This is a genomic window from Kitasatospora sp. NPDC041917 (assembly GCF_055589745.1).
This window is the reverse complement of sequence record NZ_JBVJBI010000032.1, coordinates 1-99,771: the sequence shown is the minus strand read 5'-3', so window position 1 is coordinate 99,771 and position 99,771 is coordinate 1. Positions and strand designations below refer to the sequence as shown.

The window sequence follows — 99,771 nt, the reverse complement described above, 5'->3', positions numbered from 1 at the left end:
CCAGCGGACCCTCCGGGCTTCGTTCTTTCGTGTTTCCAGCTTATCAGATGTTTTCCGCTCCGTTTCCGGGGCTTCGTTCATCCAACTCGCCGGTGCCTTCCGGGGCTTGACGCCCTGTCCGACGTTTCAAACTCTAGCCGATCCTCGCTCCGAAAAGCGAATCCGACCGCAATCCGATAAAACGCGCACGCCGAATAAGCACCAGGTCGAGACGCGAAAGCGAAAACGACCGGCACGAACCGAGAAGTGGTGTTTCAAAGGATTGGCTGCCCCGGGACCGTCCGCGCAGACGCGTGTCCGGTGCTCCCAGCCAGGCAGCTCGAAGAACTGTACGCGCTTCGGCGGCGGGATGCAAACGTCGTGCAAAGACCGCTGGCCGGACCCCGGGGGGAGGGGTCCGGCCGGCGGAGCTGTGCGGCTCAGCTGTTGGAGCGGGCGGCTCAGCTGTTGGTGGGGAAGCCCAGGTTGATGCCGCCGTGCGACGGGTCCAGCCAGCGCTGGGTCACGGCCTTGCCCCGGGTGAAGAACTGCACGCCGTCCGGGCCGTACGCGTGGGTGTCGCCGAACAGCGAGGCCTTCCAGCCGCCGAAGGAGTAGTAGGCGACCGGCACCGGGATCGGCACGTTGATGCCGACCATGCCGACCTCCACCTCGAACTGGAAGCGCCGGGCCGCGCCGCCGTCGTTGGTGAAGAGGGCGGTGCCGTTGCCGTACGGGTTGGCGTTGATCAGCGCCAGCCCCTCCTCGTACGAGTCGACGCGCACGACCGAGAGGACCGGGCCGAAGATCTCGTCGTTGTAGACGGACATGCCGGGCTTCACGTGGTCGAACAGCGTGGGGCCGAGCCAGAAGCCGTCGGCCGTCGGGGAGCCGTTGCGGTCCTCGGCGGTGACCGGGTGCTTGCGGCCGTCCACGGCGAGCTCGGCGCCGTCGGCGACACCGGACTCCACGTAGGAGGTGACCTTGTCCCGGTGCTGGCCGGTGACCAGCGGGCCCATCTCGGAGTCGCCGTTGCAGCCCGGGCCGACCTTCAGGGTGGCGATCCGCTGCTTGATCTTCTCGACCAGCTCGTCGCCGATCGGGTCGACCGCGACCAGCACGGACACCGCCATGCAGCGCTCGCCGGCCGCGCCGAAGCCGGCGTTGACGGCGGCGTCGGCGGCGAGGTCGAGGTCGGCGTCCGGCAGGACCAGCATGTGGTTCTTGGCGCCGCCCAGGGCCTGCACGCGCTTGCCGTAGCGGGTGCCGGTCTCGTAGACGTAGCGGGCGATCGGGGTGGAGCCGACGAAGCTGACGGACTTGACGTCCGGGTGCTCCAGCAGGCGGTCGACGGCCACCTTGTCGCCGTGCACGACGTTGAAGACGCCGTCCGGCAGGCCGGCCTCCTTCCACAGCTCGGCGAGGAAGTTGGCGGCGGACGGGTCCTTCTCCGAGGGCTTCACCACGACGGTGTTGCCGGCCGCGATGGCGATCGGGAAGAACCACATCGGCACCATGGCCGGGAAGTTGAACGGCGAGATGATCGCGACCGGGCCGAGCGGCTGGCGGATCGAGTAGACGTCGACACCGGTCGAGGCCTGCTCGGTGAAGCCGCCCTTGATCAGCTGCGGGATGCCGCAGGCGTACTCCACGACCTCCAGGCCGCGGGCGATCTCGCCCAGCGCGTCGGAGTGCACCTTGCCGTGCTCCGCCACGATGATCGAGGCCAGTTCGTCGCGGCGGGCGTTCAGCAGCTCGCGGAAGGCGAAGAGCACCGTCGTCCGCTTCGCGATCGAGGCGTTGCGCCACTCGGTGAAGGCCGCGGCGGCGGCGGCCACCGCCTGGTCGACCTCGGCGATCCCGGCGAAGTCGACCTGGCCGGCGACCTGGCCGGTGGCCGGGTCGAAGATCTCACCCCGACGGGGGGCCGCACCGGCGGTGGCGACCGGCTTGCCGCTGATCCAGTGAATGATGTGCTTGCTCAAGGTCCGTCTGCCTCCGAAGTCCCGGGCGGCGTCCTGCCACCGGTCCGGTCTGGCGCCGCCCGCATGGGCCGGGCGCCGGGAAATCACGGGGCTACCGCGTTCGTCTTCCAGTCTGGTGGCCGTTTCGGTCCTGCTCAACGAACAGGCTGACGGGGATCGTGGATTCAGCCTTACAGGTCGTCCGGTCGCTCGGCCGAACGGGCGGCTCCACCGGGCCGGGGCCTCAGGCCTCCCCGTCCTCCGGCTCCTCCAGGTACGGGTCGTGCAGGCCGTCCGCCGCTTCGCGGGTCTCCAGCAGGTCCAGCCGCAGGTCCTGGGCCCAGGCGAGCGCCCAACGCTTCCGCCCGTCGACCTCCCCGGCCGGAACGCCCCGGGCGCGGAACCGCCCGTCCGCCGCGTCGGCGAGCGTCTCCAGTCGGTCGGCCAGTGCCGTGGGCTGGAAGTCCGGGTCCAACTCCCCTGCCAGTGCGATCAGTTCGCCCTCGCGGTAGCAGCGGGTGAGGGCGTGGACGTCGATCAGGTCGCGCGGCATGCCCCGGTCCACGAGGAGCGCGGTGCTCAGCGCGGCCGCGTCCTCCAGGGCGACGACCGGCAGCACCACCGGCGGCTCGTCCGGCCCGGGCGCACCGAGGTCGAGGCGGACCGGGCGGTGGCCCAGCGGCTCCTTGCGCAGTTCCACCGAGTGCGACCGCCCGCCGAGCGCCAGCCGGACGGTGAGCTGCTCCAGCCGCGGCGTGCCCGGCCGCTCGACGGCCTCCCCGCCCGCGGCCCGGTACGCCTCGCGCAGCGCGGCGGCCACCTCCGGCAGGTCGGCGCCGCCGGTGGCCAGGGTCAGCCCGTCCTGCGGGCAGGCCGCGACGCCGTGGGCGCGCAGCGCGTGCCCGCCGGCCAGCGCGAGGCCGTACCGGTCGCAGACTGGTGCGGCCGCGGCGGCCAGGCGCAGCTGGGCGGGGCCCGGGCGGAGGGACGCGTCGACGGCGTGCGGGACGGTGGTCACGCCTCCAGTCTGACGCGACCGCCGTCCCGGCGCGCCACCACCGCCGGGCGCCCCCGCGCGCCCCGGGGCGCCGGGGCTCCTCCGGGTGCGCCACCACAGCCGGGCCCCCGGAGGCTCACCAGCCGCTGAGCGTCGCCGCCGCCTCGTGCAGGGCGAGCTCCAGCAGCATCGGGTCGTTGAGCCGCCCGGAGCCGTCCGGCGGGACCAGCCAGCGCACGCCCCGGCTGCTGCGCCCGGGGGGCGGCACGACGATCCAGGCGCCCTCCCCCGCACCGCGCACACCGGTGCCGATCCAGCGGGCCGCCGTGCCGACGGGCACCAGGAAGCTGACCTGCTCGCCCCCGAAGTCGGTGAGGACCGGGCCGCGGGTGCGCGGGTCCGTGATCTCCAGGGCCGGGTGCCCGAGCCGCCCGGGGACGGAGAGGACGTCCCAGCGTCGGCCGGCCGGCAGCAGCACCAGGCCCGGCCCGGTGCGCTCCCACTGCTCCCGGAAGGACTCCGGGTCCGGTGCCGCCTGGGCGAGCCAGTGCAGTCCGGTGGTCTCCATGTCGTGTCCCCGCTTCTTGCCGTTCGTACTGTTCGGAGACGGCGGGAGGAACGGGACCCGCCGTCACCAAGGAGAGGCGGACGGCGGGTCCCGATTACACGACTATGGGGTGCCCGGTTGGCGGCGGTCGTGGTTCAGCTGTCGAAGCCGAGCCCCAGCCGGTCGAGGGTGCGCAGCCAGAGGTTGCGGTGGCCGCCGGTGCGGTCCGCCCGCTCCAGCGACCGCGTGGTGAGTTCGATCCCGGCCCAGCGCACCGGCTCGGGCGGGAACGGCAGCGGCTTGCTGCGCACCATGTCCAGGGAGGTGCGCTCGGTGCGCTCGCCTGCGAGCAGGTCGAGCATCACCTCGGCGCCGAAGCGGGTCGCGCCGACGCCGAGCCCGGTGTAGCCGACCGCGTAGGCGACCTTGCCGCGGTACCCGGTGTCGAAGAACGCCGAGAACCGGCTGCAGGTGTCGATGGCGCCGCCCCAGGCGTTGGTGAAGCGCAGGCCCTCCAGCTGCGGGAAGCAGCGGAAGAAGTGGTTGGCCAGGGTGCGGAAGGTCTCCGGCCGCTGGTCGTACTCGTGCCGGACGTGGCCGCCGAAGTGGTAGACCGCGTCGTAGCCGCCCCAGAGGATCCGGTTGTCGGCGGAGAGCCGGAAGTAGTGGAACTTGTTGGCGCTGTCGCCGAGGCCCTGCCGCCCGCGCCAGCCGATCGAGGCGAGCTGCTCGTCGTCGAGCGGCTCGGTCATCAGGGCGTAGTCGTACACCGGGACGATGTAGGGGCGGACCCGCTTGAGCAGCGACGGGAAGACGTTGGTGCCGAGGGCGACCTTGCGGGCGAAGACCCGGCCGTACGGGGTGCGGACGGCCATGCCGCTGCCGTGCTCCCGCAGGTCGGTGGCCCGGGTGTGCTCGAAGATCCGCACGCCCTGGCCCAGGCAGGCGTCCTTGAGGCCCCAGGCGAGCTTGGCGGGGTGGACCATCGCCACGCCCTCCTTGTCCCAGAGGCCGCCGAGGAAGGTCGGCGAGTTCACCTCGGCGCGCAGCTGGTCGGCGTCCAGGACGGTGATGTCGAAGCCGTACCGGGCGACCGCCTCGGCGATCTCGTGGAGCTCCTCGACCTGGTGGGGCTGGGTGGCGACGTCGATCTCGCCGGTGCGCTCCCACTCGGCGTCGATGCCGTAGCGCTTGAGGGTGGCCTCGATGCCGTCGAGGTTGGCGGCACCGAGGCGTTCCAGTTGGGCCAGTTCGGACGGCCAGCGGTCCAGGCCGTTGCCGAAGCCGTGGGTGAGGCTGGCCGCGCAGAATCCGCCGTTGCGCCCGGACGCGGCCCACCCGACCTCGTTGCCCTCGACCAGCACGACGTCCAGCGAGGGGTCGCGTTCCTTGGCGATGAGGGCGGTCCACAGGCCGGAGTAGCCGCCGCCGACGACCAGCAGGTCGCAGGTGGTGTCGCCGACCAGGGCGGGCAGCGCCGCCGGCCGGCCGGGATCCTCCAGCCAGAAGGGGGTGGGCCTGGCGTCACTGAGTGCGCGGGCGGAATCCATGCATTATCAGCCACTTTCTACGAATAGATGACGTATGACGTGCCACCGCTGCCGACCGTACGTCAGGCGGTGGCCTTCCGGCGGTTGCCCAGCCACTGGCCGACGACGGTCAGCACCACGGCGGCGAGGAACATCGCGGTGCCGATGACGTTCACCTGCACCGGGATGCCGCGCTGCGAGGCGCCCCAGACGAACATCGGGAAGGTGACCGTGGTCGGCCCCGAGTTGAACTGGGTGATGATGAAGTCGTCGAAGGAGAGCGCGAAGCTGAGCAGCGCGCCCGCCGCGATGCCGGGCGCCGCCAGCGGCAGGGTGACCCTCAGGAAGGTCTGGGTGGGGGTCGCGTAGAGGTCCTGGGCGGCCTGTTCGAGCCTCGGGTCCATGCTCATCACGCGCGCCTTGACCGCCGTCACCACGAAGCTGAGGCAGAACATGATGTGCGCGATGAGGATGGTGGTGAAGCCGAACGGGATGCGCATGTTGAGGAAGAGCGTCCCGAGCGAGGCGGCCATGACCACCTCGGGCATGGCCATCGGCAGGAAGATCATCGCGGTGGTGGCCGAGCGTCCGCGGAAGCGGTAGCGGGCCAGTGCGAAGGCGACCATGGTGCCGAGCACGGTGGCGCCGATGGTGGCGAGCACCGCGATCTGCAGGCTGAGCGAGAGCGACTGGCACATGTCGGCCACGCCGCAGGGGTTGGTCCAGGCGTCGGTGGAGAACTCGTTCCACTCGTAGTTGAACTTGCCCACCGGCTTGTTGAACGAGAAGGCGAGCACGACCAGGTTGGGCAGCACCAGGTAGGCGAGGGCCAGCAGGCCGGCCAGCACCACCAGGCGGGCGCGGATCCACGTGAATATCCGGGACATCAGACCAGATCCTCCGTCCCGGCCTTGCGCATGTAGACCGTCACCATGCCCAGGATCAGGGCCATCAGGATGAAGCTCAGCGCGGCGGCCGTGGGGTAGTCGAGCACGTTCAGGAACTGCTTCTGGATGCCGTTGCCGACCATCTGCTCGCTCGGCGAGCCCAGCAGCTGGGCGTTGATGTAGTCGCCGGAGGCCGGGATGAAGGTCAGCAGGGTGCCCGCGACCACGCCCGGCAGCGAGATCGGGAAGGTGACCTTGCGGAAGGTGGTGAACGGCCGGGCGTAGAGGTCGCCGGCCGCCTCGTGCAGGCGCGGGTCGATCCGCTCCAGCGAGGTGTACAGCGGCAGGATCATGAACGGCAGGAAGTTGTAGGTCAGGCCGCAGACCACCGCGAGCGGCGTGGCCAGCACCCGGTCGCCGTCGGTGAGGCCGAGCAGGTTGGTGACGTCCAGGACGTGCAGCGCGTTCAGCGCGCCGACCACCGGGCCGCCGTCGGACAGGATGGTCTTCCAGGCCAGCGTGCGGATCAGGAAGCTGGTGAAGAACGGCGCGATGACCAGGATCAGGATGACGTTGCGCCAGCGCTTGCTCGCCTTGAAGGCGATCGTGTACGCGAGCGGGTAGCCGACGGCCAGGCAGAGCACGGTGGCGACGGCGGCGTAGGAGAACGAGCGCAGGAAGTGCCACTTGTACTCGACCAGGGCGTCCCAGTAGGTCGAGAAGTGCCAGGTGACCTTGAAGCCCTCTTCGAGCGAGCCGGTCTGCAGCGAGGTCGACCCCTGGTAGAGCATCGGGACGGCGAAGAAGATCACCAGCCAGGCGATGCCGGGCAGCAGCAGCCAGTACGGGGTGAGCTTGCGCTTCGGCCTGCGCTCCGCCAGTTGCGGGGAGCCGCCGTCGGGGGGTATCGCCCGGGACGGCGCGGCCGGGGTGGTGGCGGTCATGCGGCCTCCTCCCCGGTGCCCGCGTCGATCGCCTGTGCGGCGTCCAGGGCGAAGGAGTGCGCCGGGTTCCAGTGCAGCTGGACGGCGGCGCCGGGGACGATGCGGGCGTCGCGCTCCATGTTCTGCTCGAAGACGGTGACCTCCTGGCCGCCGTCGGTGCGCACCACGTACTGGGTGGAGACGCCGATGAAGCTGGAGTCGAGCACCGTGCCGGTCAGCCGGTTGCGGCCGTCGGCGACCTGCTCGGAGGCGTGGGTGATGGTGATCTTCTCCGGGCGCACGCCCAGGTGGACGCGCTTGGCGTCGGCGGTGCAGCGCGCCTTCGGCACGGCGAGGCGGGCGCCGGCCGCGCTGAGCAGCAGGTCACCGCCCTCGGTGCCGGTGACCTCGGCGGGCAGCAGGTTGGACTGGCCGAGGAAGTTGGCCACGAAGGTGGTGGCGGGGTTCTCGTACAGCTCGGCGGGGGCGCCCAGCTGCTCGACCCGGCCGCCGTTCATCACCGCGATGGTGTCGGCCATGGTCATGGCCTCCTCCTGGTCGTGGGTGACGTGCACGAAGGTGATGCCGACCTCGGTCTGGATCCGCTTGAGCTCCAGCTGCATCTGGCGGCGGAGCTTGAGGTCGAGCGCGCCGAGCGGCTCGTCCAGGAGCAGCACCTGCGGGTGGTTGATGAGCGCGCGGGCGACCGCGACGCGCTGCTGCTGGCCGCCGGAGAGCTGGTGCGGCTTGCGCCGGGCGTACTGGCCGAGCTCGACCAGCTCCAGCATCTCGTCGACCTGCTTCCTGACGTCCTTCCTGCCGCGCCGGCGCAGGCCGAAGGCGACGTTCTCGAAGATGTCCAGGTGCGGGAAGAGCGCGTAGCTCTGGAAGACGGTGTTCACCGGCCGCTTGTACGGGGGCAGGGCGGTGACGTCCTGGCCGCCGATCAGGACGGTGCCGCTGGTGGGCTCCTCCAGGCCGGCGATCATGCGCAGGGTGGTGGTCTTGCCGCAGCCGGAGGCGCCGAGCAGGGCGAAGAAGGAGCCCTGGGGGACGGTCAGGTCGAGCGGGTGGACGGCGGTGAAGGAGCCGTAGGTCTTGCCGATTCCGGTGAGCCGGACGTCGCCGCCGACGGCCGCGTCGCGCTGCTGGTCTGTCATGGGGTGGTGTCTTCCTGGGATTCTCTGCCGGGAGGTGGGGTCAGGCGCCGATGAGCTTCGAGAACTTCTGCTCGAAGTCGCTCTCCTCGCTCTCGGAGAGCGTGCGGAACACGTGCGCCTTGACCGCCATCTCGGGGGTGGGTACGACCAGCGGGTTGGCCGCGGTGTCCGGGGCGATGCCGGCGAGCTCGTCCTTCATCCCGGTGACGGCGGAGACGAAGCCGATGCCCGCGACCAGCTGCGCCGCGATCTTCGGCTGATAGTAGAAGTCGATCAGCTTCTCCGCGTTCGCCTTGTGCCGGGCCTTGGCCGGAACCAGCATGTTGTCGGTCGAGGCGATGTAGCCCTTCTCCGGGATGACGAACCCGATGTCCGGGTTGTCGGCCTGCAGTTGGATCAGGTCGCCGCCCCAGGCGATGCAGGCCGCGATGTCGCCGGCGGAGAGCTCCTGGCCGTAGTCGTTGCCGGTGAAGCGGCGGATCTGCTTGCTGTCGACGGCCTTCTGCAGCCGGGCGACCGCGCCGTCGTAGTCGTCGGCGGTGAACCTCGCGGTGTCCTTGCCCTGGTCCAGCAGGACCATCCCGATGCTGTCGCGCATCTCGGACAGGAAGGTCACCCGGCCCTTGAGGTCGGGGTCGTCCAGCAGCTGGGAGACGCTGGTGACCTCCTTGCCCCTGGTCGCCTTCCGGTTGTACGCGACGACGGTCTGGATGCCGGCCCACGGGTAGGAGTAGAGCCGCCCCGGGTCCCAGTCGGGCGCGCGGAAGCGCGCCTCGATGTTGGTGATCGCGGTGGTGACGTTCGCCGGGTTGAGCTTCTGCGCCCAGCCGAGCCGGATCAGCCGGGCCGCCATCCAGTCGGTGAGCACCATCAGGTCGCGGCCGGTGTCCTGGCCCGAGGCGAGCTGCGGCTTGACCTTGCCGAAGAACTCGACGTTGTCGTTGACGTCCTCGTTGTACTTGACCTTGATCCCGGTGGCCTCGGTGAAGGCGTCCAGGGTGCCGTGCTTCTCCTTGTCCTTCTCGTCCGTGTCCACGTACAGCGGCCAGTTGGAGAAGGCGACCTCCTTCTGCGTCCCCGAGAGGTCCTCGGCGGCGTTCGCGGTCGAGTCGCCGGTCGCCCGGGGGGCCGCCGGGATGCCGCAGGCCGCCAGGGTGCCCGCCCCGGCGGTCAGCGCGGCGGCGCGCAGCAGGGTGCGGCGGCCGAGCGCGGCCCGGCCGCTGGTCAGACTGCGTTCCCAGGCCCTGCGGACCGGTTCGGGCAGACCGTCGGTGAGCTCGTTGAACGCCATGGAACGGGCCTCCTGGGGGAGATGGGGTGTGGGGGCACCCGCTTGGGCCGGGGGTTATCTGTCTCCGAAGACGGTGCGGTGCCAGTCCTTGCGGGCCACCGCGGTGGTGTCGAACATGACGTGCTTCACCTGGGTGTACTCGTCCAGCGAGTACTGGGACATGTCCTTGCCGTAGCCGGACGCCTTGTAGCCGCCGTGCGGCATCTCGCTGATGATCGGGATGTGGTCGTTGACCCAGACGCAGCCGGCCGCGATCTCCCGGGTGGCGCGCAGCGAGCGGTGCACGTTGCTCGTCCAGGCGGAGGCGGCCAGCCCGTACGGGGTGTCGTTGGCCAGCCGCAGGCCCTCGTCGTCGCCGTCGAAGGGCAGCACGACCAGCACCGGGCCGAAGACCTCGCCCTGCACGACCTCGCTGTCCTGGGCCGCGCCGGTGATCAGGGTGGGCGGGTAGTACGCGCCCCGGGTGAGGTCGTAGCCGTCATGGCCCCGCTCCGGGACCCGGCCGCCGGTGACCACGGTGGCGTACGAGCGGGCGCGCTCCACGAAGCCGGCCACCCGGTCCCGGTGGGCGTACGAGACCAACGGGCCGAGGTCGGTGCGCGGGTTCAGCGGGTCACCGATCCGGATCGCCGCGAACAGCTCGGCCACCCCGGCCGTGAAGGCGTCGTACAGCGGGCGCTGGACGTAGGCGCGGGTGGCCGCCGTGCAGTCCTGGCCGGCGTTGATCAGCGAGGCCGCGACCGCTCCGTGCACCGCGGCGTCCAGGTCCGCGTCGTCGAAGACCACGAACGGGGCCTTGCCGCCGAGCTCCAGGTGGGTGCGCTTGACGCTCGCGGTGGCGATCTCGGCGACCCGCCTGCCGACGCCGGTGGAGCCGGTGAAGGAGACCATCGCGACGTCCGGGTGCCCGACCAGGTGCTCGCCCGCGGTGCGCCCGGCGCCGGTGACCACGTTGACCACGCCGTCCGGGATGCCCGCCTCGGTGCAGGCCCGGGCGAACATCAGCGAGGTCAGCGGGGTCAGCTCGGCCGGCTTGAGCACGATGGTGTTGCCCGCGGCGATCGCCGGGAGGATCTTCCAGGCGGCCATCTGCAGCGGGTAGTTCCACGGCGAGATCGAGCCGACCACGCCGACCGCCTCGCGCCGCACGTAGGAGGTGTGGTCGCCGGAGTACTCGCCGGCCGCCTTGCCCTCCAGGTTGCGGGCGGCGCCGGCGAAGAAGGCGGCGTTGTCGACGGTGCCGGGCACGTCGAACTCGGTGGCCAGCTTGACCGGCTTGCCGGTCTGCGCGGTCTCCACCCGGGCCAGGTCGTCGGCCGCCCCGGCCAGGACGGCGGCCAGCCGGGTGAGCGCCTCGGAGCGCGCGCCCGGGGTGGCCGAGGACCAGCCGGGCAGGGCGGCCCTGGCGGCGGCGACGGCGGTGTCCACGTCCTCGGCGGTGGCCAGCGCGACCTGCTCGACCACGCTGCCGTCGGCGGGGTTGACGACCCGGAAGGGGTCTCCGCTCCCCCGGGTCAGGCGGCCCGCGATGTACTGCGCGCCCGGGCCGAAGTCGGTCAGGTCCATCTGGTTCCTCCAAGTGCCGTGGTTCGACCGCTGCGGGGTCACGCGTCCGCGGTGGGGGTCTGCGGTCCCGCTGACCTTGCCTGCTGCGGGGTTGGGGTGACAAGGGTCACTTCGACAACCTCGGCGCGAAGGGCCTTACAGGGTGCAAGGGTGCGGGCAGGGCAACACCTCGTCGGGGGGATGGATGATTTACCTGACACTCTGATCACCCGGAGCCCCCGCTCCGGCCCCCACCGGCCCCGGAGGCCCGCGATGCTCCCCACCGTCGCCCGAGTCCTCGACCTGGACGTGATGCGGCGCGGCCTGCCCCAGGTGGTGGCCGGCGCCGACCACCTGGAGCGGCCGGTCCGCTGGGTCCACGTCAGCGAGCTGCCCGACGTCGCCGGGATGCTCCGCGGCGGCGAGCTGGTGCTGACCACCGGCATCGCCCTGCCCGAGGACCGCGAGGGCCTGGCCCGCTACGTGCGCGAACTGGACGAGGTCGGGGTGGCCGGCCTGGTCGTCGAGTTCGGGCGGCGCTACTTCGACTCGCTCCCCCGCGCCCTGGTCAACGCCGCCGAACAGCGCGGCCTGCCGCTGATCACGCTCCGCCGAGAGCTGCGCTTCGTCGCCGTCACCGAGGCCGTGCACGCCCTGGTGGTCAACGCCCAGCTGGAGCAGCTGAGGATCTCCGAGTCCGTCCACCAGGTCTTCAACGAGCTCGTGGTGGAGGGCGCCGAAGCGCCCGAGGTGATCCGCCAGGTGGCCCGGATGGCCGGCGCCCCGGTCGTCCTGGAGAACCTGGCCCACCAGGTGCTCGCCCACGACACCGCCGGGCGCCCGGAGGCCGAGGTGCTGGAGGACTGGGAGCGCCGCTCGCGCGGGGTCCGCCCCGCCGGGCGCACCGGCCACGACCCGCGCAGCGGCTGGCTGGTCACCGCCGTCGGCGCCCGCGGCCAGGACTGGGGCCGGCTGGTGCTGGTGCAGGAGCCCGGCCCGCTGCCCGAGGGCGAGGCCCACCCCCACGCCATGCTGCTGGAGCGCGGCGCCTCCGCGCTGGCCCTCAACCGGCTGGTGGTGCGCGACCGGGAGAGCCTGGAGCGGCAGACCCACCGCACCCTGCTGTCCGGCATCCTCACCCACGCCCTGACCGTCTCCGAGGCGGCACTGCGCGCCCAGGCCCTCGGCGTTCCGCTGGAGGGCCGCCGGCTGGTCGGCGTGGTGCTGCGGCAGCGGCGCGGACCGATCCCGGCCGCGCTGGAGGCCCAGGCCCGGCTGCGCGACTTCACCGAGCTGGCCGCCGGCGCGGTCCGGGCCTGCCGGCTGACCGCCCTGGTCGGCGCGCTGGACGACGAGGCCGTCGGCCTGCTGGTCGCGCTCGGCACCCAGCAGGACGAGCACGCCGCGCTGGACGCCCTGTCGGCCGCGCTGCGCCGGATGTCCGCCGAGGCCGGACGGGACGGCGGCGACCCGGCGGGCCCGGTGGTCGCCGTCGGCTCCTCGGTCGGCTCGGTGCGCGACGCCCGGCGCACCCTGCTGGAGGCCACCCAGGTCGCCGACGCCGCCCTGCACGACGCGCCCGGCGGCCGCAGCTCCTCCTACTACCGGCTGCCGGACGTCCGGCTGCGCGGCCTGCTCCACCTGCTGCGCGACGACGCCCGGCTGCAGACGTACGTGGAGCGGGAGCTGGGCCCGCTGCTGGCCCACGACGCCGAGCACAACGGCCAGTTGGTGCAGATGCTGCGGATCTACCTGGAGCAGGGCCGCAACAAGTCGGCCGCGGCGGACGCGGCGCACCTGTCCCGGCCGTCCTTCTACGACCGGCTGCACAAGGTCGAGCGGATCCTCGGCGTCGACCTCGACCAGGTGGAGTCCTGCCTCTCCCTGCACGTGGCGCTGCTCGCGCTGGACGCCGTCCGGCGCTGAGCGGGGCGCGCGCCCCGGGGCGGCGCCGGGCCCCGCGCGTCACACCCCGGTGATGCGTCCCCAGACCTTGTGCAGCTCGGGCCGCTCGGCCGAGGTGACGTCGCGCATGGTGTGCAGCCGGGCCCGCATCTCCTCGGTCGGGAACACCAGCGGGTTCTCGGCGAGTTCGGCCTTCTCCTTGTCGCCACTGGCCGCCAGCACCTCGCGGGCGGCCGGCACCGGGCAGATGTACTGGACGAACGCGGCGAGTTCTGCCGCCACCTCGGGCTGGTAGTAGTAGTCGATCAGCAGCTCGGCGTTGCGCTTGTGGGCGGCCCGGTTGGGGATCATCAGGCTCTCCGCCCACAGCTCGCCGCCCTCCTCCGGCACCACGAATTCGATGTCCGGGTTCTCGGCGGTCAGCTGGACGGCGTCGCCCGAGTAGGCCTGGCAGGCGAGCGCCGCACCGGAGGCGAGGTCGCTGGTGTAGTCGTTGCCGGTGAAGCGCCGGACGTGGCCGCTGTCGACCACCTTCTGCACCAGGTCCATCGCCTTGCGCGCGTCGTCGTCGCCGAACGTCGCGATGTCCGCGCCCTGGGAGAGCATCAGCAGCCCGAGTGCCTCGTCCAGCCCGGCGAACAGCGTGACCCGGCCCTTGAGGTCGGGCGCCCACAGGTCGGCGGTGGACCTGATCTCCCGGCCGAGCGCCTTGCGGTTGTAGGCGATGCCGGTGATCCCGGACTGCCAGGGCACGCTGCGCCTGCGCCCGGGGTCGAAGGCCGGGTCGGCGAGCTGCGGGTCCAGGTTGGCCGTGACGTTGGGCAGGTTGGCCCGGTCCATCGCCTGCACCCAGCCCAGCGAGACGTACCGCCCGGCCATCCAGTCGCTGATCACCATCAGGTCCCGGCCGGGGGCGGCGCCCTGGGTGAGCACCGGGCTGATCTTGCCGAAGAACTCGTCGTTGTCGTTGATGTCCTCGGTGTAGGTGACCTCGATCCCGGTCTTCTCGCCGAAGGCGTCCAGGGTCGGGCGCCCGCCCGCGTCGTCGGTGTCGATGTACTGGGTCCAGTTGGAGAAGGCGAGCCGCTTGTCGCTCTCCGAGCGGTCCGGTGCCGAGCGACGGTCCTCGGCCACGTACGCGGACGGGATGCCGCAGCCGGTCAGGGTGCCGGCGCCGAGCAGCGCGGCCCCGCCGAGCACGGAACGTCGGCGGATGCGTGCGGGCCCCTGCGGGCGGTCGGCGACGGAGCGACGGGTCGGGGTGGTGCTGCTGGGCATGAGCGGCCTTCCGGAGCGTGGGACGGCCCCGGGCACACGGGTGCTCGGGGCCGTCCTGGTAGGTACGTCAGACAGTGTGCGCGTCGGTGAGCGACAGCACCTCGTCCAGCACCGCGAGGCCGGTCTTGGCCTCCTCCTCGGTGACGGTGCACGGCGGGACGACGTGGAAGCGGTTCATGTTGACGAACGGCCAGAGCCCGCGCTGCTTGCAGGCGGCGGCCAGCTCGGCCATCGGCGCGTTGGCGGCGCCGGCCGCGTTGTAGGGCACCAGCGGCTCGCGGGTCGACCGGTCCTTCACCAGGTCGAGCGCCCAGAACACGCCGAGGCCGCGGACCTCGCCGATCGACGGGTGCCGCTCCGCCAGCTCGCGCAGGCCGGGGCCGAGCACGTTCTCGCCGATGTGCCTGGCGTTCTCGACGATGCCCTCCTCCGCCATCGTGTTGATGGTCGCCACCGCCGAGGCGCAGGCCAGCGGGTGGCCGGAGTAGGTGAGCCCGCCGGGGAAGGCCCGCTCGGCGAAGGTGGCCGCGATCTCGGCGCTGATCGCCACGCCGCCCAGCGGCACGTAGCCCGAGTTGACGCCCTTGGCGAAGGTGAGCAGGTCCGGGGTGACGCCCCAGTGGTCGGCGGCGAACCACTCACCGGTGCGGCCGAAACCGGCCATCACCTCGTCCAGGATGAACACGATCCCGTAGCGGTCGCAGATCTCCCGCACCCCGGCCAGGTAGCCCGCCGGCGGGACCAGGACGCCCGCGGTGCCGACCACGGTCTCCAGGATGACCGCCGCGACGGTGCCGGGCCCCTCGAACGCGATCACCTGCTCCAGGTGCTCCAGCGCGCGCTCGCACTCCTGCGCCTCGTTCTCGGCGTGGAAGTTGGAGCGGTAGGGGTACGGCCCCCAGAAGTGCACCACGCCGGAGACGCCGCCCTCGTTGGGCCAGCGCCGCGGGTCGCCGGTGAGGGCGATCGCGTTGGCGGTGGCGCCGTGGTACGAGCGGTAGGTGGACAGCACCTTCTGCCGGCCGGTGTGCAGCCGGGCCAGCCGGATGGCGTTCTCGTTGGCCTCGGCGCCGCCGTTGGTGAAGAAGATCTTGTCCAGGTCACCGGGGGTGCGCTCGGCGATCAGCCGGGCGGCCTCGCTGCGCGACTCGACCGCGAAACCGGGGGCGATGGTGCAGAGCTTCGCCGCCTGCTCCTGGATCGCGGCGACCACCCTCGGGTGCTGGTGACCGATGTTGGTGTTGACCAGCTGCGAGGAGAAGTCGAGGTAGCGGTTGCCGTCGTAGTCCCAGAAGTACGAGCCCTCGGCGCCGGCCACCGCGAGGGGGTCGATCAGTGCCTGGGCGGACCACGAGTGGAAGACGTGCGCGCGGTCGGCCGCCTTGACGGCCTGGCCGGTGGCTGAGTCAGCGGTGGGAATGCTCATGCCGGTAAGGCTAGGGCGGCCCGTCCCCGAAGGGCAGTTCCATCGTGTCAGCCGGTCGCGCCAACCGCCGACAGGATGCAAAGACACAGGGCCCGGGTCGAGAAGACCCGGGCCCATGGTCGGTTCAGCTGACTTATCAGCGCACTCAGATCGCGGTCATGACGTGCTTCACGCGGGTGTAGTCCTCGAAGCCGTACGCCGACAGGTCCTTGCCGTAGCCGGACTTCTTGAAGCCACCGTGCGGCATCTCGGCGACCAGCGGGATGTGGGTGTTGATCCAGACGCAGCCGAAGTCGAGGCGGCGCGACATCCGCATGGCGCGGGCGTGGTCCTTGGTCCACACCGAGGAGGCCAGCGCGAACTCGACGCCGTTGGCGTACGCCACGGCCTGGTCCTCGTCGGTGAACTTCTGCACGGTGATGACCGGGCCGAAGACCTCGTTCTGGATGATCTCGTCGTCCTGGTTCAGGCCGGAGACGACGGTCGGGGCGTAGAAGTAGCCCTTGTCGCCGACCCGGTGGCCACCGGCCTCGACCTTGGCGTGGGCGGGCAGCCGCTCGATGAAGCCGGAGACCTGCTTCAGCTGGTTGGCGTTGTTCAGCGGGCCGTACAGCACGTCCTCGTCGTCCACGCCGCCGGTCTTGGTCTCGGCCGCGGCCTTGGCCAGCGCCTCGACGAAGGCGTCGTGGATCGACTCGTGCACCAGCACGCGGGTGGCGGCGGTACAGTCCTGGCCGGCGTTGAAGTAGCCCGCCACCGAGATGCCCTCGACGGCCTCGGCGATGTCGGCGTCCTCGAAGACCACGACCGGGGCCTTGCCGCCCAGCTCCAGGTGGACGCGCTTGACGTCCTTGGAGGCGGACTCGGCGACCGAGATGCCGGCGCGCACCGAGCCGGTGATGGAGGCCATCGCCGGGGTCCTGTGCTCGACCATCAGCCTGCCGGTCTCGCGGTCGCCGCAGATGACGTTGAAGATGCCGGCCGGCAGCTCCAGCTCCTTGAGCACGCCGCCGATGATCTCGGCCAGCAGCACGGTGGAGGCCGGGGTGGTGTCGGAGGGCTTCAGCACGACGGCGTTGCCCGCGGCGATGGCCGGGGCGAACTTCCAGACGGCCATCATCATCGGGTAGTTCCACGGCGCGACCTGGGCGCAGACGCCGACCGGCTCGCGGCGGATGATCGAGGTCATCCCGTCCATGTACTCACCCGCGGCCTTGCCCTCCAGCATGCGGGCGGCGCCGGCGAAGAACCGGATCTGGTCCACCATCGGGCCGATCTCCTCGGAGAGGGTCAGCGCGCGGGGCTTGCCGGTGTTGCGCACCTCGGTGTCGACGATCTCGTCGGCGCGGGCCTCGACCGCGTCGGCGATCTTGAGCAGCAGCTTCTGGCGGGTGCTGGGGGTGGCGTCGCGCCAGATCGGGAACGCGGCGTCGGCGGAGGCCATGGCGGCGTCCACGTCCGCGGCGCCGGACAGCGGCGACGTCGCGTACACCTCGCCGGTGGTCGGGTCCACGATGTCGAGCGTGCGGCCGTCGGCCGCGTCGACGAACTCACCGTTGATGTAGTTGCGCAGCGCGCGAAGGTCGCTCACGGATCTCTCCTCGGTCTGGGCCTGCGGCATTGCAGATTCCGGCGCAATGGTACGTCGGCGGATCCGGCGTACGAAGGGTCCCGAGTGGCCGCGACCGGAGCGGCGCGGTCCACTGGTGGCGGTACGCGCAGCGGCCCTCGGGGTCGCGCGCGTACCGTGCCAGGGTAGCCGCACGACTGCCGGTATCGACAGGGCGAGCTCGCTTCAGCGATGAAATCCGCATGCGTTTTCCAAGATCACGACGAAATCAGCAGCTTCCAGCTTGCGAACACGGGAACGATCAGGCACAGTGGCCGCGTGGCCAACCGCGACCGGAACGCCAGCGTTCCCCTCGACGCCGCCTCCAAGGCGATCATCGAGCAACTCCAGGAGGACGGGCGCCGCCCGTACGCCGCCATCGGCAAGGCCGTCGGCCTGTCCGAGGCGGCCGTGCGGCAGCGCGTCCAGAAGCTGCTCGACCAGGGCGTGATGCAGATCGTCGCCGTCACGGACCCGCTCACCGTCGGCTTCACCCGCCAGGCGATGGTCGGAATCCGGGTCGAGGGCGACATCGAGCCCGTCGCCGACGCGTTGGCCGCCCTCGACGAGGTCGACTACGTCGTCTGCACCGCAGGCTCGTTCGACCTCCTGGCCGAACTGGTCTGCGAGGACGACGAGCACCTGCTCGAACTGATCAACAAGCGCATCCGCGCCCTTCCCGGCGTGCGGAGCACCGAGAGCTTCGTTTACCTGAAGCTCCGGAAACAGACCTACACCTGGGGCACCCGATGACAGCCGACCCGGCGCAGAAGGACCTTTCCAAGACCGCCTACGACCACCTGTGGATGCACTTCACCCGCATGTCGTCGTACGAGAACTCCCCCGTGCCGACGATCGTCAAGGGCGAGGGCACCTACGTCTGGGACGACAAGGGACGCAAGTACCTCGACGGCCTCGCCGGCCTGTTCGTCGTCCAGGCCGGCCACGGCCGTGAGGAGCTCGCCGAGGCCGCCGCCAAGCAGGCCAAGGAGCTCGCCTTCTTCCCGGTGTGGAGCTACGCCCACCCGAAGGCCGTCGAGCTGGCCGAGCGCCTGGCCAACTACGCCCCGGGCGACCTGAACAAGGTCTTCTTCTCCACCGGTGGCGGCGAGGCCGTCGAGACCGCCTGGAAGCTCGCCAAGCAGTACTTCAAGCTGACCGGCAAGCCGACCAAGTACAAGGTCATCTCGCGCGCCGTCGCCTACCACGGCACCCCGCAGGGCGCCCTGTCCATCACCGGCCTGCCGGGCCTGAAGGCCCCGTTCGAGCCGCTGGTGCCGGGCACCCACAAGGCCCCGAACACCAACATCTACCGCGCCCCGGCCTTCCTCGAGGGCCCCGACGGCACGGTCGACCCCGAGGCCTACGGCCGCTGGTGCGCCGACGAGATCGAGGTGGCCATCCTCAACGAGGGCGCCGAGACCGTCGCCGCCGTCTTCGTCGAGCCGGTGCAGAACGCCGGCGGCTGCTTCCCGCCGCCGCCCGGGTACTTCCAGCGCCTGCGCGAGATCTGCGACCGCCACGACGTGCTGCTGGTCTCGGACGAGGTCATCTGCGCCTTCGGCCGTCTGGGCACCATGTTCGGCGCCGACAAGTTCGGCTACCAGCCCGACATGATCACCTGCGCCAAGGGCATGACCTCGGGCTACTCCCCGATCGGCGCCACGATCATCTCGGACCGCCTCGCCGAGCCGTTCTACAAGGGTGACAACACCTTCCTGCACGGCTACACCTTCGGTGGCCACCCGGTCTCCTCCGCGGTGGCGCTGGCCAACCTCGACATCTTCGAGCGCGAGGGCCTGAACCAGCACGTGCTCGACAACGAGGCCGCGTTCCTGGGCACCCTGAACAAGCTGCGCGACCTGCCGATCGTCGGCGACGTCCGCGGCAACGGGTACTTCTACGGCATCGAGCTCGTGAAGGACAAGGTCACCAAGGAGTCGTTCAACGACGAAGAGATCGAGCGCGTCCTCTACGGCTTCCTGTCGAAGGCCCTCTTCGACAACGGCCTGTACTGCCGCGCCGACGACCGTGGCGACCCGGTCATCCAGCTGGCCCCGCCGCTGATCTCCGACCAGTCGACCTTCGACGAGATCGAGCAGATCCTGCGGACCAGCCTCACCGACGCGTGGGCGAAGATCTGATCCCCTGAGCCTTCTTCCCCACCCTCCGCCGAAGGGCGGCCCCGCTCCCCGCGGGGCCGCCCTTCGGCGTGCCCGGCCCGGTTTCCCACTCCCGGAACATCACAGTCGTACGACCAAACATGCCTGAATGCGGGTGATTTGCCCGTGATGGACCAGAGCGCCGCCACCGCGACCAGCCCCCGTCGTTCTAATCTGACGACTGTCATATCCCTGCGGCCACCCAGGATGGATCCTCATGTCAGCGGCACCGCCTGACAACGACGTGCTGTGGGCCCGAGGGATCGTCAAGTCCCATGACGGCACCCCCGCCCTGCGCGGCATCTCGATCGGCGTCCGCGAGGGCGAGGTGCTCGCCGTCACCGGCCCGCGCGGCTCCGGCAAGAGCACCCTGCTCGACTGCCTCTCCGCGCAGCTCCCGGTCGACGAGGGGGAGGTCTGGTTCAACAGCGCCCCCGTGCACACCCTCGCCCGGGCCGGCCGCGAACGGCTGCGCCGCGACCGCTTCGGCTTCGTCGGCTCCGAGCCCCACCTGGTGCCCGAACTGACCGCCCGGGAGAACGTCGCGCTGCCGCTGCTGCTCGCCGGGGCCGGCAACAAGGCCGCCTACACCGCCGCCGACGAGTGGCTGGAACGCCTCGACGTCGGCGACTGCGCCCGGCTGCGGCCGGAGCGCCTGCTCCAGAGCCACCGCCAGCGGGTCGCCGTCGCCCGCGCCCTGGCCCCGCTGCCGCCCGTCGTCTTCGCCGACGACCCCACCGCCCCGCTGCACCGCGAGGCCGCCGACCAGGTCATGCGGATACTGACCAGCGCGGCGCGGTCCCACCAGCTCACCCTCGTCCTGGCCACCCACGACCCCGAGCTCGTCCGGTTCGCGGACCGCGCCGTCGCCCTCGTCGACGGACGGCTCACCGCCCCCGCCGCACCCGTCCCCCGCGGCATCACCGCCCCCGGGGCCGCCGGAGCGCCCGCCGTCACGGCCACCCGCCGCTGAAAGGGTCGACGTGTTCTATCTCCGTCTGGCCCGGGGCTACCGGGTGCCCGACCTCGGCCGCTGGCTGCTCACCGCAGCGGCCGCCGCCGTGGTCGCCGCCTTCCTGCTGCGCTCCCTCGGCCGGGCGATGAGCGAGCAGATCGGCGGCGCCGACCCGCTGGTCCGGCTGCTCTGGTGCCTGCCCCCGCTCGCCGCCCTCGCCTGGTTCGCGGCCGTCGCCGCCCGCGCGGTGCCCGCCCGCCGGCCCGAGCGGATCGCCGGCCTCACCGCCGCCGGGGCCGGCTCCCGCCGCATCCGGACGCTGATCGCCGGCGAGGTCGCACTCGCCTGCACCCTCGGCAGCGTGCTGACCCTGCTGCTCTTCCTGGTGCTGCGCAACGACGTCGCCGGACCCGCGCTCGCCGCCGACCTCGGCATGGGCGTGCCGCTGCCGCCCGCCGCGCCCCTCACCCTGCTCGCCCTGGTCCCGCTCACCGCCGCCGGCGCCGCCGCCTGCGCGGTCTCCGTCACCGACACCCTGCCCGGCGGCCGCACCCCCGCCCCGACCGGCTTCGGCGTCTGGCGGATCGCCCTCGCGACCGGGCTGGGCGTGATCGGCGCCGCGCTCGAACTCATCGCCCTGCGGCCCGGAGCCGCCGTCGACGGCCGTCCGATCCACCTGCCCGCCGGGCTCGGCTCCACCAGCACCGCCGCCCTCTTCGGCTGGGCCGCCAGTGCGCTCGGCCTCGCGCTGCTCACCGGCCCGCTGCTGGCCTGGGCCGGGCGGCTGCTCGCCGTCGGGCGGCCCACCCCGCTGCGGCTGCTGGCCGGGCGCGGCCTCACCGCCCAGGCCCGCCGGCTCGGCGCGCCGCTGGCCGTGCTCACCCTCGCCGTCGCGCTGGTGCTCACCACCGTCCGCTACTGGATCGGCACGCCCGACAGCGCCGACGCGCTGCCCGCCGTCGAGGCCTGCCTGGTCCTCGGCTGCGCGGCCGCCGCGGTGGTCAACCGGCTCGCCGAGGTCCGTACCGACCGACGCGGGGTCACCCACGCGCTGCTGCGCCTCGGCACCTCGCCCCGACTGCTGTTCGGCGCGGTGGCGCTGCGCACCCTCGCGGTGGGCAGCACGCTGCTGCTGACCGGCGGGGCGACCGCCGCACTGGCGGCCGCCGGACTCCGGTAGCGGTCTCCCGGAGCGGGCCTCAGCCCGCCGCGGCGAGCTGGCCGCAGGCGCCGTCGATCTCCTGGCCACGGGTGTCGCGGACGGTCGTCGGCACGCCGTGCGACTGGAGGCGGCGGACGAACTCGCGCTCGTCCTCGGGCCGGGAGGCCGTCCACTTGGACCCGGGGGTCGGGTTCAGCGGGATCAGGTTGACGTGCACCCGACGGTTCTTGATCAGCCGGCCGAGCAGGTCCGCCCGCCAGGCCTGGTCGTTGATGTCCTTGATCAGCGCGTACTCGATGGAGATCCGGCGGCCGGACTTCTCCGCGTAGTTCCACGCCGCGTCCAGCACCTCGGCGACCTTCCAGCGGGTGTTCACCGGCACCAGCTCGTCGCGCAGCTCGTCGTCCGGGGCGTGCAGCGACAGCGCCAGGCGGCAGCTGAGGCCCTCGTCGGCGAAGCGGTGCATCGCCGGGACGAGACCGACGGTGGAGACCGTGATGCCGCGCTGGGACAGGCCGAAGCCGTCCGGCGCCGGGTCGGTCAGCCGGCGGATCGAGGCCAGCACCCGGTTGTAGTTGGCCAGCGGCTCGCCCATGCCCATGAAGACCACGTTGGACAGCCGCGCCTCGCCGCCCGGGATCTCCCCGGTCTTGAGCGCGCGCATCCCGGCGGCGATCTGCTCGACGATCTCGGCGGTGGACAGGTTGCGGGTCAGACCGGCCTGGCCGGTGGCGCAGAACGGGCAGTTCATGCCGCAGCCGGCCTGCGAACTGATGCACATGGTGACCCGGTCCGGGTAGCGCATCAGCACGGACTCCACGAGCGTGCCGTCGAAGAGCTTCCAGAGCGTCTTGCGGGTGGCGTCGTCGTCGCAGGAGACGTGCCGGACCACCGACATCAGCTCGGGCAGCAGGCTCCCGGTGAGCTTCTCCCGGCTGGCGGCGGGGATGTCCGTCCAGCTCGCCGGGTCGTTCGACATCCGGCCGAAGTAGTGGTTGGAGAGCTGCTTGGCGCGGAACGGCTGCTCGCCCAGCTCGGCGACGGCCTCCTTGCGCTCGGCGGGGCTCAGGTCGGCGAGGTGTCGCGGGGGCTTTGCGCCGCGCGGCGCGACAAAGGTGAGTTCTCCGGGCTTAGGCATGGTTGTTCCAGTGTCGCAGACGCGCGAGGGCCCCGGACGCCAGGCGTCCGGGGCCCTCCCTGGTACGTCTCGTACGCGCCGGTCAGCTGCCGACGAACGCGGCCAGCAGCAGCCAGACCACCGGGGCGGTCGGCAGGAGCGAGTCCAGCCGGTCCATGATGCCGCCGTGGCCGGGCAGCAGCGTGCCCATGTCCTTGATCCCGAGGTCCCGCTTGATCATCGACTCGCCCAGGTCGCCCAGGGTCGCGGTGACCGCCGCGCAGCCGCCCAGGATCAGGCCCTGCCACCAGCTGCCGCCGTCGATCATCAGCTGCATCAGCAGCGCGCCCGCCAGCATCGACAGCGCGATGCCGCCGGCCAGGCCCTCGCGGGTCTTGCCCGGGCTGATCGTCGGGGCCAGCTTGGTCTTCCCGAACTTGTAGCCCACCGCGTACGCGCCGGTGTCGCTGCAGATCGTCACGATCAGGAAGAGCACGATCCGCTGGGGGCCGTCGTCGGCCGCCAGCATCATCGCCACGAAGGTGGCCAGGAACGGCACGTAGAAGGCCGTGAACACGCCTGCCGTTATGTCCCGCAGGTAGTCCTCCGGCGGCTCGGCCATCCGCCAGACCATCACCGCCAGCCCGGTCAGCGCCAGCGCGGCGGCCGCCCACTGGATGCCGGACCAGTAACCGGTGGCGACCATGGCGACGCCGCCCACGACCAGCGGGATCAGCGGCGCCTTGATCTGCTTGCGCTCGGAGAGCCGGCTGGTCAGCTCCCAGACGCCGACCGCGACCGCGGCCATCACGACGACCAGGAACAGCGCCTTCACCACGAACAGCGAGGCGACGATCACCGCCCCCAGGCCGACGCCCACGCCTATGGCGGCCTGGAGGTTACGGCCACCGCGCTGCTTGCGCGGCTGCGGCTGCGGGGCGGACTGGGCGGCCACGGGTGTCTCCTGCCCTGGGTGGGACGACGGCACGAAGTGGGGCTGCCCGGCCGCCAAGTGGTTCGCCGGCGGCGCGGGATGCACCGGTGCCCCCGGGTGCGGCGGGGTGCCGCGGCCGGGGGCGGGAGGGACGTCGTCGGATATCGCGCGCAGCACGACCGTCTCCGTCACGCCCGGCGGCGCCGGCTCGGGCTGATCCTCCCGGAACAGCGGGCCGTTCAGCCGGCCGGACTCCCTGCCCTGCCCCTCGGCGGGCCCGGCCGGGCCACCGGTGGCGGTCCGGCCGTGGGCCGGGGGCCGACCGTGGACGGCGGACCGGCCGTGGGCGGGCGCGCCGGGCGGCGGACCGGGCTCGGCCGGCACGGGAGGCATGACCTGAGTCTCCTCCGCGTCGCCGCCCCAGTACACCGGAGGCTGCTGCGACTGATCCGAACGGAGGCCCGGCGCCCCGTGGGCGACGCCCGGCGCACCCGGGGGCACGGCGTGGCCGCCCGGGTGGCCGGGGTGTCCCTGGGCCGGCGCCGGCTGCGCGCCGTACCCCGGCACCGGATGGGCCGGGGTACGGGCGGCCTGCGGGTGCGGCGCCGGATGGTGGGGCTGGAACTGCTGGTCGGACGGGCCCCAGTAGCCGGGGGCGTCAGGGGCGTCGTTCATCAGACCTCGAGCAGCTCGGCTTCCTTGTGCTTCAGCAGCTCGTCGACCTGGGCCACGTACTTGGCCGTGGTGTCGTCGAGCTCCTTCTCGGCGCGGCGGCCGTCGTCCTCGCCGACCTCGCCGTCCTTCACCAGCTTGTCGATGGCGTCCTTGGCCTTGCGGCGCACCGCGCGGATCGACACCTTGGCGTCCTCGCCCTTGGTGCGGGCGATCTTGATGAACTCCCGGCGGCGCTCCTCGGTCAGCTCGGGCAGCACCACGCGGATGATCGAGCCGTCGTTGGACGGGTTGACGCCCAGGTCGGAGTCGCGGATCGCCTGCTCGATGGCCTTCAGCGCGGTCTTGTCGAACGGCGAGACGACCGCCATCCGCGGCTCCGGCACCGAGAAGGAGGCCAGCTGGTTGATCGGCGTCACGGCGCCGTAGTACTCCGCGACGATCTTGGCGAACATCGCCGGGTGCGCACGGCCGGTGCGGATGGCCGCGAGGTCGTCCTTGGCGACGCCGACGGCCTTCTCCATCTTCTCCTCGGCCTCGAGGAGGGTCTCTTCGATCACTGTGGTCTCCCTGTCCGGTTCATCTGCTGTTGTCCCGACCGGTGTCGGCGCGGTGGCCGGTCCCGGCGTCGGCGCCGTCCAGTACGGCTGGTTGCTGCTCAGGCCCGGACAGAATCCTGGCTGATGAGTGTGCCGATCTTCTCACTCTTCACCGCGCGCGCGATATTGCCCTCCGCCAGCAGTTCGAAGACCAGCATCGGAAGGTTGTTGTCCTTGCACAGCGTGATCGCGGTGAGGTCGGCGACCTTGAGGTCGCGTGCGATGACCTCGGAGTACTCCAGCGCGTCGAACTTGACCGCGTCCGGGTTCGTCCGCGGGTCGGAGTCGTAGACGCCGTCCACGCCGTTCTTGCCCATCAGCAGGACGTCGGCGTGGATCTCCAGGGCGCGCTGGACGGCCGTGGTGTCGGTGGAGAAGTACGGCATGCCCATACCGGCGCCGAAGATCACCACACGGCCCTTCTCCAGGTGCCGGACGGCCCGCAGCGGCAGGTACGGCTCGGCGACCTGGCCCATGGTGATGGCCGTCTGGACCCGGGTCTCGATGCCCTCCTTGACCAGGAAGTCCTGCAGCGCCAGGCAGTTCATGACGGTGCCGAGCATGCCCATGTAGTCGGAGCGGGCCCGGTCCATGCCGCGGACCTGGAGCTCGGCGCCCCGGAAGAAGTTGCCGCCGCCGATGACCACCGCGACCTCGGTACCGGCACGGACGACGGTGGCGATCTCCCGGGCGATCGCGTGCACGACGTCCGGGTCGACGCCGAGCCCGCCGCCACCGGCGAAGGCTTCACCGGACAGCTTGAGCAGCACCCGGCGGCGCGAGCCGTCCCTGGGGTCCTGCGCGGTCTCCTGCGTCTCCTGCATGGACTTCTCCTTTTTGCACCTACTGGTCACAGGCGCGGGTGTGCGGATGCCCCGCCTGCGCGTACACGAGAGGAGGCCACTGCCGCGGGAACCGGTTCGGTGTCCTGCACGGCAATGGCCTCCTCGTCGTTCATGGTGCCGACGCGAGCCCGCCCGTTGGGGATAGGCGCGGGGTGAGCCCGTTCGGCGTTCCTCCCGCCCCGATCAGCGGGCGGGGGCGGTTCCCAGCGTAAAGGGGCCGGGGACCAGGTGGAACGTGGCTCAGGCGCCGACGCGGAAACGCGCGAAGCGCTTGAGGGTGACGCCGTTCTCCTCGAGGACCTTGGCGACGGTCTTCTTGTTGTCCTTCGCGAAGGCCTGCTCCAGGACGGAGAACTCCTTCACGAAGCCGGTGACGCGACCCTCGACGATCTTCGGCAGGGCGGCCTCCGGCTTGCCCTCCTCGCGAGCGGTGGCCTCGGCGACGCGGCGCTCGTTCTCGATGTCCTCGGCCGGGATGTCCTCGCGGGACAGGTACTTCGGGGCGAAGGCGGCGATGTGCTGCGCGACGTCCTTGGCGACCTCGGCGTTCTCCTTGTCCAGCTCGACCAGGACGCCGACGGCCGGCGGCAGGTCGGGGCTGGTCTTGTGCAGGTAGACTGCGACGAAGCCGTCACCGTCGAACTGGGCGAAGCGGCGGAAGACGATCTTCTCGCCCAGGGTCGCGTTGGCCTCGTCCACGAACTGCTGGACGGTCTTGCCGGCCTCGATCTCGGAGGCCAGGGCGGCGTCCAGGTCGGCCGGGGCGGTCTTGGCGACGTGGGCGGCGATGGCGTCGGCGACCTTGACGAAGTTGTCACCCTTGGCGACGAAGTCGGTCTCGCAGTTCAGCTCGACCAGGACGCCGGACTTCTTGTCCTCGGCGATCAGCGCGGCGACGGCGCCGTTGGAGGCGTCGCGGCCCTCGCGCTTGGCGACGCCCTTCTGGCCCTTGATGCGCAGGAGCTCGACGGCCTTCTCGACGTTGCCCTCGGCCTCGTCCAGGGCCTTCTTGCAGTCCATCATGCCGGCGCCGGTGAGCTCACGGAGCTTCTTGACGTCCGCGGCGGTGAAGTTCGCCATGGTGTGAATCTCTTCTCGCGTCTCGCGTGTCTGCGTGGAGTGGCGCCGGGACCGATGGTCCGGTCCCGGCGCGGGAGAGAGGGGCACCCGCCGGCTTCGTACCGGCGGGTGCCCCTCACCCTTGGTACGTCAGGCCTGCTCGGCCGGCGCCTCGGCCGCGGGGGCCTCCTCGGCGGGCGCCTCGGCGGGCGCCTCGGCGGCGGGGGCCTCGGCGGCGGCGGGGGCCTCCTCGGCCTTCTTCTCGCCCTCGATGAGGTCCTTCTCCCAGGCGGCCAGCGGCTGGTCGGCACCCGGCTCGGCCTTGGCGTCGCCCTTGGCGACACCGGCGCGGGACTTGAGACCCTCGGCCACGGCGTCGGCGATCACGCGGGTCAGCAGGGTGACGGAGCGGATCGCGTCGTCGTTGCCCGGGATCTTGTAGTCGACCTCGTCCGGGTCACAGTTGGTGTCGAGGATGGCGACGACCGGGATGTTGAGCTTCCGGGCCTCGCCGACCGCGATGTGCTCCTTCTTGGTGTCCACGATCCAGACGGCGCTGGGAACGCGCTGCATGTCGCGGATACCGCCGAGGGTCTTCTCCAGCTTGTCGTGCTCGCGCTGGAGGACCAGGAGCTCCTTCTTGGTCAGGCCGGAACCGGCCACGTCCGAGAAGTCCAGCTCGCCGAGCTCCTTCAGGCGCTGGAGGCGCTTGTAGACGGTCGAGAAGTTGGTCAGCATGCCGCCGAGCCAGCGCTGGTTCACGTAGGGCATGCCCACGCGGGTGGCCTGCTCGGCGATGGCCTCCTGGGCCTGCTTCTTCGTGCCGACGAAGAGGACGCTGCCGCCGTGGGCAACGGTCTCCTTGATGAACTCGAAGGCGCGGTCGATGTAGTTCAGCGACTGCAGGAGGTCGATGATGTAGATGCCGTTGCGCTCGGTGATGATGAAGCGCTTCATCTTCGGGTTCCAGCGGCGGGTCTGGTGACCGAAGTGGACGCCGCTCTCCAGCAGCTCCCGCATCGTGACGACGGCCATTGCCGTGCTCCTTGGTGTTACGGCCCGGCGGCGGCACTGCCTCGCAGCGATCGCCCACAGCCGGGTCAGGCTCGGTTTGTCCGTGGCGGCCAGGTGACAGCCACGCCTGACGCCCCGAACGTGCCGAGCCGCTTGAACCCTCCCGGCCCGGGGGCCGGTCGAGCTCGGCGGACCGAGCGGCACTCGCACCTGGCGGGGCTGCGGACGAACCGCGTCCGACCGCCGGTGGCGGGGCGTGCGAAGTCGACCCGGTGGACCGGGTCGCGTGTGAAGTGTACGGGAAGCGCCGAGGCGCGAGCGACTCCACGCGTGGCCGGGGGCCCGCCGAAGACCTGGGGGGAGCCCGGAGAACGGCCGGGGTGGACGGGTTTCGGTGGGGGTGCGGCGGGGCTCCGGCGGGGTCCCGGTGGGGGTGCGGCGGGGTCCCGGTGGGGGTGCGGCGAGGTCGGTGCGGGGCCGGGCCGGGGTCCACGGGCCGCTGCGGGAGCGGAGCCGGGGGTGGGCGTGCGACAGGGCGCGGGGGTGGGGTGCGAGCGGGGGGGTGCGAGCGGGGCGGGCGCGATGGCGGGTGCGGGCTCGGGGGCAGGCGCGGGCTCGGGTCAGGCGGCGGCCGGCACGCGGTCCGTCGGCGGCGGGCCGCTTGTACACCGGATGGTGGCGTTCGTACACCCGTCAGGGGGATGGCGGTCGGGCGCGAGGACGGTTTGTCCACAGGAATCCGAATGCGGGTGGTGCTGGGGAGACCGGGCGGCGAGCCTGCGGGCATGACTGGTCGCGGGTGGTTCGACGGGGTGTCCGTGGTGGTGAAGGTGATGACGGTGGTTCTCGTGCTCGCGCTCAGGCCGGCGGGGGCTTTTGGCGCCGTCGGCGTCTCGGGGGCGTCGGGCGCCGTCGGGGTTTCGGGACGCACGGGTGCGGCCGACCCCCCGGGCTCGGGTGGCGGGGCCGGGTGGGGTGGAGCGCGCGCCTGGCCGGTGGGCGGGCCGGGCGGGGTGCTGGGCCGCTTCGAGCCGCCGGCGAAGGTCTGGGCCGCCGGGCACCGGGGGGTGGACCTCGCCGCCGAGCCGGGGGTGGAGGTCCGGACGGCGGCTCCCGGAGTGGTCGCCTTCTCCGGACTGGTGGCAGGGCGGCCGGTGGTGACCGTCGCCCATCCCGGTTCGGGCACTCCCCCACTGCGGACCACCTACCTGCCCGTTGCCGGCACTGTCCCGGTCGGCACCCCGGTGGCCGCCGGACAGCCGATCGGGCTGCTCGCTCCGGACAGGCGCCACTGCGCCGGGCGGGACTGCCTGCACTGGGGGCTGCTGCGCGGAAGCCGCTACCTGGACCCGCTGGCCCTGTTCGGCGCGGGCACGGCGCGACTGCTGCCGTTGAGAGGCACGGACGGGTAGGACCGGGGCCGAGGTCAGGCCCGGGACCGGGCCAGGTTCAGGTTCAGGTTCCGGGGTGGACGAGTCCGTGCAGCACCATCGCGACGGCGGCGTCGGCGATCTCCTCGGGGCTCTCGGTCGCACAGCCGGTGCGGCCTCTGGCCGTGGCCTGCTCGGCCCTGCGGGTTGCCGCCTCCACGACGCCCTGGACCAGGGCCGCGGCGAGCCGGGGCTGCGCGTGGCCGAGGTCCTCCAGTGTCCGGCCGACCAGACCGGCCAGCCTGCCGTGCGCGGCCCTGATCCGCTCGCGCGCGGCCTCGTCGAGCTCCAGTGCCGAGATCGCCACCACCGCCCGGTGCCGGGGGTCGGCGGCCAGCGCCAGCTGGCCGCGGACGTAGGCCTCGATCCGCTCGACGGCGGTGTCGCAGCTCTCCATACCGGCCTCGATCTCGGCTGCCCAGAGCGGGAGGTCCACCTCGCAGAGCGCCTCGACCACGGCGGCGCGGGAGCGGAAGTACTCGTAGACCGAGGAGCGCGCCAGCCCGGTGCGCGTCGCGAGTGCGGGGAAGGTCAGGGCCTCCATGCCACCCTCGGTGAGCAGGATGCGGGCAGCATCGAGAAGCGCTGCGCGCTGGAGCTGGCGATGCTCGGCCACCGTGGCCGCTCGGATCTTCGGCACGCTCCCACTCTACGGAGCCATACCTCCGGCCGGTACGGCGCCGCGCATCGGAAAGATGCCCGGGCCCCACGCGCGGCTTCCGGCGGCCAGGTGTCGACGCCCGGGCGCCGACGCCCTATCGGATGTCCGACAGTTTGGCGCGCAGCTGGAGGACGGACTTGGTGTGGATCTGGCTCACCCGGCTCTCCGTCACCCCCAGCACCTGTCCGATCTCGGCAAGGGTGAGGCCCTCGTAGTAGTAGAGCGTCACCACCGTCTTCTCCCGCTCGGGGAGGGTGTTGACCGCCTGGGCCAGCAGCCTGCGCAGTTCGCGGTCCTCGGCCACCTCGACCGGGTTGTCCGCGCCGTGGTCCTCCAGGGTGTCCATCAGGCTCAGCCGGTCGCCGCCCTCCCCCACCGGGTGCAGCAGTTCGTCCAGCGCCACCACGTTGGCCAGCGACAGCTGGCTGAAGATGGCGTGCAGGTCCTCGATCGCGATGCCCATCTCGGCCGCGACCTCCGGCTCGTGCGGCGTCCGGCGCAGCCGGGCCTCCAGCGTCGCGTACGTCCGCTCGACCGCCTTCGCCTTCTGCCGTACCGAGCGCGGGATCCAGTCCAGGGCACGCAGTTCGTCGATGATCGCGCCGCGGATGCGGCTGATCGCATAGGTCTCGAACTTGATGGCGCGGCCGATGTCGAACTTCTCGATCGCGTCGATCAGCCCGAAGACCCCCGAGGAGACGAAGTCCGCCTGTTCCACGTTGGAGGGCAGACCGACCCCGACCCGCCCCGCCACGTACTTGACGAGCGGTGAGTAGTGCAGGATCAGCTGCTCCCGCAGCCGCTGGTCCCCGCTCTCCTTGTAGGAGCGCCAGAGTTCCTCGAGCGCGGTGCGGCCCTGGGCCGCGGCCTCCCGGGCGTCCTGCCCCTGACCTCCGTCCGCCGCCCTCTCCCGGTGGGGCGGCGACACCGGCGAGGCGAAGGCCGGGGAGACGGCGCTCCTGCCCGACGCACTACCGGACGACCGGGGCGCACCGGCCACTCCCGCGCCGGGGGGCACCCCGGCGGGTGCACCGGCAGGCGCGCCGGCGGAGCCTGCCGCGTCCGCGCCCTGGACCGGCTCGGCACCCCGGGCCGCGTCCGTAGGCTGGGGCGCCACCGCCGGCCGCCCGCCCTGGCGCGACAGGCCTCCCATCGTCCCCGCCGACTTGGCCGGGAAGTCGGGCACGGGGCGCCTCTCGGTCCGCGGCCCTCCCGAGGACCGAGCGCCACCGGTCACTCTGTGTCCGGGAATGTGTGTGGGCATGCGTTGGTCTGCGCCGTTCTGCCGAGTCATGTGCTGATAGGGAAGGCATGTGGAGCGTAGCGTGACCGACTCACTGCAAAGCGCTACCGCCACTCGGTCGTCCCCCGATCCGGTGGCGTTCGCACACCGGATCCGGGCGACGAACAGGAGAACGGATCGGCAGGTCAGCAGGGCGGCTCCGACGTGCGTTCCCTCGACGCGAGCGCGTTCTCCGTTCCGGCGATCACCTCCTGCGCACCACGCGCCAGTGCGCGCCGTGCCGCTCCACGTAGCCGAGCGAGCCCAACTCGTAGAGCCGTTGAAGGACTTCGTCCGGCGGGAGACCGGACTGCCGGGCCAGTCGCTCGACCGGGGCGCCCTCCGGCGTCGCCGGTACGGCTTCCAGCACCCGGGCGACCGCCGGCTCCAGCAGGTCGCGCGGGAGCACCGGACCGCTGCGCTGCGGTGCCAGATCGTCCCCGATCGCCCCGATCAGCTCGGTGATCTCGGCCGCGTCGGTGACCAGGACGGCGGCTCCGCTGCGGATCAGGGCGTGCACCCCGGCGGAGAAGGCCGAGGTCACCGGGCCCGCGACGCCCATGGTGTGACGGTTGAGGTCCCGCGCCCGTCTGGCCGTACTCAGGGCGCCGCTGCGCACCGCCGCCTCGACCACCACCGTTCCCCGGGTGAGCGCCGCGATGACCCTGTTGCGCAGGACGAAGCGGAAGCGGTTCGGGTGCTCCCCGGGCGGGAGTTCACTGACCAGCAGACCCTGGACGCCGATCCGCCGGATCAGTTCGGCGTTGCCCTTGGGGTAGGCCACGTCGACGCCGCAGGCGAGCACGGCGGCGGTCATTCCGCCGACCGCGAGTGCCCCGCGGTGTGCGGCCGCGTCGATCCCGTAGGCCGCTCCGGAGACCACCATCCAGCCGCGCTCGGCCAGTTGGGCCGACAGCTCCCCCGCGACATGGGCGCCGTAGGCGGTGCAGGCGCGGGAGCCCACCAGCGCGACCGAGCGGAGCGCGAGCAGCCGCAGCGAGCCGGTACCCGCCACCCAGAGCCCGACCGGACGTCCGTCACCCAGGTCGTCGAGTTGGCTGGGCCACTCGGTGTCCCCCGGAATGATGAACCGTCCACCGACGTCCCGTACCCGTTTCAGGTCCATCTCCGGGTCCAGGCCCGGGAGCCGCGCCTGGTACCCGGCCAGTCGGGTGGCGTCCAGTCCGGGATGGTCGGGCACCGTCCCGTCCCGGATCGCCTCGACCACGTCGACGGCGGAGAGTTGGCCGAGCCACCGGCCGACCACCGCGTCCCCCGGTTCGCTGAGCCGGCCGATCAGCACCCGGGCGAGGCGCTCGGGCTCGGGCCCGTCGTTGGTTGCGGCACCGGCCACGGCCTCGGCCGCGCCGGGAATTCGAGGTTGCCTCAGCAGCTGGTTCATGCCTCACCCTTCTGGTTCCGCGAACGGTCGTCGAGCGCCCCGGGCGTCCTGGGCGTCGCGGACCAGCCGTCCTCCGGACTGTCGCGCTGTGCCGGGATTCCGCCGCACCGGCCGAGGACCCGCTCGGCCAGCGGGAGTCCGTGCTCCACGCCGGTGCGCAGGACCAGCGCGGTGCGCACGTCCCGCTGGTCCGGCCGGTCGCGTCCGGCGAGGTCGGCGACCGTCCAGGCGACCCGGAGCACCCGGTCCAGGCCCCGGGCCGTCAGCAGCCCCCGCTCCAACTGCCGCGCGGCGTCGTTGAGCGCGCCGGGCCCGAGCTGCCAGCGGGTGCGCAGTTCGTGGCCCGGCACCTCCGCGTTGGTCCGCCACGGGGTGTCCGCCAACCGGGCCGCCGCCCGCTCACGCGCGGCCAGCACTCTGGCCGCGACGGTCTCGGTGGTCTCCGCCGTGGTGTCCCGTTCCATGAGCTCGACCCTGGTCACCGGGGCCACCTGGACCTGGAGGTCGACCCGGTCCAGCAGCGGCCCGGAGAGCCGCCCCTGATAGCGGCTGACCATGGCCGGGGTGCACTCGCAGCCCTCGCCCCGCCGCGAGTACCGGCCGCACGGACAGGGGTTGGCCGCCAGGCAGAGCAGGAAGCGGGCCGGGAGCCGCAACGAGCCGGCCGAGCGGGCGATCACCACCTCGCCCGCTTCCAGCGGCTGGCGCAGCGCGTCGAGCACCCGGACCGGGAACTCCGGCGCCTCGTCCAGGAAGAGCACGCCCCGATGGGCCAACGAGACCGCCCCCGGTCTCGGCAGACCGCTGCCGCCGCCGACGATGGCCGGCATCGTCGTGGAGTGGTGCGGAGCGCAGTAGGGCGCGGTGTCGATCAGTGGACGCCCGGCCGGGAGCAGCCCGGCCACCGAGTGGACGGCGGTGACCTCCAGTGCCTCCTTCTGGGTCAGCGGCGGGAGCAGCGAGGGCAGCCGCTCCGCCAGCATCGTCTTGCCCGCCCCCGGTGGGCCCTTCAAGTAGAGGTGGTGGCCTCCGGCAGCGGCGATCTCCAGGGCCCGCCGGGCCTCGTACTGGCCGGCCACATCGGCCATGTCGAGCCGGGCCGCCCGGTCGTCGGGCAGGCCCCGCACCCCCGCGCTGGGCAGCATCAGACCGGCCATCAGCGGATCCGGCCGGCCGCCGATCGGGTCGGGCGGGTCCTCCGGCGCCTCCGCGCCGGTCAGGGTGGCGACGAGCTGGCGCAGGCTGCGGACGCCGATCACCGTCACCCCGGGAACGAGCGAGGCCTCGGGCGCGGTCTGTTCGGCGACCACGACCCGCTCGTACCCCGCGTCGGCGGCGGCCAGCACCGACGGCAGCACCCCCCTGACCGGCCGCACCCGGCCGTCCAGCCCCAGCTCGCCGATGATCAACAGGTCGGCGATGGCGGCGGGGTCGAGCCGTTCCGCGGCGGCCAGCACGGCGCAGGCGACCGCGAGGTCGAAGCCGCTGCCGCTCTTGGGCACCGAGGCGGGGCTGAGGCCGACCGTCAGCTTGCGCTGCGGCCAGGCCTCGCCGCTGTTCACGACCGCGGCACGGACCCGGTCGCGGGCCTCGGTGAGCGCCTTGTCGGGCAGGCCGACCAGGGTGAACGCCGCCACCCCGGGCTCCAGATCGGCCTGGACCTCGACGATCACTCCGTCGACGCCGACCAGCGCGACGGAACAGGTACGGGCGAAGGCCATCTCAGACCACCCCCCGCAGGTGGTCGACCAGGGCCGCACCCCGCGCCCGGTTGACCACCGCGACCAGGTCGATCCGCACTCCGCCCGGTGGGGCGGGCGGCCATTGCGGATCGGTGGGCCCCGGGTCGTAGCCGGGCCCGGCCAACTCCGCGAAGTGACCGGGCCAGCGCTCGGCCATCCAGCGCTCGGCCAGGCGCTGCAGTCGGGCGGCCTTGGCCCGGTCGATGGCCTCGGTGGGCTGCTGGAACCCCCGCTCGGAGCGGGTCTTCACCTCGCAGACCGCCACGGTGTCGCCGTCGAGGGCGACGATGTCCAGCTCGCCCTCGACGCAACGCCAGTTGCGGTCCAGGATGCGGAGCCCGGCCTCGGTGAGGCGGCGGGCGGCGACCCGCTCCCCGTAGCGGCCGAGCCCGTTCTTGGTGCTGCGCTCCGGGATCGCCCGCGGGGCCTTCCCGGCTGCGGCCGTGTCCGGTACTGCCTGGTCCTGCACGACGGTGTGCTGCATGGTGACCACCTCCGCCGAGGAGGCTGCACCAAGGTGCGCGCCGAGGCCCGGGAATTCCCTGTCCCTGTGGACAACCCGGGCCTGTGGACAACTTTTGTCACCCGCAGGAGTGAGAAGCCCCGTTCCTCCCGAAATCGGCTGGACAACGCGGGACGGAGTCGTTCAACGTCAGTTCCCGAAGCCGGACTCGTCCGAGGGCAGCTCCAGGTCGCTCTTCGCGAGTTCCTCGATGTTCACGTCCTTGAAGGTCAGCACCCGGACCTTGCGGACGAACCGGGCCGGCCGGTACATGTCCCAGACCCACGCATCCGCCATCGACACCTCGAAGAACACCTCGCCCTGGACCGAGTGCACCTGCAGCTCGTAGTCGTTGGTGAGGTAGAACCGTCGCTCGGTCTCGATCACGTACTTGAACAGGCCGACGACGTCCCGGTACTCCCGGTAGAGCTTGAGCTCCATCTCGGTCTCGTACTTCTCGAGATCTTCGGCACTCATCCAGGCGTCCCCTCAACTTGTCGCGTCCACCCATTGTGGACCACCGCACCCACGGTCAGAGCCGTACCGGATCCACCGGCGGGCCCTCGGCCAGCAGCCGCTCCAGGAAGTCCGCCAGACCGGGCGGATAGACCGTCTCGGCGGTCCCCCTCAGTTCCTCGACCGTCCACCAGCGCGCCGCGAGCAACTGGGCGTGCTCGTCGGCGCCCATGCCCGAGTGGTCCAGCCCCGTCTCCGTGGTCCGGGCCAGGTGGAACCACTGCTCCTGCTCGTAGCGCTGTCCCTGAAAGGAGAACGACACCGTGCCGTACGCCACCAAGGGCCCCAGGTCCACACCCCGCAAGCCGGTCTCCTCGGCGAGCTCCCGCTCGGCGGCCCCGCGCACGTCCTCCCCCGGCTCCAAGCCGCCTCCGGGCGTGAACCACCACGTCTCGCCCGGGGTGGCCGGATCGGCCCCCAGGAAGAGGAGGATGCGGTCCAGCCCGTCCAGCAGCAGGATCCGCGCCGCCCTGCGGCGCCGTGCTGTCATGGCAGCGCTCCACGCTCCTTCCGTCCGCATCGGTGGCGCTACCGATCCTGCCACCCGCCGCGGCCGTCCGGGGCGATGTTCGGCAGAGCGGCCCGCCGGGCGACGGTCCCGCTCAGGCGCCGCGCCCCCGGAGCCGGCGGGCCAGACCCGCCACCCCGCCCACCACCGAGGTCACGAGGATCAGCGCCGCGCCCGCAACGGCGGCGGCGGCGAGGGGCCCCAGCGGCCCCGGCTTCGAGGCCTTCGGGCCCGCGAAGCCGTCGAAGTCCGTGACCCGGTCGAGCAGGCCCATGCGGCCGAAGGGCAGCACCGTGGCCTCGACCCTGGCCTCGACGGCCTCGGCCGGGACGGTCCCGTCGTCGACCTCCAGGTGGGTGCGGGAGTCGAGCGAGCCCATCCGGTTGTCGCCGAGCAGGAACAGCCGGCCCTGCGGCACGGTCACGCTGAACGAAGCGCCCTGGCGGCCCTGCGTCGCGAGGTAGGGCTCGTCCACCGGCTGCCCGTTGACCGTCAGCCGGTAATCGGCCCCGGTGGTGGCGACGGTGTCCCCGCCGACCGCGACCACCCGCTTGACCATGAGCTCACCGCCCCAGGCCTGGTCCCGGAAGACCACCACGTCGCCCCGCCCGATGTCGCCGCCGCCGACCTTGCGGGCGAGCACGGTGTCGCCGGCGCGCAGGGTCGGGTGCATCGAGGCGGTGGGGATCTTGTACGGCCGGTAGTCGATCGCGATCAGGGCGAAGCCGCCGACCATCAGCACCAGCCCCAGCGCCAGGGCGACGCCCTGGAGCACCGCGGCGGCCCCGCGGCGCCCACGGGCGGGTACCGGAGGGCGGTCGACCGTCTGCTCCACGACACTGCTCATCGACACCGTCCACCTCTGGCCGACCGGAGAACACCACTGGCACGCCGGAGGCACGGGCGGAAAAGCCGACGGGCCGTGGCACGTCCGAGCAGATTACTCGTCGGTACCACGGCCCGCGCAAGAGCCGGGGCCAACCCGGCGGAACACGATCCGGTGGAGCTCAGGACTCCTTGCGGTGCTCCGCCCGGCCCCGCACCCGACGGACCAGCGGGAGCAGGGCGACGGCCCCCACCGCACCGGCCACGGGGGGCGCCATCGGCGCGGCCGCCGCCAGGCCCTTCTGGTCGAAGGTCTCCGGCACCGGCAGCGTGGACCAGTGGCTGATCGGCCAGGCCACCACGAACGCGCGCCCGATCACGTTGTCCACCGGGACGGTGCCGCCACCCGGCTGGTCCATGTGGAAACGGGAGTCCAGCGAGTTGGCACGGTGGTCACCCATCACCCAGATCCGGTCCTTGGGCACCTTGACCGGGCCGAAGGGGTGGTCACCGCAGGGGGTGTTGCCCGGGTAGACGTACGGCTCGTTGAGGGCGACGCCGTTGACCTTGACCGGCCCCTCGCCCTCGCACTCGACGGTGTCCCCACCGACCGCGATGACCCGCTTGATCAGGTCCTTCTCGTTGGCGGAGGGCATCAGACCGACGAAGCTGAGCACGTCCTGCACGCCCCGGAGGAAGGCGTTGCTGCTCTGCTGGGTCGGCTCGTCGCTCAGCCAGCCGCCCGGGTCGTGGAACACCACGACCTCACCGCGCTCGGGCTCGGCCCCGAACCACGGGGTCAGCTTGTCCACCAGGACGCGGTCGCCGACCTGCAGCGTGTTCTGCATCGATTCCGACGGAATGGAGAACGCCTGGACGAAGAACGTCTTGATCACCAGCGCGAGGATCAGCGCGATGCCGACCAGGATCGGCAGTTCCTTCCAGAACGAGCGCGGCTTTCGCGGCTTGGAGGGAGCCTCCGACTCCGATCCGTCCGCGGACTCGGCCCCCGCGCGCGAGGAGTCCGGGGAGTCCTCCGAGCCGGCACCCTGCCCGTCAGCGGTCTGCGCCGCCGCGTCCTCGACCGAGGCCGAGGAGGCCGCGGACTCGGCGGACCGGTCCGCCCGACGACCTGGGCCCTCGGGCTCTCCGGCGCCTGATCGGGCGCCGATCACCAAATCCCCCACAACGTCTCCTCCCTGCTGTGCGGACGCCCGCGCGCCCGCGCTCAGAGTGCCGCACAGCGGGCACCACGCTCACCACGACCATGAACGCCTCAGGGCTGCCCACCGCGGACTCCCCCGACACCAGCACGGCCTCGGCACACGGCCGGGACCACTCCCGGCCGCACCTGCACTTCTCTATCACTCCCAGGCATCCGGCTCGCGGTCCCACACGCGAGGCCCGTCCGGTCGACGGCCGGCGCTGCTCACTCCGGAGGCCGCCCCGACCTGCGCGCGACGAACGGAAGGATGCCCAACACACCCATAACGAGCGGGGGTTCCGCAGGAACCGGCCCAACGCCCACCGGCTCCGCGGCAGTTCCGCCGGCCTGCGGCATCCGGGCGAGAGAGGAGAGTGAACCTGGCGCATCGAGTTGATGGAAACGGTCCAGCGGCCAGGCGATCACGAACGCGCGGCCGACCACGTCGCTCAACGGGACCGTCCCCTGGCCCGGATTGCCCATGTGGAAACGGGAGTCGGCGGAGACGTCCCGGTGGTCGCCCATGACCCACAGCCGTCCCTGTGGCACCTGCACCTTGAAGGTCTGCCGGGACGGCGGGTTGCCGGGCGCGAGATAGGACTCCTCCACCGGACGACCGTTGACGCTGAGGCGCCCCTGTGCGTCGCAGCACTCGACGGTGTCCCCGCCGACGCCGATCACCCGCTTGATCAGGTCCTGCTCGTTGTCGGAGGGCAGCAGTCCGACGAAGGTCAGCACCTGTTTGGCCCCGCCCAGCACCGGGCCGTCGCCGGACGGCTTCCGGTCGCGCTCCAGCCAGCCGCCCGGGTCCTTGAACACCACGATGTCGCCGCGCTGCGGCTCACTGCCGAACCAGGGAGTCAGCTTGTCGACCAGTACCCGGTCCCCGATCTGGATGGTCTGCTCCATCGAGCCCGAGGGGATCACGAACACCTGGATCAGGAAGGTCTTCATCACCAGCGCCACCAGCAGGGCCACCAGGACGATCAGAGGCGCCTCACGCACCAGCGAGCGCTTGCGCCGACCGGCCGCCTTGCGGGCACTGCGACGGCGCTCGGCCCGGCCGCGTGTCGGCGGGGCACCGGTCGGCCCCGAGCCGGCCCCGCCGTCCTGCCCCGGTTCCGCGGTCGCCGCTCCCCCGGCGGCCGGACGGTCGGCGAGCCGTCCCCTACCCCTGGTCCCCATGACCACCCGTCCCCGCAGTCGGGGCGAAGGCCGCGGGCCGGTCCAGGCCGGTCCAGCGCGAGAACGGGTAGACCACCCAGTCCGCCCTGCCGATCACCTTCGCCTCGGGCACGAAGCCGCCGCCGGGCTCGCCGAGGTGGTCGCGGGAGTCCCGAGAGGCGCTGCGGTGGTCACCCATCACCCACAGCTTGCCGGCGGGCACGACGATGTCGAAAGCCACGCTCGACGGGTCGTCGCCCGGGGACAGGTAGGAGGTCTCGTCGATCGGCACGCCGTTGACGGTGATCGGCGCGCCCGGGCCGGTGCTGGTCACCCGGTCCCCGCCGACGCCGATCACGCGCTTGACGTAGACGGTGTTCCCGGCCGGGGCCAGACCGAGGTCCTGGGCGAACGAGCGCAGGCCGTCCCAGAAGCCGGGCGGCTTCGCCGACTCCCGGAGGAAGGAGCCCGTCCCGTCGAAGACCACGACGTCGCCCCGGCGGGGGTGGCCGCCGAAGGCGTAGGCGAGCTGGTTCGCGACCAGCCGGTCGCCCGGGCGCAGGGTCTCCTCCATCGACCCGGAGGGCACCGAGAACGGACGCGCGACGAAGGCGTTCACCAGCAGCAGGGCTGTCAGGCAGATCCCGGCCACCAGCAGCAGGTCGCGCGAACGCGAGTGCCCCGGCTCCTCGTCCTGCTCCGGTCCGTCGTCTCCGCAGCCGCCCGTCCGTTCCCCGACGCGTTCAGGGCCCTCGGCCTGCTCCGGTGCCTCAGTGCGCTCCGGTACCTCGGCATGCTCCGGCCCGCCGGTGGCCGCCGGCCCGCCGGTGGCCGCCGGGCCCGCGACAGCCTCCGGGCCGTGGACACCACCCGCCGCGGCACCCCCGTCGTCGTCGACCCCGGCGGCACCGCTCCCGGAAACGACCGCGGACCGCGACAGCGAGTCCGCACCGGTGGGTGCGGGACTGCCGTCGCGGTCCGCGGGTGGTTCGTGCGTGCTCATCGGGGGGTGAGCTTACCTTGCGGTCGTTCGCCCCCCTCGGAGCGTTCCGATCCCCGGCGAGGCCGGGGGCCGGTGGATCAGCGGTCGCGCTTCTCCTTGATCTTCGCGGCCTTGCCGCGGAGGTCACGCAGGTAGTACAGCTTGGCGCGGCGAACCGCACCGCGGGTCACGACCTCGATCTTCTCGACGACCGGGGTGTGCACCGGGAAGGTGCGCTCCACGCCGACGTTGAAGCTGACCTTGCGGACGGTGAAGGTCTCACCGATACCGGCGCCGTGGCGGCGGATGACGACGCCCTGGAAGACCTGGACACGGGAGCGGTTGCCCTCGATGACCCGGACGTGAACCTTCAGGGTGTCACCGGCGCGGAAGGCCGGAATGTCGCTACGCAGCGAGGCCGCGTCGACAGCAGCGAGCTTGTTGCTCATGTTGCTCTCCATCGCAGGCGCCACGGGCCGCCCACGGAAAATCGTCACAATGGGGTTTGCTGCGGGCCGCATCGGCTGACGACGATCCCCCCGTGGCGAGGGCGCCGGTCCACGTGTCCCCTAAGGAAGGGAACCAGCGACAGACAACAGCCGCCTATTCTTCCACATCACCGGCCACGGACCGAAATCGGCCGAGCCGCTCGTCCCAGGCCAGGCCGAGGATGCTCAGCGCCTCCCGCTCCTTCTTGTCGAAGGCTCCGTACTGCCAGCGCTCGACCAGGTCGGGCCGGTTCGCCAGGGTCCGGGCGAAGGCCTGCTCGCGGCGCCAGCGGGCGATCCTGCCGTGGTTGCCGCTGAGCAGCACGTCCGGCACCGTCCGGCCGCGCCACTCGGCGGGCTTGGTGTAGACCGGGCCCTCCAGCAGGTCGGCCATCGCGCCCGGCGCGAAGGAGTCGTCGCGGTGGGACTCGGCGTTGCCTAGCACCCCCGGCAGCAGCCGGGCGATCGCCTCGACCATCACCAGCACGGCGACCTCGCCGCCGGCCAGCACGTAGTCGCCGATCGAGGCCTCGACCACCGGCATCCGGGTGGCCGCTTCCTCGATCACCCGGCGGTCGATGCCCTCGTACCGGGCGGGGGTGAAGGCCAGCCACGGGCGCCCGGCCAGTTCCTGGGCGAGCTCCTGGGTGAACGGTCGCCCGCTCGGCGTCGGGACGATCAGGGTGGGCACCTGCCCCTCGGGGCCGCCGTCGATCACCGCGTCCAGCGCCTCGCCCCACGGCTCGGGCTTCATCACCATGCCGGGGCCGCCGCCGTACGGGCTGTCGTCGACCGTGCGGTGCACGTCGTGGGTCCACTCGCGCAGGTCGTGGACGTGCACGTCCAGCTGGCCGCGGGCGCGGGCCTTGCCGACCAGCGAGACGTCCAGCGGCTCCAGGTACTCGGGGAAGATCGTGACGACGTCGATCCGCATGCCGCTCCGCGCGCCGCCGGACCCGGCGTCGTCCGCCCCGGCGCCGCTCGTGACCGCACCGCTCGTGACCGCACCGCTCGACACGGCGCCGTCGGCCGCCGGAACGTCCGCCCCGGTGTTCTCCTCCGCGGTCACTGCGACTCCTCCGAGCCCTCGGCGTCGTCGGCACCCTCAGCGGTCTCAGCGCCCTCGGCCGAGGAGGTCCCCGCGACGTCGGCCTGCTCCGGGTCGATCAGCCCGGGCGGCGGGGTGATCACGGCGCGCTGGTTCTCCAGATCGATGGTCGGCACGATCTGGCTGACGAAGGGCACCAGCACCTCCGTCCCGTCGGCCTTCCTGACCGTGAGCAGGTCCTGGTAGGGCAGGTGGAAGACCTCGGTCAGCTCGCCGACCAGGGTGCCGTCCAGCAGCACCACGTCCAGGCCGATCAGCTGGTGGTCGTAGTACTCCTCCGGGTCCTCGGGGCTCTCCTCCGGGTCGACCTCGGAGATGAGCACGGTGCCGCGGAGGGCCTCGGCCGCGTTGCGGTCCTTGACGCCGGCGAAGCGCAGCAGCAGCCGGCCGCTGTGCACCCGGCCCGACTCGACGGTCAGCGGCCCGACCGACGCGGGGTCGGTGAGCACGACGGCACCGGGGCCGAGCCGGAGTTCCGGCTCGTCGGTGCGGACCTCGACACTGACGTCCCCCCTGATGCCGTGGGCACGGCCGATCCTGCCGACGACGAGCTGCACGGTGATCGTTCTCCTGGAGTTCCTGAGCCGAAACGAAAAGCGACGGCGACGGGCTGCGAAGCGATGATGCGAGGGAAATGCGGAGGGAAATGCGAAAAGGCCGACCGGGACGACATGCGTCCCGGTCGGCCTCACAAGCCCTGACGGCTGAACGAGCAGCAGCGTCAGCGAATGTTGTCCACGTCGACCAGGTCGACCCGGACGTTGCGACCGCCGAGGGCGCCGACCACGGTGCGCAGAGCGCGCGCCGTACGGCCGCCCCGGCCGATCACCTTGCCGAGGTCATCGGGGTGCACTCGCACCTCGATGGTGTTACCCCGACGCAGGTTGCGCGAGCGCACCTGCACCTCGTCGGGGTGCTCGACGATGCCCTTCACCAGGTGGTCGAGGGCGTCCTCGATCACGATCAGGCCTCGGCGGCGGCGTCGGCCTCGGCCTCGGCCTTGTCCGACTTCTTGGCCTTCGGGGTGATGGCGACACCGGTGGTGGCGTCCTCGAAGCCGGCAACGGCCTTCGCGAACAGGTGCGAGAAGTCCTCGACCTTCGGCTCGGCGACCTTCAGCGGCGCCGGGGCCGGCAGGCCCTTGAACTTCTGCCAGTCGCCGGTCAGCTTCAGGATGGCGAGCACCGGCTCGGTCGGCTGGGCGCCGACGGACAGCCAGTACTGGGCGCGGTCGCTGTCGACCTCGATCTTCGAGGGGTTGTAGGTCGGCTGGTAGATGCCGATCTCCTCGATCGCGCGGCCGTCACGCTTGGTGCGGGCGTCGGCGACGACGATGCGGTAGTGCGGGGAGCGAATCTTGCCGAGACGCTTCAGCTTGATCTTGACTGCCACGGGAGTGGATTCTCCTGGTGTTGACGTGGGTGAGCGGGCTCGCCATCGCGTGGGGTTGCGCGGCGGACCGTTCAAGGGACACGCCAGCCGTAGGAGAGAGGGGTCCTGCTCGGCTGCCGAGTACTCAGCTGTCCATTCTGCCACATCGGCGAGAACCGCCTGCACGCGGGACCGGGAGCCCGGTCAGAGCTCGACCGGGAGCCCCCGCTCCCGGTCCAACCCGAAGACGTCACCGCTGTCCTGCTGTACCGCTCATTCGGTACCGCTCACTCTGCTCGCCCGGTGTCGCTCATTCCGGCCGGACCGCTGCCCGCACAGCAGCCCGCCGGGACGTCGAACGACTAAGCGATCTTGAACGGCTGCTGGCACGCGCCGCAGACGATGGACGCCTGCGCGAGCACCGACGGAACGACCCGGACGTTGCGCCCGCAGCCGCAGACCGCCTTGACCCGCACGCCGCCCCCGGAGGAGCCGTGCCGGGCCGCCGGGCCGCGGAAGGCGCGCGTCGCGCCGTCGCCGGCCACCGCCTCCTGGTGCGCCCCGAGGGCACGGTCCAGGCGCTCGATGGTGTCGGCGTACCGCTCCTGCGTCTCCTTGAGCATGGTCACCTGGGAGAAGCCGCTGCTCGCGTGCGGCTCGACCGGGTGCGCCAGGCCCAGCTCGGAAGCGAGCATCAGGAAGCGCCGGTTGTGGTAGCGGCCGGCCCGCGAGGTGTCCCGGATGTCCCGGGCCGCGGCCAGACCGTGGGCGGCCTCGTGCAGGAGTCGCTCGAAACCGAGCCGTGTCCCGCAGGCCGAGGAGGACTCACCGATCAGCGCCTCGGGCGAGGCGAGGTCGGGGAGGTCCTGGTGGTAGGCCTGGATGTCACTCCAGGCGGCGGCCAGTTCGGCCGCGAGAACGAGGGGCTGTGTCGTGCTCACGCTAGACCAACGATGGAGTGCGAGCCGATGTTCCGCATGTTCTCGTTCCCGGGGAATTCACAGGGAACTCCCAGGAATGCAAGGCCGCGCGCGAATTGCGCGTTCCGGATCTGACGCAAGACCAACCCCCTGCCGGTTTCGGCCCGTCGCGAGGTCGGCGGGCCTGGTTAATTTCCGTCCGGGGAGCGGGCTGTCGCCACCCAGGACGTACGGCCCGTGGGCCTGCCGGATTGACAGGGCCACGGGCCGTACACCGTACCGCTATTCCGTTAATACCGGGAGTTGACCGGCCAGTAGGGATGTCCACCGCGGGGACGCACCGGAGGAGTTACCGGATTCTTACCCTTCCGCATTCCGGGCAAATGTCGCCGCTGTCGGTCATTACCCGCGGACGACGGACGTCCGGCGGACATCAACAGGACATCCACCGAACACCGAACGCCCGTCGGGGCGCACCCGTGACGGCCGCACGCCCGGAACGGACGCACGCCCGCAACAAGCGCGCCCCCGGAGCGGACCCGAACCCGGGACAAGCGCCCCCGGACGGACGACGGCGCGCCCCGGACGGACGTCAGTACGCCCGGGCGACGATCGCGATGTTGCCCTCCTGGTCGTCCGCCGCCGGCACCGAGCCGTCGGCCGCGACGATGCAGCGCACCGTGACGCCCTGCTCGGCCAGCTTGGCCTCGCCCTCCGCGCCGAGCTCGGCCCAGGAGATCCGGCCCCAGCCGGTCGCGGCGGCCTCGATGGCCTCGTCGATGGTCTTGACGTCGACCGTGCGGGACTCGCGGCGCTCGCGGGACTGGCGCAGCAGCAGCGCCTGGTCCTCCTCCAGCACGCCCGGGACCAGCGCGACGAGGGAGTCGATGGAGACCGGCTCCTTGCCGCCCGGGATGCGGCGGGCCAGCATCGCGGTGCCGTTCTCCAGGTCGCGCGGGCCGACCTCGATGCGCAGCGGAACGCCCTTGAGCTCCCAGTCGACGGCGCGGCGGCCGAACGGGGTGTCGGTGCGGTCGTCGACCACCACCCGGATGCCGGCGGCCTCCAGCTGGGCACCGATCTCGCGGACCTTGGCGATGACCGCGTCGTCGCCCTTGATGGCCAGCACGACGGCCTGGACGGCGGCCAGGCGCGGGGGCACCCGCAGGCCGTTGTCGTCGCCGTGGGACATGATCAGGCCGCCGACCATGCGGGTCGAGACGCCCCAGGAGGTCTGCCAGACGTACTCGCGCTCGGCGCCCTGCAGCTGGTAGGTGGTGTTGAACGCCTTGGCGAAGTTCTGGCCCAGCTCGTGGCTGGTGCCCATCTGCAGGGCCTTGCCGTCGCCCATCATGCCCTCGAGGGTGAGGGTGTTGATGGCGCCGGCGAAGCGCTCCTTGGCGGTCTTGCGGCCGAGCACGACGTCGATGCCGAGCACGTTGGTCATGAAGTCGCCGTAGACCTGGGTGTGGATCATCGACGCGTAGGCGCGGGCGTCCTCGTAGGTGGCGTGGGCGGTGTGGCCCTCCTGCCAGAGGAACTCGGTGGTGCGCAGGAAGACGCGCGGGCGCAGCTCCCAACGGACCACGTTGGCCCACTGGTTGATCAGCAGGGGCAGGTCCCGGTGGCTCTGCACCCACTTCGAGAAGTACTCGTTGATGATCGTCTCGGAGGTCGGCCGGACGACGACCGGCTCCTCCAGCTGCTTGCCGCCGCCGTGGGTGACCACCGCGAGTTCGGGGGCGAAGCCCTCGACGTGCTCGGCTTCCTTGGTCAGGTAGGACTGCGGGATGAACATCGGGAAGTAGGCGTTCTGCGCGCCGGCCTTCTTGATCCGCGCGTCCATCTCCTGCTGCATCCGCTCCCACAGGCCGTAGCCGTACGGTCGGATGACCATGGTGCCGCGCACCGGACCGTTGTCGGCCAGCTCGGCCTTGTTGATGAGGTCCTGGTACCAGCGCGGGAAGTCTTCCGCCTGAGGGGTGAGAACGGGTGCCTTAGCCATGGGGCGAATGGTACGGGGCCCGGGGCCCCGGTTTCGAATCGGTATCACCGGACGGGGGCGCACCACCGCGACACGCGCGCACCACCCTGCACCCCTCTGGACGCCGGGCCCGACCCGCTGTTCGCTGGTGTGGGGCGGGACTTTGGGGGAGCCGTAGCAGCACACCGAAGGACCGGATGGGAGGCCGCCGTGGCTTCAGCTCGGACGACCGGCACGACCGCACGACCGACGGGCGCACGCCCGCACCACCCGCGGACCGGGGCCGCCCGCCCCGCGCGGGCGCGCGACTGGGCGGAGATCCAGGAACGCATGCTGGTGCCGCTCTACGAGGCGGTCTACGACCGGCTGGAGGTCGGCCCGGCGAGCAGTGTGCTGGGCCTGGGCTGCCGGTCCGGGCTGGCCCTGCTGCTCGCCGCCGGGCGGGGTGCCCAGGTCGCCGGGCAGGAGCCGCGGGAGGAGCTGCGCGAGCTGGCCCACGACCGTCGGCTGCGGGTGTGCGCGGGGGCTCGGACAGCGTCCGCCGTCCCCCGCTCGGCCCATTCGCTGGTGACGGTTTTCGAGCAGCTGCCCGGTGCCGCCGGGTCCGGCCCGGTGGTCGCCGAGGCCGCCCGGCTCACTCTCCCGGGCGGGCACGTGGTGCTGGCCGCCTGGGGCCCGCCGGAGCGCTGCGAGAGCGCCGCGGTGCTGGACGTGGCCCGGCGGATGGCGGGCCGGACCACCGCGCGGGACCCGTTCGAGCTGAGCGCGCCGGGCGCCCTGGAGGACCTGCTCGCCCCGGCCGGGTTGCGCCCGGCCGGCAGCGGCCGGGTGAGCTGCCCGTTCGCGTACGCCGACCTCGACAGCGCCGTTCGCGGCCTGCTCTCCACCGGTCTGTTCGATCCGGCCGAGGAGTTCTCCGGCGCCTCGCTGGTGGCCAAGGAGTTGGAGGAGGCGCTCCAGCCGCATCTGCGCGCGGACGGCACGGTGCGGATGGAGAACCTGTTCCGCTACCTGGTCGCCGAGCGGCCGCGCTAGCAGGGGCGGGGAGACGCAAAACCGGGGGCGCTCGCCACTCTGGCGCGCGCCCCCGGCATCGGGCGTCACGCCCGGTCGATCGACTTCCCGTCGGAACCGTCGGAACCCTCGGAACCCTCGGAGCCTTCGGAACCCCCGGAAGACCCCGCCGAGCCCTCCGTGGCCGCCTCCCGCGGCACCCCCGCCGCCCGGTAGGCCGCCTCCTCGTCCAGTGTCTCCGCCTCCAGCAGCGCCGCCGCCAGCGCGTCCAGCCGGTGCCGCTGCTCGTTCAGGATCCGCACCGCGTCGCCGTAGCACTCGGAGACGATCCGCCGGGCCTCCTCGTCCACCGCGTCCAGGGTGGTCGGCGCGGCGGAGAGCCCGTACGCGCCCTGCGGGTCGGAGGGCACTGCGGTGAGCCGACCGACCCGCTCGCTCATCCCCCAGCGCCCGGCCATCCCGCGGGCGATGTTGGTGACCTGCTCCAGGTCGCTCTCCGCGCCGGTGGTGATCACCCCGTAGACCACCTGCTCGGCCGCCATGCCGCCGAGCGCGCCGATGATCCGGCCGCGCAGGTAGGGCTCGGTGTACGAGTAGCGGTCGTTCTCCGGGGTGGAGAGGGTGACGCCGAGCGCCCGGCCGCGCGGCACGATGGTGATCTTGCGGACCGGGTCCGCGCCGGGCTGGAGCATGCCCAGCAGCGCGTGCCCGCTCTCGTGGTACGCCGTCCGCTCGCGCTCCTCCTGCGGCATCACCAGCGGCCGCACCGCCCCGAGCTGGACCTTCTCCAGGGCGTCCGAGAGGTCCCGCTCGTTGACGGCGTCCTGCTCGCGCTTGACGGCCAGCAGCGCGGCCTCGTTGACCAGGTTGGCGAGTTCGGCGCCGGTCATCCCCGGCGTGACCTTGGCCAGCTGGTTGAGGTCGGTGCCGCCGGCCAGCGGGACGCTGCGGCTGTGGATGCGCAGGATCGCGGCACGGCCCTCCCGGTCGGGCGGGCTGACGGTGATCCGCCGGTCGAAGCGGCCGGGGCGCAGCAGCGCCGGGTCGAGCACGTCCGCCCGGTTGGTCGCGGCGATCACGATGACGCCCTCGGAGCCGGTGAAGCCGTCCATCTCGGTGAGGATCTGGTTGAGGGTCTGCTCGCGCTCGTCGTGCCCGCCCATGCCGCCGCCGGCGCCGCGCTGGCGGCCGATGGTGTCGATCTCGTCGATGAAGATGATCGCGGGGGCGACCTTGCGGGCCTCGGCGAACAGCTCGCGGACCCGGCTGGCGCCGACGCCGACGATCATCTCGATGAACTCGGAGGCGGAGGCGGAGAAGAACGGCACGTTCGCCTCGCCGGCCACGGCCCGGGCGAGCAGGGTCTTGCCGGTTCCGGGCGGGCCGCTCAGCAGCACGCCGCGCGGCATCTTGGCACCGAGCCGGCGGTACCGCTCGGGGTTCTTCAAGTAGTCGACGACCTCGGTGAGTTCGGCCTCGACCTCGTCGATGCCGGCCACGTCGGCGAAGGTGGTGCGCTTGCCCTCCTCGGCCATGACCGGCTTGGGCGGGGCCTTGCGGCCGAGCGGTCCACCGCCGAGTCCGCCGGCCATCCGGCGGGCGAGCAGCACCCAGATGAAGATCAGCAGCAGCATCGGGGCGAGCGAGAGCAGCAGGTTGGTGAGGAAGCTGCGCTGCTGGACGGGCGAGGTGGCGGTGACCTCGACGCCCTGCTGCTGCAGGGTGGCCCAGAGGTTGTCGCCCGCGAAGGAGGGCCGCTGGGTGTCGAACTCGGTGTAGTCGCCCTTGCCGCCGTCCGGTTTGGGCTGGGCGGTCTTGAGGGTGCCCTCGATCGCGTCGCCCTTGGCGTAGATCTTGGTGATGTTGCCCTTGTTCAGCTGGTTGTTGAACTCGGTGTACGAGATCGTGGTGGCGCCGGCGGGGCCGAAGAAGGACAGCAGCAGGTCCGAGATCAGGAACACCACGAGGGCGGTGAGGGCGAGGCCCACCCAGCCGCCGGGCATCCGGCGCTTGGGCGGCGGGGGCGGGGCACCCTCCGAACGCCAGGGCTGTTCGGGGGTCTGACGTGGCGGCACGGGTTCGGTCACCCATCGGACAATACGGACAGCTGCTCGGACGAGCCAATCGCAACGCCGCGCCCGGACCGCCGTACGCCCGCGCCAACCCCTCCCACCAGCGGCTATGCCGTTGCGCCCGGCCACTCCTCGGCGGTCAGGGCGAACCGCTCGTGGTCGCGCCAGTCGCCCTGGAGGAACAGCATCCGCGGGGAGAAGCCCTCGTGCCGGAAGCCCAGCCGCTTGGCCATCGCGACCGAGCGCTCGTTGTCCGGCTGGACGTTGATCTCCAGCCGGTGCAGCCCCAGCCCGTCGGCCGACTGCGGGGCGAAGCAGCGGTCCACGACCAGCCGCATGCCCTCGGTCATCCGGCCGGTGCCGTTGAACGGGAGGTAGGAGTCGTAGCCCAGCGTGGCGTTGCAGAAGCGGCTCATCACGATGTTGGCGACGTTCACCTTGCCGACCAGTCCGCCGGTCTCCCGGTCGAGGATCAGGAAGGTGCGCAGCCCGGAGCCCTGGCGCTTCAGCAGGTCGGGCAGTCCGTCCGGCTCGACCGGGTTCCACCGTCCGATGTGGTCGGCGGACCGCCGGACCGCCTCGGCGTACGCGGCCGTGTCGTCGGCCCTCGGGGCCCTGATCATCACTCGCATGTCCCCATCATCGGACACGCGATCGGCCCGCCGCCCGGAAACACCGGGCGACGGGCCGACCAGAATCGATCAGGGCCGACCACTGTTGATCAACGGATGACCAGAGGCGGCGGCACGTCCAAGGACTACAGCATGTCCTTGAACTCCTTGGGCAGCTCGAAGTCGGCCGGGCCCTTGCCCGCGCCGAGGCCGAACGCGCCGCCGTCCGCCGGACCCTGGCCGGCGCCCGGACCGAGCGCGCGGCGCTCGGCGGCCGCGGCCTCGTCCTGCGCCCGCTTCAGCGGGTTGCCGCTCTTGCGCTTGCCCTTGGCCTGCGGGGCCTTCTTGGCGGACTTCTTCCCGCCGCCGCCCATGCCGGGGATCCCCGGCATGCCGGGCATGCCCTTGCCGGAGGCCATCGCGGACATCATCTTGCGGGCGTCGAAGAACCGCTCGACCAGGTTCTTCACCTCGCCGACCTGAACGCCCGAACCCTTGGCGATGCGGGCCCGGCGGGAGCCGTTGATCAGCTCCGGCTCGGCGCGCTCGGCCGGGGTCATCGACTTGATGATCGCGCCGACCCGGTTGACGTCCTTGTCGTCGATGTTGTTGATCTGGTCCCGGATCTGGCCCATGCCGGGCAGCATGCCGAGCAGCTTGGAGATCGAGCCCATCTTCTGGACCTGCTCCAGCTGGGACAGGAAGTCGTCCAGGGTGAACTGCTTCGGGCCGCCGCGCAGCTTGGCGGCGATCTTCTCCGCCTCGGCCTGCGAGAAGGTCTGCTCGGCCTTCTCGATCAGCGAGAGGACGTCACCCATGCCGAGGATGCGCGAGGCCATCCGGTCCGGGTGGAAGGCGTCGAAGTCGTCGACCTTCTCGCCGTTGGAGGCGAACATGATCTGCCGGCCGGTGACGTGCGCGACCGACAGGGCGGCACCGCCGCGGGCGTCGCCGTCGAGCTTGGAGAGCACCACACCGGTGAAGTCGACGCCGTCGAGGAAGGCCTGGGCGGTGGTGACCGCGTCCTGGCCGATCATCGCGTCGACGACGAACAGGACCTCGTCCGGGTTCACCGCGGCACGGATGTCGGCGGCCTGCTGCATCAGCTCGGCGTCGATGCCCAGGCGGCCGGCGGTGTCGACGACGACGACGTCGTACTGCTTCTGCTTGGCGTACTCGATCGAGTCCTTGGCCACCTGCACCGGGTCGCCGACGCCGTTGCCCGGCTGCGGACCGTAGAAGGCCACGCCGGCGCGCTCGGCGACCACCTGGAGCTGGTTGACCGCGTTGGGGCGCTGGAGGTCGCAGGCGACCAGCAGCGGGGTGTGCTTCTGCGTCTTCAGCCAGTGGCCGAGCTTGCCCGCGAGGGTGGTCTTACCGGCGCCCTGGAGACCGGCCAGCATGATCACCGTCGGGCCGCTCTTGGCGAACCGCACCCGGCGGGTCTCGCCACCGAGGATCGCGATGAGCTCCTCGTTGACGATCTTGATGATCTGCTGCGCCGGGTTCAGCGCGCCGGAGACCTCGGCACCGAGGGCCCGCTCCTTGACCTGCTTGATGAAGGCCCGGACGACCGGCAGCGCGACGTCCGCCTCCAGCAGCGCGATGCGGATCTCGCGGGCGGTGGCGTCGATGTCCGCCTCGCTCAGGCGGCCCTTGCCCCGGAGGTTCTTGAACGTCGCTGCGAGGCGATCGGAAAGGGTGTCGAACACGTCGTCGCGGGTCCTCTGCGGCATCGGTATCAGTACGGTCGTCGCCCCCCAGGGTATCCGGCCGCCCCGGGTGAGGTCTCCACCCCCGGTCGGAACTCCTGCCCGTACCCGTGGCCGCACCCCTGCCCGCGTCCTTCCGCGGGCCCGGGCGGCCCGGCCCCGACCGGCCCCGACCAGCCCCGACCGGGCCCGGCACTCAGCCCAGCGCGGCCCGGACCGCCGCCGCCACCTCGCCGGCCCGCCCGGCGGTCAGCGGTCGCCCCGCCTCGTCGGTCAGGTAGAACGAGTCGACGGCCTCCGCGCCCAGCGTGGACACGTGCGCGGTGCGCACCCGCACGCCCGCCCCGTCCAGCGCCCGGCCGATCCGGTGCAGCAGCCCGGGGGCGTCGTGGGCGCGGACCTCCAGCACGGTCGCGGTCGCCGAGGCCACCGCCGGCGCCACCGCGACCAGCGGCGGCGGGGTGGGGATGCCCCGGCGGCGCGGGGCGGCGGCGTCCCGCTCGGCGAGGCGGCGGGCGACGTCCAGCGAGCCGTCCAGTGCCCGGCGCAGGTCGGCCCGCAGCCGGGCCGCCTCCGGCAGCTCGCCATACTCGGCCGCCACCCGCCAGGACAGCACCAGCACCGGCCCGGCGCCCACCGGGTCCAGCTCGCGCAGCCCGGCCGAACGGACGGCCAGCCGGTGCAGCGCGAGCACCCCGGCGGCGGTGCCGAGCAGTCCGGGACGGTCCGGGACCGCCAGGTTCAGCTCGACGCCCATCGGCTCGGCGCCCGGCTCCGCCCCCTCCGACCGGGCCCGCAGCGACAGCGCCGGCTGCCCGGTCCGGGCGGCCTCGACCGCCAGCCGCTCCTGCTCGGCGGTCGGCGCCGCCTCGACCGGCGGGACTCCCGCCCCGGCCAGCCGGTCCGCCACCCGGGCCACCAGCCCGTCCACCAGCGAGGCCCGCCAGCCGCTCCACGCGGCCGGCCCGGTGGCCAGCGCGTCCGCCTCGGTGAGCGCGTGCAGCAGCTCCAGCTCCGGCAGGGTGGTGACCGCCTTGGTGATCGCCTCGACGGTGGCCGGGTCGTCCGGATCGCGCCGGGTCGCGGTGTCCACCAGGGTCAGGTGGTGGCGGACCAGTACCGCCAGGGTCTCGGTGTCCTCGGGGCCGAAGCCCATCCGGGCGCCGAGGTCGCGGACGATCACCTCGCCGGCCGCGCTGTGGTCCCCCGGCCAGCCCTTGCCGATGTCGTGCAGCAGCGCGGCGACGAGCAGCAGGTCCGGCCGGGCCACCCGGCGGGTCATCGCGGCGGCCCGCACCGCCGTCTCCACCAGGTGCCGGTCCACCGTCCAGCGGTGCACCGCGTTGCGCTGCGGACGGCAGCGCACCCGCTCCCAGTCCGGCAGCAGCCGGCGGACCAGCCCCTGCGCCTCCAGCGCCTCCCACACCGGGACGGCCGACTCCCCCGCGCCGAGCAGGGTGACCAGCTGCTCGCGCGCCTCGTCCGGCCAGGGCACCGGCAGCGGGCGGCACTCGGCGGCCAGTCGGCGCACCGTGGCGTACGAGACGGTCAGCCCGTTCTGCGCGGCGGCGGCCGCGGCGCGCAGCGGCAGCACCGGGTCGGCGGCGGGGCGGGCGCCCCGGGCGAGCACCGCCTCGCCGTCCTGCTCGACCACGCCCTCGGCGAGCGGCCGCCGCTCGACCGCGCCCCGGGCCACCGCGCCGGTGCCGCGTCCGGAGCCGACGAACCGGATGCCCGGCCGGCGCACCCGCCGGGCCCGGCCGCCGCGGGCCGCGAGCACCCGGTCCACCGCCCGCCAGGTGACGTCGCCCGCGTACGCGATGGTGCGGGCGGCCTCGTAGACCTGGCGCAGCAGGGTGTCGGCGTCCAGCACCCCGAGCCGCTCGGCGACCTGGTCCTGGTCCTGGAGGCTGAGCCGTTCGGTGGCCCGGCCGGTGACCAGGTGCAGGGCGTCGCGCACGTCGGCCAGCCGCTGTGCGGCGGCGTCCAGGCCTTCCCGGGGCGCGTCGGCCAGCCAGGTGGCGGCGATCGCGTCCAGCGCCACGACGTCGCGCAGGCCGCCGCGGGCCTCCTTGAGGTCGGGCTCCAGCAGGAAGGACAGCTCACCGTGCCGTTCGGCCCGCTCGCGGCCCAGCTCTCGAAGCTCCGGCAGGCGCGCGGGGGCGCTCGCGCGCCAGTCGGTGAGCACCGCGGCGCGCAGGGCGTCGGTGAGCGCCCGGTCCCCGGCGAGGTGACGGGCGTCCAGCAGGCCGAGCTGGACCTTGAGGTCGGCGGCGGCGACCGAACGGGCCTGGGCGACGGTGCGCACGGCGTGGTCGAGCCTGGCGCCCGAGTCCCAGACCGGGTACCAGATCCGCTCGGGCAGCTCCCGGGGGATCGGGCCGTCGTGCAGAAGCAGGACGTCCAGGTCGCTGCGCGGGGACAGCTCGCCCCGCCCGTACCCGCCGACCGCGACCAGGGCGACGCGGGGCGGGGCGCCGGCGGCCGCGAGCAGACCGGCCAGCCAGTCGTCGGCGAGCCGGGCGAGCGCCCGGCGGCGGGGGCGGCCGCCCGGGCCGGGGCCGGCCAGCAGCGCGGCCCGGGCGGCGGCCCTGCCCGCGAGGTCGAAGGGGTCCGCGGGGTCGCAGGAGCCACCCGGGACGACGGGGTCGGAGGGCTCGGAGGGGCTGGTCTCGGAGGTCATGCGCGTGGTCCCGTCCGTCGTGCTGCTGAGCCGTCGTGCTGCTGAACCGCCGTGCCGCGCGGGCCGCCGGTGCGGGCGAACCGTCGAGTCGCGCGGGCCGTCGTGTCGTGCGAACCGTCGTGCCGCCGCCCCGACCTCCGGGCGGGCCGTTCGGCCGGCCCGGAGGACGCCGTTGCGCCGTCGGGCGGACCCGCGCACCCGGGGGTGGCAGGTCCGCCGTCCGGCGCGGGGCTACAGGGCGTCCGGGCCGCGCTCGCCGGTCCGGACCCGTACGGCGGTGTCGACCGGAATGCTCCACACCTTGCCGTCGCCGATCTTCCCGGTCCGGGCGGCCTTCACCAGGACGTCGATCAGGTCCTCGGCGTCCTCGTCCTCGACCAGGACCTCGATCCTGACCTTCGGCACCAGGTCCACGGTGTACTCGGCCCCCCGGTACACCTCGGTGTGGCCGCGCTGGCGACCGTAGCCGCTGGCCTCGGTGACGGTCAGGCCGTGCACCCCGAAGGCCTGGAGGGCGGCCTTCACCTCGTCCAGTCGGTACGGCTTGATCACGGCGGTGATGAGCTTCATCGGGCGTCGACCTCGGTCTTCTTCTCGGCGGGCTTCTCGGCGGGAGCCGCGGCGGCGGACCGCTCGGCGACGGGCTCCGCGGCGGCGGACCGTTCTGCGGCGGGCTTCGCGGCAGCGACGGCCAGGCCCGGCAGGGCCCGGGCCAGGCCCGCCCCCACGGCGCTGAAATCGTAGGCGGACTCGGCGTGTTCGGCCTGGTCGATGCCGGCCACCTCGACCTCCCCGGCGACCCGGAAGCCGACCAGCCGGTCGACCGCCTTGGCCAGCAGCCAGGACAGCACGAAGGAGTACGCCGCGACCACCGCCACGCCCATCGCCTGCTTGCCCAGCTGCCCGATCCCGCCCCCGTAGAACAGGCCCTTGACGCCCTGGCCGACCCCGCCGGTGGCGAACAGGCCGACCAGCAGCGAACCGATCGCCCCGCCGACCGCGTGCACGCCCACCACGTCGAGCGAGTCGTCGAAGCCCCAGCGGTACTTGAGCGAGACCGCGGCGCAGCAGACCGCACCCGCCACCAGCCCGATCGCCACCGCGCCGAGCGGGCTCACCGAACCGCAGGCCGGGGTGATCGCGACCAGCCCGGCCACCGCACCGGAGGCGGCGCCCAGCGTGGTGAAGGCGCCGTGCTTGAACCTCTCGTAGAGCAGCCAGCCGACCAGCGCCGCACCGGTGGCGACCTGGGTGTTGACCATCGCCATCGCGGCGACGCCGTTGGCCGCCAGCGCCGAGCCCGCGTTGAAGCCGAACCAGCCGAACCAGAGCAGCCCGGAGCCGAGCATCACCAGCGGCAGGCTGTGCGGGCGCATCGGGTCCTTCTTGAAGCCGATCCGCTTGCCCAGCACCAGGCAGAGCGCGAGGCCGGCGACGCCCGCGTTGATGTGCACGGCCGTCCCGCCGGCGAAGTCGATCACGCCGTTGCGGTCGCCCAGCCAGCCACCGTGGCCGCCGTCGAAGAAGAAGACCCAGTGCGCCACCGGGAAGTAGACGATCGTCACCCAGAGCGCGATGAACAGGCCCCAGGCCGCGAATCTCGCCCGGTCCGCGACGGCGCCGCTGATCAGCGCCGGGGTGATGACCGCGAACATCAGCTGGAAGAGCGCGAAGGCGGTGACCGGGATGGAGCCGGTCAGCTCGTTGAGGCCGAGGCCGCGCATCCCGAGGTGGTCCAGGTTGCCGATCAGCCCGGCGAAGGAGTCGGACCCGAAGCTGAGCGAGTAGCCGTACAGGACCCACAGCACGCTGACGATGCCGAGCGAGAGGAAGCTCATCGCCAGCATGTTCAGCGTGCTCTTGGCCCTGACCATGCCCCCGTAGAAGAAGGCCAGCCCAGGGGTCATCAGCATGACCAGGGCCGCACTGATGAGCACGAAGGCGGTGTCGCCCGCGCTGAAGCCGTCCGGCATCGGCGTCTCCTCTGCGTCCAGGCCGACCCGCGCCCGGGGACCCGTCCCGTGGTGCCACCCGGGGTGTCGGCGTTGAGGAGGAGCGTGCCGAAGGCTGGTTTCGGCCAGTGCGACCGGTTGTTTCACCGCCGTGACGTGTGCGACGCAGGGGTTACGACTGCGTGAACCGCGGCCCCGCGTCCCCGCAGTCCGGCCGCCGGACATACCACCGACCGTGACGGCGGCGGCCGCCACGGTCGGTGGAGCATCCCTCGGAAGACCCTCGGCGGGGCCGGTCGGACCACCGACCGGCGGATCACCGACCGGTCAGACCACCGAGACGAACTCCGGGATGTCCTGGACCACCCGCTCCTTGAGCCGGCTCACCGCGTCCACGCCCTTGAACCGGGCCGCCGCGGCCTCAGTGGTCTTGCGCACCCGGGAGTTCAGCCGCTCCGAGCGCACCTTGGTGGCGATGTCCACCGCCTGCTCGGCCATCACCGCGGCCTGCTCGGCCTCCCTCTGCAGCAGGTGGACGCTGGCCATGCCGATCAGGTTGAAGGCGTACGAGCGCACGTGGTCGGCGTCCTGGCGGAACAGGTCGACCGCGCGCTCCATCACCGGCGCGGACATCGAGGCGTAGAGCTGCGCGTTGTCCGAGTGGTACGCGAGGTCGCGGAAGGAGTGCGCGTTCTCGGCGTTCAGCTCGGCCGGCGAGAAGAACTTCAGCCAGTCCGGCTCCTGGTCCCCGTCCCGGATGTCGGTGAAGGTGTCCTCGGCCAGCCGGACCGCCCGGGCGCAGCGGTTGACCTCGCCGATGGTGGCGTAGGCGCGCGCCTCCATCGCGTACAGCAGGGACTGCTGGCGCGGGGTGGCGGTGTCGCGGCTGCCGTACTGGGCCAGGTGGATGAGTTCCAGGGCGTCCTCGCCCCGGTTGAGGTGGATCATCTGGCGGCTCATGTCGGTGAGGATCAGCGCGCCGAACGGGCGGTCGCCCGCTTCCTTGGCCGCGTGCAGGGCGAGCACGTAGTACTTCTGCGCGCTCGGGTGCATCCCGACGTCGTACGACATCCACCCGGCCAGGTGGGCGAGTTCGGCGGTGAGCCGGAACAGCCGCCTGGTGGTGTCCTCGCTGTACGTCTCCTGGAGCAGGTCGGTGACCTCGTGCAGCTGGCCGACGACGGCCTTGCGGCGCAGCCCGCCGCCGTTCTGCGCGTCCCACTGCCGGAACATGACCGTGGTCTGCTCCAGCAGTTCGAGCTCGGGCTCGGAGAGCCGGCCGGTGAACGCCTCGCCGCCGTTGGCCGCGGTGAGGATCGGGGTGGGGACGCCGGTCGGGCCGGGGGTGAGCCAGCGCTGCATTGGCTCGATCAGCGCGGCGCCCGCGGTCAGCGCCAGCGAGGTGCCGAGGAAGCCCCGGCGGTTGAGCATGAGGTCGCTGCGGGAGTAGTCGCTGATCAGCTGGACGGTCTGCGGGCCGCTCCACGGCAGGTCGACGCCGCCGCCCACGGTCGAGACCGGGATCGCGGCGCGCAGGCCGAGGTCCTCGATCGAGACCACCGAGCCGAACCGCTCGGAGAAGAGTTCCGACATGATCTTGGGAATCGGCTCGCGGGGCTGTTCGCCGTCGAGCCAGCGGCGCACCCGCGAGGTGTCGGTGGACACGTGGTGGGCGCCGATCTGCCGGGCCCGGCGGTTGACCTGACGGGCCAACTCGCCCTTGGACCAGCCGCTGCGGGCGAACCACGTGGTCAGCTTCTCATTCGGTTGCTTCTCTGCCATGGGTAACGTCCCCATCCCGCCCGGCCCCTACCGGGGCCCCCGATCGTGACCGCCCGACGGTTGCGGGCTCTTGCCAGACGTGCCGTGCCTGAGGTGCTGCCGTGCCGCGGCGGCGCCGTACCGCAGCGCCCTCGCACTGGTGTGCCATCGTTGCGGACGATCCGTCAGATTCCCAACTCCCGCTCCTCGACGGCCCGGGACAGGCTCCTCGACGACATCCGCGTGCTGAACGTAATGCCCCGCGAGGGGCCCGCGGGAGCGGCCCTGGCGAAACGCCACCTTTCGCCACCCCCAGGAGTGAACCGAAGCCCGGGGGCACACGCTTCACTTAGGGAGTCCCGACGGCTCGGCATATGCGGGCCGCCACGTCCCCCGGCGCATCCCGGAGGACCCGGCGGACCTCGCAACCCACCGCAGCCACAGGCGAGTTCACCGTCCACTCGGGACGGCGACAGCCCCACGCACCCGACGATCCGGCATCGGCGCCGCCCCCACAAGGCGGCGCCCGAGGCGCACCGGCGGAACAGGCGCACACCACGCGCTGCGCGCCGCCACTGCACTACGCACCACAGAGCTGACAATCGACACACAGTCACCGTCCCGTAACCATCGGCAACGACAACCTGTTGGGGGAGGCATGGACAACCTGTTCGGCGAACTTCGACTGGGGCACCTGCGGCTGGCACCGCTGGGCGCGCGCCGCCGCACCAAGGTCACCGCGTCCCAGGCCGCCGCGGAGTACACCGGCCGCTGGGGCTGGGCGGTCGCCACCGGCGACCCGGTCACCGGTGCCCCGGTCACCGGCGCCACCGCCCCGACCCGCTGTCCCTGCGGCTCCCCCCGCTGCGCCGCGCCCGGCCCGCACCCCGTGCCCGGCCGCGGCGGCCGGGCCCGCGGCGCCCGCGCCGAGGGCTCGGTGCTGTTCCCCACCGGCCGCGCCTTCGACGTCCTGGACGTCCCCGAGCAGGCCGGGCTCCAGGCCCTGGTCCGGCTGGAGCGGATGGGGACCCAGGTGGGCCCGGTGCTCGCCGTCCCCACCGGCCGGCTCCAGTTCCTGGTCGCCGCCGGCACCGCCCGGCGCCTGCCCGACCTGCTGTACCGGATGGGCTGGGACGACGCCGCGCTCGACCTGGTCTGCCACGGCGAGGGCGGCTACGTCGCCGCCCCGCCCACCGTCCTCGGTTCCCTCGGCCCGGTCCGCTGGCTGCGCCGCCCCACCCGCGACAACGCGGGCTGCCCGCCCGAGGCCCGGCTGCTGCTCGGCACCCTCGCCTACGCCTGCCACCGCAGCCGCGAGCGCACCGCCGAGCCGGCCTGGATGGCCTCCTGACCCGAGCGGCCACCGCCGGGCCGCCGCGCCGGGGCCCGCTCCCCGGGCAGCCGTCCGAGCGGCCACCGCCGGGGCCACCGCGCCGGAACCGGCGCGCCGCCCGGATCCGGGCACGCGAAAGGGCCCGCCCCCCGAGAGGGGAGCGGGCCCTTCCTGCGCTCTTCGTAAGCCCTTCGCGCCTTTGCGGCGCGCGCGGGGCGTCAGTCGCCGATCAGCGCGTCCACGAACGCCCCCGGCTCGAACGGAGCCAGGTCGTCCGCGCCCTCGCCCAGGCCGATCAGCTTGACCGGCACGCCCAGCTCGCGCTGGACGGCGACCACGATGCCGCCCTTGGCCGTGCCGTCCAGCTTGGTCAGCACGATGCCGGTGATGTCGACCACCTCGGCGAACACCCGGGCCTGGATCAGGCCGTTCTGGCCGGTGGTGGCGTCCAGCACCAGCAGCACCTCGTCCACCGGGCCGTGCTTCTCGACGACCCGCTTGACCTTGCCCAGCTCGTCCATCAGGCCGGTCTTGGTGTGCAGCCGGCCGGCGGTGTCGATCAGCACGGTGTCCACGCCCTCGGCGATGCCCTCCTTGACCGCGTCGAAGGCGATCGAGGCCGGGTCCCCGCCCTCCGGGCCGCGCACGGTGCGCGCCCCGACCCGCTCGCCCCAGGTCTGGAGCTGGTCGGCGGCGGCGGCACGGAAGGTGTCGGCGGCGCCGAGCACCACGGTGCGGCCGTCGGCGACCAGGACGCGGGCCAGCTTGCCGGTGGTGGTGGTCTTGCCGACGCCGTTGACGCCGACCACCAGGACCACCGCGGGGCCCTCCTCGTGCCTGGTCGAGCGGACGGTGCGGTCGGCGTCCTTGCCGACCAGCTCGACCAGCTCCTCGCGCAGCAGCGCGCGCAGCTCGTCGGGGGTACGGGTGCCGAGCACCTTCACCCGGGTGCGCAGCCGCTCGACCAGCTCCTGGGTGGGGGCGACGCCGACGTCGGCGGTGAGCAGCGTGTCCTCGATCTCCTCCCAGGTGTCCTCGTCCAGGTGCTCCCGGGAGAGCAGCGAGAGCAGTCCCTTGCCGAGCGAGTTCTGCGAGCGGGACAGCCGCGAGCGCAGCCGGACCAGCCGGCCGGCGGTGGGCTCGGGAACCTCGACGGCGGGCGCCGCCTCGGCCTCGGCGGGCACGACCTCGGGGGCCTCGACGGCCTCGACGGCCTCGGGGGCCTCCGGCGCGCCGGCCTCCGCCGGGAGTTCCACCTCCTCGATGGTGCGGCGGGGCGCCTCGGTCGGCGGCGCGGACTCCTCGCCGACCTGGGGCTCCTGCGGGGTCGGCTTCGGCGCCGTGATGACCGGCGCCTGCGACTTCGGGGGCAGCTGCTGGCGTCGTCTGCCGGAAACGACGAGGCCGGCGATCGCGCCGACGGCGACCACGGCGATGACTACGGCAAGGATCACGTATTCCATAACTGCTCCAGTATCCGCGACCGGAGCCCGGATGGACCGCAGCCGCCCTACACCGACGCGGTGCGTACGGCTCGCGGCCGGCGCTCCCGGTGCTCTTCGCGCAGCCGCTGGCTGATCACCTGCGAGATGCCGTCGCCCTTCATGGTCACGCCGTAGAGGGCGTCGGCCGACTCCATGGTGAGCTTCTGGTGGGTGATCACGATCAGCTGGGAGCTCTCCCGCAGCTCCTCCATGATCCCGATCAGCCGGCGCAGGTTGGTCTCGTCCAGCGCCGCCTCCACCTCGTCCATCACGTAGAACGGGCTGGGCCGGGCCTTGAAGATCGCCACCAGCAGCGCCACCGCGGTCAGCGAGCGCTCGCCGCCGGACAGCAGCGACAGCCGCTTGACCTTCTTTCCCGGCGGGCGGGCCTCCACCTCGACCCCGGTGGTGAGCATGTTGTCCGGGTCGCTCAGCACCAGCCGGCCCTCCCCGCCGGGGAAGAGCCGGGCGAAGACGCCCTCGAACTGGGCGGCGGTGTCGTGGTAGGCCGAGGTGAACAGCTGCTCGACCCGCTGGTCCACGTCCCGGACGATGTCCAGCAGGTCGCGCCGGCTGCGCTTGAGGTCGTCCAGTTGCTCGCCGAGGAACCGGTGCCGCTCCTCCAGCGCGGTGAACTCCTCCAGCGCCAGCGGGTTGACCTTGCCGAGCTGAAGGTAGGCCTTCTCGGCCGCCCGCAGCCGCTTCTCCTGCTCGGCCCGGACGTACGGGTACGGCTCCCCCGGCTCCTTCCCCTCCTCGGCGGCGACACTGGCGGCGACATCGGCGGACGGCGCCGCGGGCGAGGGCGGGACGGGCTGGTCGGGCCCGTACGAGGCGAGCAGTTCGCCGCCGTCGATGCCGAACTCCTCCAGCGCGCGGGCCTCCAGCTGCTCGATCCGCAGCCGCTTCTCGGCCCGCAGCACCTCGTCCCGGTGCCCGGCGTCGACCAGCTTGTCCAGCTCCTCCTTGAGCCCGCGGCCGTGCTCGCGGTGCTCGCGCAGCTCGTGCTCGCGCTCGGCCCGCGCCTGTTCGACGGCCACCCGCCCGGCGTCCGCCCGGGCCAGCGACACCTCCAGGCAGGCCAGCAGCTGCCGGGCGCCCGCCGCGACGGCGTTCGCCACCGAGGCGTCGTGCTCGGCGCGCCGGCGGCGCTCGGCGGCCCGGGCGCGCGCCTCGCGTTCGGCGCGGGCGGCGCGGTCCAGCTGGTCGGCCCGGCCGGCCAGGGCGCGGACCCGTTCCTCGTGGGTGCGCACCGCGAGCCGGGCCTCCAGCTCGGCCTGCCGGGCGGCGCTCGCGGCCTCGGCCAGGCGCTGCTGTTCGGCGGTGTCCGGCTCGTCCTGGCCCGCCCGGGCCGAATCCTCGGCGGCGGCCAGGCGCTGTGCCAGTTCCTCGGCGCCGTCGAGCAGTTCGGTCAGCCCCTGCTCGGCCCGCGCGGCGGCGGCCGACAGCCGCTCGGCCTCCCCGGCGGCGGCGCGGGCCTGCCCGCCGAGCCGGCCGAGTGCCCCGGCGACCTGGGCCCGTTCCTTCTCCGCCTGCCGCCGCCGCTCGGCCAGTTGCTCCACCTCGGCGGCCGACTCCCGCCGCCGTTCGGCGAGTTCGGCCAGCCGCTCGGCCGACTCGGCGCAGCGCTCGGTGAGTTCCCCGATCGCCCGGGCCGCCTCGTCCACCGCCGCCTGGGTCTCCAGCAGGCTCGGCGCACCGCCGGACCCGCCCTGGGCGAAGCCGGCGCCGAGCCGGTCCCCGTCCGCGGTGACGGCGCAGACTCCGGGCTGCGCGGCGGTCAGCCGCAGCGCCTGATCCAGGTCCTCGACCACCGCCACCCCGGCCAGCAGCCGCCGGACCGCACCGAGCAACTCCTCGGGCCCGTCCACCAGTTCGGCCGCCCAGCGGGCTCCGTCCGGCAACTCCCCCGCCGCCTGCGCCACCTCGGCGGCGCCGGCGATCAGCAGCGCGGCCCGGCCGGCGTCCTCGGCCCGCAGCAGCCGCAGCGCCCCGGCGGCGGCGGACGGCGAGTCGACGGCCACCGCGTCGGCCGCCGCGCCGAGCGCCGCGGCCAGCGGCACCTCGTACCCCGCCTCGATCCGCAGCAGCGCGGCCGCCGGGCCGAGCACCCCGCCCAGCCGCTCCCCCGCCTCCAGCAGCGCGCCGGTGCCGTCCTTGCGGCGCAGCCCGAGGGAGAGCGCCTCGTGCCGCGCGGTCAGGGCGGCCCGCTCGCGCTCGGCGGCGCCGGCCGTCTCCCGGGCCGCGGCCAGCCCCTCCTCCACGGCGGCCAGCCGCTCGCGCGCCCGCCGGTACCCGGCCTCGGCCTGCTCGTCGTCCCCGGTCGCGCCGTCCACCTGCTGCCGGAGTTCGTCCAGCTCGGCCCGGGCGGACTCGGCGCGCAGCAGCGCCTCGTCCCTGGCCTCGGCGAGCCGGCCGATCTCGGCCTGCGCCGCGGCGGCCCTGGAGCGGGCGGCGGCGGCCTGCCCCTGCAGCCGGGCCAGGCCTTCCCGGCGGTCGGCGATGGCCCGGGCGGCGTCGCGCAGCCGGCGCTCCTCGTCGGCCAGCTCCCGCTCCAGCCCGTCCTTGCGCTCGACCGCCTCGGCCAGCGCGTACCGGGCCTCCTCCAGCGCCCCGGTCAGCGCGGCCTCCTCCTCGCGGACCCGCCCGGCCTCCTGTTCCAGGTCCTCGGGGTCGCGCCCGCGCCGCTCCTCGCCCCGGTCCCCGGCGACGGCGTGCCGGGCGCGGGCCTCGGCCAGCCCGATGGTGCCGCGGGTGCGCTCGGCGAGCGCGGAGAGCCGGTACCAGGTCTGCCGGGCGGTCTCCAGGCCGGGTCCGAGCCGCTGGACCTGCGCCTCCAGGACGCTCTCGCGCTGCACCGCGCGGGCCAGTTCCTGCTCGACGGTGGTGCGGCGCAGGCGCAGCGCCAGTTCGTCCGCGATCTCGGCCTCGACGGCCCGGCGGAGCGTGCACAGGTCGTCGGCGAGCAGCCGCAGCCGGGCGTCGCGCAGGTCGGCCTGGATGCCGGCGGCCCGGCGGGCGATCCGGGCCTGCCGGCCGAGCGGCCCGAGCTGGCGGCGCAGTTCGGCGACCAGGTCCTGGACCCGGTTGAGGTTGGCCTGCATCCCGTCCAGCTTCCGCAGCGCCTTCTCCTTGCGCTTGCGGTGCTTGAGGACGCCGGCCGCCTCCTCGATGAAGGCGCGCCGCCCCATCGGGTCGGCGTGCAGCACGGAGTCCAGTTGCCCCTGCCCGACGATGACGTGCATCTCGCGGCCGATGCCGGAGTCGGAGAGCAGTTCCTGGATGTCCAGCAGGCGGCAGGTCTCGCCGTTGAGCGCGTACTCGCTGCCGCCGTTGCGGAACATGGTCCGGGTGATGGTCACTTCGGCGTAGTCGATCGGCAGGGCGCCGTCGCCGTTGTCGATGGTGAGGCTGACCTCGGCGCGGCCGAGCGGGGCGCGCCCGCTGGTCCCGGCGAAGATGACGTCCTCCATCTTGCCGCCGCGCAGCGACTTGACCCCCTGCTCGCCCATCACCCAGGACAGCGCGTCCACCACGTTCGACTTGCCGGAGCCGTTCGGGCCGACGACGCAGGTGATGCCGGGCTCGAAGCGCAGGGTGGTGCTGGAGGCGAAGGACTTGAACCCGCGCAGCGTCAGGCTCTTCAGGTGCACGCGGCCGGTCTCCTCGATCACTCAGGACAGGAACCGACTTTATCCGGCGCCGGACACGACGAAGGGACGCCACATCCGGGCGTCCCTTGCAAGCTGCGTCCCTTTCGGGGCGGCTCAGTGCACAGCGGCGTCGATCTGCGAGGACCGGGCGGGACTCAGGTGAGAGCCGGCTCCCGCTGATCCAGATCGATGCTGTTGAGCAGCGAGTGCTCGTCAGCGACAGCGGTCAGAGCGTCGTTCTCAGCCTGCATCCGAAGGAGCTCGGCTTCAAGGTCCTGGACGCGCTGCTGAAGCCGTCGCATCTCGGAGAGCATTCGCGGGTCGGGGCCGCCGACGTACCCGAGAAGCGCCTTTGCCATGATGAATGGTCCTCCACGCTGAGTGACCGAACCGGAACGGTCCAGGTCTAGGGGGAAGGGGGACGCACGCGCGGCGCGTCACCGGAAGTGCTGGCTGGGCACTACGGCACAACCACCGTGAGCTGGGCTCACGGGGGCATGCGCCTGCCGGGAGAACGCGGTCGTGTGCGCGGGCTTCCAGCGTCTCACCAAAGACGGAAAGGGTCAACACGATCACCGCACGCTACCGCGCCCCTGTCACCTGCCCGGCGGTGTCGTCACGCCTGGGGGGTCTCGGGACGGGTCCACCATGTGCTCGTGGATCATCGTTCGATGCGGAGTCAACCACGAGTCTGCCCGGATGGCAACCTCGTGACACCGCCGGTTCCGGATCTTTTCCCGGAACGCCGCACCCCGGTTCGCCGGAGCTCCGGCCCGGGGCGGCTCAGCGGATCTCGAAACCCTCGTAACCGGGGCCGACGGCCGTCCAGATCTCGGTGACCCCGCTGACGTTCCCCGGGGTCCCCGGGCCGCGCAGCCGGGCCAGCAGTTGCTCGCAGTCGGCCGCGAGTCCCTCGGCCACCACCTGCACCCGGCCGTCGCCGAGGTTGCCGGCGTAGCCGGTCAGGCCGATCTCCAGCGCCCGTGCCCTGGTCCACCAGCGGAACCCGACCTGCTGGACCTTCCCCCGGACCCAGGCGGTCACCCGGACCGGTTCCTCACTGTGGGCGTCGCGACCGTGCATGCCCCTGACCTTAGGACACGCCCCGGCGGCCCGCGCGCCCGGCCACCGCCCGGCCGACCCGCCCCGCGCACGCCGGCCGGGACGAGGACGTCAGCGGCCCCGCCGGTGCTCCGGCGGGGCCGCTGACGTGGACGGTCGGTGCTGCGGGTTACCAGTCCCCGCCGCCGAAGTCGCCGCCACCGCCGAAGTCGCCACCGCCGCCGAAATCGCCGCCGCCGAAGTCGGCCGGGTTGAAGTCGGCGCCGGTGTAGTCGCCGCCCTCGTACTGGTCCTGGTAGCCGCCGCCCGTCATCGGCGCCGCCGCGTAGGCCGGGGAGCTCATCATCGAGCCGAGCATGGTGCCGACCAGCAGGCCGGGCAGCAGGCCGCCGCCGAAGCCGCTGTAGTAGCCGCCCGCGTACGGGGCGTACGCCGGGCCGGCGTTCCAGTACGGCTGCGGGCCCTGGTCGGTGTCGACGGTGCGGATCGCCGGGTCGAGGCCGGCCGCCACGCGGTCCGCGTCGGCCTGGCAGACCGGCACGGAGCGGGGGGAGCCGCCGGCCGGGGCCCAGTCCACGTCCTTGACGGACGGGCCGTGCCGCGGGTCCATGAAGCACGGGGGACGGCGCTCGGGCAGCGGCCGCTTGTCCCGCCGGGCGGCCAGGGTGGCCAGCGAGAAGCGGCCGTCCTCGATCGCCTCGGTGACCTGCTTGACGTCCTCGGGCTTCTTCGCCTCGTCCATCAGCCGCTTGGACTTCTCGTACGAGTCCAGGGCGTGGCTGTAGTCGGTGCGCTGGACGTCGTCGGCGTCGGCCGCGGCCGGGCTGAAGTCGAGCCGCTCCAGTTCGACGCCGAAGGCGGTGATGTCCTCGTCCACGACCCGGCGCAGCTGCTCCAGCTCGGCCCGGGCCTGCTCCTCCTTGCGCTTCTTGGCGCGGCGGAACAGCAGGAAGACGCCGGTGCCGGCGAGCGCGACCAGCACGAGCGGGATGACCACCCAGGCGATCGAGGTGCTGTGGTTGACCCCGGTGCCCTTGGTCTGCGGGGCGGCCTGGTCGACGAAGGAGTTCAGGGTGGCGTCGATGTCGCCGCCGTTCGACCGGAAGGCCGCCCCGGCGATGCGCTGCGGCTGGCCCGCGCCCATCGCGCCGCGGTCGCCGCCGGCGTCGAACTTGTCGCCGTGCCAGACCGCGTAGACGCCGTCGATGCCCACCAGGGTGCGGAGGTCCTGGAGGTTGCTCTTCGCGTAGGCCGGAGAGTCGGGGATCACCGCGATGAAGATCGGCTTGTCGGCCTTGTCGATCTTCTTGGTCAGGGCGTCGGCCCGGTCCTGGCCGAAGCGGCTCGTCATGGCCGGGTCGACGTAGACCCGGCCCTTCTTCAGGGAGGCCGCGGCGTCGCTCAGTCCGCCGGCCGCCGAGGCCGCGGGCGCCAGCAGGAGCAGCAGCCCGAGCAGCGCCGCCACCAGGGCAAGCGGCCCGGCGCCCCGGGAACGTCGTGCAAGGGTTCTCATGCCCCCGACGCTACCGTGACCGGCCCCGGAGCACGCCATACCCTTCGCATACTGGTACTGACAAGGCTCCCCGCCGTCCGCCGGGGCCGCTCCCCTCCTCGGGGATGATGTTTCCCCCGGCCGTCCCCGAGACAGGGCCCGCGCGGGAACCGGCTGCGGCCCCCGGACGTACGTTCCGGCAGGCCCGGCCCGGTTCCGGGGTACTCCGGGGGGCGTGCCGACCGTACCGTGCGAACGGGCATAGTGGTCCCGAACCACCGGCCCCATTGCCCTTTCTTTACTCAGCCAATCCTTGACTCGACTCCCGATCGGAGCACTCGGTGATCATCGGCCTCGTCACCGCCGTGGCGGCATCCGCCTGCTACGGCACCGGCTCGGTCCTCCAGGCCGTCGGATCCCGCCGCTCCGCCCGGGAGGAGGCCGCCAAGGGCGCCACCACCTCGACCACCGAGCACGGCGGCCCGAGCCTGTCCTCGACCGCGAAGGCCGCCGTCACCTGGGAGTTCATCCTCGGCACGGTGCTCGACCTGATCGGTTTCGGGCTCGGCGCGCTGGCCGCCCGGCTGCTGCCGCTGTTCCTCTCCCAGACCATCATCAGCGCCAACCTGGTGATCACCGCGGTGCTCAGCATCAAGCTGCTGGGCATCCGGCTCAAGCAGCTGGAGTGGGCCTCGATCGCCGTTCTCTGCTCCGCGCTGGTGCTGCTGGCCGTCTCGGCCGGACCGGAGGGCGGCCACCACGTGGCGATGTCCTTCCACTGGTGGCTGCTGATCATCACCACCGTGCTGCTGGTCGGCGGCAGCCTGCTGGTGCGGCGGATGGGCGCCAACGGCGCGATCGTCGCCGGCCTGCTCTCCGGCCTCGGCTTCGGCGCCCTGGGCGTCGGGGTGCGCATCCTCAACGGCATCGAGCCGTTCGACATCGGTTCGCTGCTCTCCGACCCGGCGCTGTACGCGGTCCTGGTCGGCGGCATCGGCGGGATGTACATCCACACCGTGGCGCTCCAGATCGGCTCGGTCAACGGCGCGACCGCCGCGCTGGTGGTCGGCGAGACGGTGCTGCCCGGCGCGGTCGGCGTGCTCTGGCTCGGCGACTCCTCCAAGGCCGGCCTGGGCTGGCTCGGCGTGATCGGCTTCCTGCTCGCGGTGGTCGCCGCGGTCGGGGTGGCCTACTTCGGCCAGGACACCCACGGCACGCCCGGGGAGCCGGCCTCCGAGGAGCCCGAGCTCACCCGCAAGTAGCGCGGGGCCTCAGCCCCCGCTGCGGGTGCGCGGCACGCACTGGCAGCGGGGGCAGAAGTAGCTGGAGCGGTTCATCCAGGCCGCCCGCCGGATCGGGGTGCCGCAGCGGCGGCAGGGCTCCTGCTCGCGGCCGTAGGCGTCGAGGTCCCGGGAGAAGTAGCCGCTCTCGCCGTTCACGTTGACGTAGAGGCTGTCGAAGCTGGTGCCGCCGACGGCGAGCGCCGCGGTCATCACGTCCCGGGCGTCGGCCAGCAGCAGCAGGGCCTGCGGGCGGGTGAGCGTCGCGGTCGGGCGGTCGTAGTGCAGCCTGGAGCGCCACAGCGCCTCGTCGGCGTAGATGTTGCCGACGCCGCTGATCAGGGTCTGGTCGAGCAGGGCGCGCTTGACGGTGGTCCGCTTGGCGCGCAGCGCGGCCGCGAAGGCGGCGTCGTCGAAGCGCGGGTCGAGCGGGTCGCGGGCGATGTGCGCGATCGAGACCGGGGTGCCCTCGGGGTCCCCGTCCTCGGCCTCCTCGACCGCCAGGCCGCCGAAGGTCCGCTGGTCGACGAAGCGCAGTTCGCGCCCGCCGTCGGCGAAGCGCAGCCGCACCCGCAGGTGCGTCTCGTCGGGTACGGACGGGTCCTGGACGAGGAGTTGGCCGCTCATCCCGAGGTGGCCGATCAGCGAGAATCCCGCCCCGGTGCCGGCCAGCGGCACCCACAGGTACTTGCCGCGCCGCTGCGCGGTGCCGAGGGTGGTGCCGGTCAGCCGGGCGGTGAAGTCGGCCGCGCCGGCCGGCTGGCGGCGCACCGCGCGCGGGTGCAGCACCTCGACGTCGGCGACGGTCCGCCCGGCGACCCAGTTGGCCAGACCACGGCGGACGACCTCGACCTCGGGAAGTTCGGGCACGGGAAGACGCCTCCTGCTCGGTACGGTTCGGCAGGAGTGAAGGCTACTCGGAGGTCACGCCCCGGCGGGCAGCCGGTCGGCGTACTTGTCCTTGATCGCGCGCCAGGCGCTCTCGGCGGCCTTCTGCTCGGCTTCCTTCTTCGAGCGGCCGACGCCGCTGCCGAAGTCCTCGCCGGCCACCCGGGCCGCCGCGGTGAAGGTCTTCTCGTGGTCCGGACCGGATTCCATGACCACGTACTCGGGCACTCCGATGCCCACCGAGGCGGTGAGCTCCTGGAGACTGGTCTTCCAGTCCAGGCCGGCGCCCAGCTGGGAGGACTCCTCGATCAGCGGGTCGAACAGTCGGTGGACGAACTCGGTGGCCGCGTCCAGGCCCTGGTCCAGGTAGACGGCGCCGATCACGGCCTCGACGGTGTCGGCGAGGATCGACGACTTGTCGCGGCCGCCGGTGCCCTCCTCGCCCTTGCCGAGGCGGATGAACGTGCCGAGCTCCAGGCCGCGGCCGACGTCCGCGAGCGCGCGGGAGTTGACCACCGCGGCGCGCAGTTTGGCGAGCGTGCCCTCCGGGACGTCCGGGTGGACGCGGTAGAGGGTGTCGGTCACCACGAGGCCCAGCACCGAGTCGCCGAGGAACTCCAGGCGCTCGTTGGTGGGCAGCCCGCCGTTCTCGTACGCGTACGAGCGGTGGGTCAGGGCACGTACCAGAAGGGCGCGCTCGAGCGTGTACCCGAGGCGCCCTTCCAGGACGTCGTATTCGGTCGAAGCCGGCCCGCCGGCCTTGCCGCCGCCCGAAGAGGAACCCTTCGGGGCGGTGGACGCCTTGCGGGTGGAGTTACCGTCCGACATCGATCCGTACACCCCGCCGATCAGACCGAGAGGACCTGGCGACGGTTGTACGTGCCGCAGCTCGGGCACGCGATGTGGCCCAGCTTCGGCTCGTGGCAGCGGTCGCACGCCACGAGGGCCGGGACAACGGCCTTCCAGTTGGACCGACGGTGGCGCGTGTTGCTGCGCGACATCTTCCGCTTCGGAACAGCCACGGCTACTTCTCCTGGTTCTCGGCGAGACCCTCACGGGTGTCGCTGTTCTTAGATCCGTCACCCTCGTCGCCGGGGGCGGCGGAGAGTCCCTGCAGAGCCGCCCACCGGGGGTCGACGGCATCGTGGTGGTGCGCCGGGTCGTCGCTCAGGCGCGCTCCGCACTCGGAGCACAGGCCCAGGCAGTCTTCCTGGCACACCGGCTGCAGCGGCAGTGCGAGCACCACCGCGTCACGCAGCACCGGCCGGAGGTCGAAGAAGTCGCCCTCCAGACGGTAAGTCTCTTCTTCCGAGTCCTCGTCGAGGTCCTCGGCCCCGGCGGTCCGGGCGCGGTGGCGCTCGTCGGACTCCGGGTAGTAGTACAGCTCCTGGAAGTCCACGTCGATGTCGAACTCGACGGGCTCCAGGCACCGGACGCACTCGCCCTCGACCCGGGTCTCGGCGGTGCCGGTGACCAGCACGCCCTCGACCACGGACTCCAGGCGGATCTCCAGCTCGATCGGGCTCTTCTCCGGCACGCCGATCACGTCGATGATCCCGAAGCCCTCCGGGGCCTCCAGGGTCCGGCTCACCTTGCGCATCGAGCCCGGACGCCGACCGAGCTCGTGCGTGTCGAACACGAGGGGGTCGCGGTGGTCGAGGCGGTTCAAGGTGTCCTGACTTCCATAGGAATCAACGAGGGAGTCCCCATACAGGTCGGCTTTGCGAGGGCAAGCCAACGGCCGGACATGGGGAGGCCGGAGTGGTCAGACTACCGGAGTCTCCCGTCAGGCCCAACTTCGGTCCCGTCGGGAGACTCCGCCGCGGCCGTGCCGGGGCCGGTTCAGCGGCCTCCGAGCTCCCGCAGCCTGGTCATGTCGATCATGCTGGTGTCGAAGAAGCTGGTCTCGTCCAGACCCTGCCCCTGCGCCTGGCCCTGGCCCTGCTGCTGGCCCTGGCCCTGGCCCTGGCCCTGCTGCTGGTGCGGCACGGCCGGCGGGGTGGCCGGCGGCTGGGGGTAGGCGTAGCCGTCGTACGACTGCGCGGCGTAGCCCTGCTGCTGCTGGGGATATCCGTAGCCACCCTGCTGCTGGTCCGGGTAGCCCTGCTGCTGGTAGCCGTCCTGCTGCCCGCCCCACTGGGCGTTGTACGGGTCGCCCTGGCCGGCCGGGTCGTAGCCGCCGCCGTACACCTCGGCGTACTGCCCGCCGGGCTGCTGGGCGGCCGCGTACTGGTCGGTGCCGGGGGCCTGCCAGCCGGCCGCGGCCGGGGTCTGCTCCGGCCAGGTCTGCTGCTGCGGGACGTCCTCGCGGTACCAGGCGATGTCCCCGCCGTCGGGGTCGTGGGCGAAGCCCGCCGCCACCGCCTCGGCCCGCTCCTTGGCCTCCTGGGCCTGGTCGGCGGCGGCCAGGTAGGCGCCCAGCTCGTCGATGGGCCGCTTGCCGAGCAGCTTGTCCCGGCCCTTGCCGACCGCCTCCAGGGTGGCGCCGAGCACGTTCTCCAGGGTGGCGAGCTTCACATCGACGTACTCGTCCACCTCGGGGCTCGGGCTGATCCGCTGCGGGCGGAACTCCTCGCCGTCGCCCTCGCCCTCGGACTCGGTCTCGAAGACGCTGGAGTCGCCGCGCAGCTTGGTGCGGCCGCGGCCGACCGCGCCGAGCGTCTTGGTCAGCACGACCTCGAAGTTGGCGAGCTTGCTGTCCACGTAGTCGTCGGCCTCGGCCCGCTTGGCGTCGACCTCGGCGCGCGCCTCGGCGAGGATCCGCTCGGCCTGGGCCTGGGCCTGGCGGACCACCTCGGTGTCCGAGATCAGCGAGCCGCGCTCGGCGTGCGCGCCCTGGATGATCCGCTCGGCCTCGGCCTGGGCACCCGCCACCACCTGCTCGTGGTCGGCCATCACCGACTGGGCCTGGGCGAGTTCGGCGGGCAGGGCCGACCTGAGGTTGTTGAGCAGGCCGATCAGCTCGGCCCGGTTCACCACGCAGGAGGCCGACATCGGCATCGAGCGGGCGTTCTCGACCGCCGCCACGATCTCGTCGACCTTGTTCTGCACGTCCACGGGGCTTCGTCTTTCCGTGTGCCGCCGACGGTCCGGCGGAGGCAGGCCCGACGCGGTGAACCTCACCGCGGGGCAGGAGTACAGACTGTACGGCCCCTGCCGGGCGGGGTCACAACGCCTGCGCCGAACCGGTCTGCCGCCCACGGGACAATCCATGACGAACCGGCAGAAGCGGACAGGCGGCGCCTACTGCTCGGCCTTGCGCTCCGCGATCCGCTCCACCAGTTGGCGGTGCACCGTCTCCGGCAGCAGGTGCGAGACGTCGCCGCCGTACGAGGCGACCTCCTTGACCAGCGTCGAGGAGAGGAAGCTGTACGTCGGCGAGGTCGGCACGAACAGCGTCTCCACCCCGGTCAGGCCGTGGTTCATCTGGGCCATCTGGAGCTCGTAGTCGAAGTCGCTGACCGCGCGCAGGCCCTTGATGATCGCGGGGATGTTGCGCTCCCGGCAGAAGTCCACCAGCAGGCCGTGGTGCGACTCGACCACCAGGTTCCCGAAGCCGGCGGTGACCTCCTCGATCAGCCCGATCCGCTCCTCGACGGTGAACATGCCCTGCTTGTTCCGGTTGATCAGGACCGCGACATGCACCACGTCGTACAGCTTCGAGGCCCGCCCGATGATGTCGAGGTGGCCGTTGGTGATCGGGTCGAACGACCCAGGACAGACGGCTCGGCGCATGGCGTGTGTGCTCCCTCGTGGGGTGACGGCTGCTGCGGGCCGCGGCCCGCTACTTCTGCTCACCGGCCGCGGCGGCGGCGCGACCGTACCAGAGCGTGCCCTCGCCGTAGCGGCGGGAGCGCAGCTCCTCGAAACCCCCGGGCCAGTCGAACCCACCGCCGCGGGTGCTGCGCTCCACGGTGACGAGTGCGTCGTCCGCGAGCCAGCCCCCGGCCAGGAGTGTGATCAGCATCTCGCGGACCTCCTCGTCCGTCACCACGTACGGCGGGTCGAGGAAGACCAGGTCGTACGGGCTCTGCGGGGGCGGTCCGGCGATCACCTTCTCCGCCCTGGCGGCCCGCACCTCGGCCCCGGGCAGGCCGATCGTCCGGACGTTCTCCCGGATCACCCGGGCCGCCTGGCCGTCCGCCTCGACCAGCAGGACGTGCTCGGCGCCGCGCGACAGCGCCTCCAGTCCGACCGCGCCCGATCCGCCGAACAGGTCCAGCATCCGGATCCCCTGCAGGGTGCCGCGCAGCGCCTCCAGGGTGGAGAACATCGCCTCGCGGGCCTTGTCGGAGGTCGGGCGGGTGCCCCGGCCGGGCGGTACGGCCAGTCGGCGGCCGCCGGCCGCCCCGGCGATCACGCGGGTCATGGTGGTGGGAGGTCCTTTCGTCGCTGCCCGACCACGCTATACGGCGCAGGCCCCGCCGGGCTTACCGGCGGGGCCTGCGGGGAGTACGGGTCAGCTCGCCTCGGAGCCCGCCGCCTGGGGCGGCAGGGCCGCGCCGAGCAGGGCCGGCGAGGCGTAGCGGGACCAGGACAGGCAGCCGTCGGGCGGGCAGAACTCGGGGCGGCGCGGGTCGTGCCCGAGCTCGCGCAGCTTGGTCCGGACGGAGTCGGGCGTGCGGCCGAACCGGGCGGCGATCCGGGCGATGGTCTCGCCGTCGTGGAAGCGCCGGACCAGTTCCTCCTCGTGCTGCGGCACCCAGGGGGCGCCGTGGCCGGGGTACAGCTCGCGCAGCACGTCGCGGTCGGGGATGGGCTCGGAGACGTCGGCGACGATCGCCAGCGCCCGCAGCGCGCGGTTGAGTGCGATCCGCAGCGAGGCGACGTCCTCGACCGGCAGGCGGAGCTTGCCCGAGGCGAGCGGTGCGGCGGCCGCCCCCTCGCGCCAGCCGGTCAGGGTGAGGGTGACCTCGCGGTCGTCGTCGCTGGCGAGTTCGATCCGGAAGACCTTGTCGCCCAGCGGGAGCTCGTTGAGATGACGGAATGCCATGGCATGACCCCCAAGTGTCGTGCCAGGTACGCACCTTGGAGGTGCGTCCTGAACAACTCCATTCTCTCCCGGGGGTCTGACAATCCGACCCTCGAAGGGCCGCTCAGCCCTTCTCCATGTAGGCCGCGCGGTCCTCGTCGAGCAGGCTCTCCAGCGCGGTGCGCAGCTCCGGGTGGGCGGCCAGGTCCGGGTCCTCGGCGACCAGCCGGGTGGCCTCGGTGCGGGCGGTGAGGATGACCTCCTCGTCCTCCAGCACCGAGAGCACCTTGAGCGAGGACTTCACCCCGGACTGGGCCTGGCCCAGCACGTCGCCCTCGCGGCGCTGTTCGAGGTCGATCCTGGACAGCTCGAAGCCGTCCAGGGTGCCCGCCACCGCGTCCAGCCGGGCCCGCGCGGCGCTGCCCCCGGGCATGTCGCTGACCAGCAGGCACAGGCCCGCCGCGCTGCCGCGGCCGACCCGGCCGCGCAGCTGGTGGAGCTGGGAGACGCCGAAGCGGTCGGCGTCCATGATGACCATCGCGGTGGAGTTGGGGACGTTGACGCCGACCTCGATCACCGTGGTGGCGACCAGCACGTCCACCTCGCCGGCCGTGAACCGGCGCATCACCTCGTCCTTGGCCTCGGGCGCGAGCCGGCCGTGCAGGATCTCCACCCGCAGGCCGCTCAACGGGCCCTTCGCCAGCTTCTCGGCCGTCTCCACCACCGAGAGCGGGGGCCGCCGTTCGTCGCTCGCCGCGCCCTCGTCGCCGCCCTCGTCGCCGACCTCCTCGAAGTCCTCCACGGCGGCCTTGCGGCGCTTCTTCCCCGGGCCCGCCGCCGGCTCCTCGTCCCCGATCCGGGGGCAGACCACGTACGCCTGGTGGCCCTTGGCGACCTCCTCGCGGACCCGCTCCCAGGCCCGGGTGAGGAAGTTGGGCTTCTCCAGCGCCGGGACGACATGGGTGGAGATCGGCGAGCGGCCGGCCGGCAGCTGGTCCAGGACGGAGGTCTCCAGGTCCCCGAAGACCGTCATCGCGACGGTGCGCGGGATCGGGGTGGCCGTCATCACCAGCAGGTGCGGCGGCTGATCGCCCTTGGCACGCAGCGCGTCCCGCTGCTCGACGCCGAAGCGGTGCTGCTCGTCCACCACGACCAGGCCGAGGTCCTGGAACAGCACCTTGTCCTCGATCAGCGCGTGGGTGCCGATGGCGATCCCGGCGTCCCCGCAGGCCATGTCGAGCAGCGCCTGCCGGCGGGCGGGGACGCCCATCGAGCCGGTCAGCAGCACCACCCGGGTGCCGAGGTCGGAGCCGCCGAGCATGCCGCCCTCGGCGAGGTCCCCCATCATCTCGACGATCGAGCGGTGGTGCTGCTGGGCGAGCACCTCGGTGGGCGCCAGCAGCACCGCCTGGCCGCCCGCGTCCACCACGGCGAGCATGGCGCGCAGCGCGACCAGGGTCTTCCCGGACCCGACCTCGCCCTGGAGCAGCCGGTGCATCGGGTGGTCGGTGGCGAGGTCGGCGGCGATCTCGGCGCAGACGGACCGCTGGCCCTCGGTGAGGGTGAACGGCAGCCGGGCGTCGAAGGCGTCCAGCAGGCCGCCCTCGCGCGCCCGGCGCGGCTTGGCGGGCAGGGCGGAGTCGGCGGCCCGGCGCTGCGCGAGGGCGACCTGGAGCACGAAGGCCTCGTCCCAGCGCAGCCGGCTCTGGGCGCGCTCGCGGTCGGCGTGGCCGCGCGGGCGGTGGATCAGTTCCAGCGCCTCGGGCAGCGGGATCAGGTCGTGCCGCTCGCGCAGTTCGGCGGGCAGCGGCTCGCCGACGTCGCCGAGGTGCTTGGTGAGCGCGGTCTCGATGCAGATCGACAGCTTCCAGCTGGGCATCTGCGCGCTGGCGCCGTACACCGGGATGAGCCGGCCGGCGAACTGCCGCGCGGCGTCCGACCCCGTGTCCTCGTCGAGCAGCTGGTAGTCCGGCGAGACCAGCTGGCGGGTCCGGTTGAAGACCCCGACCTTTCCGGCGAACAGGCCCTGGGCACCGGCCTTGAGCTCCTTCTGCCGCCAGCCCTGGTTGAAGAAGACCAGCGAGAGCCGGCTGCGGCCGTCGGTGACCACGACCTCCAGCCGGTCGCCCTTGCGGCCGCGGAACGGGATCAGGGTGACCTTCTCGATCCGGGCCAGCACCGTGACGTGCTCGTCGACCTCCAGCTCGTCCAGGCTGGTGAGCTGGCCGCGTTCGACGTAGCGGCGCGGGTAGTGGTGCAGCAGGTCCCCGACCGTGCGCAGCTTGAGACTGTCGGCGAGCACCTTCGCGGTGCGGTCGCCGACGAGCTTGGTCAGTGGTTCATCGAGAGCGCCCATCAGGCCCCTGTTTACACCAAGGGGCGGACAGAACGGCGGCTACTCCACCCCGATGAGCAGCGGCGCCGGTTCCTGCCCGCCGTGGAAGACCACCGCGTCCACCTCGGGCCGGCGGTGCCGCACGTGGGCGACCAGCCGCTCGGCGAGCGCCTCCTCGGTGCCCTCGCCGAGGATCAGGGTGACGAGTTCGCCGCCCGCCCCGAGCATCCGGTCCAGCACGCTCTCGCCGACCTCGGCCAGCCCGGCGCCGATCACCGCGACGTCGCCGTCGATCAGCCCGAGCACGTCCCCGGCCTGGCAGACCCCGGCCATCGTCCAGGACTCCCCCTCGGCGACGGCCAGTTCCGCGTACCGGGTGGCCCCGGCGGCGGAGGTCATGGCGACCACGTCCTCGTCGAAGCGGCGGCCGCCCTCGTGCACCGCGAGCGCCGCCAGTCCCTGCACCGGCGAGCGGGTGGGCAGGACGGCGATCCGCACCCCCTCCTCGCGCAGCTGGTCGGCGGCGGCGCCGGCGGCGGCCCGCAGCTCCGGGTCGTTCAGCAGCAGGACGACCTCGCGGGCGGCCGAGCGGCGCACCGCGGCGGCGAGTTCGGCGCTGGCCGGCGGGCGGTCCGGGTCGGCGTGCAGGACGACGGCGCCGGCCTGTTCGCAGAGCTCGGCCAGGCCCTCGCCGGAGACCACCGAGAGCACCGCCCGGGCCCGCTCCTCGCGCTCGCCGGGCTCGGCGACGGTGCCGGAGCGGGCGGCGGCCTCGGCGAAGTGGGTGATCCGGATCTGGTGCGGGCGCCCGGCCCCGACGCCGGCCTCCACGGCGGCGCCCGCGTCGTCCACGTGGACGTGCACGTTCCACAGGCCGTCGCCGCCGCCGACCACCAGCGAGTCGCCGAGCTCGCCGAGCCGCTCGCGCAGCGCGGGCAGCGCCTCGTCGGGGGCGTCCAGCAGGTAGATGACCTCGAAGGCGGGGTGGCCGGGGCCGGGCGGCCGCAGGTGCGTCTCGCAGCTCTCGACGGCCCGGACGTCCCCGCGCAGCGCGACCGGCCCCATCGGCTGCTGCCCGGCGACGGCGTCGGCGAGCGCGCCGAGGACGGCCACCAGGCCGCGCCCGCCGGCGTCCACGACCCCGTTCTCGGCCAGCACGGCGAGTTGCTCGGGGGTGTGCCGCAGTGCGTCCCGGGCGGCCCGGTGGGCGGTGTCGGCGACCTGCGCCAGCCCGTCCCCGGCCCGGACCGCCTCCCGGGCGGCGACCCGGGCGACGGTCAGCAGCGTCCCCTCGACGGGCTCCGCGACGGCCTGGTACGCGGAGTCGGCGGCCCGTTGCAGGGCGGCGCGCAGCTGGTCGGCGCCGCCGCCCTCGGCGAGCGTCTCGGCGGTCCCGCGCAGCCACTGGGCGAGGATCACCCCGGAGTTCCCGCGGGCGCCGACCAGCGCGCCGCGGGCCATCGCCCGGACCGTGTCCGCCAGCCCGGGGGCCGTCCCGACGGCGGGGTCGGCGAAGCGGCTCTCCACCTCGGCGGCGGCGGACTCGACGGTCAGATAGAGGTTGGTGCCGGTGTCGCCGTCCGGGACGGGGTAGACGTTGAGCGCGTCGATCTCCTCGCGGGCCTGGCCGAGCGCCCGCAGGGCGAGCTGGCACCAGGTGCGCACGGCCGGGGCGTCGAGCGTGTGCAGCACCAGGTCTCCTCCGGATGGGACGCCGCGGTGGCCCGAGGGGCGGCGGCGAGGGGTGATACCGGCAGGTTATCGGGGGTCGGGCGGGGCCGTCCGGGCCGACGACCGGAGCGATCACTCGGCCGGTCATGGTAGTTTCGTGGGACGGAAGCAAGCGTTGTATGCTCTTCCGGTTGCCTGGAACCGTCCAGGCTCACCCCCTCGTCCAGTCTGGTCCACGCGAGTGTTCTGGTGGTCGAGCGGGGTTTTCGAAAGTATCTGATCTGAAGTCTTGGAGTGACTCCTGTGGCTGCCAACTGCGACGTCTGCGGCAAGGGGCCGGGCTTCGGCAACAGCATCTCCCACTCTCACCGCCGTACCCCCCGTCGTTGGAACCCCAACATCCAGACGGTGCGCGCTGTGATTGGGCGGACGCCGAAGCGGCTCAACGTCTGCACCTCGTGCATCAAGGCCGGTAAGGTCTCGCGCTGACGCGCAGACCGGCAAGCCGGTCCTCCAGTGAGCCGGTTCATCCTCGGATGAACCGGCTTCACTGTTTCCGTGGCCGGCTCTGCCGTTTTCCGGACCCACCGACAGTGGGCGGACTCCTCCCAGGAGCCCGCCCACTGTCGTCTTCCGGGGTCCTCAGCGCCAGCGCCAGGCGTGGTCGACCGGGCCGATGCCGGCACCCAGGGCGAAGCCCCCGGCGATCGCGCCGGTGATGTACTCCTTGGCCGAGGCCACCGCCCGCGGCAGCGGCTCGCCCTTGGCCAGTCCGGCCGCGATCGCGCTGGCCAGGGTGCAGCCGGTGCCGTGGGTGTGCCGGTTGTCGTAGCGGGGCGCCCGGAACCAGTGCACCTCGTCCGGTCCGCCGTACAGCAGGTCGGCGGCCTCGCCCGGCAGGTGGCCGCCCTTGACCAGCGCCCAGCGCGGGCCGAGGTCGACCAGTGCCCTGGCGGCGTCCAGCATCTGCGACTCGTCCTCGACGGTCAGCCCGGTGAGCTGGGTCACCTCGTGCAGGTTGGGGGTGGCCAGGGTGGCGACCGGCAGCAGCTTCTCGCGGACGGTGGCGACGGCCTCGGCGACCAGCAGCGCGTCCCCGTGCTTGGAGACCCCGACCGGGTCGACCACCACCGGGGCGTCCACCCCGGCCAGCAGCTCGGCGACGGTCTCGACGAGTTCGACCGAGGCGAGCATGCCGGTCTTCACGGCCTGCACCCCGATGTCGTCCACCACGCTGCGGAACTGCGCCCGGACGGCTTCCGCGGGCAGCTCCCAGTAGCCCTGGACGCCGAGCGAGTTCTGCGCGGTGACGGCGGTGATCACGCTCATGCCGTGGACGCCGAGGGCGAGCATCGCCTTGAGGTCGGCCTGGATTCCGGCGCCGCCGCCGGAGTCGGAGCCGGCGACGGTGAGCACCCGGGGAGGCGCGAGGCGGGCGGTGGCGTCGGAGGGGCCGTGCGAAGCGCTTCGGCCGGGGGCGGGGGTGGGAGACGGGAGGGCCATGGGCCCCAACCTACCGGCGCGCTCTCAGAGCACCGCCTCGGACTCCGCCCAGCGGTCCTTCGGCACCGTCTTCAGCCTGGTCACCGCGTCGCCGATCGGCAGCAGTTCGATGCCGGTCCGGCGCAGCGCGGTGAAGTGTCCGAACGCCCCCCGCTGGACGGCCTCCACCGCGTGCCAGCCGAACCGGGTGGCGAGCACCCGGTCCCGGGCGGTCGGGGTGCCGCCGCGCTGGACGTGGCCGAGGATGACCGGGCGGGCCTCCTTGCCGAGCAGGTTCTCCAGCTCGTGGGCGAGCCGGTTGCCGATCCCGCCGAAGGTCCGGTGGCCGTACTGGTCGACCTCGCCGTGGTCGAAGCGCATGGTGCCGGGCAGCGGGGAGGCGCCCTCGGCGACGGCGATGATGGCGAACTTCTTGCCGCGCGCGAAGCGGTCCTCGATTATCCGGGCCACCGCCTCGATGTCGAAGGGCTTCTCCGGGATCAGGATGCCGTGCGCACCGCCCGCCATGCCCGCGGTGAGGGTGATCCAGCCGGTGTGCCGGCCCATCAACTCGACCACCATGACGCGCTGGTGGGACTCGGCGGTGGTCTTCAGCCGGTCGATCGCCTCGGTCGCGACGTGCACGGCGGTGTCGAAGCCGAAGGTCACGTCGGTGGCGTCGATGTCGTTGTCGATGGTCTTCGGCACCCCGACCACGGGCAGTCCGGCGTCGCTGAACAGCTTGGCGGCGGTCAGCGTGCCCTCCCCGCCGATCGCGATCAGCGCGTCGATGCCGATCTCCCGGGCCAGCGTCTTGGCGTTCTCCACCGCCCAGGCGATCCGGTCCCGCCGCACCCGGGCCGAGCCCAGGATGGTGCCGCCGAGGGTGAGCAGGCCGGTGACGTCGTCGTGCGAGACCGTCCTGGTGCGGCCCTCGATCAGTCCGAGGAAGCCGTCCAGGATGCCGACGATCTCGTGCCCGTGGACGTCGGTGCCCCGGTGCACCACCGAGCGGATCACCGCGTTGAGGCCGGGGCAGTCGCCGCCGCTGGTCAGTACACCGATGCGCATGTCTGGTGTGCTCCCGCTCGCAGTGGGTCGGGCCACCCGCGCCGGGCGGGTGGGCTGGGGTGTCGCAAGCCTACGCACAACGCACCCTCGACACCCGTTCCCAGCGCACCGGAGCGTCACGCGCCGCCCGCCGTACGGGGATCGGCGCGGACCGCCCGCCGGGGCCCCGCCTCCCGGGTCCTCGCCGGGGCCGACGCGATCCGGGGGCGGGCCCTACTCGGCGAAGTGGTCCCAGCCGCCCACCCGGTCCCAGGGGGCGCCGTCCACCGTGACCCGGCCGCTGCGGCTGCCCGTCGGGCGGCCGGTCACCTCGCCCACCACCCGCCAGCGGGCCGGGAGTTGGACCCCGCGCGGGAAGGTGGCCACGATCGCGTGGTCCTCGCCGCCGGAGAGCACCCAGACCAGCGGGTCCACGCCGACCGCCTGGCCGATGTCGGCCATCTGCGCCGGGACGTCGAAGTCGGCGGCCTTCAGGTCGATGTCCACCTCGCTGGCCCGGGCCACGTGGCCGAGGTCGGCGACCAGCCCGTCGCTCACGTCGATCATCGAGGTCGCGCCCAGCTCGGCCGCCGCCGGGCCCGCGTGGTACGGCGGTTCGGGCCGGCGGTGCGCCTCGACGAAGGCGCGCGGGGAGCGGAAGCCGCGCTGGAGCACGGTCAGGCCGGCGGCCGACCAGCCGAGCCAGCCGGTCACCGCGACCACGTCGCCGACCTGCGCGCCGGCGCGGGTCACCGCCGCACGCCCCTGGAGGTCGCCGAGCGCCGTGATGGCCAGCATGACGGTGTCGCCGCGCACCACGTCGCCGCCGACCACCGTCGCCCCGGCCACCTGGCACTCGTCGCGCAGCCCGTCCATCAACTCGGTGGCCCAGGTGGTCGGCAGGTCAGCGGGGGTGACCAGACCGAGCAGTATGGCGGTCGGCACCGCCCCCATCGCGGCCACGTCGGCGAGGTTCTGGGCGGCGGCCTTGCGGCCCACGTCGTAGGCGGTGGACCAGTCCCGGCGGAAGTGCCGGTTCTCGATCAGGACGTCCGTGGTCGCCACCACCCGGCCGTCCGGAGCCCGCACCACCGCGGCGTCGTCACCCGGGCCGAGGTCGACCGCGTCGGTGAGCGGTACCCGGGCGGTCAGCTCCCTGATGAGGCCGAACTCGCCGAGCTCGCCCACGGTCCCCTGCATCTGCCGTCCTCTCGCGTTTCCATCCGTCTTCGGCCCCCGTCGCGCTCCCCCGCGCGCAGCGTACGCCCTTCCGGGGCCTCGGGGTCTCCCCTCCCCGGCCCGCTGCGAGGTAGCGTGGTGATCAGACTGCCGGTGAGCCCACCCACCCATCCGCCTGACCGGGCGATCACGGCGGCGATCCCCCCTCAACCGGCCGCCGGGAGGTCCCCGTGGTACAGGCATACATCCTGATCCAGACCGAGGTTGGCAAGGCCACCGCCGTGGCCCGGACCATCGCCGAGGTCCCCGGCGTACTCACCGCCGAGGACGTCACCGGCCCCTACGACGTGATCGTCAAGGCCGAGGCCGAGACGGTGGACGAACTGGGCCGGCTGGTGGTGGCCCGGGTCCAGAAGGTCGAGGGCATCACCCGCACCCTCACCTGCCCGGTGGTGCACCTGTAGGCCGGTGCATCGGTGCGCCCGGGCCCCGGTGGCCCGGGCGCACCGGCACGTCCGGCCACCCGGGCCCCGGTTACCATCGGCGGGTGGCCAGAGAACTCCGCGTCCCCGAGGCGCTGACCGCCCTGCCGGCCCCGGTCCGCTGGCTGGCCCTGCCCGTCGCCCTGACCTGCACCGTCGTGGCGCTGGTCGGCAGCTGGGGGCCGGCCGACCCGAAGGTCGAGGTCCCGCAGCCGGGCGGCCGGGCGGCCGGGTACTGCCGGTCGCTGGCCGCCGCGCTGCCGGCCGACCTGCTCGGGCACGCCCGCAACGACCCGTCGCCCGCCTCCCCGTACGTGGCCGCCTGGGGCGATTCCCCCCGGACGGTGCTGCGCTGCGGCATCGACCGGCCGGAGGAGCTGGACGGCGACCACGCCGCGGACTGGTCCCCGAGCGTCGACGGCGTCACCTGGTGGTCGCAGAAGCTCGCCGACGGCGGCTACCGCTTCGTGACGACCATGCGGGCCGCCTACGTCGAGGTGACCGTCCCGGCCGGGGCCGCGCAGAACCCCTTCGACCCGGCGGCCGCCCTGACCGGCGCGGTCAAGGCCAACGTCCCGGGCTGAGCCCGGCGGCGGGAGCCGCGACCCGGGGGACGCACCGAGGGCGGGCCGGGAGCTCCCGGCCCGCCCTCCGCGGCAGGACCCGCTAGCGCAGCCCGGTCGAGCGGCGCAGCGCCGTCCCGAGCAGCCGGTCGATCAGCTCCGGGTACGCGACCCCGCTGGCCTCCCACATCTTCGGGTAGGCCGAGATCGGGGTGAAGCCGGGCATGGTGTTGATCTCGTTGATCATCCAGGTGCCGTCCTCCAGCAGGAAGAAGTCCACCCGGGCCAGGCCCTCGCAGCCGAGCGCCTCGAAGGCCTCGACCGCCTGGCGCTGGATCTCGGCGAGCTCCTCGGCGGTCAGGTCCGCCGGGATCTTCACGTCCGAGGAGTCGATGTACTTGGCCTCGAAGTCGTAGAAGTCGAAGCCCTCGCCGACCAGGATCTCGCCGGCCACGCTGGCCCGCGGGCCGTCCTCGAACTCCAGCACGCCGCACTCGATCTCGCGGCCGGTCACGCCGGCCTCGATGATGAGCTTGGGGTCGTGCCGGCGGGCCTCCTCGATCGCGGCGTCGAGGTCGGCCAGGTCCTTCACCTTGGTGATGCCGATGCTGGAGCCGGCCCGGCAGGGCTTCACGAACAGCGGCAGACCCAGCTCGGCGGCCCGCTCGCGCACCGCCGCGCGGCCCGCCTCGGACTCCCAGTCGCGCGGCCGCACGATGGTGTAGCGGCCGACGTTCAGACCGTGCGAGGCCAGGATCCGCTTGGCGAACTCCTTGTCCATGCCGGCCGCGCTCGCCAGCACGCCGTTGCCGACGTACGGGACGCCGGAGAGCTCCAGCAGGCCCTGGAGCGTGCCGTCCTCGCCCCACGGACCGTGCAGCAGCGGGAACACCACGTCGACCTCGCCGAGGGCCTTGGGGGCGCTGCCCGGCTCGGTCAGGACCACCTCGCGGCTGCCCGGGGCGACCGGCAGCGCGACCTGGCCGTCGACGCCCTCGGCGACGTGCGCCACGTCCGGCAGCCGCCCGTCGGTGATGGCCATCCGGGCCGGCTCGTCGCTGGTCAGCGCCCAGCGGCCCTCGTGCGTGATGCCGATCGGCAGCACGTCGTACTTGTCGCGGTCGATCGCCCTGAGCACACTGCCCGCGGTGGAGACCGAGATCGCGTGCTCGGAGCTGCGCCCGCCGAAGACCAGCGCGACGCGCGGCTTCCGGTCGGGCCGGTTCGGGGAGGACTGTTCGATGCTCATATCGGTTTTGAGACTACCGTGCGAGACCCTGCCGGAAGGCAGGCGCCACCGGGGACTCAGCGCCGCTCGGCCTTCGCCGAACGCGACATCAGGGTCTGCAGCGCCTCCTGGGTCGGCCGCCCGTTGTGCACCACGTCCACCACGGCCTCGACGATCGGCATGTCGACCCCGTTGCGCCGGGCCAGGTCCAGGACCGACTCGCAGGACTTGACGCCCTCGGCGGTCTGCCGGGTGGCCGCGATGGTCTCCGCGAGCGACATGCCCCGGCCCAGGTTCATGCCGAAGGTGTTGTTGCGCGACAGCGGCGAGGAGCAGGTGGCCACCAGGTCGCCCATCCCGGCGAGTCCGGCGAAGGTGTGCGGGTCCGCGCCCAGCACCTCGCCGAGCCGGGTGGTCTCGGCCAGCCCGCGGGTGATCAGGGTCGCCTTGGTGTTGTCCCCGAGCCCCATGCCGGCCGCCATGCCGACCGCCAGGCCGATCACGTTCTTGACCGCGCCGCCGAGTTCGCAGCCCACCACGTCGGTGTTGGTGTACGGCCGGAAGTACGGTGTGTGGCAGGCCGCCTGGAGCCGCTTGGCGACCGCCTCGTCGGAGCAGGCGACCACGCTGGCCGCGGGCTGCCGGTTGGCGATCTCCTTGGCCAGGTTGGGCCCGCTGACCACCGCGACGCGCTCCGGGCCGACCCCGGTGACCTCGTCGATCACCTCGCTCATCCGCTTGGCGGTGCCGAGTTCGATGCCCTTCATCAGGCTCACCAGCACGGTCTGCGGCTCGATCAGCGGCGTCCAGGCGGCCAGGTTGTCGCGCAGCGTCTGCGAGGGCACCACGAGCACCGCGAAGTCGGCGCCGGCCAGCGCCTCGGCGGCGTCGGTGGTCGCCCGCACGGTGTCGGGCAGCCGGACGCCCGGGAGGTAGTCCGGGTTCTCGTGGGTGGAGTTGACGGCGTCCACCAGTTCCTGGCGGCGGGCCCACAGCACGACCTCGCAGCCCGCGTCGGCGAGCACCAGCGCGAACGCGGTGCCCCAGGAGCCGGTCCCCATCACGGCGCAACGGATCACTTGCCGGCCTCCTCGGTGCCCTTGCCCCGCTCGCCCTTGGCGCGCCGGCGCTCGGCCAGCGCCGCCGCGGCACGCTCCCGGGCGGCCCTGCGCATGTCGTAGCGCTCGGCCGGCGGCTCCTCGCCGCGGACCTCCGCCAGCACGGCGGTGATCGCCGTCATGATGTCCTCGGTCGCGTCGGCGAGCACCTGGGCGGTGAGCTCCTGCCCCCGGTACTTGCTCAGGTCCACCGCGGGCCCGGCCGCGACGGTGACCCTGTGCCGCGGGAACAGGTTGAACCTGCCCTTCCCGAGACCGGGCCGGCCGTACGGCGGAATGATCTCGTGGGCGCCCCAGTGCGCGACCGGGATGACCGGCGCACCGGTCATCAGCGCGACCCGGGCGACACCGCTCTTGCCGGTCATCGGCCACAGGTCCGGGTCCCGGGTGAGCGTGCCCTCCGGGTAGAACTGCACGCACTGGCCGCTGTTGACCGCGTCGATCGCGGCCCGGAACGCCTGCGCGGCGTCGGTGGACTCGCGGAACACCGGAATCTGACCGGTCTTGCGCAGCATGAATCCGATGAAGGGGATCGAGAACAGCGAGGACTTGCCGAGAATGCGCGGCGGACGTCCGCTGTTGTACTGCCAGTGCGCGTAGATCACCGGATCGATGATCGAATTGTGGTTCACCGCGGCGATGAAGCCGCCGTTCTTCGGAATGTGCTCCCAGCCCCGCCAGTCGGGCTTCACCAGGGCGGTCGTCACCGGCTTCACCAGCACGGCCGCGAAGCGGTACCAGATGCCGTAGTCGGCGTTGCCGAACTTGGCGTACGAGCGGCGGGCCACCCCAGCTCCTTCTCATCCGATGCGGCACGGATTACCGCGGTCATGGCGTCCCGGTGCCGCGCACCGATTCCACCGGTGCCCGGGCCGCGGGCGCGGAACAGTGTCGCCCGCCCGATCACCGGCTGTCGAGCAACCGCGCCAACCCGCCCGGCGGGCGTGATCAAACGCACGTCCGCACAGCTCGGACGGCCTGGCGAGGGCTCCGGGACCGGCGTCAGAATGACGCCGATGACCCAGGACACCGTACGCCCCAGCGGGGCCGTCGCGCCCCCCGCACCCACCGCCGGCTGGTCGCTGGTGCTTCCGCTCAAGCCGCTCACCATGGCGAAGAGCAGACTGGCCCCGTACGCCGGACCGCACCGGGCCGACCTGGCCCTGTCCTTCGCCCTGGACACCGTCACCGCCGCCCTGGCCACCCCCGGGGTCGGCCGGGTCCTGGTGGTCACCCGCGACGCCGCGGCCGGCGCCCGACTGACCGCGCTCGGCGCCCTGGTGGTCGCCGACGAGCCCGACGGAGGCCTCAACCGGGCGCTGGCGCACGGCGCCGAGAGCGCCCTGGCCCTGGCCCCGCGGGCCCCGCTGGCGGTGCTCTCGGCGGACCTCCCGGCGCTGCGTCCGGCCGAACTGGCCCGGGTGCTGGGCGCGGTGCCGGCGGACGGCCGGGCCTTCCTGCCGGACACCCCCGGCCTCGGCACCACGCTGCTCGCCTGCACCCCCGGCCGTCCGCTCTCCCCCGCCTTCGGGGACGGCTCACGGGCCCGGCACGCGGCCGGCGGGGCACTCGAACTGCGCCTCGCGGACGTGGAGTCGGTGCGCCGGGACGTGGACACCGGGACGGACCTCGGCGAGGCCGCGGCGCTCGGCCTCGGCCCGCACACCAGCGCGCTGTTCGCCCGGCTGAGCCTTTCCTGAGCCCTCCCGGTCGCCGCCCGGGCACCGCCCGGAGCCGCCCCGGCGCGTCCCGGCCCGGGCGTCGACCTGCTCCCGGGCCGGGGCCGGCCCGCTCGCTATGCTGCTCGCATGCAGGCCACCTCGTTCACCTTCGACCCCGCCACCCGGGCCGGCTCCGTGCTGCTCGACGACGGGACCCCGGTGCCGTTCGACGCGGCCGCCTTCGACGCCGGCGGCCTGCGGCTGCTGCGCCCCGGCCAGCGGGTGCGGATCCGCACCGAGGGCACCGGCGAGGCCCGCCGGGTGGTCTTCGTGACGCTCCAGACCTTCCCGGACCCCGCCGAGGGCTGACGGCCCCGTCCGGGGCCGTCGGGCCCGGCCGGACCGGCCCGCGGACCATCCCGCCGTACCGCCCGGAACTCCCCCGTGCCACCGCACGCCGTCGATTCCTGACTAAGCGCCCGGAAATCGAAAGAGCCGCGGCGACCCGTCTCCGTGAATTCACGGAAGGGGGGTGCCGCGGCTCTGAGCCGAAGGCCGTCCTGGGACGGTCGCGCGGGACTTACTTGGCAGAGGTCTTGCGCGCGGTGGTCTTGCGGGTGGCGGTCTTCTTCGCCGGCGCCGTCTTCTTGGCCGTGGCGGTCGCCTTCTTGGCGGTGGCCGTGGTCTTCTTGGCGGCCGCCGTGGTGGTCGCCTTCTTCGCCGCGGCCGTCTTCTTGGTCGCGGCGGCCTTGGTCGCGGTCGCCGTGGTCTTCTTCGCGGCGGTGGTCTTCGCGGCCGTGGTCTTGGCGGCGGTGGCCTTGACGGCCGTGGTCTTCGCGGCGGTCTTCTTGGCGGTCGCCGTGGTCTTCTTGGCGGCGGCCGTGGTGGTCGCCTTCTTGACGGCGGCCGTGGTGGCCGTCTTCTTGACGGCGGCCTTCTTGGCGGCCGGGGCGGCGGCGGCGGCAGCGGCAGCACGCTTGGTGGCGGCACGCTTGGCGGCCGGGGTGGCGGCCACGCCGCTCTTGCCCGGGGTGAGGGAGCCCTTGGGGGCCTTCTTCACCGAGGGGCCTTCCTTCGGCAGCTTCTTGCTGCCGCTGACCAGGTCCTTGAAGCCCTGACCCGGACGGAAGCGCGGGACCGAGGTCTTCTTGACCTTGACCCGCTCGCCGGTCTGCGGGTTGCGGGCGAAGCGCGCGGAGCGCTCCACCTTCTCGAAGGTGCCGAACCCGGTGACCGAGACCCGGTCACCGGCCACAACGGCACGGACCATGGTGTCGAGCACTGCGTCGACGGCCTCTGCGGCAGCCTTGCGACCGCCCAGCTGCTCGGCCACCGCTTCGACAAGCTGAGCCTTGTTCACGTCTTCCCCTTCGGAAACGGGCGCCGGATGATTCCATCCGTTCTTTTCGCACGTTAGGTATGTATCTGCGGACTTTCAATTACCAAACGCGCGAATCACCCTAGTGTCGCAATGGATTTGCGCGTCGGCGACCTCAGTCGAGCGGCGGGGGCCGCTCGTCGAGGTCATGTACAAAGCGACTCAACCGCCTTGCCGCCTCCGGAAGATCGCGCTTGGCGGCCTCGGTGACGATGAGGAGTTGACGGGTGAGAGCGGTCTTTGCATCGGCAGACACGTTCAGCGCATGCACGCGGGCGTGAGCTTGCTTCAACCGCTCGGCCACAAGCGCGTAGAGCGCTGCGACTTCCTGGTCGTCCGGCCCCTCAGCTGGTGCGGAGGTGACGTCCGGCCGATCGTCAATTCGGCGTTCGGATGGCCGGCCCATGGAGTCCTCAGCCGCGGGTTCGCCGCCCGCGTACGGAGGTTCATGGTGCCGGTGCATGTACTGATTGTGCCATCTACCCGCAGTTGTACTTGCGCGGGCCCCTCTTCCGCAAAGCCAAATGGGCAATCCGGGGCGGGCCGCGGCGCTAACTCGTGCTCCGGAACGACGGATGGCCCGGCCCCCCCGAGGGGGGCACGGGCCATCCGGTGGATCGTCAGAATGCTTGTTCTGAGGGGAACTCAGGCGACCGGCAGAGTACGGGGCTTGAAGGCCGGGCGGGTCTCCTCGAAGGCCGCGATGTCGGCCTCGTTCCGCAGGGTGATGCTGATGTCGTCCAGGCCGTTGAGCAGCCGCCACCGGACGTTGTCGTCCAGTTCGAAGGCCGCGACGACGCCCTCGGCACGCACTTCGCGCGCCTCCAGGTCGACGGTGATCTCGGCCGAAGGGTCACTCTCCGTGAGCGCCCAGAGCCGTTCCACGGTCTCCTGCGGCAGGACGACCGTCAGCAGGCCGTTCTTCAGGGAGTTGCCCCGGAAGATGTCGGCGAAGCGCGACGAGATGACCGCGTGGAAGCCGTAGTTCTGGAGCGCCCAGACGGCGTGCTCCCGGGAGGAGCCGGTGCCGAACTCGGGGCCGGCCACCAGGACCGTGGCGCCCTGCCGCTCGGGCCGGTTGAGGATGAACGACTCGTCCTTGCGCCAGGCCTCGAACAGGCCGCCCTCGAAACCGGATCGGGTGACCTTCTTGAGCCAGTGGGCCGGGATGATCTGGTCGGTGTCCACGTTGCTGCGACGCAGCGGCACGGCCCGGCCGGTGTGGGTGGTGAACTTCTCCATGGCTCAGGCCTCCACGGCAGCGACGTCGGCGGACAGGTCGGAGGGGGCGGCGAGACGGCCCAGGACGGCGGTCGCGGCGGCGACCTGCGGGGAGACCAGGTGGGTGCGGCCGCCCTTGCCCTGCCGGCCCTCGAAGTTGCGGTTCGAGGTGGAGGCGCAGCGCTCCCCCGGGGCCAGCTGGTCGGGGTTCATGCCCAGGCACATCGAGCAGCCCGCGTGGCGCCACTCGGCACCGGCCGCGGTGAACACCTTGTCCAGGCCCTCCTCGACGGCCTGGAGGGCGACCCGGACGGAGCCGGGGACCACCAGCATCCGGACGCCGTCGGCGACCCGGCGGCCCTCCACGACGGCCGCGGCGGCCCGCAGGTCCTCGATCCGGCCGTTGGTGCAGGAGCCGACGAAGACGGCGTCGACCTTCACCTCGCGCAGCGGGGTTCCGGCCTCCAGACCCATGTACGCCAGGGCGTTCTCGGCGGCCAGGCGCTCCTGCGGGTCGGCGAAGGACGCCGGGTCCGGCACCTCGGCGCCCAGCGGGGCGCCCTGGCCCGGGTTGGTGCCCCAGGTGACGAACGGGGTCAGCTCGCTCGCGTCGATGAAGATCTCGTGGTCGAAGACCGCGTCCTCGTCGGTGCCCAGGGTCCTCCAGTACGCGACGGCGGCGTCCCAGTCCTCGCCCTGCGGGGCGTGCGGGCGGCCCTGGAGGTACGCGAAGGTGGTCTCGTCCGGGGCGATCATGCCCGCCCGGGCACCGGCCTCGATCGACATGTTGCAGACGGTCATCCGGGCCTCCATGGACAGGCTCCGGATCGCCGAACCGCGGTACTCCAGGACGTAGCCCTGGCCGCCGCCGGTGCCGATCTTCGTGATGACGGCCAGGATCAGGTCCTTGGCGGTGACGCCCTCGGGCAGCTCGCCCTCGACGGTGACCGCCATCGTCCGGAACGGCGCCAGCGGCAGCGTCTGGGTGGCCAGCACGTGCTCGACCTGGCTGGTGCCGATGCCGAACGCCAGTGCGCCGAAAGCGCCGTGGGTCGAGGTGTGGGAGTCACCGCAGACCACGGTCATGCCGGGCTGGGTCAGGCCGAGCTGCGGGCCGACGACGTGCACGACGCCCTGCTCGACGTCGCCGAGCGAGTGGATCCGGACGCCGAATTCGGCGGCGTTCCTGCGCAGGGTCTCCAGCTGCACCCTGGAGACCGGGTCGGCGATCGGCTTGTCGATGTCCAGGGTGGGGGTGTTGTGGTCCTCGGTGGCGATCGTCAGATCGGTGCGGCGGACCGTGCGGCCGGCCAGCCGCAGCCCGTCGAAGGCCTGCGGGCTGGTGACCTCGTGGAGCAGGTGCAGGTCGATGAAGAGGAGGTCGGGTTCGCCCTCCGCGCGCCGCACGACGTGGTCGTCCCAGACCTTCTCTGCGAGTGTCCGTCCCATCGGATTCCCTCCAGCCGGCCGCGTTGCCGGCCTTCTCGTGTCGTCGAGGTCAAAGCGTGTGCGCCGCCCTGAGACTCCCGGGCCGCTCCCGTCCAGAGTGGCGCTTTTCGCCGGAGATTGAACTTGTGTCTCGCGGAGTGAGACCGCAGTCTTAGCGCATGGACAGCGCTCCGTCCCCCTCCGCCGCCGGGCGGCAGGGCCCGCGGAAAGCCGGAAGGGCCCCGCTCGGAACGGAGCGGGGCCCTTCGGGGCATTTCCGGGGAAAGCAAAAAGACCCCGGGGACCGGGGTCTTTCCAATTTCTGGCTGGGGTACCAGGACTCGAACCTAGACTAAATGAACCAGAATCACTCGTGCTGCCAATTACACCATACCCCAACACAAAGCAAGGGCCGATGGGCATGTTCCTCGAAAGAACACAGCCACCGGCTTCCTGCTCTGAAGTACCCCCGACCGGATTCGAACCGGCGCTACTGCCGTGAGAGGGCAGCGTGCTAGGCCGCTACACAACGGGGGCTTCCTGGCGATCCCTTGCGGGATCAGTACCCCCGACCGGATTCGAACCGGCGCTACTGCCGTGAGAGGGCAGCGTGCTAGGCCGCTACACAACGGGGGCTTTCCAGGTGATCCCTTGCGGGATCAGTACCCCCGACCGGATTCGAACCGGCGCTACTGCCGTGAGAGGGCAGCGTGCTAGGCCGCTACACAACGGGGGCTTGATCTTCTTTTGTGGTGCTGTACTCATGTACTGCGCTGGGGTACCAGGACTCGAACCTAGACTAAATGAACCAGAATCACTCGTGCTGCCAATTACACCATACCCCACCAGAGTTGAACCCTCGCGGGCCCTTCTCAGGCGTTGCGCCTCTCGGTCGGTCCCTTCCGAGGGGCTTTCGTTCCCTCGTCCGTTCCCTCCCGGGCGGCGCAGAAAGAACATTACCCGACGTCGGCCCCGGGTCCAAAATCGATAACCCCAGGCAGCGGCCGGGAGGCCTGCGGACGGCCTCCGGGTACGCCGCGGGCCCGGCACGAAGCCGGGCCCGCGGCCTGCTCGGCGCCCCGCTCAGGCGGCCGGCAGGGCGTCCAGGGCGGCCCGCAGCCGCCGCAGCGTCTCCGGGCGTCCCAGCAGCTCCATGGACTCGAACAGCGGCGGGGAGACCCGGCGGCCGGTGACGGCCACCCGCAGCGGCGTGAAGGCGAACTTGGGCTTGATGCCCAGCCCCTCCACCAGCGCCTCGCGCAGCGCGGCCTGGATCGGCTCCGGGGTGAAGTCCGCGAGCTCCTCCAGCGCCTTGATGCTGGCCTCCAGCACCGGGCGGGCGTCCGCGGTGAGCACCTTGGCGGCGTCGTCCGGGTCGAGGGCGAACTTCTCCGGCGCCACGAACAGGAAGCCGGCCATGTTCACGATCTCGCTCAGCACGACCATCCGCTCCTGGGTGAGCGGCGCCACCTTGGCGAGCAGGTCCAGCTGCTGGGCGGTGGGCTCGGCCGGCAGCAGCTCGGCGCCCTGGAGGAAGGGCACCAGGCGGCGGACGAAGTCCTCCGGGGCCAGCCGGCGGACGTGCTCGGCGTTGATCGCCTCGCACTTCTTCAGGTCGAAGCGGGCCGGGTTGGCGTTCACCTTGGTGACGTCGAAGGCGGCGACCATCTCGTCCATGTCGAACAGGTCGCGGTCCTCGGCCAGCGACCAGCCCAGCAGGGACAGGTAGTTGAGCAGGCCCTCGCGGATGAAGCCGCGCTCGCGGTACATGTTGAGCGAGGACTGCGGGTCGCGCTTGGAGAGCTTCTTGTTGCCCTCGCCCATCACGTACGGCAGGTGGCCGAAGCGCGGGGTGGTGCCGTTGCCGACGCCGATCTCGGCGAGCGCGGCGTACAGCGCGATCTGCCGCGGGGTGGAGGAGAGCAGGTCCTCGCCGCGCAGCACGTGGGTGATGCCCATCAGGGCGTCGTCCACCGGGTTGACCAGGGTGTACAGCGGGGCGCCGTTGGCCCGGACGATGCCGTAGTCCGGCACGTTCTCCGGCTCGAAGGTGAGCGTGCCGCGGACCAGGTCGTCGAAGCTGAGGGTCTTGTCCGGCATCCGGAAGCGCAGGATCGGCTCGCGCTTCTCCAGCTTGTAGACCGCCACCTGCTCGTCCGTCAGGTCGCGGCAGTGCCCGTCGTAGCCGGAGGGCTTGCCGGCCGCGCGGGCGGCCTCGCGGCGGGCGTCCAGCTCCTCGGTGGAGCAGTAGCAGTAGTAGGCGTGGCCGGCCTCGTACAGGCGGCGGGCGACATCGGCGTAGATGTCCATCCGCTGCGACTGGCGGTACGGCGCGTCCGGGCCGCCGACCTCCGGGCCCTCGTCCCAGTCGAGGCCGAGCCAGCGCATGGCGTCGAGCAGCTGGTTGTACGACTCCTCGGAGTCGCGGGCGGAGTCGGTGTCCTCGATCCGGAAGACCAGCGTGCCGCCGTTGTGGCGGGCGTAGGCCCAGTTGAAGAGGGCCGTGCGGACCATCCCCACGTGGGGGTTGCCGGTCGGGGAGGGACAGAAGCGAACCCGGACGGCCGGGTCAGTGTTAGCCACGCTTGATCACCTTGTTGGTGAGAGTGCCGATGCCTTCGATGGAGACGGCGACCTCGTCGCCGACGTTGAGCGGGCCCACCCCTGCGGGCGTGCCGGTGAGGATGACGTCGCCGGGCAGCAGCGTCATGGCCTCGGAGATGTGGACGATCAGCTCGGCGACCGAGCGGACCATCAGGGAGGTGCGGCCGGTCTGGCGGAGCTCGCCGTTGACCGTGCAGGTGATCGCGAGGTCGCTCGGGTCGAGGTCGGTCTCGATCCACGGGCCCAGCGGGCAGGCCGTGTCGAAGCCCTTGGCCCGGGCCCACTGGCCCTCGCGCTGCTGGACGTCCCGGGCGGTGACGTCGTTGGCGCAGGTGTAGCCGAGGATCACCTCGGGCACCCGGTCCAACGGGACCTCGCGGCACATCCGGCCGATCACCACGGCCAGTTCGGCCTCGTGGTGGACGTCCGAGGAGAACGGCGGGTACGCGATGCTCTCGGTCGGACCGATCACCGAGGTGGACGGCTTGAAGAAGGTGAGCGGGGCGTCCGGGACCTCGTTGCCCAGCTCCGCCGCGTGCGCCGCGTAGTTGCGGCCGACCGCCACGATCTTGTTCGGGAGCATCGGGCTGAGCAGCCGGACGTCCTGGAAGCGGTAGCTCTCACCGGTGGGCTGGGGCTGGCCGAACGGGTGGCCGGCCAGCGCGTGGACGACCAGCGAGTCGGGCCGGGAAGGGTCGCCCTCCACCACGCCGAAGGAGACGCTGCCGGCGGCAGGGCTCCCTTCCCGGACGGAAAACCTGGCAATGCGCACGGCTGGGACACCCCTCGCTTCGTCGGCCGCCCGGGGCGCGCCCGGGCGCTGGTGGGCGCCCCGCCCGCAGTGGGCGCGGCCCCGTCAATCGGGCTCCAGGCTATCGCGTGGGGGCCCGGCCGACCGCTTTGCCCCTGTTCAGGAGGGTCGGGGCCGAATGCCCCGCGAGGCGCGCGGGCGGGTCGCCGCCGCGGGCCGCGGGGGCGCCGCACAACGGCGAGGGCGCCGCCGCCACCGGGGTGACGACGGCGCCCTCGTCGCGGCGCTGCGGCGGTCAGTCCTGCAGGACGACGACCGGGGCGACCATCAGCCGGGTGCGGCGCGGGTTGGCGGTGGCGGCCGGCAGCTCGGTGCCGTAGGTCACGACGTCCTCGGGCTTGCGGGCGCCCGGGATCTTGCTGAAGTCCTCGACCGAGGCCAGCGTCGTCCGGCGGGGGTTCGCCGTGGGGCGGCAGGACAGCGTGGACTTGGTGGCGTTCTTCGCCTGGGACATCGAGAGCACCTCGTGGTCATGGCCGGGTCGATCGCGGCGATCGGCACCGGCCTGATGGATTCCGATTGATTCGGAGGGGTTCTGGGCAGGCTGATCGGGGCCGTGCTCCGGAGACAGCCAGGTTACGAGATCTCATTCCACAGAGGCCGTGACCAAAGCTACACATTAGACTGTGATTTTGCTCACAAAATGCCGAGCAAAGTGCAGATATCCGACATATCGCCGCACCGGGATTTTCCGGCATTTCGCCGATAAGGGGCATTCCGGAAGGTCTGTGACTCTTCCCGACCCCGGGTCCGCTTGGCATGTATCCGGCGAGTGTCCGAAAAAGGCGGTATTCCGGTCCTGTTACCGCACAGTCCGTGAGAAGACGCAAGCGGTCGGTAGCGCCGGGCGCCCGGTTCGTGCGGCCCTTGTTGGGATTCCCCGGCTGTGCTGGAATGCGACGGACCGTGGGTAGGGAGTGGTCCACCCCGGTGCCCGCTCTCCCGGACCGGCCGGGGTGCGGATGGAAACTCGACACCGTCCAGGCCGTGGCGACGCGGCGGGACGCCCGGTCCAGAGGTTGCGACGCCAGTGCAGGGACGTTTCAAAAGGGGTAGCGGCGCCGCGGGTAACCCGGAGTCGCGTGAGCCTGTGGCAGCCCCTCAACAGGCGGCGGCCCCCAGCGGCCCGGCCGAGCCGGTGACACCCGAGGCCGTCGGCCACCCGGAGGAGGAGGGCCAGGAGCGGAAGTCCGCCCGGGACAAACTCCGCACCTCCCTGACCCGGCGCCGCGCCACCGGTCTGAACCGGCTCGCGATGCGCAACTGGCGCATCCGCACCCGTCTGATCGCGCTGCTCGCCCTCCCCGTGCTGGTCTCGCTGGTCCTCGGTGGCCTGCGCATCCAGAGCTCGATGGAGAACTCGCAGCAACTCGCCCAGATGGCCAACCTCTCCGACCTGGCCAAGAAGGCGACCAACCTCGCGGACGCGCTCCAGACCGAGCGCGACATCAGCGCCGGCCCGATCACCCACGACCCGGCCGCGCCGCTGGACGACGACATCGTCGCGGCCCGCAAGTCCACCGACGACCTGAGCCGCACCTTCACCGCCTCCTCCGACAAGTTCGAGAACCTCGAACTGTCCGGCGGAAAGGCGCTGTTGCTCCAGATCCGCAAGGACCTGAACTCGATCGCGGACACCCGCAGCCTGCCGTACCAGAACAACCAGAACATCCAGTCGACGATCACCGCCTACGACGTGATCATCCGCGACCTGCTGTCCATCACCCAGGACATCGCGCTCGCGTCGAACAACAAGGACCTGGTCGTCTCCACCCGCGCGCTCCAGCAGTTCTCGCTGGCGAAGAACGCGACCTCGCAGCAGCGGGCCCTGATCAGCGCCGCGCTCGCCAACCCGAAGACCCCCGACCTCAGCCCCAGCGACGAGTCCTTCGGTATCCGTCTGCGCAGCTCGTACGACAACGCGATCGCGAGCTTCAACAACATCTACACCGCGCACGACCTGGACAACCTGCGCAGCCAGCTGAGCTACAACTCGGTGGTCGCCGACGCCGACCGCTACGCCTCCACGATCCTCACCCAGAGCGGCATCCGCCAGACCGAGGCGGTCAGCTACAAGGACTGGTTCGAGAAGGCCAGCTCCAAGATCACCGCCGAGCGCCGGATCGAGTCCAAGCTCATCGAGAACCTGGACGGCAAGGCCCAGGACCTCCAGTCCCAGGCCGACGCCGACGCCCTGATCATCGGTGTCGCGGTCGCCCTGGTGCTGCTCGTCGCCCTCGGTGGCGCCGGTCTGATCGCCCGCTCGATGGTGCGCTCGCTGACCCGCCTCCAGGCGGCGGCCGAGGACGTCGCCGAGCGCCGTCTGCCCGAGCTGGTCAAGACCCTCTCCGAGGCCGACCCGCACGACGTCGACACCACGGTCGAACCGGTCGCCGTCGACTCCACCGACGAGATCGGCCACGTGGCCCACGCGTTCGACATGGTGCACAGCGAGGCCGTCCGCCTCGCCGCCGAGCAGGCCCTCCTGCGAGGCAACATCAACGCGATGTTCACCAACCTCTCGCGCCGCAGCCAGGGCCTCATCCAGCGCCAGCTGTCGCTCATCTCCGAGCTGGAGAGCCGCGAGGCCGACCCGGACCAGCTGGCCAACCTCTTCAAGCTGGACCACCTCGCGACCCGCATGCGCCGCAACGGCGAGAACCTCCTCGTCCTCGCCGGCGAGGACCCGGGCCGCCGCTGGACCCGTCCCGTCCCGCTGGTCGACGTGCTCCGCGCCGCCGCCTCCGAGGTGGAGCAGTACGAGCGCATCGAACTCGCCGCCGTGCCGTCGGCCGAGGTCGCCGGCCGCGTCGTCAACGACCTCGTCCACCTGCTCGCCGAGCTGCTGGAGAACGCCACCTCGTTCTCCAGCCCGCAGACCCGCGTCCGGGTCACCGGCCACGCGCTGCCGGACGGCCGCGTGCTGGTCGAGATCCACGACACCGGCATCGGCCTGAGCCCCGACGACCTCGCCGAGATCAACGAGCGCCTCGCCAACCCGCCGACGGTGGACGTCTCGGTCTCCCGCCGCATGGGCCTCTTCGTGGTCGGCCGCCTGTCCCTGCGACACGGCATCCGCATCCAGCTGCGCCCCAGCGACTCCGGCGGCACCACCGCGCTGGTCATGCTCCCCGTGGACGTCACCAATTCGGGTGACCGCCGCGGCACCGGCCGGGCCGGCTCCGGCCAGGGCAAGCAGCAGCGCGGGGTCACCCCGACGCCGCGCCAGCAGCGCCAGGTGCCGCCCGCCCGCCAGGGCGGTCCCGCCGCGCTCGGCCAGGGCCCGGCCGCGGGTGCCCCGCAGGGCGGTCGCCCGCAGCTCGGCCAGGGCGGTCCGGCCGCTCCGGCCGCTCCCGCTCCGCAGGCCGGCCCGGGTGCGCCCGCCGGCGGTCTGCCGACCCGCCAGGTCGGCAAGTCGCTGCGGGAGAACCCGGCCCCGCAGGGCGGCGCTCAGCAGGGCCAGGGCCAGGGCCAGAGCCAGAGCCGACGGCCCACCCAGCCGCAGCAGAAGCAGCAGGCCCCGCAGCAGCCGCAGGCGCCGCAGCAGCAGACTCCGCAGCAGGCCCAGCAGGGCGGTCTGCCGCAGCGCGCCCCGGGCCGCCAGGGCCCGCCGCAGAGCGGCCCGAACGGCCTGCCGCGCCGCGGCGGCCGTCCGCAGCAGCCCGGTCAGCCCCAGCCGGGTCAGCCCCAGCCCGGTCAGCAGCAGGCCGGTCAGCAGCAGCCTGGCCGGCCCGGCCAGGAACGGCAGCGTCCCGGCGGCGAGTTCGACGGCGGTCCGGGCGCCCGGACCGGCGAGCAGCCGCAGCACGGCCGCCCCGGCGGTCCCGGCACGCCGCAGCAGGGTGCCCGTCCGGGCAACCGTCCGCAGGACGGCCTGCCGCAGCGACGTCCGGCCCCGCAGGGCCCCGGTGCCCCCGGTGCCCCCGGCCGGCCCGCCGGCCAGGTCCCGCGCGGTCCGCAGCGCCCCGGCCCGGACGCGCCGCAGCGCGACCGTCAGCCGCAGCTGCCGCCGCAGGCCCAGCAGCAGCCCCAGCCGCTGCCGTCGGCCGAGCCGGCGCCGGTGGAGAGCACCCAGCAGTTCGCCCGCCCGCGCTTCGAGGCCAGCCAGATCGACCCGCGCGACCCGCTGGGCCTCGGCCTGGTCGAGCCGGTGCTGCCGAACGTGCCGAACCCGCCGCGTCCGGAGCCGGTGCGCCAGGAGCAGGCGCCGCAGCAGCCGCAGCCGCTGCCGTACCAGGAGCCGATGGCGCTGCCGACCGGTCCGTCCGAGGCCGGTCAGCGGCCCGGCGGCGAGCAGCCGTGGGCCCCGCAGGCCGACGGCCAGCAGGCGCGGCAGCGGTCGTACCAGCCGCGCCGCCCCGGCACCTCCTCGCCGGAGTTCCAGCCGCAGGCCCAGGAGCAGCAGGCTCCGCGACAGGCACCCCGGCAGCAGGCGCCCCAGCCGGCTCCGCAGCAGCAGGCCCAGCAGCAGAACCAGCAGCAGCCTCCGCAGCCGCAGCCGCAGGGCCAGCAGCCCGGCGACGCGCCGTGGCGTCCGTCCGCGAACGACGAGCGCTGGCGCCGGGCCGAGCAGATCCGCGAGCCCTCGACCAGCGGTGTCACCATGTCGGGCCTGCCCCGGCGGACCCCGCAGGCCAACCTGGTCTCCGGCACCGCCGAGGCCTCGCCGCTGACCGGTCCGCAGGTCTCCCGGGCCCCCGAGGAGGTCCGCGGCCGGCTAACCAACCTGCGCCGCGGCATCCAGCAGGGCCGCCGCGTCGGGGCCGAGCAGGCCGCCAACCAGTCGGGCTTCCAGCATGGTGCCCAGCAGCCCGGATTCGATAGTTTCGGTGGCCGGAGCGACGGCAACGGCGCAGATCACCAGGAGCGTTGAGTTGAACCAGATGAGCCAGGCCGCACAGAACCTGAACTGGCTGATCACCAATTTCGTGGACAACACCCCCGGGGTGTCCCACACCGTGGTGGTCTCCGCGGACGGCCTCCTGCTGTGCATGTCCGAGGGCTTCCCCAGGGACCGGGCCGACCAGTTGGCGGCGGTCGCCTCCGGTCTCACCTCGCTGACCAACGGTGCGAGCCGGATCTTCGAGGGCGGCGAGGTCAACCAGACCGTGGTCGAGATGGAGCGGGGGTTCCTGTTCCTGATGGCCGTCAGCGACGGCTCGGCGCTGGCCGTCCTGGCCGCCCCGGACTCCGACATCGGCCTCGTCGGCTACGAGATGGCCCTGCTCGTCGACCGGGCCGGCGCCGTCCTCACCCCCGCACTCCGCGCGGAACTCCAGGGCAGTCTCCTGCACTGACCCGGGGCTCCCGCGCGGATCCGTCCACCCCGTCCCACCTGCCCTCGCCGGGTCCGACCCGACCGGACCCGGCGAACCACCCTCAGCTACCCTCAGGCAGCTGATCTCGCCTCAGCTGGCACCGCCCCAGCTGGAACCGGCTGCTCAAGGCTGCAGCACTAGGAGGACCCATGACCCCGCCTTCGACACCCGCCGGCTCGTACGGCAACGGGTACGGCAGCGGCTACGGCGGGCAGCAGTCCGACGGCTACGAGCAGCAGCCGCTGGTCCGCCCGTACGCGATGACCGGCGGCCGGACCCGCCCGCGGTACCAGCTCGCCATCGAGGCCCTGATCTCCACGACCGGCTCGGCCGACCGGGCCAGCGGACTGCTGCCCGAGCACGCCCGGATCGTCAGCCTCTGCCGCGAGGTCAAGTCCATCGCGGAGATCTCCGCACTGGCCGGCGTGCCGCTCGGTGTCGCCCGCATCCTCGTCGCCGACCTTGCCGAGGCCGGTCTCGTCGCCATCCACCAGCCCGCCGCCGCGGGCGAGTCGGGCGGAACGCCCGATGTCACGCTGCTCGAAAGGGTCCTCAGTGGACTTCGCAAGCTCTAACGCGGCCGCCCCCACCCGCGCCACCACCTCCGCGAAGATCGTCGTCGCGG

At 72.7% G+C, this 99,771-nt stretch carries 88 protein-coding genes and 5 tRNA genes; 17 read left to right on the top strand and 76 right to left on the bottom strand.

Going from position 1 to position 99,771, the window contains the following annotated elements; genetic code table 11:
• Window positions 1–440: 440 nt before the first annotated feature.
• From ACZ6EM_RS30440 to ACZ6EM_RS30400, 9 genes are all read right to left on the bottom strand, one after another.
• Complete coding sequence (locus tag ACZ6EM_RS30440; protein WP_359900672.1) at window positions 441–1,964, bottom strand: CoA-acylating methylmalonate-semialdehyde dehydrogenase; 1,524 nt, start codon at window positions 1,962–1,964, stop codon at window positions 441–443.
• Window positions 1,965–2,187: 223 nt separating this feature from the next.
• On the bottom strand, window positions 2,188–2,961 hold the full coding sequence (locus ACZ6EM_RS30435; RefSeq protein WP_401049945.1) for a nucleotidyl transferase AbiEii/AbiGii toxin family protein: 774 nt from the start codon (window positions 2,959–2,961) through the stop codon (window positions 2,188–2,190).
• Between the two features lie 115 nt (window positions 2,962–3,076).
• On the bottom strand, window positions 3,077–3,508 hold the full coding sequence (locus ACZ6EM_RS30430) for a bifunctional DNA primase/polymerase (protein WP_401049942.1): 432 nt from the start codon (window positions 3,506–3,508) through the stop codon (window positions 3,077–3,079).
• A 134-nt stretch (window positions 3,509–3,642) separates the two neighbouring features.
• Window positions 3,643–5,037: an NAD(P)/FAD-dependent oxidoreductase gene (locus tag ACZ6EM_RS30425; RefSeq protein ID WP_359900663.1), complete on the bottom strand. Its 1,395-nt coding sequence runs from the start codon at window positions 5,035–5,037 to the stop codon at window positions 3,643–3,645.
• A gap of 62 nt (window positions 5,038–5,099) precedes the next feature.
• The gene (locus ACZ6EM_RS30420) at window positions 5,100–5,903 is read right to left on the bottom strand and encodes an ABC transporter permease (RefSeq protein ID WP_359900660.1); all 804 of its coding nucleotides are present in this window, start codon (window positions 5,901–5,903) and stop codon (window positions 5,100–5,102) included.
• Entirely contained in the window at window positions 5,903–6,847 is a 945-nt protein-coding gene (locus tag ACZ6EM_RS30415) for an ABC transporter permease (protein WP_465773717.1), read from the bottom strand. The genes ACZ6EM_RS30420 and ACZ6EM_RS30415 overlap by 1 nt, the downstream gene beginning before the upstream one ends.
• Window positions 6,844–7,986 carry an ABC transporter ATP-binding protein gene (locus ACZ6EM_RS30410; protein ID WP_465773716.1) on the bottom strand — a complete coding sequence of 381 codons (1,143 nt, stop codon included), beginning with the start codon at window positions 7,984–7,986 and terminating at the stop codon, window positions 6,844–6,846. Before ACZ6EM_RS30410 ends, ACZ6EM_RS30415 begins: the two co-directional genes overlap by 4 nt.
• A 40-nt stretch (window positions 7,987–8,026) precedes the next feature.
• The gene (locus ACZ6EM_RS30405; RefSeq protein WP_359900653.1) at window positions 8,027–9,277 is read right to left on the bottom strand and encodes a polyamine ABC transporter substrate-binding protein; all 1,251 of its coding nucleotides are present in this window, start codon (window positions 9,275–9,277) and stop codon (window positions 8,027–8,029) included.
• 54 nt (window positions 9,278–9,331) lie between these two features.
• The gene (locus ACZ6EM_RS30400) at window positions 9,332–10,843 is read right to left on the bottom strand and encodes a gamma-aminobutyraldehyde dehydrogenase (protein ID WP_401055981.1); all 1,512 of its coding nucleotides are present in this window, start codon (window positions 10,841–10,843) and stop codon (window positions 9,332–9,334) included.
• A 252-nt stretch (window positions 10,844–11,095) separates the two neighbouring features.
• On the opposite strand from ACZ6EM_RS30400, the gene ACZ6EM_RS30395 reads away from it, so the two are divergent.
• Window positions 11,096–12,748, top strand: coding sequence for a PucR family transcriptional regulator (locus ACZ6EM_RS30395; protein WP_387693714.1), 1,653 nt, complete (start codon window positions 11,096–11,098; stop codon window positions 12,746–12,748).
• Between the two features lie 39 nt (window positions 12,749–12,787).
• Here ACZ6EM_RS30395 and ACZ6EM_RS30390 read toward each other — a convergent pair whose 3' ends face one another.
• From ACZ6EM_RS30390 to ACZ6EM_RS30380, 3 genes are all read right to left on the bottom strand, one after another.
• Complete coding sequence (locus ACZ6EM_RS30390; protein ID WP_465773715.1) at window positions 12,788–14,005, bottom strand: polyamine ABC transporter substrate-binding protein; 1,218 nt, start codon at window positions 14,003–14,005, stop codon at window positions 12,788–12,790.
• A 67-nt stretch (window positions 14,006–14,072) separates the two neighbouring features.
• Window positions 14,073–15,431, bottom strand: coding sequence for an aminotransferase class III-fold pyridoxal phosphate-dependent enzyme (locus tag ACZ6EM_RS30385; RefSeq protein WP_465773714.1), 1,359 nt, complete (start codon window positions 15,429–15,431; stop codon window positions 14,073–14,075).
• Window positions 15,432–15,576: 145 nt separating this feature from the next.
• The gene (locus ACZ6EM_RS30380) at window positions 15,577–17,052 is read right to left on the bottom strand and encodes a gamma-aminobutyraldehyde dehydrogenase (protein ID WP_465773713.1); all 1,476 of its coding nucleotides are present in this window, start codon (window positions 17,050–17,052) and stop codon (window positions 15,577–15,579) included.
• A 267-nt stretch (window positions 17,053–17,319) separates the two neighbouring features.
• On the opposite strand from ACZ6EM_RS30380, the gene ACZ6EM_RS30375 reads away from it, so the two are divergent.
• The 4 genes from ACZ6EM_RS30375 to ACZ6EM_RS30360 all read left to right on the top strand — a co-directional run bounded on the left by ACZ6EM_RS30375 (window position 17,320) and on the right by ACZ6EM_RS30360 (window position 21,337).
• Window positions 17,320–17,793, top strand: coding sequence for an Lrp/AsnC family transcriptional regulator (locus ACZ6EM_RS30375; RefSeq protein ID WP_030243538.1), 474 nt, complete (start codon window positions 17,320–17,322; stop codon window positions 17,791–17,793).
• Entirely contained in the window at window positions 17,790–19,184 is a 1,395-nt protein-coding gene (locus ACZ6EM_RS30370; protein ID WP_401048678.1) for an aspartate aminotransferase family protein, read from the top strand. Before ACZ6EM_RS30375 ends, ACZ6EM_RS30370 begins: the two co-directional genes overlap by 4 nt.
• Window positions 19,185–19,419: 235 nt before the next feature.
• Entirely contained in the window at window positions 19,420–20,175 is a 756-nt protein-coding gene (locus tag ACZ6EM_RS30365; RefSeq protein ID WP_452180948.1) for an ABC transporter ATP-binding protein, read from the top strand.
• Between the two features lie 10 nt (window positions 20,176–20,185).
• Window positions 20,186–21,337, top strand: a complete 1,152-nt coding sequence (locus ACZ6EM_RS30360; protein ID WP_401048729.1) for a hypothetical protein — start codon at window positions 20,186–20,188, stop codon at window positions 21,335–21,337.
• A 19-nt stretch (window positions 21,338–21,356) separates the two neighbouring features.
• Here the strand turns inward: ACZ6EM_RS30360 and rlmN are convergent, their stop codons facing one another.
• The 6 genes from rlmN to rpsB all read right to left on the bottom strand — a co-directional run bounded on the left by rlmN (window position 21,357) and on the right by rpsB (window position 27,580).
• Complete coding sequence (gene rlmN, locus ACZ6EM_RS30355; RefSeq protein WP_359900630.1) at window positions 21,357–22,457, bottom strand: dual-specificity RNA methyltransferase RlmN; 1,101 nt, start codon at window positions 22,455–22,457, stop codon at window positions 21,357–21,359.
• Window positions 22,458–22,539: 82 nt separating this feature from the next.
• Window positions 22,540–24,045 (bottom strand): phosphatidate cytidylyltransferase, encoded by a 1,506-nt coding sequence (locus ACZ6EM_RS30350; RefSeq protein ID WP_465773712.1) that lies wholly within the window; start codon window positions 24,043–24,045, stop codon window positions 22,540–22,542.
• Entirely contained in the window at window positions 24,045–24,602 is a 558-nt protein-coding gene (gene frr / locus ACZ6EM_RS30345; RefSeq protein ID WP_359900627.1) for a ribosome recycling factor, read from the bottom strand. The genes ACZ6EM_RS30350 and frr overlap by 1 nt, the downstream gene beginning before the upstream one ends.
• A gap of 98 nt (window positions 24,603–24,700) precedes the next feature.
• The gene (gene pyrH, locus ACZ6EM_RS30340; protein ID WP_329929692.1) at window positions 24,701–25,465 is read right to left on the bottom strand and encodes a UMP kinase; all 765 of its coding nucleotides are present in this window, start codon (window positions 25,463–25,465) and stop codon (window positions 24,701–24,703) included.
• 261 nt (window positions 25,466–25,726) lie between these two features.
• On the bottom strand, window positions 25,727–26,566 hold the full coding sequence (tsf, locus tag ACZ6EM_RS30335) for a translation elongation factor Ts (protein WP_189923571.1): 840 nt from the start codon (window positions 26,564–26,566) through the stop codon (window positions 25,727–25,729).
• 129 nt (window positions 26,567–26,695) lie between these two features.
• The gene (gene rpsB / locus ACZ6EM_RS30330; protein ID WP_401048734.1) at window positions 26,696–27,580 is read right to left on the bottom strand and encodes a 30S ribosomal protein S2; all 885 of its coding nucleotides are present in this window, start codon (window positions 27,578–27,580) and stop codon (window positions 26,696–26,698) included.
• A gap of 764 nt (window positions 27,581–28,344) precedes the next feature.
• Here rpsB and ACZ6EM_RS30325 point away from each other — a divergent pair.
• Entirely contained in the window at window positions 28,345–28,971 is a 627-nt protein-coding gene (locus ACZ6EM_RS30325) for a peptidoglycan DD-metalloendopeptidase family protein (protein WP_465773711.1), read from the top strand.
• Window positions 28,972–29,014: 43 nt separating this feature from the next.
• Here the strand turns inward: ACZ6EM_RS30325 and ACZ6EM_RS30320 are convergent, their stop codons facing one another.
• The 18 genes from ACZ6EM_RS30320 to proS all read right to left on the bottom strand — a co-directional run bounded on the left by ACZ6EM_RS30320 (window position 29,015) and on the right by proS (window position 45,669).
• A complete protein-coding gene (locus ACZ6EM_RS30320) occupies window positions 29,015–29,605 on the bottom strand; it encodes a TetR/AcrR family transcriptional regulator (protein WP_465773718.1) in 591 nt (196 codons plus the stop codon).
• A 139-nt stretch (window positions 29,606–29,744) separates the two neighbouring features.
• On the bottom strand, window positions 29,745–30,578 hold the full coding sequence (gene whiG, locus ACZ6EM_RS30315) for an RNA polymerase sigma factor WhiG (protein WP_401051450.1): 834 nt from the start codon (window positions 30,576–30,578) through the stop codon (window positions 29,745–29,747).
• 559 nt (window positions 30,579–31,137) lie between these two features.
• Window positions 31,138–32,334, bottom strand: a complete 1,197-nt coding sequence (gene dprA / locus ACZ6EM_RS30310) for a DNA-processing protein DprA (protein WP_465773710.1) — start codon at window positions 32,332–32,334, stop codon at window positions 31,138–31,140.
• Complete coding sequence (locus ACZ6EM_RS30305; protein ID WP_465773709.1) at window positions 32,331–34,055, bottom strand: YifB family Mg chelatase-like AAA ATPase; 1,725 nt, start codon at window positions 34,053–34,055, stop codon at window positions 32,331–32,333. Before ACZ6EM_RS30305 ends, dprA begins: the two co-directional genes overlap by 4 nt.
• Window position 34,056: 1 nt before the next feature.
• The gene (locus ACZ6EM_RS30300; protein WP_387693677.1) at window positions 34,057–34,560 is read right to left on the bottom strand and encodes a YraN family protein; all 504 of its coding nucleotides are present in this window, start codon (window positions 34,558–34,560) and stop codon (window positions 34,057–34,059) included.
• A 168-nt stretch (window positions 34,561–34,728) separates the two neighbouring features.
• Complete coding sequence (locus ACZ6EM_RS30295) at window positions 34,729–35,055, bottom strand: DUF2469 domain-containing protein (protein ID WP_030056781.1); 327 nt, start codon at window positions 35,053–35,055, stop codon at window positions 34,729–34,731.
• Window positions 35,056–35,110: 55 nt separating this feature from the next.
• Window positions 35,111–35,584, bottom strand: a complete 474-nt coding sequence (locus ACZ6EM_RS30290) for an NUDIX hydrolase (protein WP_380543377.1) — start codon at window positions 35,582–35,584, stop codon at window positions 35,111–35,113.
• 112 nt (window positions 35,585–35,696) lie between these two features.
• Window positions 35,697–36,449 carry a signal peptidase I gene (lepB, locus tag ACZ6EM_RS30285; RefSeq protein ID WP_380633069.1) on the bottom strand — a complete coding sequence of 251 codons (753 nt, stop codon included), beginning with the start codon at window positions 36,447–36,449 and terminating at the stop codon, window positions 35,697–35,699.
• Between the two features lie 160 nt (window positions 36,450–36,609).
• Window positions 36,610–37,614: a signal peptidase I gene (gene lepB / locus ACZ6EM_RS30280; RefSeq protein ID WP_465773708.1), complete on the bottom strand. Its 1,005-nt coding sequence runs from the start codon at window positions 37,612–37,614 to the stop codon at window positions 36,610–36,612.
• 242 nt (window positions 37,615–37,856) lie between these two features.
• Entirely contained in the window at window positions 37,857–38,609 is a 753-nt protein-coding gene (gene lepB, locus ACZ6EM_RS30275; protein WP_465773707.1) for a signal peptidase I, read from the bottom strand.
• 190 nt (window positions 38,610–38,799) lie between these two features.
• Window positions 38,800–39,798: a signal peptidase I gene (gene lepB / locus ACZ6EM_RS30270; protein ID WP_465773706.1), complete on the bottom strand. Its 999-nt coding sequence runs from the start codon at window positions 39,796–39,798 to the stop codon at window positions 38,800–38,802.
• Window positions 39,799–39,875: 77 nt separating this feature from the next.
• Window positions 39,876–40,226 (bottom strand): 50S ribosomal protein L19, encoded by a 351-nt coding sequence (gene rplS / locus ACZ6EM_RS30265; RefSeq protein ID WP_030306736.1) that lies wholly within the window; start codon window positions 40,224–40,226, stop codon window positions 39,876–39,878.
• A gap of 154 nt (window positions 40,227–40,380) precedes the next feature.
• Entirely contained in the window at window positions 40,381–41,199 is an 819-nt protein-coding gene (gene trmD, locus ACZ6EM_RS30260) for a tRNA (guanosine(37)-N1)-methyltransferase TrmD (RefSeq protein WP_401048424.1), read from the bottom strand.
• Window positions 41,200–41,330: 131 nt separating this feature from the next.
• Window positions 41,331–41,930, bottom strand: a complete 600-nt coding sequence (gene rimM / locus ACZ6EM_RS30255; RefSeq protein ID WP_465773705.1) for a ribosome maturation factor RimM — start codon at window positions 41,928–41,930, stop codon at window positions 41,331–41,333.
• Between the two features lie 164 nt (window positions 41,931–42,094).
• Window positions 42,095–42,334 carry an RNA-binding protein gene (locus ACZ6EM_RS30250; RefSeq protein WP_030056773.1) on the bottom strand — a complete coding sequence of 80 codons (240 nt, stop codon included), beginning with the start codon at window positions 42,332–42,334 and terminating at the stop codon, window positions 42,095–42,097.
• Between the two features lie 2 nt (window positions 42,335–42,336).
• Entirely contained in the window at window positions 42,337–42,765 is a 429-nt protein-coding gene (gene rpsP, locus ACZ6EM_RS30245; protein ID WP_045700219.1) for a 30S ribosomal protein S16, read from the bottom strand.
• A 341-nt stretch (window positions 42,766–43,106) separates the two neighbouring features.
• Window positions 43,107–43,685, bottom strand: a complete 579-nt coding sequence (locus ACZ6EM_RS30240; protein ID WP_359822362.1) for a hypothetical protein — start codon at window positions 43,683–43,685, stop codon at window positions 43,107–43,109.
• 571 nt (window positions 43,686–44,256) lie between these two features.
• A complete protein-coding gene (gene proS, locus ACZ6EM_RS30235) occupies window positions 44,257–45,669 on the bottom strand; it encodes a proline--tRNA ligase (RefSeq protein WP_380543398.1) in 1,413 nt (470 codons plus the stop codon).
• Window positions 45,670–45,858: 189 nt separating this feature from the next.
• Here proS and ACZ6EM_RS30230 point away from each other — a divergent pair, with 189 nt between their 5' ends.
• A complete protein-coding gene (locus ACZ6EM_RS30230) occupies window positions 45,859–46,683 on the top strand; it encodes a class I SAM-dependent methyltransferase (RefSeq protein ID WP_387736623.1) in 825 nt (274 codons plus the stop codon).
• 65 nt (window positions 46,684–46,748) lie between these two features.
• Here ACZ6EM_RS30230 and ftsH read toward each other — a convergent pair whose 3' ends face one another.
• The 7 genes from ftsH to nsdA all read right to left on the bottom strand — a co-directional run bounded on the left by ftsH (window position 46,749) and on the right by nsdA (window position 57,474).
• The gene (gene ftsH / locus ACZ6EM_RS30225) at window positions 46,749–48,749 is read right to left on the bottom strand and encodes an ATP-dependent zinc metalloprotease FtsH (RefSeq protein WP_452180717.1); all 2,001 of its coding nucleotides are present in this window, start codon (window positions 48,747–48,749) and stop codon (window positions 46,749–46,751) included.
• Between the two features lie 92 nt (window positions 48,750–48,841).
• On the bottom strand, window positions 48,842–49,366 hold the full coding sequence (locus ACZ6EM_RS30220; RefSeq protein ID WP_465773704.1) for a GNAT family N-acetyltransferase: 525 nt from the start codon (window positions 49,364–49,366) through the stop codon (window positions 48,842–48,844).
• Window positions 49,367–49,491: 125 nt separating this feature from the next.
• Entirely contained in the window at window positions 49,492–51,057 is a 1,566-nt protein-coding gene (gene ffh, locus ACZ6EM_RS30215) for a signal recognition particle protein (RefSeq protein ID WP_380354239.1), read from the bottom strand.
• Between the two features lie 196 nt (window positions 51,058–51,253).
• The gene (locus tag ACZ6EM_RS30210) at window positions 51,254–53,740 is read right to left on the bottom strand and encodes a [protein-PII] uridylyltransferase (RefSeq protein ID WP_452191419.1); all 2,487 of its coding nucleotides are present in this window, start codon (window positions 53,738–53,740) and stop codon (window positions 51,254–51,256) included.
• A 231-nt stretch (window positions 53,741–53,971) separates the two neighbouring features.
• Entirely contained in the window at window positions 53,972–54,310 is a 339-nt protein-coding gene (locus ACZ6EM_RS30205) for a P-II family nitrogen regulator (protein WP_380543410.1), read from the bottom strand.
• Complete coding sequence (locus ACZ6EM_RS30200) at window positions 54,307–55,713, bottom strand: ammonium transporter (protein ID WP_401054360.1); 1,407 nt, start codon at window positions 55,711–55,713, stop codon at window positions 54,307–54,309. The genes ACZ6EM_RS30205 and ACZ6EM_RS30200 overlap by 4 nt, the downstream gene beginning before the upstream one ends.
• A 306-nt stretch (window positions 55,714–56,019) precedes the next feature.
• Window positions 56,020–57,474 carry a transcriptional repressor NsdA gene (nsdA, locus tag ACZ6EM_RS30195; RefSeq protein ID WP_380354225.1) on the bottom strand — a complete coding sequence of 485 codons (1,455 nt, stop codon included), beginning with the start codon at window positions 57,472–57,474 and terminating at the stop codon, window positions 56,020–56,022.
• A gap of 637 nt (window positions 57,475–58,111) precedes the next feature.
• Between nsdA and ACZ6EM_RS30190 the strand changes: the two genes are divergently transcribed.
• The gene (locus tag ACZ6EM_RS30190; protein WP_380354222.1) at window positions 58,112–58,804 is read left to right on the top strand and encodes a bifunctional DNA primase/polymerase; all 693 of its coding nucleotides are present in this window, start codon (window positions 58,112–58,114) and stop codon (window positions 58,802–58,804) included.
• 200 nt (window positions 58,805–59,004) lie between these two features.
• Here the strand turns inward: ACZ6EM_RS30190 and ftsY are convergent, their stop codons facing one another.
• The 5 genes from ftsY to ACZ6EM_RS30165 form a co-directional block, all read right to left on the bottom strand.
• On the bottom strand, window positions 59,005–60,249 hold the full coding sequence (gene ftsY / locus ACZ6EM_RS30185; protein ID WP_401055243.1) for a signal recognition particle-docking protein FtsY: 1,245 nt from the start codon (window positions 60,247–60,249) through the stop codon (window positions 59,005–59,007).
• 47 nt (window positions 60,250–60,296) lie between these two features.
• Window positions 60,297–63,923: a chromosome segregation protein SMC gene (gene smc, locus ACZ6EM_RS30180; protein WP_465773703.1), complete on the bottom strand. Its 3,627-nt coding sequence runs from the start codon at window positions 63,921–63,923 to the stop codon at window positions 60,297–60,299.
• Between the two features lie 155 nt (window positions 63,924–64,078).
• Window positions 64,079–64,282: a hypothetical protein gene (locus tag ACZ6EM_RS30175; protein ID WP_045702518.1), complete on the bottom strand. Its 204-nt coding sequence runs from the start codon at window positions 64,280–64,282 to the stop codon at window positions 64,079–64,081.
• 424 nt (window positions 64,283–64,706) lie between these two features.
• Window positions 64,707–65,006 carry an acylphosphatase gene (locus ACZ6EM_RS30170; protein ID WP_359900575.1) on the bottom strand — a complete coding sequence of 100 codons (300 nt, stop codon included), beginning with the start codon at window positions 65,004–65,006 and terminating at the stop codon, window positions 64,707–64,709.
• Window positions 65,007–65,154: 148 nt separating this feature from the next.
• Window positions 65,155–66,498 carry a hypothetical protein gene (locus ACZ6EM_RS30165; RefSeq protein ID WP_465773702.1) on the bottom strand — a complete coding sequence of 448 codons (1,344 nt, stop codon included), beginning with the start codon at window positions 66,496–66,498 and terminating at the stop codon, window positions 65,155–65,157.
• A gap of 320 nt (window positions 66,499–66,818) precedes the next feature.
• On the opposite strand from ACZ6EM_RS30165, the gene ACZ6EM_RS30160 reads away from it, so the two are divergent.
• A complete protein-coding gene (locus tag ACZ6EM_RS30160; RefSeq protein ID WP_401053824.1) occupies window positions 66,819–67,739 on the top strand; it encodes a DMT family protein in 921 nt (306 codons plus the stop codon).
• Between the two features lie 9 nt (window positions 67,740–67,748).
• On the opposite strand, the gene mutM is transcribed toward ACZ6EM_RS30160, so the two are convergent.
• From mutM to ACZ6EM_RS30110, 10 genes are all read right to left on the bottom strand, one after another.
• Window positions 67,749–68,627: a bifunctional DNA-formamidopyrimidine glycosylase/DNA-(apurinic or apyrimidinic site) lyase gene (mutM, locus tag ACZ6EM_RS30155; RefSeq protein ID WP_465773701.1), complete on the bottom strand. Its 879-nt coding sequence runs from the start codon at window positions 68,625–68,627 to the stop codon at window positions 67,749–67,751.
• Between the two features lie 54 nt (window positions 68,628–68,681).
• A complete protein-coding gene (gene rnc, locus ACZ6EM_RS30150; RefSeq protein ID WP_359900567.1) occupies window positions 68,682–69,473 on the bottom strand; it encodes a ribonuclease III in 792 nt (263 codons plus the stop codon).
• Between the two features lie 20 nt (window positions 69,474–69,493).
• Entirely contained in the window at window positions 69,494–69,667 is a 174-nt protein-coding gene (gene rpmF, locus ACZ6EM_RS30145; RefSeq protein ID WP_030056747.1) for a 50S ribosomal protein L32, read from the bottom strand.
• A gap of 2 nt (window positions 69,668–69,669) precedes the next feature.
• Window positions 69,670–70,314 carry a YceD family protein gene (locus ACZ6EM_RS30140; RefSeq protein ID WP_401053820.1) on the bottom strand — a complete coding sequence of 215 codons (645 nt, stop codon included), beginning with the start codon at window positions 70,312–70,314 and terminating at the stop codon, window positions 69,670–69,672.
• A gap of 173 nt (window positions 70,315–70,487) precedes the next feature.
• The gene (locus ACZ6EM_RS30135) at window positions 70,488–71,702 is read right to left on the bottom strand and encodes an ATP synthase F0 subunit B (RefSeq protein WP_452179759.1); all 1,215 of its coding nucleotides are present in this window, start codon (window positions 71,700–71,702) and stop codon (window positions 70,488–70,490) included.
• A gap of 186 nt (window positions 71,703–71,888) precedes the next feature.
• Window positions 71,889–72,380, bottom strand: coding sequence for a pantetheine-phosphate adenylyltransferase (coaD, locus tag ACZ6EM_RS30130; RefSeq protein WP_359900561.1), 492 nt, complete (start codon window positions 72,378–72,380; stop codon window positions 71,889–71,891).
• Window positions 72,381–72,429: 49 nt separating this feature from the next.
• Window positions 72,430–73,014: a 16S rRNA (guanine(966)-N(2))-methyltransferase RsmD gene (gene rsmD, locus ACZ6EM_RS30125; protein WP_387693655.1), complete on the bottom strand. Its 585-nt coding sequence runs from the start codon at window positions 73,012–73,014 to the stop codon at window positions 72,430–72,432.
• A 90-nt stretch (window positions 73,015–73,104) separates the two neighbouring features.
• A complete protein-coding gene (locus ACZ6EM_RS30120; protein ID WP_359900557.1) occupies window positions 73,105–73,638 on the bottom strand; it encodes a hypothetical protein in 534 nt (177 codons plus the stop codon).
• Between the two features lie 103 nt (window positions 73,639–73,741).
• Complete coding sequence (recG, locus tag ACZ6EM_RS30115) at window positions 73,742–75,973, bottom strand: ATP-dependent DNA helicase RecG (RefSeq protein WP_401050927.1); 2,232 nt, start codon at window positions 75,971–75,973, stop codon at window positions 73,742–73,744.
• A 39-nt stretch (window positions 75,974–76,012) separates the two neighbouring features.
• Window positions 76,013–77,644 carry a DAK2 domain-containing protein gene (locus ACZ6EM_RS30110; protein WP_359900553.1) on the bottom strand — a complete coding sequence of 544 codons (1,632 nt, stop codon included), beginning with the start codon at window positions 77,642–77,644 and terminating at the stop codon, window positions 76,013–76,015.
• Between the two features lie 282 nt (window positions 77,645–77,926).
• Between ACZ6EM_RS30110 and rpmB the strand changes: the two genes are divergently transcribed.
• Window positions 77,927–78,112, top strand: coding sequence for a 50S ribosomal protein L28 (gene rpmB, locus ACZ6EM_RS30105; RefSeq protein ID WP_014138233.1), 186 nt, complete (start codon window positions 77,927–77,929; stop codon window positions 78,110–78,112).
• A 153-nt stretch (window positions 78,113–78,265) separates the two neighbouring features.
• Here rpmB and thiD read toward each other — a convergent pair whose 3' ends face one another.
• From thiD to ACZ6EM_RS30090, 3 genes are all read right to left on the bottom strand, one after another.
• The gene (thiD, locus tag ACZ6EM_RS30100; RefSeq protein ID WP_380543448.1) at window positions 78,266–79,126 is read right to left on the bottom strand and encodes a bifunctional hydroxymethylpyrimidine kinase/phosphomethylpyrimidine kinase; all 861 of its coding nucleotides are present in this window, start codon (window positions 79,124–79,126) and stop codon (window positions 78,266–78,268) included.
• A gap of 24 nt (window positions 79,127–79,150) precedes the next feature.
• A complete protein-coding gene (locus ACZ6EM_RS30095) occupies window positions 79,151–80,176 on the bottom strand; it encodes an ATP-dependent 6-phosphofructokinase (protein WP_401056421.1) in 1,026 nt (341 codons plus the stop codon).
• 213 nt (window positions 80,177–80,389) lie between these two features.
• The gene (locus ACZ6EM_RS30090) at window positions 80,390–81,355 is read right to left on the bottom strand and encodes a thiamine-phosphate kinase (protein ID WP_380543450.1); all 966 of its coding nucleotides are present in this window, start codon (window positions 81,353–81,355) and stop codon (window positions 80,390–80,392) included.
• A 209-nt stretch (window positions 81,356–81,564) separates the two neighbouring features.
• Here ACZ6EM_RS30090 and ACZ6EM_RS30085 point away from each other — a divergent pair, with 209 nt between their 5' ends.
• Both ACZ6EM_RS30085 and ACZ6EM_RS30080 read left to right on the top strand, forming a co-directional pair.
• Complete coding sequence (locus ACZ6EM_RS30085; protein ID WP_359900545.1) at window positions 81,565–81,798, top strand: Lrp/AsnC family transcriptional regulator; 234 nt, start codon at window positions 81,565–81,567, stop codon at window positions 81,796–81,798.
• Between the two features lie 83 nt (window positions 81,799–81,881).
• Window positions 81,882–82,400, top strand: a complete 519-nt coding sequence (locus ACZ6EM_RS30080) for a DUF3515 family protein (protein WP_359900543.1) — start codon at window positions 81,882–81,884, stop codon at window positions 82,398–82,400.
• An 82-nt stretch (window positions 82,401–82,482) separates the two neighbouring features.
• Here ACZ6EM_RS30080 and ACZ6EM_RS30075 read toward each other — a convergent pair whose 3' ends face one another.
• Genes ACZ6EM_RS30075 through ACZ6EM_RS30065 form a run of 3 tightly spaced genes read right to left on the bottom strand, consistent with a single transcriptional unit; the run spans window position 82,483 to window position 85,513 of the window.
• Entirely contained in the window at window positions 82,483–83,628 is a 1,146-nt protein-coding gene (locus ACZ6EM_RS30075) for a D-alanine--D-alanine ligase family protein (RefSeq protein ID WP_452179755.1), read from the bottom strand.
• 56 nt (window positions 83,629–83,684) lie between these two features.
• On the bottom strand, window positions 83,685–84,668 hold the full coding sequence (locus tag ACZ6EM_RS30070) for an NAD(P)H-dependent glycerol-3-phosphate dehydrogenase (protein ID WP_359900678.1): 984 nt from the start codon (window positions 84,666–84,668) through the stop codon (window positions 83,685–83,687).
• A 14-nt stretch (window positions 84,669–84,682) separates the two neighbouring features.
• The gene (locus ACZ6EM_RS30065) at window positions 84,683–85,513 is read right to left on the bottom strand and encodes a lysophospholipid acyltransferase family protein (RefSeq protein ID WP_401054002.1); all 831 of its coding nucleotides are present in this window, start codon (window positions 85,511–85,513) and stop codon (window positions 84,683–84,685) included.
• Window positions 85,514–85,741: 228 nt separating this feature from the next.
• Between ACZ6EM_RS30065 and cofC the strand changes: the two genes are divergently transcribed.
• Together cofC and ACZ6EM_RS30055 are read left to right on the top strand one after the other, a co-directional pair.
• Window positions 85,742–86,425: a 2-phospho-L-lactate guanylyltransferase gene (gene cofC / locus ACZ6EM_RS30060; protein ID WP_401054001.1), complete on the top strand. Its 684-nt coding sequence runs from the start codon at window positions 85,742–85,744 to the stop codon at window positions 86,423–86,425.
• 108 nt (window positions 86,426–86,533) lie between these two features.
• Window positions 86,534–86,755 (top strand): hypothetical protein, encoded by a 222-nt coding sequence (locus ACZ6EM_RS30055; protein WP_359900536.1) that lies wholly within the window; start codon window positions 86,534–86,536, stop codon window positions 86,753–86,755.
• Window positions 86,756–86,966: 211 nt separating this feature from the next.
• Here the strand turns inward: ACZ6EM_RS30055 and ACZ6EM_RS30050 are convergent, their stop codons facing one another.
• The 12 genes from ACZ6EM_RS30050 to ACZ6EM_RS29995 all read right to left on the bottom strand — a co-directional run bounded on the left by ACZ6EM_RS30050 (window position 86,967) and on the right by ACZ6EM_RS29995 (window position 94,282).
• Window positions 86,967–87,746, bottom strand: a complete 780-nt coding sequence (locus tag ACZ6EM_RS30050) for an HU family DNA-binding protein (RefSeq protein ID WP_465773700.1) — start codon at window positions 87,744–87,746, stop codon at window positions 86,967–86,969.
• Between the two features lie 133 nt (window positions 87,747–87,879).
• Window positions 87,880–88,227: an SCO5555 family protein gene (locus ACZ6EM_RS30045; protein ID WP_380354200.1), complete on the bottom strand. Its 348-nt coding sequence runs from the start codon at window positions 88,225–88,227 to the stop codon at window positions 87,880–87,882.
• 182 nt (window positions 88,228–88,409) lie between these two features.
• Window positions 88,410–89,006 carry a 3-isopropylmalate dehydratase small subunit gene (leuD, locus tag ACZ6EM_RS30040; protein WP_401055301.1) on the bottom strand — a complete coding sequence of 199 codons (597 nt, stop codon included), beginning with the start codon at window positions 89,004–89,006 and terminating at the stop codon, window positions 88,410–88,412.
• 3 nt (window positions 89,007–89,009) lie between these two features.
• Window positions 89,010–90,434 (bottom strand): 3-isopropylmalate dehydratase large subunit, encoded by a 1,425-nt coding sequence (leuC, locus tag ACZ6EM_RS30035; protein ID WP_380543465.1) that lies wholly within the window; start codon window positions 90,432–90,434, stop codon window positions 89,010–89,012.
• A gap of 302 nt (window positions 90,435–90,736) precedes the next feature.
• Window positions 90,737–90,811 (bottom strand) — tRNA-Gln (locus ACZ6EM_RS30030).
• 66 nt (window positions 90,812–90,877) lie between these two features.
• Window positions 90,878–90,950, bottom strand: a tRNA-Glu gene (locus ACZ6EM_RS30025).
• 26 nt (window positions 90,951–90,976) lie between these two features.
• Window positions 90,977–91,049, bottom strand: a tRNA-Glu gene (locus ACZ6EM_RS30020).
• A 27-nt stretch (window positions 91,050–91,076) separates the two neighbouring features.
• Window positions 91,077–91,149 (bottom strand) — tRNA-Glu (locus tag ACZ6EM_RS30015).
• Between the two features lie 37 nt (window positions 91,150–91,186).
• Window positions 91,187–91,258: transfer RNA gene (locus ACZ6EM_RS30010), tRNA-Gln, on the bottom strand.
• A gap of 238 nt (window positions 91,259–91,496) precedes the next feature.
• A complete protein-coding gene (gene gltX, locus ACZ6EM_RS30005) occupies window positions 91,497–92,996 on the bottom strand; it encodes a glutamate--tRNA ligase (RefSeq protein WP_401055058.1) in 1,500 nt (499 codons plus the stop codon).
• Complete coding sequence (locus ACZ6EM_RS30000; RefSeq protein WP_359915358.1) at window positions 92,989–93,789, bottom strand: fumarylacetoacetate hydrolase family protein; 801 nt, start codon at window positions 93,787–93,789, stop codon at window positions 92,989–92,991. Before ACZ6EM_RS30000 ends, gltX begins: the two co-directional genes overlap by 8 nt.
• A 274-nt stretch (window positions 93,790–94,063) precedes the next feature.
• Window positions 94,064–94,282: a hypothetical protein gene (locus ACZ6EM_RS29995; RefSeq protein WP_359915360.1), complete on the bottom strand. Its 219-nt coding sequence runs from the start codon at window positions 94,280–94,282 to the stop codon at window positions 94,064–94,066.
• Between the two features lie 636 nt (window positions 94,283–94,918).
• Between ACZ6EM_RS29995 and ACZ6EM_RS29990 the strand changes: the two genes are divergently transcribed.
• From ACZ6EM_RS29990 to ACZ6EM_RS29980, 3 genes are all read left to right on the top strand, one after another.
• A complete protein-coding gene (locus ACZ6EM_RS29990) occupies window positions 94,919–98,701 on the top strand; it encodes a nitrate- and nitrite sensing domain-containing protein (RefSeq protein ID WP_465773699.1) in 3,783 nt (1,260 codons plus the stop codon).
• A 10-nt stretch (window positions 98,702–98,711) separates the two neighbouring features.
• The gene (locus ACZ6EM_RS29985; protein ID WP_359915368.1) at window positions 98,712–99,125 is read left to right on the top strand and encodes a roadblock/LC7 domain-containing protein; all 414 of its coding nucleotides are present in this window, start codon (window positions 98,712–98,714) and stop codon (window positions 99,123–99,125) included.
• 170 nt (window positions 99,126–99,295) lie between these two features.
• A complete protein-coding gene (locus ACZ6EM_RS29980; protein WP_380456468.1) occupies window positions 99,296–99,721 on the top strand; it encodes a DUF742 domain-containing protein in 426 nt (141 codons plus the stop codon).
• The last annotated feature ends 50 nt before the right edge of the window (window positions 99,722–99,771 follow it).

Excerpts from the sequence above, each read along its gene's own strand:
- proS (WP_380543398.1), bottom strand. The coding sequence starts at position 45,669 with ATGGCTAAGGCACCCGTTCTCACCCCTCAGGCGGAAGACTTCCCGCGC.
- ACZ6EM_RS30190 (WP_380354222.1), top strand. The coding sequence starts at position 58,112 with ATGGACAACCTGTTCGGCGAACTTCGACTGGGGCACCTGCGGCTGGCA.
- leuC (WP_380543465.1), bottom strand. The coding sequence starts at position 90,434 with ATGGGACGGACACTCGCAGAGAAGGTCTGGGACGACCACGTCGTGCGG.
- ACZ6EM_RS30430 (WP_401049942.1), bottom strand. The coding sequence starts at position 3,508 with ATGGAGACCACCGGACTGCACTGGCTCGCCCAGGCGGCACCGGACCCG.
- ACZ6EM_RS30290 (WP_380543377.1), bottom strand. The coding sequence starts at position 35,584 with ATGACAGCACGGCGCCGCAGGGCGGCGCGGATCCTGCTGCTGGACGGG.
- coaD (WP_359900561.1), bottom strand. The coding sequence starts at position 72,380 with ATGCGCCGAGCCGTCTGTCCTGGGTCGTTCGACCCGATCACCAACGGC.
- lepB (WP_380633069.1), bottom strand. The coding sequence starts at position 36,449 with ATGAGCAGTGTCGTGGAGCAGACGGTCGACCGCCCTCCGGTACCCGCC.
- recG (WP_401050927.1), bottom strand. The coding sequence starts at position 75,973 with ATGGGCGCTCTCGATGAACCACTGACCAAGCTCGTCGGCGACCGCACC.
- ACZ6EM_RS30395 (WP_387693714.1), top strand. The coding sequence starts at position 11,096 with ATGCTCCCCACCGTCGCCCGAGTCCTCGACCTGGACGTGATGCGGCGC.
- ACZ6EM_RS30390 (WP_465773715.1), bottom strand. The coding sequence starts at position 14,005 with ATGCCCAGCAGCACCACCCCGACCCGTCGCTCCGTCGCCGACCGCCCG.
- lepB (WP_465773706.1), bottom strand. The coding sequence starts at position 39,798 with ATGAGCACGCACGAACCACCCGCGGACCGCGACGGCAGTCCCGCACCC.
- ACZ6EM_RS29995 (WP_359915360.1), bottom strand. The coding sequence starts at position 94,282 with ATGTCCCAGGCGAAGAACGCCACCAAGTCCACGCTGTCCTGCCGCCCC.
- ACZ6EM_RS30120 (WP_359900557.1), bottom strand. The coding sequence starts at position 73,638 with ATGGCATTCCGTCATCTCAACGAGCTCCCGCTGGGCGACAAGGTCTTC.
- ACZ6EM_RS30420 (WP_359900660.1), bottom strand. The coding sequence starts at position 5,903 with ATGTCCCGGATATTCACGTGGATCCGCGCCCGCCTGGTGGTGCTGGCC.
- ACZ6EM_RS30325 (WP_465773711.1), top strand. The coding sequence starts at position 28,345 with ATGACTGGTCGCGGGTGGTTCGACGGGGTGTCCGTGGTGGTGAAGGTG.
- ACZ6EM_RS30305 (WP_465773709.1), bottom strand. The coding sequence starts at position 34,055 with ATGGCCTTCGCCCGTACCTGTTCCGTCGCGCTGGTCGGCGTCGACGGA.
- ACZ6EM_RS30220 (WP_465773704.1), bottom strand. The coding sequence starts at position 49,366 with ATGCGAGTGATGATCAGGGCCCCGAGGGCCGACGACACGGCCGCGTAC.
- ACZ6EM_RS30400 (WP_401055981.1), bottom strand. The coding sequence starts at position 10,843 with ATGGACCTGACCGACTTCGGCCCGGGCGCGCAGTACATCGCGGGCCGC.
- ACZ6EM_RS30045 (WP_380354200.1), bottom strand. The coding sequence starts at position 88,227 with ATGCACCGGCACCATGAACCTCCGTACGCGGGCGGCGAACCCGCGGCT.
- ACZ6EM_RS30350 (WP_465773712.1), bottom strand. The coding sequence starts at position 24,045 with ATGAACGACGCCCCTGACGCCCCCGGCTACTGGGGCCCGTCCGACCAG.
- ACZ6EM_RS30380 (WP_465773713.1), bottom strand. The coding sequence starts at position 17,052 with ATGCCGCAGGCCCAGACCGAGGAGAGATCCGTGAGCGACCTTCGCGCG.
- ACZ6EM_RS30365 (WP_452180948.1), top strand. The coding sequence starts at position 19,420 with ATGTCAGCGGCACCGCCTGACAACGACGTGCTGTGGGCCCGAGGGATC.
- cofC (WP_401054001.1), top strand. The coding sequence starts at position 85,742 with ATGACCCAGGACACCGTACGCCCCAGCGGGGCCGTCGCGCCCCCCGCA.
- ACZ6EM_RS30055 (WP_359900536.1), top strand. The coding sequence starts at position 86,534 with ATGCAGGCCACCTCGTTCACCTTCGACCCCGCCACCCGGGCCGGCTCC.
- ACZ6EM_RS29980 (WP_380456468.1), top strand. The coding sequence starts at position 99,296 with ATGACCCCGCCTTCGACACCCGCCGGCTCGTACGGCAACGGGTACGGC.
- rplS (WP_030306736.1), bottom strand. The coding sequence starts at position 40,226 with ATGAGCAACAAGCTCGCTGCTGTCGACGCGGCCTCGCTGCGTAGCGAC.
- ACZ6EM_RS30165 (WP_465773702.1), bottom strand. The coding sequence starts at position 66,498 with ATGAGAACCCTTGCACGACGTTCCCGGGGCGCCGGGCCGCTTGCCCTG.
- ACZ6EM_RS30210 (WP_452191419.1), bottom strand. The coding sequence starts at position 53,740 with ATGACCTCCGAGACCAGCCCCTCCGAGCCCTCCGACCCCGTCGTCCCG.
- rpsB (WP_401048734.1), bottom strand. The coding sequence starts at position 27,580 with ATGGCCGTCGTCACGATGCGGGAGCTGCTGGAGAGCGGCGTCCACTTC.
- nsdA (WP_380354225.1), bottom strand. The coding sequence starts at position 57,474 with ATGGCAGAGAAGCAACCGAATGAGAAGCTGACCACGTGGTTCGCCCGC.
- ACZ6EM_RS30200 (WP_401054360.1), bottom strand. The coding sequence starts at position 55,713 with ATGCCGGACGGCTTCAGCGCGGGCGACACCGCCTTCGTGCTCATCAGT.
- ACZ6EM_RS30370 (WP_401048678.1), top strand. The coding sequence starts at position 17,790 with ATGACAGCCGACCCGGCGCAGAAGGACCTTTCCAAGACCGCCTACGAC.
- rsmD (WP_387693655.1), bottom strand. The coding sequence starts at position 73,014 with ATGACCCGCGTGATCGCCGGGGCGGCCGGCGGCCGCCGACTGGCCGTA.
- ACZ6EM_RS30070 (WP_359900678.1), bottom strand. The coding sequence starts at position 84,668 with ATGGGGACCGGCTCCTGGGGCACCGCGTTCGCGCTGGTGCTCGCCGAC.
- ACZ6EM_RS30415 (WP_465773717.1), bottom strand. The coding sequence starts at position 6,847 with ATGACCGCCACCACCCCGGCCGCGCCGTCCCGGGCGATACCCCCCGAC.
- trmD (WP_401048424.1), bottom strand. The coding sequence starts at position 41,199 with ATGCGGATCGACGTCGTCACGATCTTCCCCGAGTACCTGGAGCCGCTG.
- ACZ6EM_RS30095 (WP_401056421.1), bottom strand. The coding sequence starts at position 80,176 with ATGCGCATCGGTGTACTGACCAGCGGCGGCGACTGCCCCGGCCTCAAC.
- ACZ6EM_RS30425 (WP_359900663.1), bottom strand. The coding sequence starts at position 5,037 with ATGGATTCCGCCCGCGCACTCAGTGACGCCAGGCCCACCCCCTTCTGG.
- ftsY (WP_401055243.1), bottom strand. The coding sequence starts at position 60,249 with ATGGAATACGTGATCCTTGCCGTAGTCATCGCCGTGGTCGCCGTCGGC.
- ACZ6EM_RS30175 (WP_045702518.1), bottom strand. The coding sequence starts at position 64,282 with ATGGCAAAGGCGCTTCTCGGGTACGTCGGCGGCCCCGACCCGCGAATG.
- ACZ6EM_RS30170 (WP_359900575.1), bottom strand. The coding sequence starts at position 65,006 with ATGCACGGTCGCGACGCCCACAGTGAGGAACCGGTCCGGGTGACCGCC.
- thiD (WP_380543448.1), bottom strand. The coding sequence starts at position 79,126 with ATGGCCCTCCCGTCTCCCACCCCCGCCCCCGGCCGAAGCGCTTCGCAC.
- ACZ6EM_RS30090 (WP_380543450.1), bottom strand. The coding sequence starts at position 81,355 with ATGCAGGGGACCGTGGGCGAGCTCGGCGAGTTCGGCCTCATCAGGGAG.
- ACZ6EM_RS29985 (WP_359915368.1), top strand. The coding sequence starts at position 98,712 with ATGAGCCAGGCCGCACAGAACCTGAACTGGCTGATCACCAATTTCGTG.
- rnc (WP_359900567.1), bottom strand. The coding sequence starts at position 69,473 with ATGTCGGACGGTAACTCCACCCGCAAGGCGTCCACCGCCCCGAAGGGT.
- ACZ6EM_RS30405 (WP_359900653.1), bottom strand. The coding sequence starts at position 9,277 with ATGGCGTTCAACGAGCTCACCGACGGTCTGCCCGAACCGGTCCGCAGG.
- leuD (WP_401055301.1), bottom strand. The coding sequence starts at position 89,006 with ATGGAGAAGTTCACCACCCACACCGGCCGGGCCGTGCCGCTGCGTCGC.
- ACZ6EM_RS30075 (WP_452179755.1), bottom strand. The coding sequence starts at position 83,628 with ATGAGCATCGAACAGTCCTCCCCGAACCGGCCCGACCGGAAGCCGCGC.
- tsf (WP_189923571.1), bottom strand. The coding sequence starts at position 26,566 with ATGGCGAACTTCACCGCCGCGGACGTCAAGAAGCTCCGTGAGCTCACC.
- pyrH (WP_329929692.1), bottom strand. The coding sequence starts at position 25,465 with ATGCAGGAGACGCAGGAGACCGCGCAGGACCCCAGGGACGGCTCGCGC.
- dprA (WP_465773710.1), bottom strand. The coding sequence starts at position 32,334 with ATGAACCAGCTGCTGAGGCAACCTCGAATTCCCGGCGCGGCCGAGGCC.
- ACZ6EM_RS30295 (WP_030056781.1), bottom strand. The coding sequence starts at position 35,055 with ATGAGTGCCGAAGATCTCGAGAAGTACGAGACCGAGATGGAGCTCAAG.
- ACZ6EM_RS30410 (WP_465773716.1), bottom strand. The coding sequence starts at position 7,986 with ATGACAGACCAGCAGCGCGACGCGGCCGTCGGCGGCGACGTCCGGCTC.
- ACZ6EM_RS30385 (WP_465773714.1), bottom strand. The coding sequence starts at position 15,431 with ATGAGCATTCCCACCGCTGACTCAGCCACCGGCCAGGCCGTCAAGGCG.
- ACZ6EM_RS30205 (WP_380543410.1), bottom strand. The coding sequence starts at position 54,310 with ATGAAGCTCATCACCGCCGTGATCAAGCCGTACCGACTGGACGAGGTG.
- rlmN (WP_359900630.1), bottom strand. The coding sequence starts at position 22,457 with ATGCCTAAGCCCGGAGAACTCACCTTTGTCGCGCCGCGCGGCGCAAAG.
- ACZ6EM_RS30300 (WP_387693677.1), bottom strand. The coding sequence starts at position 34,560 with ATGCAGCACACCGTCGTGCAGGACCAGGCAGTACCGGACACGGCCGCA.